This is a genomic window from Rhizobium sp. P32RR-XVIII (genome assembly GCF_012641395.1).
Classification (GTDB): Bacteria; Pseudomonadota; Alphaproteobacteria; order Rhizobiales; family Rhizobiaceae; genus Rhizobium.
Genome location: NZ_JABAIH010000015.1, coordinates 1 through 113,923, shown reverse-complemented (window position 1 = coordinate 113,923; position 113,923 = coordinate 1). Strand labels below are relative to the sequence as shown.

The window sequence follows — 113,923 nt, the reverse complement described above, 5'->3', positions numbered from 1 at the left end:
AAATCGCGTCTTACGCTGGCCTTGCCCCCTCCCCTTGGCAAAGCGGGAACGTCAGTCGCGAGCAAGGTGTCTCGAAGGCGGGAAATCCGCGTTTGCGAGCGACCATGGTCGAGCTCGCCTGGCTATGGTTGCGGCATCAACCGAAATCGCCGTTAACATTGTGGTTCAAGGAGCGCATCGCTCGCAACGCGGGCCGCCTTAAAACGCCGATGATCGTGGCGCTGGCCCGCAAGCTGCTCGTTGCACTGTGGAAATACGTGAGCTCCGGCGTCGTTATCGAAGGTGCAATCATGAAAACCGCCTGAAGTGCAAGCGCCGCTAGCTTGATCAGAACACTCGTCCTCAGGGCCTGATCAGTCCTGACGGATCCAGGTGGACGGACCGGGAATCCTTTTGGCTCTTAAACGCCGATCTTGAGTTTGGTCCCGTTCTCCTGAGCCCGTGACCGTCGAAAGCGGGATAATGGTGCAGCCGCTACGAACGGCGACCGAATGTGAGGTTGTACAGGCCCGCGAACGGGCCGGTAATCGCTATGGGCTCAGACCGCGGATTCGCTTAAAACGGAGAAATTCGATGCCAGTCGAATGAACAATTGACAAAGATCCTGATGTGAACGGATTCGAACCCACGACCAACGACTCGGAACTGCTAAGTATCTAAGATTGCTTCGGTTAAAGATGGCGAAACCCCGTTGAGGCATTAGGCGCCTATATGGAACCAGCCCAACACCCGATCTATCCTGACTGGACCCCTCTTGACTTGCAAGGTGCCGATGTTCCCTTTATGTTCTTGCGTGATAGTGTTTTTATGGATTGAAAATCGCAGTTTCCGCGTGCTGTAGCCGGCCGAGGTAAGGAACCATTGGTGGTTTCCAAGCATAAAGTCGATGTGGACGACTTGCGCTACTATCTTATCTTGTCGGCCACATCTGTAATAGGATGGCTTAACAAAGAGAGAAGACCGTGTCGAACGCCAAGCAAATCCTTGCCATGCTGAGAAGCCGCGCCGAGGGCGACGACGACCTGTTTTTCTCGATTGCCCTCCAGATCGCGGCCTCAGAAGCGCGACAGGGCCACAAGACAACCGCCGAGGAAATGCGCGCCGAAGTCGATAAAGCGCGAGCTCGTCGATCTCGTGGCGCCAGTGTAGCGATACCACTTGGTGCCCCTCGAGGCGACCTTGAGGGGCTGTTGGAATTAAAGGAGCCGCGCTTTACGCTAAGCGATATGGTTCTCGCCCAGCCGCTTCTCGATAATCTCGGCGACATGATCCGTCAGCAGCGAAAGCGCGACTGGTTACGGGAGCATGGCCGCACCCCAAATCGCCGGGTGCTATTCGTCGGACCACCCGGCTCGGGTAAGACAATGTCCGCTGAAGCGCTCGCGGGCGAGCTCAAGATCCCGTTCTATGTTATCCGGCTCGAAGGCCTGATCACCCGCTACATGGGTGAGACAGCAGCCAAATTGCGACTGGTCTTCGATGAAACAGCGCGGCGCAGAGGCGTCTTTTTATTCGATGAATTCGATGCTGTCGGAGCGAACAGAACAGCTTCGAACGATGTTGCAGAAATGCGGCGCGTCCTCAACTCCTTCCTGCAGTTCATGGAAGAGGGAAACTCCACTGACAGCCTGATTATCTGCTCCACCAATCACCCATCGCTTCTCGACCGTGCGCTCCTGCGCCGATACGACCTTGTTCTTGAGTTCGAAGCCCCAACTGCCGATCAGATCAAGCGCATCATCACTAACAACCTCAAACCGATGTCGTCTGCGCGGCTTGGGTGGTCGAAGATCGTCAAGGCCGCCGAAGGCCTCAGCCAGTCCGAAATCGTTCGAGCCACCGACGATGCTGTCAAGACGGCAATCCTGGACGAGAGAAAGTCTATCGCGACCGACGACGTCTTGCTACGGCTAAACCAACGACGGGATATGCGTGAGGCATTCCTTGATGAAAGGCGTCCAGATTAAGCATGGCTGGCCGATTTACGCTTCCTCATATCGATGTTTCGGCCCTTCTTTCCGCAAGTCCCTATAGTGGTACAGGCAGCGGAGGCTCGAGCACACCACGCATACGGGCAGAACACGGCCGCAAGCTCGCTCACGAGCTGGATGTCGCACTCGCGGCAATCACCGAACTCAGAGGCAGTGATCCTCGCCTGCAACCAGCGGACGGTGGCTATATAGAAGTTGAACTGCGCGCCGGAAGTAACGTGGACGCGGCCCTCTTGTGGAAGAAGAAAGGGATACGTCCTGGCGCAACCAAAGACGCAAATAACGTTCGTACAGTCGCGCTCTACGTTCCAGATGCTTCGCAGGAAGCGCTCAAACAGATTCTTGACGACTATCTGAACGGTCCATTGTCAGTGATTGCTGGGAAACCGCCACATTCGGCGCGGGTCGAAAAGATCGAAGAAATTAGACGAGCGCGTCTCGAGGTGTTTTGGACAGACGATCCAGCCGCTCTACCGGGAGATCCCCACCATCTTATGTGGTGGGCGGTTTGGGCACATCGGGAGAACGAGGCGGCTTTGGAGACTGCCTGCGAACGGCTAGGGCTGCGCGCGGCAGCAAGTGATCGTCGTCTTTACTTCCCCGAGGCCGTTGTCGTTCCGGTCCTTGCCCGTCGCGCTGCTATCGAACTGATGACTTTTGCCACGGTGGTCGTCAGCGAGCTTCGCCGGGCAAGTGACACCCCTGTCTTCTTTTTGGAAGATGCAAAAGACAGCCAGGGCGCGTGGGTCGACGATCTTGCCGAACGCATCACATGGCCCGGAAGTGAGGTTCCGGCGATCTGCATTCTGGATACCGGCATTAATCGTGGCCATGCCTTGATTGAGCCGGCGCTTACTACGGCCGATCAGCACGCAATTGATCCGGAATGGGGTATAGACGATCACCACAGCCACGGGACCGCTATGGCCGGTCTTGCGCTCCATGGGGACTTGACATCGGCACTGGCAGATCAATCGTCGCGGCAGCTGACGCACCGTCTGGAATCGGTTAAGCTGCTTCCGCCGGCGGGTGCCGACCCGAATGACCCCAATTCCTATGGGATCATCACCCAGACGGCGGTTTCTTTGGCAGAGATCGCCGCGCCAGATCGCACTCGGGTTTTTTGCATGGCCGTGACCAATCAGAACGTCACAGGCGCTCGACCCTCGACCTGGAGCGCCGCGATCGACCAAGCCGCCGCCGGCGCCATGAATGCCGATGACGATGACGCGCCAAAGCGGATGTTCGTCGTCTCCGCGGGAAACGTCCCGCCAGAGATCGAATACTCACGCCTGCCCCAAACAGACGACTTTCCGGCTGAGGATCCGAGCCAAGCCTGGAACGCACTTACAGTCGGTGGCTATACGGATCTCACGACGATCGCGGACGCTGGATATGAGACATGGTCAAGCCTCGCGGGGGCCGGTGAACTGAGCCCGCACAGCCGCACAAGCGTAAACTGGGGTCACTCCCGGGCACCAATCAAACCGGAGGTGGTTCTTGAGGCCGGTAATCGTGCGGTCAGCCCAGCCAAACGTGAGGTTTTGACGCTCGATTCGTTATCGCTCTTGACCACGTCGTCCACCCTTGGCGCAGACACGCTGACAGCCTTTCAAGCGACTAGTGCGGCGACTGCACAGGCCGCGCGGATCGTTGCGCGATTGACGGCCAACAATCCCAGCTATTGGCCAGAAACTGTGCGTGCCCTTGTCGTGCACAGCGCCGAATGGACCGAGCCCATGTTGGCGCAGCTGAACAGCCCCGCCGGAAAAAAGGACCGATATCCTCTCGTTCGCCGTTTCGGCTATGGCGTCCCTGATTACGATCGGGCTTCTGCATCAGCAAGAGATCATTTGGCGCTGATCGCTCAAGCAGAAATCCAGCCCTTTAGATTGAAGGGCAAGCGGGAGTTCAACGAATGCCATTATTACAGGCTTCCCCTTCCGGCTTCTGTTTTGGAGCAGTTGCAAAACACTGTAGTTGAACTGAAGGTTACGCTTTCATATTTCATCGAGCCCAATCCAGGATTCTCGGCAAATGTCGATCCCCAGCGATATCAGGCTTATGGCCTACGCTTCGACTTACAAAGGCGCGGCGAGCTGCCGGCCCGGTTCAAGCAACGTGTGAATGCCGCGGAGCGAGAAGACGGCGTGAAGCCGCCGCCCCATCCTGATGACGCGCGATGGGTTTTCGGTCCAGGTAGCATTTCCTCGGGCTCGTTGCATTGCGATGTCTGGACTGGTCCGGCGATCGAGCTCCTCAGTCGAGAGCTGCTCTGCGTAAAGCCCGTTGTTGGATGGTGGCGCAATCGGGCATCAAAAGAGATCGTTAATCGCAAAACGCGTTACGCTCTTGTCGTGACCTTGAAGGCGCCGGGGGTCAATGTCGATCTCTATAGCGCCGTCATCACCGCAAAGGCTCGAATCGAAAGCGAGATCGCTGCGGAGAGTGAGATCGAGATCTGACCTTCACGCGCGTGCGTTAATTGCTCAATCCGTTAGCGCCGCGTCTAGAGCTCGGTACACAGCGATCCAGTGTGGCTCACGTTTAAGTCAGCCAAAATCGAGATCGAACAAACAATTTGATTGCCGATTCTTAACTGATTCAACGCTACGTAGAGAGAGTCTGCTATTGGAAGTCATTTTCGCATAGGTGAGCTTTGCCGGACGTTATCACAATTGACTTGAACGTTATCGATAACCCATCGATGGCGTCCTCTTCAGAGGGCTTCATTCAAATTGAGGCGCGTGAACAAGTATTTCGTTGCTTGATCAAGGACATCAGCAAGCCGCCACGCACCAAAACGTCTGCCGACAGACCTTCGGAACTCGACGTCCTAACTGACCGGCGCCACGATGCTCTGCTCGTCACCGCGCGGCGCGGTGAGGGAAAAACAACGTTTCTTACGCAGATCCTGTCGGCAATTGTCGACCAGAGCTACAAATCCTACGTCGAGAGCGTATCCACACCGAGATCCGCCGTTCCAGAGCTTTACAGCTTGGGAATAATCGACCCGACATTGATAGAATCCAAGCAAAACATTATCGTCGTCATCATCGAGAAGATCAGAAAGGCCGTCCTGCACCGCAGAAGAAACATCGTCGATGCAAACGATGAGTATCGGCAAGTTGAAGGAGCGCTCAGAAAATTAGCTCAAGGGCTCTACCTCCTGGATGGCATAGGAGAACAGCTCTACGCGGGAAAAGATTGGGTCGATCCGGATTTCGTCCTAGACGAGGGCTTGGAAAACGCCGCGGCTGCTCATGATTTTGAATTGCGCTTCCGTCAGTTCATTTCCAGTGCCGTCTCATATGTTGGTTGCGACGCGTTTGTGCTTGCCATTGATGACGTTGACACTTGGTTTGAACGTGGTTGGCCGGTGCTTGAGGCTCTACGGAAGTATCTAGCAACGTCGCAGTTGAGAATTATTCTTTCAGGCGATTTAGACCTGTATACCTTACTCGTCCGGCGTCAGCAGTGGGAGCAGATGAATCCTTCGTTCCTAAGAGCCGAGGAGATGCGATCAAAGATCGATGGGGACGCGGCGATAATTTCCAAAATCAGCCGGATGGTCGATTCTCTTCAAGACCAATATCTCGTAAAGATAGCCCGACCTGAAAACCGAATAGAGCTGAGAAATCTAGAATTCCATGCTGATGGCGTGGGTCTAGCTTTTCGTGGTGACAACATCGAAGGCTTGATAAGCGAGCGGCACTTCCTCACCAATGTGGTGTCCGAGGTGTTTGGCATAAATACTCCGAAAGACGTAACACTCTATAGGCAGCAAATACTTCGACTTCCGACGAGAAGTGCTCTTCAGCTGTTATCCGGAGCTAGCCGTGATCAAGGCGCGGGCAACGGTCGGCCAGTCGCTCTCGATACGTTAAGGCATATCTCCTGGACAGCAGTGACGTCACTTGGCCTGGATGTGAGCGACACCAGAAATCCGAATCCGAACGCCCTTATTCCATCGTTGACTCATTGGTTGACAAAGTCGCGCCTATGGCTCCCGCTGGCGAGGTGCTACCCAGACGGCGCCGAGGCGGACAAAAACCTTGCCGCGATGTACGTGGGCGCTGCGCTACTCGATGTCTTCAAGCGTTCGCCGGGAAAAATGATCGACTACTGGATCAAAGTTTCATTGGTAAGAGAAAAACTTGATCGTGGTGAAATTCACTATCGTGGTTCAGAAGCCGAAGCGACCGGCGATCTCGAAAGTTTCATTGCCCACGTCAACGCCACTGCCCTAGAGAGCCCGGTTCAATTCGCAAGCCGAGTAGCTTCATGGGAGGCGACCGAACGCGGCCGAGAAGGCACGAAACAGTTGGTACGGGGTATCCGATTAAGCGGCGCGTCTGTACCACTTGCCAGGATACGGGAAACGGGAGCAGCCGCGCGAGAACTCTATGGCCTAGAGTACGATGGGAGCAAGAATGGCTTTGACCGAGAAGCCTTCCGAGCCATGGCTACAGGTAGCCGCGATGATGTTAGTCGGCTCCTTTCGAGTTTGCCCCCCGCGCTACGTGGCTTCCACACACGTCTTTGCGCGGGCGGTTGGCAGTACGGCTCTCGGCGTGGGACAGAAGCCGCTTTCCAGGTATACTTTGCGAATGGAATCGAGGACCTTGCTCAGCGTCTCAATGGTAGCGCAAGCAGGGCAGCGATGCTTCCCCTTAGTAGGATCGTGAGTGGGCAGCAGGCAGAGTCAGGAAATTACTCTGTGCTACGGCTCTTAGGCCTGATGGCAGATGCTTTGGAGATTGGTCGCGCTCCAAACAAGAGTCAACTCCAAGCGCTGACTGAGTTGGTGAACCAATGCAGCCAGGCCAGGAGCTACCCAACGCCGATTGCGTTAGACGGCGCTAACTCCGAGAGCTATATAGAATTCGATTCACACCAGGACGATTTCGCGGACTCCGACCATTCAGATGGCCCGAGCAAAGAAGCTCACCAGCTTGAAAGAGCGCTTTTGAAATGGATGAGCTCAAATAGCGTTCAAAGCGCAGATTTTGGGCTTGCGCCAGTTACTTTGGCCCGTGTGTGGACTCGGTTCACGTACACATTTGCCAATATACGCGACGATCTCAAACACCGCGATAGCCGCTATCTCGGAATCTATATGCATCGGACTATCATCGGATTTCTACATGCTCTTGGCTACGAGCTGATGCGTTCAGCCAACGCTCGAACCCCCGCGAAAGCGGCGAGCAATCCAGTTAGATCGGGGGAGGTATTCGTTCAGCTTCTGCGGGAGATCTATCAAAATCCTCCGGGGTTCCGTGACACAAAAGAGTTTAGGTTCTTCGATTTGGTTTTCTCATGCCCTTTGTGGGGGTTCTTCCTCGCAAGGGAGGAGTATGACGAGGTCGACAAACCACGCCGGCTGGAACCAAATGATAGTATTTATCAGTTTTACGCTGACAGGCTGTCAGCCTATCTTGCGGAAGACACCACAGGTTCCATTTTCGCTACGCGTTTTAGTTCGTCTAAGGCCGATGAGCCGCCGATTACCTTCGATGGATTGTTTTTCCTTCTGAATACCGTCCAGATGCAGGGCACTTCAGAATTTGATCGCACCGCCGGAAGAGTACTTCGGCAAACCACCGAGGCTTGGCGCAAACGTCAACCCCCCTCTGCTCGGGCAAATCCTTCACCGTAGGATCGGAATTTTGAGTGCACTTATCTACAGGAAGGTATTCGCGGATTTCCCGTCACTCGGCGACTTGGCACAAGGGCGAGTTCCCTTAATCGACGAGGTACTGCGTCGTATTTTCGTATTTGAGAGGCGATCAGATCCGTACCGCCCTGACCACTTCTATAAAGGGTACTTGAATCACCGCTTGGGCGAGGCCAAGACAATCGGTGATCTCACCCCCATTGTTCTAAAAGCGCTTGCAGAACGGTTTATAGAGAGGCGCGCGGGTCGATTGGCAATCCGATCCTCGGAATTTCTAGAATGGCAACGACTGCTACCAAGCATCTCGCCTCTCGCGGTAATTGTCGCGTTCCTTATACTTGAGGGCCGGGGTCCAGCTCTAGGTATAGATCCGCGTCGGTTCCTGTACGCGGAAATAGGTGACACCGCCATATTAAGCCCAGTCCTCCCGGAGCTTGAGCGCCTTGAAGAAATCACAGGACTGAACGAACTTCACATGCACCTGAACGGGTCGACTGAACTGGATATTGTTTGGCTTGACGCTGTACGATTTCCGAAACTGTATCACGCTGAACTCTCGGCTGCGAGACGGGGATCGGGTCTTCCAGACGAACTTTATGACCAAATGGAGTTCAACCTCCGTCCGTACGAACTGTATCATCGGCTACGCTCTGCTCGCCGTGTGAGGCACGTCGTTGCCAACATCGCTCTCGGCCACAGCGGATCGAATATCACTCCGCATCAGTTAGTCGGCCTGATGACTGCGAGTGTACCGGACTACGATTGTGACCTTGCTCACGGCATCACGCTTTCGAAAAATCCCGGCGTCGTTGCTTTTGGTGACGCTGAGAATCCACCACTCATCGATGAAGCGGCATTTCTCTATTCAGCTATGCTGAGCTGGACGACGGGACCAAAGCACTCGCGTGACCTGATAAACCTCGGCCTCTATTTCAACTTCCTAGTGCTAAATCAGATCGCCAAAATCACCGTTCAGCAGGCAGACGAGGTGGGGTTTGATCAATTCCAAAAGTACACAGTGGTCGGAACGCGAGAGAAGCTCGAGCGTGTCTATTCGCAGCGCTTCCGTCAGCTAAATAGAAAGGCTCCGTACACTAATATTGCCCACCTAGAGGGCCGTTTTGCGCCGAAGAAGACGCTAAATGACATCATGGTTCTTCTCGATCGTATAGTCAGCGGGTACCTCGATTTTCGTGGCTGTAGTGAGCGAGTATCGTGGAATCGCACCGCCCGGCTTCCACAGTGTGTCTCGGGACAATGTGACCAAACTCAATGCAAAGGAATCAAGCGGGGCCGCAGAGACACAGAGTTTGCATTAGTGGCACATTTCATAAAGCGCATCGGAAAACAGAGGGGCCGATATAGCCAATCTCGAGATGGTCAAGCAAGAAGCGACGCTCTCCTCCAGGCGCGGTTGTTAAGGCATATCATCAAAAAATCCCCTGTAGCTCGGCAGCTCATTCGCGGTATTGATGCCGCTGCAAATGAATTGCATGCCCCGCCGGAGGCTTTCGCTCCAGCCTTCAGACTACTCCGACGAGATGCCGTCGACCATTCCACGTACCACGTTGGCGAAGACTTCTTACATATCGTATCAGGCATCAGAGCAACCGTAGAAGCCGTTGAGTTTCTGGGGCTTCGGATAGGGGATAGAGTTGGCCATGCCACCGCGCTCGGCATTTCACCGCAACTCTGGCTTGATCGCACCGGAGATCGGATCGTAGTGCCGCGGTCTCAGTGGCTCGATAACCTTGTTTTCGCCGGAAAATTCTTGGCTGGCCGCGGCGAGCATACCGCGCTCGTTCAGCGTATCCATAACGATGCCTGCACCGTGTCGGCGCTGGTCTATGGTCGCGAACAAAGTATCGCAGTCCTCCACCAGGAGTGGTGTTTGCGCCATCTGGACATCCTCACTGTACTGCGATTAGAGCGCGAATACGGAGAGCTTCGTGAACCTCACCTCGTCGCCAAGGCAGCAAGAAGCTTTGCCCAAAAGGTCACGGATGTCACCGTTCGCGCAGAGCTTGAACTAATAATGAGCGCGGCAGAGCATCACCCAGCGGCTTACGAACTGTTTCGACAAAGACATCGCAAAAGCGAATACGTCTGTCAGCCCGTCGAGATTGAAGCCAGCTACTTTCCCGCTTCTGCTCTGATTGCTCTTCAAGACATGGCGCTGGAACGATTGAACCTCAGGGGAGTCGCGATCGAGACCCTCCCCACCAGCAACGTGCGAATTAGCCTGTACAATGACCACAGAGAACACCACATCTTCAGGTGGCTGGGAGTTGCGGCTGAACCCACGGGATCAAAGCCTACCATCTGTGTGGGGAGTGACGATACTGGAATATTCGCGACCAACATTCACAACGAGTATGCGCTCCTTGTGCAGGCGCTTATTGACCACTATGGGAAGACCGCGGGTGAAGCGACCGAGTTGGTCTGGAAATTGAACGAGAACGGCGCCGCTCGCCGTTTCAAACCTCTGCAGATATTCGAATCACCCTGACCTGAGATCCATCAACAATCCGGTTTCGAGGAAAGTTTTCACGCTAATGAGCCCTAGGCTCTCTTCCCAGTGTCACCCTGGGTGTCTGCCTTTTCCTTTCCGGTCTTGACGATTGACGTTTTTAGGAGCGCGATCTTCTGCTCGATTTCCTCAGCAGAGACCTCGACCCGCAGGCGCTCCTGGATAAAGTTTAGTCGACCGTCACAATCTCGAATGATCTCAGCCCAGGTTTTCACCCAGACCTTGTGGTTCTCCTTGTCAAGGAAGAGGCCGATCGGCCTGCCTGTTTGCGTGACTCTGTCTTTGACGTAATCGTCGTATTCCGTCGTAACCAAGTAGAAATTCCAGACGGTGGACGTTGTCGAGAAGTCAGGCTGTTGGATCAAGGCTCGAACGTAGTCCTCGAGCTGATCCAGTTCCTTCCGGGTAACCCTCAGCGATGGCCTCTTCAGCTCGATGAGCAGAAACTCGCGGTGGCCTGTATCTGCGTGCGGCACCATCCGGCCCATGAAGGAATCTATGCGGCCAATCTTGCCGTCGGGCTTGCGGCCTTTACTGTGGCGAGACCGGGTCTTGCCAAGTTCCTCCGAAACGCGAGCCATGATTTTCGTCAGACCCGATTCCTGCATCGTGAAATGGAAGTTTTCGCCGAAGATCCAAGTGTTCTCACCGACCAAAACATCGAGTTCGCCGCGCTCCTTGATGGTCGACCGGTGCTTCGGGTCGAAAACCATCTCGCGCAGCGCCTGCAGCGTGACGACTCGTTCGGCGATCAGGCTCGACGCCGATATGATATGAGAAAGCTGCGTCCTTTCCAGAAGATTCGAAAAATCGTCCTGCTTGTTCTTGGGAAGATTAAACACTGCCCTGAGGATTCGGGTCACCGATTCCGGATTGTGCGCCAGAGCTTCCTTCAGCAGTCCCAAGGTTATTTTCTTCAGCGCGTTTTCGGCTTTCTTGAAATCACGCGAATAGGATTGAACGGCGTGGGTCGCGATATCGAACACCTGTCGTTCCCGGCGCTCGATTTCATCTTTGGGATCACCCTCATAGGGATAAACGCCCGCTTCCTTCAACGACTGGATCAGTTCGCTCGATTTTTCGGCCTCACGGTCTCGGAAGTAGTCACCGACTTCGTCGCGGATGTAGTCGACCACACGAGTGAAATCAGGATCGCCAAGACCGTCGAGCTCCAGCAGGTTGGCGTTGGCAATCTCCTGAAAGAAGGGCGAATAGGCGTAGACAGAGAACGAGTAGTCCGGCGCCGTAACATTTGCGGGAAGCGTCCCCAGGACCACCCCGGTTTCTCCGCCGAAATGAATGCGCCGGGCGGACACTTTCGACTTCCATTCAATGACCTTCAGAGAGAGGTCGCTGATAACGCGGGTTGCGCCGACAACCGACTTGGTCTTGAAATCATACGATCGCTCGATCGACGTCTTGGGGTCGACCGGCACGCCATCATACAGGATTTCAATCCCGGGATACTGAAGCACGTAGGGCGCAAAGGTCGCATTGAAATCGGCGCTGGCTTGTTCGCCGGTCAGCCATTCAAAGCTTTCCTTGAGATTGGTAAGTCCAACCACGGTGCCGGTTTCTTCAGCCGGCACCTCGACGGGCTCCGAGACTGTCCCGGTGTGCAGCCTGTTCGAGTCGACGGAGATCGACAGTGAAAAGCGTTTGCCATCTGCCTCATACACCGTGTTCCAGTTCGCCTTTTGCGCCAGCGAAAAGAACTTGAGGCGGCCTTGCCCCTCCTTCCCATGAATGGCCCGCGCGTGGACCTTCGTTTGCCGGGCCTGGCGTTTCCAGGATTCCCCGAGGCTCTCGAAATCATGCTCGGCACGATCTCTGGAAATCCCAAGCCCGTTGTCGGAAATAACAATGGACTGAACCCCGCCGAGGGGATTTCTCGGGAAATCGACCGAAACCCTTGTCGCATCTGCGTCCAAGGCATTCCAAACGAACTCGGCAATGGCCTTAACCGGGTCTCGCGTGCTGGCGACCTTCTCGAGGTGGTCATGCTTTGCCTTGAGCGTAATCGTCGACATCGATCCCCCTTTGATTGAGAAATCACCAAGCAGACAAGCCGAGGGGCTGTCAATGACGGACTTTGCGGCCTCTGTGATCTGCCCATCTCAAAGTCCACGTAGACATCATGACGCTGACGTCGCCGGATCCGTCCGTCGCCCCTCCAGCTTCCGTTCAAACATCGTGCGTGCGAGCACCAGCCGGTCATATTCCTTCATGCCGATCTCGGCGGCCGCCAAAAACGCATGGGCGATGGCCAGCAGCCGCGTCTCACGATCGCGATGCCGGCGCCGATCGACCGAAATCGATTTGAGGCCGAGATTGACGGCCGCCAGATAGGCGCCGGTGGTGATGCCGGCCTGGCGCAAGATGGAGGCCGCAAACAGCCGACCGAGCCAGGGCGCGTGCTGCAGCACTGACAATTCATTCCAGGCATCCAGGGCGACGATCGCCTGCAGCACCGCCGGCAAGTGTTCGACCTTGCGCAACACGCCCCGCCACTCGTCGAGCCGCGCATCCTCGTCCCAGTCGAGATCATAGACCAGCGGATCCTTTTCGGCAGCATGGCTGCTGGCGCGGCCGGGCCGCGTTGCGTTTTCGATCGCGGTTTCCGATCGGGCCAGCACGGCATCGATGGCGGCATAGTCGACGCCAGGCAGATTTTCGACCTCGCCGGCGTCGTCCTCCTCCCCTTCCGGATCGGTTGCGAATGCGCGTCGGGTGGCGGCGACCGTCGTCGCCTCGCCCGTGCCGGTCGACGGGATCTCAGATGTCTGTCGCAGCGCCCGAACGCCGTCTGCCGACAGCGCCCACTCCGGTGACTGAGTTGCAATGCGCCGGCGGGTGCGAAGAACGTCGCGGGCGATGGTGAGTTCGTGGGTGGGGGGTGCGGATATCGCGGGTGGCGTCGTGGAGGACGAGGTCTTCGCGGTGCACGAGTTCGCCATCGATCCATAGGGACGCACAGGCATCGGTAAAATTCTGGCGCTCACACCAGCCGGCCCCGACGGGTGAGCGGGCGATGCGCTCGTCGAGACGGGTGAGCGCGACAACGGCGTCGAAAGCCGGTCGCATCAGGGCTAAAATGCTGATTTTCGCTAGATCATAAGCCACTGAAATCATGGTCAACACACCATTAAGCGGAAGCGATAGCGTCTTTTGGTTCCGTTGGTGGATTGCATTTCCCGTTGTCGTTATAACCATCGATAAGTATCGGTTATCGATGGTGAGCCATCTGACGCAGCTTTCTTACGATCTCACGCCGCGATCATTGTAACCAAAGCATCATGTCCAAACCACAGCTTTCCATTCTTCGCGCCAAGGCTAGGGACCTGGCGCACGCGCTCGCCCGCCGCACCGGCATGCCGGTCAACAAGCTCGAGCAGGCGCTCGAGCACCATGACAGCGAGCTCAGACAGCAGAAGAACCGCCATCCGATTGACGCGGTCTGGGATCTCGCGGCCGACGACCGGAAGGGAACCGCTGCCGGTGTATCCTCCGTCCATGACGAGTTCTACGACGAACACGGCCTTACCGCGTTGATCGCCATCGACCCCTAATGTTTACCGGAAGTGAGCCACTAACTGCCCCTAGGACTATAGCCGCGACTTCAGCAGCGCCAAATGTTCTTCACATACAGTTGCCACGAGCCGATGAAGCTCCGCGGTTCGTTCACCCAGCCAGATCAACGCTTCGTAGCTGATCTCGTAGTACGGCGAGTAGCGCGCCTTTACGTAGGCTTCATTGACTAGATTGAACCAAGCGGTAAAGCGTTGTCGGTCGCGTGGCCATGCCACTGCCAAGCGACGGTCGCGATCCTCGGCGAGTGCACGCAGGAACTTTATGTTATGGGACGCCGGTGCGTAATTCGTAAGCGTTAAAAGCAGGGTTGAATAGGCTTGCTCTATAGATTGATGAATTAGGAACGATGCTTCATCTACGTCGGCTTCGATCGTATAAAAGCGAGCGCCCTTGAGATACTTGCCGGCGCGCCGGAACATCTCAAAGTGCCCTGCCGCAATTCGATACATTTCCGCAGGCGACGTCGGTTTGGGTTCAGGCAGGGGATCATCAGTTAGTTCGTAGAGCACAATGCCGTCGCGTCGGATGTCGGAGAAGAAGGGCTGGCCCATGTGTAGGTGATCGCCGACTTCCCGACGCGAGTGAACAATCACGCCGACTGGCGTCTTGATGCCGCGATCGCGCATTAACCGGTCCTTGGCAGCATACCAATACTCGGGCTCGGTGAGCTTCTTCGTGCTGACGATGATCAGGATGTCGTAGTCGGAGCGGTAGCCCTTCGTCGTGTGCGGTTCATCAACCCAGGTGCCGCGCGCATAGGAGCCGAAGAGAATGATCTTCCAGATGCGGCCCTTCTTCTTGAACTCCGCCTCCCCTCCCTTCAAGGCATCCTCGAACTCCTCGTGAATGATTTCCACGACGCGCGCGAGTTCGCGCTGCTTCTTTTCCGGCAGATGTTCGAGGCTCGATTTCATCAAGGGCAAAACTCCCGCTGAATCATCTATCTAGCGATGCTCTCGCCATGGCGCCACCGTAATTTCTAAGGGTATTGGCGCTGTGTTTGTGGGGACGCCGGTTTGCAGTTGCATGGACCGGCGCTATGCTTCCCGCGTCTGATCTCTTGTATCGAAAGTCACTCATGGCGCCTCGCGGTTCGATCACTCTCGACAGTTTCGCCTTTTCCGCCCTCGCCTCGCGGATGATCCTTGACGACAGGCTGCCCGATGAGACGGCGCAGGCGCGCCTGAAGCAGATCGGCATGTTGAATGTCCTCCAATACATGCTTGAATTGGGCCGCGAGCTCACCGTCTCCGCGATCGTGACGGAAACCGGATTGACCCGGACCGGCGTCAACGAAGTGCTCGAGCCGCTCGTGCGCAAGGGCCTGCTCGTCGAGCGTGTCGGGACAAATGCGATGGGTCGCGGCAAGGCCAGGTTCTTCGAGATTTCTCCGGCGCTGCTCCCCTCCCCTTCTTGAGCGGTGTCGCTCTTTTCGACATTCGTGCTTGAAAACGATCTTTAACTGCCTTATTCAAGTCAGTCAAACCTTGGAGGAGGTGACGCGACGTGGAACCGATTCGCCAGCATCGAGGCTTTTCGCGCTGACTTCGCTGGCCGGTGACGCTCCCGAAGCACTAAATCCAGCGGCAATATTGCCAAAATATGTAGATAAATGGCCCCCGCCGGGCCGTTAACCGTTAATTCCTTGTTCAAATTCGAGAATCGGCTGATAGTGCCGATAATTCGACGATTTTCGATAAAAATCGACACCAAGGTATTTTATTGGATGAACGCGACACCAAAGCCTAAAGCGCCGGCGCCGAGTTTCTCGGACACCATCCTGGATCAGGGCAACGAGATCTCTACGAAACTCGACATGCTGCGCATGGAGAAGTTCCCGCCCAACGCCAAGAAGACATTGCGCAGCTTCTCGTTAGCCGAGGTCGCGGAGTTCCTCAACGTCTCCCCGAGCTACCTGAAGAAGCTCCACCTGCAAGGCAAGGGGCCGCAGCCGGCAACGACCCCGACCGGACGGCGCTACTATAGCGCCGAGCAGATCGGCGAGCTGCGCGAGGTCATCGGCCGCTGGCCGCGCCGACAGCCCGGCGACAAGCTGCAGGTAATCTCCGTCGTCAACTTCAAGGGCGGATCCGGCAAGACCACGACGGCAGTCCATCTATCTCAGTATCTTTCCTTGCGTGGCTACCGCGTGCTGGCCGTTGACCTCGATCCCCAGGCATCGATGTCGGCCCTCTTCGGCATCCAGCCGGAGCTCGACTCCAATCCGTCCTTTTATGAGGCGCTGCGTTACGACGATGAGCGCCAGCCGATCAGCAAGATCATTCAGACGACCAACTTCCCGAACCTCGACATCGTGCCCGCCAATCTCGAGCTGCAGGAATATGAATACGATACGCCGATCGCCATGCAGCGGCGTGACAGTAACGCCGGCAAACTTTTCTATACCCGCATCGGCCAGGCGCTTGCCGAAGTCGACAGCCAGTATGATGTCGTGGTCATCGACTGCCCTCCGCAGCTCGGTTATCTGACGCTGACAGCGCTGACCACCTCGACCTCGGTCCTGATCACTGTGCATCCACAAATGCTCGACATCATGTCGATGTCGCAGTTCCTGCTGATGCTCGGCGGCATCCTGAAAAGCGTCGAAGGTGCCGGCGTCAACGTATCGCTCGACTGGTTCCGCTATTGTATCACCCGCTATGAGCCGGGTGACGTTCCGCAGCAGTCGATGGTCGGTTTCATGCAGAGCATGTTCGCTGAGCAGATGCTGAAGCACCAGATGGTCAAGTCGACGGCGATCTCGGATGCCGGGCTGACCAAGCAGTCGCTCTACGAGGTGGAACGCTCGCAGTTCACCGCGACCACTTACGACCGCGCCCGAGAATCCATGGACAGGGTCAACAGCGAAGTAATCGCACTCATGCACCAAGCCTGGGGGCGGCTAAATGGATAGATCATTGTCAGCCGTACAAATGCCGGTTTTTTCGAAAGGTTTCATCGGCTTAGGCCGAATCAGGGAGGGTTTTCATGGCGCGCCGTGACGTTTTGCTCGGGATCACACAGGCCGATGTCAAGTCGGGCCGCCCGGTAGCCACAGGATATGCCAGCCGCGGCGCCTCCCGCTCGATGATTAGCTCTCTAAATGAGCTCGCAGAGAAGGCAGCACTTGCCGATCAGCTCCATGGCGAGGCCGTCGTCGAGCTTGATCCGGATATCGTCGACGCCTCATTCGTGTCCGATCGCATGGAAGCCGACGACCAGGCCTTCGAAGAGCTGCTCGCGGCCATTCGCGAGCGCGGACAAGATACGCCGGTGCTGGTGCGCCCTCATCCCACCGGTGAAGGTCGCTACCAGCTCGTCTTCGGCCATCGCCGCGTGCGTGCTGCAAAGCTTCTCGGCCGTCCTGTGAAGGCCGTCGTCAAGCCGGTCGATGATATCGGTCACGTGATCGCCCAGGGACAGGAGAACTCCGCCCGCGAAAACCTTTCCTTTATCGAGCGAGCGGCTTTTGCCGACCGGTTGACGGGCCTCGGCTACGAGCGCGCAGTCGTGCAGACCGCGCTGTCGATTGATGCCCCGATGCTGACGCGCATGCTTTCGGTAACCGCGCGTGTGCCCGCCGAGGTGATTGCGGCGATCGGACCGGCCAAATCAGTCGGGCGCGACCGCTGGATCGATCTCGCACAGCTGATTGAAAAGCCCTCGAATACGGCCAAGGCGATTGCGCTGATCGGCGAGGCGGCTTTCCAGGCGATAGGATCTGATCTGCGCTTCGATGCGCTGGTCAAGGACCTGAAGGCGGTGCCGAAGCGCGCCAAGGGCGCAGCCGCTTCCTGGGAGGCAAGCGACAAGGCGCTGTCGGCTGAATTCAAGCCCTCTGGCAAGACGTTTACGGTGGCGCTGAAGGCGAAGAATGCCGGTAAATTCGGCCGCTACCTGTCGGACAATATCGATCGTCTGTACGAAGAGTTCAGACGTCAAGCAGGTGATGAATAGGAGCTAACCCGCAAAAGAAAAAAGCCCCCGCACGAAACCGCAACGGAAGCTTTCCTCGTAGTCTGGACAACTTCGAGAATCGCACTTCCGGGAATCAGTGTCAAGAATATTTGCGCTAGTTTCGGCGAGCGGATTTCTTTTGCCTCTTGAAAGGTGAAGGAACATGCAGAGCGGAAGTGTATCGACGCCCTTTGGGCGGCGGGCGATGACGCTTGCCCTGGTGAAAGGGCAGCTTCAGACCCGAAAGGCAAACACGGAAGGCACGGTCGACAAGTGGCGTGTCTACCGCGACGCCTGCGAGGCGCGCGAACGCCTCGGAGTGACCGACAGGGCGCTCGCTATCCTGAGCGCCCTGCTCTCCTTCCATCCGGACCAGGAGCTTTCCGGCGATGGGTCGCTTGTTGTCTTCCCCTCCAATGCTCAGCTCTCGCTGAGGGCAAATGGGATTACCGGCACCACGCTCAGGCGCCATCTCGCAAGCCTCGTCGAATCCGGCCTGGTGATCCGCAACGACAGCCCGAACGGCAAGCGTTATGCTCGCCGCGGCGATGCCGGCACCGTCGAGGAAGCCTTTGGCTTCGACCTGTCGCCTTTGCTCGCCCGCCAGGTGGAACTTGCACTGATGGCTCAGCAAGTGGTCGCTGAACGAAAGGCCTTCAGGCTTACCCGGGAGAGGCTGTCGATTGCCCGTCGCGACGTGCGCAAGCTGATCAGCGCCGCAATGGAGGAGGGGGCTGCGGGCGATTGGGCCGCGATCGAGGCGCAGTTCCTGGCGCTCATTGCAAGGCTGCCGCGCAACCCGGATCGCGTAACGCTGGAAGATGTCGCCGAGGAAATGGCCATGCTTCGCGACGAGATCCTTATCGTGCTGGAAAATCAGCTGAATGTTCAAAAAACAAGCGGCAATGATGGCCAAAACGGCTGCCACATACAGAATTCAGATACCGAATCCCTCAATGAACTTGAACCAGCTTCGGAAGAGAAGCAGGAGGCGAAGCCGAGGATAGAGCCGAGATCTATGCGCGAGCCGATCAAGGCGTTCCCGTTATCGCTCGTCTTGACGGCTTGCCCGGAGATTGCCGCTTACGGGCCAGGCGGGGCGGTGGGAAGCTGGCGCGACCTGATGTCGGCGGCTATCGTCGTCCGATCGATGCTCGGCGTCAGTCCGTCGGCATACCAGAATGCTTGCGAAATCCTCGGGCCTGAAAACTCCGCGGCCGTCATGGCCTGCATCCTCGAGAGGGCGGGGCATATCCAGTCGGCCGGGGGCTATCTGAGGGATTTGACACGACGCGCTGAGCGTGGTGAATTTTCACTCGGACCGATGCTGATGGCACTCGTGCGTAGCCAGCCCTCGACATCCCGGCGAGCCTAGCCCGAATTTCGTCCCTCCGAAGGGCAACCTGCCTGAGCGAACAAAACCGGATGTTTGGTTCCGTTTGCAGCTTTTCGTTAAGGTTGACATGGTGTTAACACCTAGGCGATGCGCGGGCTCAAGGGCTAGCTGATGCGAAAAGCGGGGGAGGGGAGGGGACGGACCAAGCCGCGCCCGGCGTGGGCCCCAGGCGCGCGTCATGCCAACCGGGTTTGAATATTCGGTGATCGGTTTAGCGGCGGCTCGCGTGTCGTCAGCGATAGTCTCGCGGTAGTGCGGCTTCGCTTTCGCCTCCCACGGTAAGTGGTGCCGGTACCTCTTTTACATGCTCCCTGCCGCGACGTCGGGGAGGGCTGCTCAGCCGTCATGACCGAGATGATGAAAGACGCGTAGCCAGAACGAATAGTCCGAGCTTCGCCCGTTGCCGCGCGCATGGATAGCACACCACGCGACTGCGGTTTTGGCGTTATGTCCATAGACCAGGCGGGCAGCACCAGCCGCCGCGTCCACAGAAATGCCTTCAGACTCCGCAGCGTCCAGCCGGCCGGCCAGCGTATCAATCGGATTTTGCATCGACGATGTCCTGTCACCGCCCAGCGCGAGTTGATCATGATTGGATGCCTGGACGTTGAAACCCAATGGGCCACGATCACGTGCCGTCCTCTGGCAGCCTCTCAGGCTCGTCGTCCTTCGATGCAGGCTACTTTTATTATGTTACAACAAAAAATGCGGCGCAAGCCTTCATAAATCGCGCATAACGTGTTCTAATGCGTCTATATGGAGGAATTGCTGGCCATAGTTGTTCCGTCGGCCTGCGCACGCGAACTGTTGTGATAGCAAAATGTCATTTCAAGCCAAGATTTCCACGAGATGTCTCATACAGACCGGCATTGCAATCCTCTCGGAAGATGCCGACTACTACCTGATGCTCTCGCACGTGCTCGCCACCGACGGTTATCCGTCGCTTCTCGCCGACGGCGTCGAGACCGCGATCGCTTTGATCGCCGAAGGGAAAGTCGCCGCAGTGCTCGTCGACTGCCAGCCGGGATCGACTGTTCTTTCCGAGCTATCCTTGCGCGTCAGACAGGAAAGCCTCGACGGCAATGTTCTCATCATTGCGCTGGTGGCAGGCGGCGTGCCCTTTATCGACGTGCTGAAATCGGGCGCCGATGAGAACTTCATCCGACCCCTGAAACCCTCAGGACTCCTGTCCTACCTTCATTCTCGGCTGGGGGAGGGGAGTGGGGCGGACCCCTTGTCCGCACCGCCGCAGCATCCCGGACTTCGGCTCGACCCCGATACCCGGCAGGCTTTCGCAGATGGCAGCCCGGTCGGCCTCAGTCCCATTGAGTTCCGCATCCTGTCGGCCTTGATGACAACGCCGGGGCGGGTTTTTACAAGGCTCGATCTTATCGAGGCAGTCTGGCCGGCCGGAAACTTCGTCGATCCGCGCACCGTCGACGTACATGTGGCGCGTCTTCGCCGGTCGCTGCGGAAGGCCCTTGGGCGCGACATGATCCGGACGGTTCGCGGCGAGGGCTACGCCGTCAAGGTGACGTGACATTCGTCACATTCGCGTCGTGGCCGTCACGCAATCTTATCGAAATCTTCGTCGAGGCTTCGTTGTATGAAGTGGTCACTCCTCCTTACGCTTGAACCGTTTGGTGCGGGAGGAGGATCCCATGCAGAATGAGAAGCAGCGTGACGAACGGCCTTCGCGATATCGCAACACGGCAGGCCTCATCCAGTCATCGGCGCCGCATTTCGCCGCCGCCCATCTGAATGGTCTGATGGCACTTTATGTCAGGCCGCTGAAAGGACGGCGGGTCGAGATCGGTGTGCCCAACGGGAAGTCGCGGGAGGTGACCGATTTCGTGCGCTGTTCCTATCTCGGCCTCGACAATCATCCCGCGATTACGACCGGTGCTGCGGCGCTTGTCGTGCATTATGGCGCGCTTCACTGGTCCTGCGCGCGAACCAGATTGAACTTTGCAGCCCTTGGCGAACTGGAGGAGGCGCTCTCAGACCTCTTTGAGGCGCGCGTGATCACCTATTCGACCGTGCTCGCCGCCAATATGAGCGCCTTGCCACTGATTGCCTCCGGGGCGCTGACGGAAGGTATAAAACCGGTCATGGTGTTTGACCGCCTGGCGCACGCAACGCTTGCCTACCACAAGCCGGTCGTCGCCGAGGAAGCCGATGTGCGCACCATATCGCACAACAACCTTGCGGAGCTGGAGGAGATCTGCCAGGCGCATCCCTGTGTCGCCTTCATTTGCGATGGCGTTTATTCCATGGGCGGGAGCGCTCCGCTGGGCGCGCTCCTCGAACTGCAACGGCGCTACGGCCTGTTCCTCTACATCGATGATGCGCATGGCATCTCGATCTTCGGCGAGAAAGGCGCAGGTTATGCCCGCTCGCAGATACCGCATGGGCTCGGCGACCGCACGATCATCGCAGCCTCCCTCGGTAAAGGCTTCGGCGCATCCGGTGGCATGCTGATGCTCGGCACACGTGAGCAGGAGGAGATCTTCCGCCGTTTCGCGCTCGCCCATGCGTTTTCAGCTTCGATCAATGTTGCTGCAATCGGAGCGGCGGCGGCCTCAGAAAGGCTCCACCGCACGGAAGAGCTCGGGCTGCGGCAGCGGAGACTTGCTGCAAACATTGCGCTTTTCGATGAACTGGTGCCGACGGCGCAGGCGGGATCGCTGCTGCCGATCCGGACGGTCGTCATTGGCGATGAGCTGGCGGCAATCGGCGCGGCAAGGCTCGTCCTCGATGCCGGAAGCTATGTCTCGGCGATTTTCTTCCCAACTGTGGCCTCCGGTCGAGCCGGCTTGCGGATTTGCCAGACCGCCGATCACACCGTCGATGAGATTCGCGCGCTTGCAGCAGCAGTCAACGGCGCGCTGGAGCGGTAAGGAGCCGGCGAGGGATCTGGATCCGCCATCAAGAAAGGAGGCGGGATACGGTCTCGATCAACTTCTCTTCATTGTAGGGTTTGTCCAGTACGGCATCGAAGATGTTTGGATGAGCTCGGCCGATACCGCCCTGCGCGCCGGTGACCAAAACGATAGGGATGTGGGCGAGGTCTTTATCCTCCCTCATCGTCTTTGCGAGCTCAAGCCCCGTCATCAGTGGCATCATAAAATCCGTTACCACAAGCGCTGGGTTCTTTTCACGCACCAGAGCAAGGGCTGCCCTTCCATGAGGAGCTGACGCTACTTCGTAACCGGCATCCTCCAGCATCATGACGAGCACGTCGGCAATCAGGAATTCATCCTCGGCGATCACGATCAGCGGCATCCAGCTCCTGCTTCCTCTTCAAAATGCTAGAGTCCGACCGGTTTTGCCAATCCCGTCGTCGCGCCGGAGACAGGCTCCAGCGGCGGTCCAACCAACAGTCCTTTCGACCCGAAGCCGATTTCGCGGATCACCGGTTCGTAAGCTCTATCTCTCACTTTCAGCACCGAAATGGTCCGTACGAAGCGAGAGCTGATCTCTACATGGCGCAGCATCACCAGATTATCCAGGAGGCTGGAGATTTCCGATCCCGGCGCCATGACGCTCGGGCCAAAAAGCTCCCGCAATTCCCAGGTCGCAATAGCCGTAACGCCGAGCGCCCGTAGTTCGTTCGTAAGCGCCGCAAAAAATTCCACCAGGCGCGGCGGGTAGATTGCGGCGCGTTCGAAACCACCCAGTCCGTCGATCACCAAACGCTTGGTGCGCTGTGCCCTTACCTCGTCGAGTAGCCGATGCCCGAGCTTGTCGAGGAGGTTTTCGGTCATCGGATTCCAGATGACCTTCAAAGTGCCCGCTTTCACCGGCTGATCCAGATCCAGCCCAAGCGCGCGGGCCTTGCTCATCAGCCGTTCAGGGGTTTCGTAGAAGCCGAAATGCAGCGCCGGCTCTTCCTCGCTGGCGCGGGCCAGGAAATTCAGACCAAGTGAAGTCTTGCCGCAGCCGGAGGGACCAAAAACGAGCGTAACAGAACCGTCCTGCAGACCGCCGCCCACCATTGCGTCCATGCCTTCAGTTCCCGAAGTCAGCACCTCAGACGCAGCCTGATCGGGAACGCTTGATGTTGCGAGCGCTGCTTCAAGCCGCGGATAGACCACGATCCCAGCTGAAGTGATCTCGAACTGATGGTGACCGCCTAGAGCGGCACTCCCTCTGGATTTCCTGACTTGCAGCCGTCTTACGGAGCGCACCCCGACCAGCTCATTATGTAGGTCTATGACCCCATCCACCATCGTATGCTCAGGGCTATCTTCGGCAACGCGTGTACTGGTCAAGAAAAGGACGGAGCAGCCAACGAACGCCGCCTGACTTTGCACCTCGGCAACGAAAGTCTTGACGTCGATATCTGTGTCTGCACGATCGTGCGCGTTCAGCAGGCCGTCAAAGACCAAAAGGGTTGCCCCCTGTCGCGCGATCTCCTCCCGGATCAGCTTTACTACGGCCGACAGGCCCTCGTCCCTTAGCGTCTGAAAGACGCTGACATAGGACACCTTCGTGCCAAGTTTCTCCCGGTCAAAAAAATCGAGGGTTCCGAGAGCCTGAAAAAGACGCTCATGGGTTTCTGCCAAAAGGGTCACATAGAGAACCGATCTGCCGCTGGAAATGCTCGCGAACGCGACCTGATTGGCAAAGATCGTCTTGCCTGCGCCTGGATGGCCCTGCACGATGTATGAAGCGCCCTCGACCAATCCTCCTTTTAGGATCGTGTCCAGGCCTGCGATTCCCGTCGTCAGTCGTGGAAGTGTTTGTGTCAAAGGGGCCGTCCCGTCTCGCTGTGTTAGCGCACCGTAGGATCGTCACGCGAATTTGCAACCGTTTATCGTCTTAGGGGTATCTTCATCGAGAATAGGGGTTATGGTCTTCAGGCTACTCTTGCGTCAAAATTGCAGTCCCTGAGGGAATGGACCGTATGCCAGCTCTCGACGACCAGCCGCATTTACCAGACTTCGAAGGCAGGTTTCTCGAACTCGAGGAAACCGTAAAAGCTGCACGTTCCGGCCATGACGCGGCAGCTTTCCTCGCTGCCATCGTCGAGTCATCTGAAGATGCCATTATCAGCAAGAGCCTCACCGGCACCATCACCACCTGGAACAAAGCGGCCGAAAGGCTCTTCGGCTATAACGTCGGCGAGGCCGTCGGTCAGCCTGTAACGATGCTCATCCCCGAGGATCGGCTCGACGAAGAGCCCGGCATCCTGGCGCGGATTCGCGCCGGCGAGCGGATCCAACATTTTGAGACGATCCGCCGGCGGAAGGACGGAACACTGATCGACGTCTCTCTGACAGTTTCGCCGATCAGAGATCGCAAAGGTAGAATCATCGGTGCATCCAAGATCGCGCGCGACATCTCGGAGCGAAGGCGTGCCGCAGAGCACCAGGATCTGTTGCTGCGGGAAATGCACCACCGCGTGAAAAACCTGTTCGCCATCACGAGTAGCATCATCACGCTGGCGGCGCGCAATGCCAGTTCGGCCGCCGCGCTGGCAGCAGACATGAAGGACCGACTGGTGGCCCTGTCGCGTGCTCATGAGATGACCCTGCCGAGCTTCACCGGTGATGATGCGTTTCGCGAGAGGCCTGCGACGTTGTTTCAACTGTTGTCGAGCATCCTGAAGCCGTTCGCGGAAGAAGATGGCAGCCGATGGACGCTATCGGGTGAAGACATCGAGGTTCCGAAAGAGCACGTCACCAACTTAGCTCTCCTTTTCCACGAGCTCGCGACCAACGCTGCCAAGTACGGAGCGCTGTCGGTACCGGGGGGCAGGCTGGAGATTCAGGCTGTTTCGGAAGCTGAGACGTTCCATCTGCTCTGGAAGGAGATCAACGGGCCTGACCAGCCCGCTGCTCCAGGTCACCAGACGGGTTTCGGAACCAGACTAGAGGCAATGGTCACGCGCACTCTGCAGGGCGAGATCATACGGGAATTGCGGCCGGAGGGCCTCCGCCTCTCCCTGAAGGCTCCTGCAGGGTTTCTGACGAACCCCCAGTAGTCGGTCCAAGAGCCCCAAGCTACTACGCAGGGTCGCAGCCCCCCTAATATCAGCAAAATGTAAGGTTGACCCCAGTGAGCCCGTGGCCTACTAAGCACTCTCGATACTTTGTTTGCCGATCTTTGCTTTTGCAGCGCCTCGCGCCTCTTGATCATCTTTCCCTCTCAAAAGTCGAAACAACCGCCGTGCGTCGCCCGGCGGGCAGATCAATCTTTGCTATGAAAGGGTTCGTTATGACCACTGGCACAGTTAAATGGTTCAATGCCACCAAGGGCTTCGGCTTCATTCAGCCTGACGACGGCAGCGCCGACGTTTTCGTTCACATCTCCGCCGTCGAGCGCGCCGGCTTGAGCTCGATCGTTGAAGGCCAGAAGCTCGGCTTCCAGCTGGAGCAGGATCGCAAGTCCGGCAAGATGTCTGCAGGCCAGCTTCAGGCCGCTTAAATTTCAAGCCTTCCATGACCACGGATGTACTGGCATGGCGGGTAAAGCATTGAAGGCCAGGCTGACGTCTGGCCTTTTCCGTCTGAACTTTGTGGCCGATGAGTCCTATCAGGCGGGCGATCGTTACCTGCGCCACGAAGACGCGTTCCGGTCCAGGTTGGTTCCATATCTGGAAAACCGCATAAAGACCGGGATAGCCCTTGTCGCGGACATCGGCCGCGAGCGTCTCCCATAAGAGGTACTGAGATGAACAGCACCACCATAGCCGCACCGACGGCCGAGTTGACGCCAACCCAAATAAGGGGGTTGAAACTTGCGAAGGACGGCGACCTTTATCCTCAGGATGCAAAAAGATGGACGCATCTCAATGCCACCGTCACCTATGCAAGGTCTGACCGCTTCAAGGAGCGCCCGATCAAGGTAAAGTTCATAACGGCCGCCACTTTGGAGCAGCTCCGAGAGCAGGGGTTGGTGCGCGGCCTTAATCCCGACGTCAGCACCGCGGATTCCGCGCACGCGATAACGATGGCGGGAAAGATGTGGCTGCTGAAGCACAAGTAACACGGCCATCCCGTAGCGGGCATGATGACCGGCCTCGCGATGTCGCGCCTCTCGAGTTCGGATCAGTCGACCTCGACTGTCAGACATGCGGCGCGTGCTGCTCGTATTCGTCGGATTGGCCAAGGTTTACCACGGAAACCGACGAAACCCTCGAAAGGGTTCCGGCGCATTTCGTCGCCGCAGATCAACGAGGCATGCGCTGCGACGGCTCGCGCTGTTTAGCGCTGCTGGGCCGCGTCGGCGCACAGACATCTTGCCTCGTCTATGAAGTTCGACCCGACGTGTGCCGCGCATGCGTTCCCGGCGATCATGCTTGCATCACAGCGCGAAACGCGTTTGGATTGTCCTAGACGGAGAGCTGCGCAACTCGCTCGTCGACGGCTCACAGCCTCGCGTCCGCTCCGTCTCTCTACATTGTTATAATAGCTTGAGACGTTGCACTGACCGATAGCGCCATTGATCCATGGCCTCAAGCAAGGAAAAGCTTCGAATGGCAGCCTCGGTAGGTAGCCAGACTGTAGACCGTGGGTCGAATAGTCTATGGGATCCAATCTCCCATCGCTGCCCTTTGTTTGACGATTGCGTTGATGGCCTGCGGCTCGATGACCCGCCGCGAGACGATGTTTCCATTGGTCGGTTGCCCGAAACACGATGCCTTTCTCGATCTTCGCCGCCTGCAGCCAGCCGTTCAAGGCATCCACGGGCACCGATCAGGTAGACGACCTCGTCGCGATTGCCCTCGCCGGCCTTAGTGCGGCCGAGATAGATCGAGATCGAAGGCAGCGTCGTGCCGTCCCGGCTCCTCGGCCGTGATCTGTTCACGCCGGAGAGACGCGATCTCGATGCGGCGCCGGCCCCCCGGATCCGAAGGCGATCATCAGGATTGTCCGGTCGCGCAGGTCACGCAGGCTGCCGGTGCGAACGGCGCCGCTATGGTCGTTCGCCGACCGTCCGATCTCTGCAAGACGGTGGCCTCTGCGAACCGGGGCAAGCCGGGCCGGCAAGCCGTCTCGGACGCCCATCAACACCAGGCAGATGCCGATGAACCTCTTCTGATGATCGCCGTGGGCTACTGTGTTCTAAGCAGCAGCTCCCTGGCTGCGTTCGCATTCACCGGATGTCAATTCCGGGATCGGTTTTTGGGAACAATTCGAAGCCTTGTTATGAGCAAACCGGTTGAACTCCCGCGTGACGGCGGTGAGGGGTTCGCCCTTGCGGAACTAGCGCACGTCGTCACCACCTGCCGTGATGAGGTGAAAATGGATGACGACCGTCAGGTTCAGGGGAAACGCGACTCGCTGGCGACAGTACCCGGCATCAGGAGGCGCTCGGCCGATGGCGAGGAGATCGAGGAAGCGCCCCATTGGAAACGCAATCCTTCATCTGGCGAATCTCGATGAATCGACATTTATAGTTGACGATGCGAGCGTCATTTTAGAGGGCCTGACTTTCGACTATCGTAAATGCCGAGCCCTTTCCAAGAAATTTGGCAGCCGATTGGCAGTCAAGGAATAGTCAAGACGGCGCAAGTGATGGTCTGCGCTCCGACGAAAAACCTGAACCGACTGCAGCAATATCATAGCGCACTCGGACTATCGAAGTGGAAGTTTCATTCCCGAGATTCACCCGGAAAGCCTTCGTTGCAGCGCTGGTCGCATCTCGCCAGGCAGTATTCCTCCTGTTGACCACCTACCGACCTCGCGAGCAGCGATAGTTCCCGTCTCAGGTTCCGGCTCAACCCCCATGCGCAATTATACGGACGAGTTCCTCGATGCCGCGAGATTGGATGCCCAGTTCTTTCAGGCCCGGCAGATCGTTTGCTGCGACATTGTCACTCCGCATGAGATCGACTTGGTTGCGCGTTAGGGAGACGGCGGGAAGAAACTCCGCAGCACTCGCCACCATGCTCCATACCGCGAATGGCACGGGTACAAGCCTGATTCGCGCGTTGAGGTGAGTGGCGATCTCCTGGACGAGTTCCTGATAGGAATAAATGCGCGGACCGGCGCACTCGAAGACCGAAGCATCCGTGGAATATTGTCCCGAGGCCAAGCGGCTGACGGCTTCCGCCACGTCCTCGACATAAACCGGTTGCAGCAGAGTGCCGCCTTCTCCAAACAGCGGATAGATCGGGAGGATGCGCACCAGCCTGGCGATCCTTGTGATGAACGCGTCGTCGGGTCCGGCCATTATGGCGGGGCGGACGATCACCGCGCCTGGAAACGCCGCCATCACCACCTCCTCGCCGCGGCCCCGGGCCCTTATGTAATTCGAACGGGATTTGGGATCCGATCCGATGCCCGAAATCTGGACGAACATCTCGACGCCTGCATCCCGCGAAGCGGTTGCTAGATCGGCCGCGGCTTCTACATGGACGCGCTCGAAGGTCTGCTCCCCGCGTTCGACATAAAGGCTGACCGCATTTACAACCGTGCGAGATCCAGTGACGGCAGCGGTGATTGAGGATGAATCGAGTATGTCCGCCTCGATCTGCTGTGATGGCTTCTTGCCAGACGCGTTGTCCGACTTATAATTATGCGGATGGCGCGAGACGGGACGTACGTCAACAGCCTTGTCCAGAAGCCTGCTTACGATCCGCCGCCCGAGGAAGCCCGTTCCACCGAACACCGTCACAGTGTTCTCGCCGGCTAAATCATTTCGACCGGATTGGTTAGTCATCTTGCTTCTGAGACCCTCCTGACCTAGCGACGGTCCTGTTCTCCGCGTTTGCCGGAGTCCCCGCCTCAGCGCTTGATCCGCTCGGCGGGATAGGAGTTTCTGGTTCCGCGAGTCATCGCTGGCTGCCGAACCCATAAGGCATCACCCCATTGCACGGCTGATCGGAGGAAGGCATTCGAGGGCAGCTACAAGGAAACGTTTCCGATTGGCATCCGTTCCGAGACTTTGATGTCGTTTCGGCCCTAGCGCGCTGCAGGCTCACTCATCATGTACGAAGCGGGCACTGTAAAGTTTCTCGGCCAGAATCATGGAGGATGGCATTGGCTCAGGCGGCTTCGATGCGCGCGATTGCACTCCACATTTGCATGGCAATTGCGTCGTCATCAGCCGCCTTGGGTACACGACGACGCCTAGTTTCCGCGCCCGATTTCTTATTCTCGTCCTTCGCGGACGTGCTCGGCGCAATTGGCTTCGACCTCCTTTGGCGACCGCTGCGGGTCGGCCTCTTTCACGAAACGGATCATGCATCAATCTCCTGCACTGGCGGATCGGGGAAGCGCTCCCGACACCGGAGCGCAGGAGCAGGTCTTCTTGAAAAGAGGTTCTCAGACGGCGAGAGCGGTGGCGCAACCTTCGACACCGCCGCTGTCGGGCGATGTCTGTCCAGGCATGATCGCCCAACCGCCGGCTTCGATGAACTGACGCTTGCCGTAGGTACTGCCAATCGCCTTAAACTCGATAAGTTTCGAGGCGGCGTCCGGCGCCGTTTTGAACCGCTGAACGCATATGGCCGCTGCCAGTTCTTCGCGCGCAATGTTGGCTGCTGTCGCCGCCGATGTGCGCGACGTGCCGCCCGTCACCCAACCGCCCCAGCCGAATCCGATGATCATCGTGGCGATTGCCGTGACCATGCAAGCCCAAACGAGCAACGTCTTGGATGGCTGATAGCTGTCGAAATGCTGGGTGATCGATGTCTTGCTGCCGTTCTGCGTTGCCATTGGAATTCTCCATATCCGTCGTTGTTCGGGTTCCGCCGCCCGGCCACCCGGCCGAATGGTTCAGGCACTGCTTTCAGTATCCCATGCCGCTCATGCCGCCGTTTCCGGTGCTTTGGGCAGAGTCTCTCGCGGGAATGTCAGCGATCGTGGCTTCGGCGGTAATTAGAAGTGCCGCGATCGAGCCGGCGTCCTGCAAAGCGGTCCGCACGACTTTGGCGGGATCGACGATGCCGGCCTTGATCATGTCGACATACGTTTCCGTCTGCGCGTCGAAGCCCTGGTTGGGATTCTTGCTGTCGGCAAGTTTTCCAATGACGATCGAACCTTCGACGCCGGCATTGTCGACGATCTGCCGGATCGGCGCTTCGAGCGCTCTGCGTACGATCGAGATGCCTGCCGTGATGTCTGCGTTTTCGCCGGTGAGTCCGGCAAGGGCCGATTTCGCACGCAGCAGTGCCACGCCGCCGCCGGGTACGATACCTTCCTCGACCGCCGCACGGGTTGCGTTCAGCGCGTCATCGATCCGGTCCTTCTTTTCCTTAACCTCCGTCTCGGTCATGCCGCCGACGCGGATCACCGCGACGCCGCCGGCGAGCTTGGCGAGCCGTTCCTGCAGCTTTTCTTTGTCGTACTCGGATGTCGTTTCTTCGATCTGCGTCTTGATTTGGCTGATGCGCGCCTCGATGGTCGCTTTCTCGCCGGAACCATCGATGATGGTCGTCCTATCTTTCTCGATCAGCACGCGTTTGGCGCGCCCGAGCATGTCGAGTGTCACATTCTCCAGCTTGATGCCGAGATCCTCGGAGATCATCTGGCCGGCCGTGAGGACGGCGATATCGTCCAGCATGGCCTTGCGACGATCACCAAAACCCGGCGCCTTGACGGCTGCGACCTTCAGGCCGCCGCGCAGCTTATTGACGACGAGCGTTGCAAGCGCTTCGCCTTCGACGTCCTCGGAGATGATCAGCAGCGGCTTGCCGCTCTGTACCGCAGCCTCCAGGATCGGCAGCAGTGCCTGTAGGTTGCCGAGCTTCTTCTCGTGGATGAGAATATACGGATCCTCCAGCTCGACGCGCATCTTCTCGGCATTGGTCACGAAGTACGGCGAGAGATAACCGCGGTCGAACTGCATGCCTTCGACGACGTCGAGTTCGGTATCGGCGGTCTTGGCCTCTTCGACGGTGATGACGCCTTCGTTGCCTACCTTGTCCATCGCCTTGGCAATCATCTCGCCGACGCTCGCATCGCCATTGGCGGCAATCGTGCCGACCTGGGCGATCTCGCTCGACGAGCTGACCTTTGTGGCGCGCGCCCTGATTTCCGTAAGGACGGCGGCAACACCGAGGTCGATGCCGCGCTTCAGGTCCATCGGGTTCATGCCAGCCGAAACCAGCTTGGCACCTTCGCGAAAGATGGAGGCAGCAAGCACAGTCGCTGTCGTGGTGCCATCGCCGGCAAGGTCATTGGTCTTTGAAGCCACCTCGCGCACCATTTGCGCACCCATATTCTCGAACTTGTCTTCAAGCTCGATTTCCTTGGCGACCGATACACCGTCCTTGGTGATCCGCGGCGCCCCATAGGATCTGGCGATGACGACGTTGCGGCCCTTGGGGCCGAGCGTCACCTTGACAGCATTGTTGAGCAATTCCACGCCGCGCAGCAGTCGGTCGCGGGCGTCGGTGGAGAAGATGATTTCCTTGGCAGACATGGTCTTTGGCCAGTTCGGGCTTGAGATAAGGGAATTCGACGGATCAGGCAGCCTTGTCGACGGTCGCGGTCTTCTCGACGATTCCCATGATGTCGGCTTCCTTCATAATCAGCAGGTCTTCGCCATCGATCTTGACCTCGGTTCCGGACCATTTGCCGAACAGGATCGTATCGCCGGCCTTGACCTCGCGCTGGATCAGCTTTCCGTTTTCGTCACGGGAGCCGGGACGGACGGCGATCACTTCGCCCTCCTGCGGCTTTTCCTTGACGGTATCGGCAATGATGATCCGACCCTTGGATTTGGTACCACCTCCGGCGCGTCGAATGACGACGCGGTCGTGGAGCGGGCGGAATGTCATGGAAATCTTTCTGCGGCCGGCGCATAGGGCCAGCTACAATTCCTAAATAGCATTGTTCGCACTCGATTGATAGGAGTGCCGAAAAATATTATCTGGGTTCCGAAGTTACGCGAGAATAATATTCATCGCTTCGCATGGTGATTACTAAAATACGGTAGGAATTACGGTCATGTGACATTACAAATATTCTGAGATAAATCGTAAAAAGACTTCGAGAGCCTTGATTGAAACTCAATCGGGGCTTACAGATGTATCTCATTGATTTGGTCTATCTGGCTTCGCGGCGTCAGAGACTACGACCCGCCATACACTCCGAGTTCTCGATAGCGAAAGCATGGTGCCGTTTCGGGGCGCATGTCGTTGCGTTCGAATTAGAATGAACTCATGCGCTGACCGCGGATGTACCGGCAGCCTTGGGATCATTCCGGTTCGGATGTGAATGATAGAGGAGCCGCATCCGCGTCTTTTCCCGGAGACCAGCCATCATGCACAATCGTACCACGCAAACCGTCATCAGCTTTCCGTCTCCGTTCCTGCTGTCGGCCTTCGAGACGCCGCAGATCGCCGGAGATTATCGCGTCGATTATGACGAGGAGCCGATCGAAGGCGCCTTCTGGCTGGCATGGCGACGTATCGCCGCCTTCATCCAGCTGCCGGCGATCGCAGGGCAGAGTTCGGCGTAACAGATGCTGCCGATCAATATATCGGAGCGCGAAACCATCCTCGAAAGGACCACCAGCCATTATGACCACCCCAGCCATTCCACAACGCAATGCCCGCCCCAGCCGCCGAGACCCAGCAGCGCATATCTTTGCGGTGGGACAGTTCGTCCAGCTCAAGGGCAGGTTCCGGATATTCCCTTCCACGTCGACGGACACTCCGAGAGGAAATATGCTGCAATACCGCATCCGCAACGAAGACGAGCGTCATGAGCGCGTGACGACGGAAGACACTCTGGAACCGGTTCGCTCGTCCCCTGATGGTGCCGATGCAACTCTCATGAAGAGAACCTTCGGCCATGGCTGACGGACAGAATGAAGAAGGATTGGCATCATGAACACTGAGGGCAAAATCGAACGAAGAGCGAATGCTATCGCTCTTGGGAGATGGGAAAACGAAGGTGGTGCTCCTGACCATGACTCGATGGACATTCAATATGGCCGTCGCGTCGAATCCGATCGCTCTTGGACGGTTTATCATGTCTTCAACGGCGTTCCGGCGCGAGCAGATGGCCATGCCATGAGCGGCATGAGCCGATCGGACGCGACGAAGGGCATGATGTCCTTCAACCTTATCAATACGGGACGCCGAAGGGAGAGAACCAGATTGTCAGAACTTGCCCGGGAGACGCGCGAAACGCCTGGAGGCCAATCATGACGCTCGCCTTTCCCAATCCGAGCCGCAGCTTCGACGCGGTCAGAAATGCCGTCCGCTTCATCGGCCACGACGGCATGTTCGAGGTTTTGTTCTTCGTGGAGATCGATGCGCTTGCCAAATCCGATACCGAGTTGCACAGGACGCGAGCATCGGAATCGAGATGCCTTTTGGCTTTCGATTCCTTGCGCAATTCCATTCACGAGGTCGCGCGCAAGGTCTACTCTCATCGCCGCGGTACCTCCTACACGCTCACCGCGGCGGATTTCCGTCAGGCGAACCCCGATTCCTATAAGTCAACAAGTTCAAATACCTAGCGCTGATGTCGGCGCACTTAGGTGCAAAGCGGAAATTATTGCGCATGACGGGCAGGAGAGATCGGAAATTACAAGTCTCGGTGTGATCAGGCCGAGCTCTGCACCTGGGGCCACGGGGCGCACCCTCGGAAATTATTTCCCCTACTGACCCCGACGGCAATCCTGCGCCGACTAACTGCTGGCAGCTTTCGCCCGCAGCTGGACCCGTCGATTGTCCCACCCGTTTGTCACATCGAAAAACTGCGTCAACGGGTGTCACGTACAGCTTCCGCTGTGCATCGGCACCGAAGGTTGACCCCTCGCGATGTGAGCGTAGGGCTTTGATTTACAAGTACAAAAATAAATTTGGATGGGGTTACGGTCGGCGCCGATGATGACCCCACCGACGCCATGAGTTTGCCTGCAAACTCATGCTGACAGTCGGCTCGGGGGTCGGTGGTCACTGCGGATTCACAGCAGGCGACTGGCGACCAATTCGATGGACCGCTCACAAAGCCAAAGATATTTCTATCGGAACGTTTGCCTCCCGGGCAGCCCCAATGAACGCCTCCCGCGCCTGGTCTGGCGTCGCTATTCCGGCTGCAACATCGGCACAAATTTGAATCGCGTTAGTATAGGCGTTGCCTTCTTTTTGAGGCCACGAGCTCGTAAGGATGTCCACTGCATCTTTGGTCGTGTTGACTGACAGGGATCTCGCCAGTTTTGTTGCAGATTACCAAAATGGGTGTGATCCACCGCCTGTTAGTCATGGCCCCAGCCCCCTCAACAGCAGCGATTACGTTACGCCCGCACAGCAAGTTCGCAACATCCAAAAATTGGAGGCGCACACGTTTCAGCGTGTAGCGATATGAGCTTCCTGGACCGCCTCCAGAAAGGCGAGGCGGGCTTGAAGCGGAGAAAACAATCCTTCACCGGCCCCAGAGCACATCTGAAGTGCACGAAAGAAGGCCGTTCCGCTGGTAGTAGGCCATTCTGTGGTCAAAAGATCGAAGGCTTGCGCGGCGTTGCCGACCATCTTCCATCTGCGGTTTACTGTCCAATGCAGCAAAACAGCCGATCCCCACGTGTTCTCGGGGATTGTCATTGTACGGGCTTTCTGGTCCGCGTCGTGCAGACAAGTACTTAACTGGGCTGAATGAAGGAACTTCAATAGCGTCCGCAAATTAGATTTGGCTTATGCAGTCGCGCCTATCAACGCCATTCGAGCCGCAAGCATGCTGCGCCGTCGGGCCGGAAGGCGAGGAAAGAGGAAAGTCGCGGCTTGTGAGAAAATGACAGCCATGCATTCAATATTAGCTATGAGCGATCTTATATCTAGTCGGAAGAGTGCAGCGTGCAGTTGGAAGAGTACGAGTTTGAGCGAGTTACATATCACCAAGCGGGAGAGGGAAATCCTCACTCTGATGTGCGACGGCAAGAGCGCACAAGAGATCGCTATGATCCTTGGGTGCTCGGTGCATACCGTTCGAACGCACATCGAATCCCTCAAGGATACCTTCTCCGTCTATAAGGACACGGCGCTCGTGGCGGCAGCTATTCGCAAGGGCGTGATTGAATGACCGGTCCGAGCGAGCATCTCGAAAGCCCAGGCGATCTTCGCGGAATATGGCATTGAAGTCGTGCCTGCGAACGTGATGCCGGCCAAGTTCTGCGCGTCAGTGTCACGACCGCCTCCTTTTGCTGTGGGCGGCACGGCTACGCTGGGGACCAGGGCTGCCAGAACAATCTACCTATAGGGATTCAGCCTTGTCGCATCGCAGGTGGTATGCCTACCTCACTTGGCCGAAACGGGCCGATCCTATGGGCTCGGCTGCAGAGAAAGGATGATTTTAAACCCTAAATTGCGCACGGCAAAGACCTCAGCGTTCCGATGCGCTGACGAAGAGGGACTGGCAAAGTCAGATTCGTTCGTCTCCGTTTGGCGCAAAGTTGCCGCTCAATACGCCCCCTTAGGCGTGGCGGCATCTGCTAACCAATAGGGGAATCTGCTGCTGAACTTGTTATCAACACAATGCGACTCTAGATGATGGTCATCGGCATTGCTGATTGAGCGCTGGCATGCATCTGTCGCTCGCAAGGCCGCAGTCGCTTTCTGCTTTTGACCACGGATGTACTGGCACTGGTTTGAGATGCGATGTGAGGAAGGTCGGTGCGATTTCGCTCCGGCCTTTTTTGTTTTCTGACCGTCAAAAGCAAAGGGCCGCAAAAAGGTTCGCAAATTGTACTGATCGCCCTACATCCTTCTAAGCAAGGAGAGCGATATGACCTGTCTCATGCATTTTGCAGCTAGCTCGAATGGTGATCGCTGGTTCTTAGGTACTGACGATGTCACCAAGGAGGATTTCGTCCTCCACCGCGGTAACCCCTCCTCCGGAGGGCATGAGACGATATCTGCTGTTGAGGTGTTTCTGAATACGCGCCCCTTCGGTCCAGAGCGCGACGCTTTACTTGCGATGCTTGCAATGCGCGATGATCATAACGCGCCAGACTCTCCTGCACCGTCGGAGCGGGGAGGTTGAGGAATCGCCCACGCTAACCACGGCACCAGCCCGTCCGGGAACACCGTGGCCGAAATCGGCCTCGCTCTTCCAAGAATGGCGATCAGCCAACCAACGATCATGATGAAACCCGGTTGAGGCGGGTCACGTTGCAATCCTCACGGAGGATTCGCCATGCGTGTGCATTTGAGCGTCATCTATGTTGCACTCCTCGCCGGAAGCGCATCGGCTCAAACGCTGAACACAGATGATTTCGTCTTCGCCAACCGAGCAGCACAGGTCATCGGCGGTGCTGATGCCTGCGGTTATAAGCTTGACGATGAGAAGCTTACCGCGTTCATGGCCAAGATAGCCGACCTCGACGCAACGTCGAGAATGCAGTTCACCAATGCCCAAGGCATGCAGGCGCGGGTGATCAATTCGATGATTGAAAAAGAGAAGAAAGCCCAGTGCGCGCTTCAGGCCAAGATGGCCCAAGAGTATGGCATCAGTCGCTGACTATCGACATCGACGTCGATCGCGAAGCTGTAGAAAATCAACTATTCAGCTGAGGCAGTGGGCGCATCTCGTCCGCCTTGGCCCTGGCTTCATCGACGTTCTCAGCAGGGAACATCGTAACGAAGTAGTTGTCACCGGGTTGAATTTTCTCCTGCATGTGCTTCTCAAGCGCCTCGGCGTCAGCGCTATTGTCAAAGACATCGTGCAGACGGTTTCGCGTCTCGTCCGTATGAATGGCATAAACGTAAAATCTCATCGGAGCCTCCCTTGCTTGAGAGTGAAATAGGGCGCCGTGACAAGTTTTCAGAATCCTTGGGAGGCGGGGGGAACTCCGCAGCTGGCGATTAAAAACATTCGTTGCCGCGTGGCCGGAGATAATCTGGCCGTGACGGGGAGAGACCCAGCATCGGGTCTGGGCCTTGCCGGGTCTCCTTTTGCTGCAGGAGGACGTGCGGCCCGAGGACGTAGATCGGGATCTGCTGATTCGACCATCGAAATGAACCAGTAGGGTGATAACCGCCGTTTAAGATCCACTGGGCACATTTCGAACCGAGACGATCAGCGGAGTGTGAAGCTGCGCCAGTTTGATAGTCGCGCCTTCGCAAGCACTGTCCGCGCTTCGCGACCGACGAGCAGCATAGTGAAGATCAAAGCAAGCGTGAAGAAATCCCAGAACATTCGCGCACCTCGAAAAATTAAGAAAGAGCGGGCCGCAGCTTAACCACTCACCCCTTGCGGCCGCTCTCTAACGTCCGTGAGGTGCCAAGACCTACTATCTATATCAGGCGGCAATCTGCCCGGTTATCGCAAGATATCAGGATGAGCAGGCACCCTTCGCGACCGCCTTTCCCCTAACCCAACACAATCTGGAGCTCAACAATGCAGGTCATCGACCCTGCAAAAGAATTCCCACGTTCTCTCGCCAAGGTGCTGGTGAACGAAGGCGGTTACTCCAACAATCCGCAGAACCCCGGCGGCGCAACGATGAAGGGCGTGACGCAGCGGGGCCTATGACGAAATACCCTCGATCCCAGCTTCATGCTTGGGTGGCGCATTCCCAAGCCGGCGCCGTTCGACGAATGGCAGGGGACGATCCCCTTTCGTTCTTTGGTGCGCATGTGCGCGACAGAGCATCACCGCTATTGCGGACGCCATTCGCCGGACTGGCTCGGCCGTCATCGGGAGATAGTCTGTACGACGAGGGCTCGACTCACGAACCGAACCCCCGTCGTCCTTCATGCCGTAGTGAACCTACGAAAGTCCTACGGCACGTGGAACCGGACGACATCATGATGAAGGGTGTCATCATGTGAACAGGAAGTTCGCCGCCCGATCACTGTTCCAACAAGTCTGGTTCGGTAATGTTCCCAAAGAAAGCCCCGCCGAAGCGGGGCAGGCTACGGGGAAAAGGTGACCACGCGGCACCAGCCGAAGGCTAGTCGGCTGGCGACTGAGGTAAGGAAGACTACCGCGCGGCCATCCCAATCAACGATCAGCATCAGGGAGCGTTCCCGTTCGATACCGTACGGACAAAAAGAACCCCGCCTGCCTGTGGAGAGTGGATGAGGGGTCAGGTCGCCAGCATTGCTGGCCGGATGCGCTTGCAAGAGAGGCAATGTGCGCAATCCATCGAATCAACGAGTCGAGCGGGCGCTGAGTTCCAGTTCGATCAAGGCATGCCGGTGTTTAGGACGGTACGACCAAGGCTCGCGCAAAATGTTCAAAAATGACGAGCCCTTGCCGCATTGGACTTCGTAGGGGTGGAGAGATCCCATGGGCCATTAACGGCTTGGAGCTTCCCAAAGTCGCGCTGCATGAGCGTGCGATTTTCGAGAGCGTCGAACAGCGCGGTGAAGTGATGCCGGCGTACGAACAGGGCTCGTCTGTGTTGCAAAGTAGGCGAACCCTGTCGCAGACCACGGCACCGGCTATTTAGACCGGGAAAGGGTTGCCGCGGCGAGGCGCTGTAGGTTGCTGTAGGTTGCTGTGGGTTGGCGCATCAGCGTCGATAATGAGGTAGGCAGAAAAGGCTGCTCGTCAATGATGAATTGGCATTACGTTAACAGCGAGTAGCAGCGGAACCGGCGACGAACCAGCTCGAAGGCACTGGTACGTTGTCGGGCGACGGCAAGTCTTCGGGACCTAACCATCTCAACAGCCAAGCAGGCAGAAAAGCCAATGCTGAAGCGAGCGCTATTTTGTAAGGTGTCCAGTGCGCTAGCATACCGGCAAAAAGAGACCCCGCGTCTTTGAGAGGGTAGTGGTGCGGGGTCAGGTCGCCAGGATTGCTGGCCGGATGCGCTTGCAGGGCCGTGCACATGCGCAATCCACCTAAGTAACGGGCGAACGGACCTGCGGTCCCAGTCTGATAGAGATCAAAAAGCCCGCCGAAACGGGACAGTCTAATCCAGAGGATCGCGCGGCCTTCCAAGGGCAAGGAAGGGGCAAAACAATCAGCCTGCCACACGATCCTAAATAATAAACGGCCTGGCTCTATCGATGTTCCGGCGCCTGGCCGCCATTTCTCGGCGCGGCTCATTTGCTGGAGTCAATCCAGGACCATGAAGCCGAACGGCAAAACCGCGACGATATCGCCGCTTTCATCGACGATTTCGAAACGCTGTGCCGCGATCTGCTCGCCGCCCATGACTAATTCCGCAATCATCTCGCGGGCAGCGTTGCGGGCCTCTTGCTGAACGGCCGCGACGTTCGGCAACTCGACACCTTCGTCGTCTTCCACCAATTGATCCCCGGTACGGATGTGAAAATAATACCTCGCCATCGACGGACAGTCTCCTGCTATGGGATCAGAGAACAATCAGGGCTTCGCATTGTTCCGGTCGGTGGCGTCCGATTAGCTGAGCCGACACGTTCACAGCAGGATGAGACGACGCTGATGGAAGACATGACGCCCTCCTTAGATTGGGGCGAAGGGCCTAAGCCCTTTTACGGCAGCGCCCGCTTCAAATGCTGCCGACAAAAAATACTGTGCGCCCCGAACGGTTTTAAACAAGGCAACCGCCACGCTCTTCAATACGTCAGCCGAAAAAATAAAAAAAATTCTATGGATGCGCGTGCTATAGTGGGCTTGCTAGAAAAATAACCCAAGAAGGAGCTTTACGTGAAATCCAATTTTCCGAACATGACGGGCCGCCATGTGGCAATATTCCTGATTGAAACCTCGCTCATGATCACAGGACTAATCGCGATCCTTATTGTTGGGATACCCATGCTTTAGCGCTCTGACGCGAGGCCTCCCAGATTCATTATCCTTGCTTCCCATCAACTCGGCTGCCTCACCAGGCGGTGGTCATAGTCCTCTGCCTTCCGGCCGCTACAATCGACCAAAGCCGACGCTCATCGCTAAGATCGATATCGTGCGTGGACTGGCGGGAGGCTTTGGCGCCCGTCGTGTCGGACCAGCCCAGTTTTGCGAGCGCCTGTACCCATGAGCGGCAGGACGAAGCCTCAATGGCGGTGCGCAAATGCGGCCGGCCATATGACGCCGGCCGCGCATTCTATCCTTTAGCGGATCCAGGCGTTCCAGCGCTCGAGCATCATGGCTGCGTTGGTGTTGATCCAGTCAGCATCTGGAACGACAATATGATCGCGCAGATCTTCCTCGCTCGGTTGCGCCGCGCGCGCCGCGGGAGACATGACCGCGATCGCCTTATTGCTTGGCGGTGTGCACAGAAGCTCCTCGCAAACCCGAGCCTGCGCCTCGGGGCGATCCAGCCAGTAGGCGATGAGTTTCAAGGCGTTCTCCCGGTTCGGGGCGCCCTTGATCACCGTCAGGCGGTCGCCGACCAGAAAGGATGCCTTGTTGGACCAGCCGACAGCGCGTCCCTCCTCCTTCAGCGCATTGGCACGCGTCAGCCAGATCTCGCCGATTGAGTAGTCGCCATTGCGGAAGCCTTGAACGCTCTGGTCGCCTGTCTTCCACCAGACGGAAATGTCGCCGCGGATGGTCTCGAGCTTCTTGAGCGCTCGGTCGATATCCAGCGGAAACAGCTTGTCCTTCGCTACGCCGTCGGCAAGCAGTGCAGCAGCCATGACCCGCCATGGATCATCGAAATTGGGAAAGGCCCGTCCTCCCGGAAAGCGCCTCGTGTCCCACATGTCTGCCCAGGTCGCCGGTGCTGCGCCGGAAAAGGCGTCGGACTTGTAGACCATCAGCGTCGCTGTCGAGAACAGTCGCGCGCCGGCGCCGATACAGGCGTCTCCAACCAGATCGGAGCGATCCTTGAAAGTCTCGCAGAATCCGCCGAGATCTTCCGAGGTCGCCTTATGGGCATCCGAGCCCGCCTGGATCTCGCCGTCGGGGTAAAGATCCCAGGTCACGTTACCGCTCTTGACCATGGCGGTCGCCTTTGCCCGCATCTCGGCATTGGTCGCGGCGACAGAGACGACCTTGATCCCCGTCTCGGCTGTGAAAGGATCGAACCAGTATTTTCTGAGCGCGGCATCATAGGCGCCGCCCGTGGTCGCAATCACCACCTGCTCTTCGGCGGCGGCCCTTTCCGGCAACAGCACGGCAAGATTGAGAGCCATCGAGAAGGCGGCAAGAAATGTCATTGATCTATGCATGTCTTTCCTCACGTCATGAAAAATGGCCGCCTACTCCTCCCGGCGGCCTCTCAGGAGCTCGACTGATCCCATCAGCAGGAGCGAGATGGCGACCATCATGGTCGAAACTGCTGCAATCACAGGGGTCAGGTTGAAATCGATGTCTTCGAACATCTTGCGGCTGATCGTCTTGCCGCCGGTGTCCGAAATGAAGAAGGCGACCGTCGCCTCGTCGAACGAAGCAAGGAAGGCGAAGACCGCGGCCGCAGCGATTGCGGGGGCAATGACGGGAAAGACGACGCTGAGCAGCGCCCGGGTGCGCGAGGCTCCGCAACTCAGCGCCGCCAGCTCCAGTGACGGGTCGAACCGCTCCAGGGCCGCGCCGACCGTGATCACTACGTAAGGGATCGACAGCACGCTATGGGCGATCAGGAAGCCCGCGAAATTGCCCGTCAGTCCGATGGGTGAGAAGACCAGGTAGAGCGCAACGCCGAAGACGACATGCGGGACGATCATCGGCGCCATTGCGAGTGCCTGGATCGCGCCACGGCCGGGAAGCACGCCCCGCACGATCGCAAGCGACGCAAGTGTCCCTACGGTCGTCGCGAGGGCTGTCGTCGAGAGCGCGATCTTCAGACTGAAGATCGTCGCGGCCTGCCAGTCCGGATCCGACAGATAGTCGAGATACCACTTGAGCGTCAGGCCGCTCGGCGGCAGCTGGATGTAGGCTGTTGCGTTGAGCGACATCGGGATCACGAGAAGCGTCGGCAACAGCAGGAAGAACAGGATGCTGCCGGTTCCAAGGCCGGCTGCAAGCCGACCAGCGGCGCGCAACAAAGGATGGGTCGGGCTCGAAGAGGTGACTGGAAAATCAGGCGACACTGCTCAATCCTTTGCTGATCGAAAGCGCACGGCGGAAGATGGCCACGGCCAAAAGCGTGACGAGGAGAAGCACGCTCGATAGGGCGGCCGCAAACGGCCAGTCGAGGACGACAGTGGTCTGCTGGGCGATCAGTGTCGCCATGGTCATCGCCTCCGGCCCGCCGACCAGGGCAGGGGTGATGTAGAAGCCGATCGCCAGGATGAAGCACATGACGCTTCCGGCGAACACGCCGGGAAGCGATAGCGGCAGCGTGACGCGCAGGAAGCACGTGGCCGGGCCGGCGCCAAGGCTGCGGGCCGCCCTCGCATAGTCGGGCGGGATCGAGCGCAGTGCATTGGCGATCGGAAGGATCATGAAGGGCATCAGCACATGGGTCATCGCCAGGATCACCGCGCCGTCCGTGTAGAGCAGCTTCAGCGGCGAGGCGACCAAACCGCTCTCGGTGAGGAGCGCGTTGACGAGGCCGCTTCTCTGCAGGAGCACGATCCAGGCATAGGAGCGCACGAGGACCGAGGTCCAGAGCGGAATGAGGACCGCAGCGGCGATGACAAGGGCAATCCGTCCCTTTGCGCGCGCCATCGCGATCGCCACCGGATAGCCGAGAATGAGGCTGAAGACCGTCACCATCGCCGCGGCACTGATCGTGCGTAGCAGAACCCCAAGATAGAGCGGCGTCTCGAAGACGCGCCGGTACTGATCGAAATTGGGCGCGCCGTCGCCGAAGCTGATGAGCACGAGCCTTGCGATCGGGTAAAGGAAGCCGAGCGCGAACAGGCAAAGCAGCGGCAGGATCAGCACAACCGACAGGGCTGGTCCGTAGCGCCCCGCCGGCGTCACGCGGCGCGCCTTTAACCGTCGGGGGCGCACGACCTTTCGTGGAACCGGCATGTCCATGCTCACGCTCCCGCCAGTTCGAAGACGTGCAGGTTCTGCGGATCGGCAACAACGTCCACCCGCATGCCGGCTGCAAAGGCGCCCCGGCCCGTCTCGGCCGGCATCTGGACCTGCAGAAGCGGATTGCCGTCGGTTTCGGCGCGCACCAGATGCAGGTCGAAGGCACCGGCAAAGACGCTCGCCTCCAGGGTGCCGGGAATGGAATTCCGCCCGCCTTTTCCGTGCTCCGCGAGCACCAGCCGTTCCGGACGCATGGCAATCCTGAGACGCGCGCCCGGGCTCAGCGGCTCTCCGACATCGGCAGCCTGCAAAACGACTGACTCACCAAGCCGAACCACATGCGCGCCATCACAAATCCCGAGATAGATCGCCTCGGCGAAGCTCATCCGCCCGATGAAATCGGCGACGAACGGCGTTTGCGGCCGACCGTAGAGCGCAGATGGGCTTCCCGCCTGGACGATCTGACCGCCTGCCATGACGGCAACGCGATCCGACATCGTCAGCGCCTCTTCCTGGTCGTGAGTGACATAGATCACGGTGGCGCCCAGCCGCTTCTGCAGCTGCTTGATCTCGAGCTGCAACGCCTCGCGCAGCTTCTTGTCGAGCGCACCGAGCGGCTCGTCCATCAAGAGCACCGGCGGCTCGAAGACAATGGCGCGGGCAAGCGCGACACGCTGCTGCTGCCCGCCGGACAACTGATGCGGATATCGGCTCGCGAGGGTCGCGAGCTGGACCAGATCGAGAGTTTCGGCAACCCGGCGATCGCGCTCGGCCCGTGCGACCTTCCGCATCTTCAGCGGGAAGGCGACATTTTCCGCGATCGTCATGTGCGGGAAGAGCGCATAGCGCTGGAAGACCATGCCGATGTTGCGGTGGTTCGGCGCAAGTCGGGTGACGTCGCGCCCGCCGATGACGATCTGTCCGGCGCTCGGCAGCTCAAAGCCGGCGATCATCGTCAGGAGTGATGTCTTGCCCGAGCCAGATGGCCCCAGGATGGAGACGAACTCGCCCGCCGCCACCTCCAGGGACACATCCGTGACGGCGCTGAAGGCGCCGTACTGCTTGCATGCGTTGATGATATGGACGGGAGCACCGATCAAATTATCTCCTCCTTGTGAAGCATTCGCATGCATCGCAGCCATCCTTTGATACGGGTGGCCAGGCGGCGCCTGTGGGCAGTGCAAGGGCAGCGCACATGCGGCGTTGCGAACGTTCACAATCTCGTTATGCTGTCACATTAAGACGTAATATTGCTGCAATGTTCGTTTTGTTGCAACAAAAATTGATGCATGTCAATGCCTGGGGAGGAAATATGAGTGAAGACACAACCGGAAGTCAGGCCGACCTGGAGGGATACCAGGGCAGGCTCAGCGACTTCGTCTATGAAGCATTGAAGGAGCAGCTTGCACGCGGGGCCTACAGTCCCGGCAGGAAGCTTCCAATTCGAACCGTAGCGGAAACGCTGGGCGTCGGCTCTACCCCGGCGCGCGAGGCGATCAACAGACTGGTCTTCGAAGGTGCGCTCGTCATGGCCGGACCGAAGACGGTGATCGTGCCGCATCTCGATCTGGCCGACCTGTACGAAGTGACCCAGATGCGACTCGCGCTTGAAGGCCTGGCGGCCGAAAAGGGAACGGCAAACGCCACCGACGGGACGGTCCAAGCGCTTCTGAACATTCAGAAAAAGATCAATCGCTCACTCGAGGAGAAGCGCTACCGCGATGCCCTCCACGACAACAAGGAGTTTCATTTTACCATCTACCGGCTGTGCGGCATGCCGCACCTCCTGGCAACCATCGAGATCCTCTGGCTGCGCGTCGGATCTTCCTTCCATGATCTCTACCCGGAATTTGCCGAGCAGCGCTACGGCGTTCACAACCACATGGTCGCCATCGAAGGGCTGGCCGACAAGGACGCTTCTGCCGTCCGGGCCGCCATCGAAAACGACATCAGGGATGGCTATCGCAGCCTGAAGAGGGCCGCGCTTTCGCGTCCCGGCGCAGCGGCTACCCTGGCTGGCTGATTTTTTTGTTGCAACTTTTTCGACATTGTGATTTTTGTTGTAACAAAATTGCAATGTGCGGACGCATGGTGCGTTCCGGAGGAGAAAGATGCTTCATACTCGTGACATTTCAGGAGGGCGGCCGCTGTCGCGCGCCCGTTCGCAATATTTTTTCAACAGGAGCCGGAAGATCTTTCCGTCCGGCGTAACGCGCGTCACCGTGGAGCGCCGGCCTGTGCCGCTCTACGTCGCGCGCGGGGAGGGGGCTTACCTCCTCGACGTCGATGGCAACCGGTACCTCGACCTCAACAACAATTTCACCACGCTCATTCATGGTCACGGCTTCCTGCCCGTCGCAGAAGCTGTCGCCGATCTTCTTCACCGAGGGACATGCTTCTCCAATCCGACGGAGCATGAAATCTCCCTGGCGGAGCTCCTGGTCGATCGCATCCCGGCGATCGAGCAGGTCCGTTTCGTCAACAGCGGCACGGAAGCGGTCATGTTCGCGATCAAGGCCGCCCGCGCTTTTACCGGGCGTTCCGGCATCATTCGCGTGGAGGGCGCCTACCATGGCGCCTATGACTGGGCCGAGGCCGGGCAGGCGAGCGCGCCCTCCGTCTGGGGGGACGAGAACCGTCCCGCGGCCGTCGCCGTCTATCGCGGAACCCCGTCATCGGTCGCCGAGGACGTCGCCGTGATCCGGTTCAACGACAGCGCCGGACTTGAACGGCGTATGGACGAGATTGCTGCAACAACCGCCTGCATCCTGATCGACCCAATGCCGAGCAGGGCGGGCCTGATCGGCCCGGATCCCGACTTCCTCAAGGCCTTGCAGGCATCAGCGCGCCGGCATGGCATCCTGGTCGTCGCCGACGAGGTCCTCAATCTTCGGCAGTCCTATCACGGCGCTTCGGACCGCTACCGCCTGGAGCCTGACCTGATCGCCTGTGGCAAGATCATCGGCGGTGGCTTTCCCGTTGGCGCCATCGGCGGCCGTTCCGGCGTGATGAGCGTCTTTGCCAATGACAAGGGAAAGCCGCTCCTGCCGCAGGGCGGGACATTTTCTGCAAATCCCGTTTCGATGGTTGCAGGCCGCGTTGCCATGGAGGCGATGACGGAGGAGGCCTTTGACGCTCTTGAAAAGCTGGGGGATCAGGTGCGTTCCGGCCTGCAGGTGGCGATCGTCCGCAGCGGCGCCTCCTTCAGCGTTACCGGTGCGGCATCGCTCTTCCGCATCCACCCGAAGAAGGCGCCGCCGTGCGATTTCCGCAGCGGTTATCCGACGCCGGCCGAAAGCAGCATCGGCAATGCGCTCTGCGACCACTTTCTCCAGCGCGGCATCATGCTGCCGAACGGAGCGGCGGCATCGCTGTCGACTGCAATGACGCCCTACGAGGCGGAGGCGATCGTCGCGACCTTCGCCGACTTTCTCTCCACACCTGCCGTTCAAGAATTCGAGGCTTCCCGATGACCAGCGCCAAAGAGACCCATACCGTTGCAGAACGCATTGCGCTCAGCCTGAAGCGCCACGATGTTTCGATGATCTTCGCCCAGAGCCTGCCGTCCGCCGTCATCCTTGCGGCGGAGGCGATCGGGATCCGCCAGATCGCCTATCGCCAGGAGAACATGGGCGGCACCATGGCCGACGGTTATGCCCGGCGCTCGGGGAAAGTCGGCGTGGTTGCCGCGCAGAATGGGCCTGCGGCAACGCTGCTCGTGCCGCCGCTCGCCGAAGCCATGAAGGCCTCTGTCCCGATCGTTGCCCTCGTCCAGGAGGTTGAACGGGACCAGGCTGATCGCAACGCTTTCCAGGAACTCGATCACATCGCTCTTTTCCAGTCCTGCACCAAATGGGTGCGCAAGGTCGTCGTGCCCGAGCGCATCGACGATTATGTTGACGCCGCCTTCACGGCCGCGGTGACCGGACGGCCGGGGCCGGCGGCGCTCTTGCTGCCCGCCGATCTGCTGCGTGCAAGGATCGAGACCCCGGCGATACGCCGGGCCGCAAGTCTCGGGCACTGGCCGCTCGACCGCAACCGCCCGGCAGACAGCGACATTGCGCGCGCGGCCGCCCTGATCGCTGCGGCCCGCGCGCCCGTCGTCATTGCCGGCGGCGGCATCCATGCAAGCCATGCCGCCTCCTCTCTTGCGAAGCTGCAAGAAGAAGCGTCGCTCCCGGTGTTCACCACCAATATGGGCAAGGGTGCTGTCGACGAGCACCATCCGCTGTCTGCAGGCGTGCTCGGAGCCCTCGTCGGGCCGAGATCGCTCGGTCGCCACACTCTTCCGCTCGTCGAAGAGGCAGACCTCGTCCTGCTCGTCGGAACCCGGACGAACCAGAATGGTACCGACAGCTGGCGCCAGATCGATCCCGCCGCAATAGTCATTCACATTGATGTCGATCCTTCAGAAATCGGCCGCACCTACGAGGCTGTGCGGCTTTCCGGCGACGCTGCCGAAACCATCGATGCGCTGCGGACGGCTCTCGTACGGCACGATCTGTCGCGGCGGCGCGCCGCACGCCCGGAATTGGAAGATCGCATCCGCGACTGCTGGGCGAAGTTCGAGGCCGACCGCGCTGGCGTCAGCAAGTCCGATGCGTCGCCGATCCGGCCGGAGCGGATCATGCGCGAGCTTCAGTCGCAGCTGACATCCGATACCACCATTGTCGCCGATGCCAGCTACTCGTCGATGTGGGTTGCCGGACAGCTTCGCGGGCTTTCGCCCGGCATGCGCTTCATCACCCCGCGCGGTCTCGCGGGACTTGGGTGGGGTCTGCCGCTGGCGCTTGGCGCAAAGCTTGCGGAACCCGAGAAGCCCGTGGTCGTTCTTGTCGGCGACGGCGGTTTCGCCCACAGCTGGGCTGAGCTCGAGACCATGGTGCGCAGCAATATTCCGGTGCTGATCATCGTCCTCAACAACGGCATCCTCGGCTTCCAGCGAGACGCGGAGACCGTGAAGTTCGGCCGGTTTACCAGCGCCTGCCACTTTTCCAGCGTCGATCACCGGAAGATTGCCGAGGCCTGCGGTTGCCCTGCTGTTCGCATCAGCGATCCCGGAGCACTCACTCATGCGATCAGGACGGGGCTTTCGGGCGTCGACCCCCTGATGATCGAAGTGATCACCGATCCGGAAGCTCATCCACCGCTGTCGCTCTTTGCCGCGATGGACGAAGCCGCATGAGCGCGACGGAGGGCGCGCCGGTCGCCGTCGTCAGCGGCGGGACGTCGGGTATCGGGCTGGCGACGGCCAGCCGTCTCCTGCAGGATGGATATCGTGTCGCGGTCTTCGGACATGGTGCGAGCTCCGTGAAGACGGCAGGCGCAGCGCTGACCGAGATCGGCGGCCCGGAAAGGGTGCTCGCACTTCAGGCCGACGTCCGGGATCCGGAGGCAATCGACGGTTTCTTCGCAGATGTCCGGGGGCGCTTTGCCGCGCCTTCGGTTTTCGTTGCCAGTGCCGGCATCTCACCGAAAGGCGCGAAGGGTCCGGCAGTAGTCGGAACCCTGTCCCGCAGCGAGTGGGACGAGGTTCTCGCGATCAACCTGACGGGCGCAATGCTCTGTTGCAAGTCGGTCCTTCCCGGCATGCAGGAACAGGGATTCGGACGCATTGTTCTGGTGGGCTCAGTGGCTGGCCGCACCCGGCCGCGCATTGCAGGTGCGGCCTATGCGGTCTCGAAGGCCGCTCTTGCCGGTTTGTCGCGCTCGATCGTGACGCAATATGCCGGTTTCGGTATCACGGCGAATGTCGTTGCACCTGGGCGGATCCTTACGGCCATGACCGGACCGGCCTCCAGTCCGACAAACCGGGAGGCCTTATCCCGCATTCCCGCAGGACGGCTGGGCACGGTGGAGGAGGTGGCAGCGGCAATCGCATTTCTCGCATCCAGGGAGGCCGGTTTCATCAATGGCGCGATCCTCGACATCAACGGCGGCGAATTCGCGCCGAGCTGAACCGCAGGTCCTTCTTCAAGGATTGCCTGTTCTTATCTGTACCGAAGATCCGGAACTCTATCTGCTGCTGGACCATATCCTGAGTGTAGCGGGCTTTCGATGCGAGCTCGCCGACAATGACCACGATGTCGAAGCCCGCGTGAGCGAGCAAGGGCTGCTGGCCGTCGTGTTCGACGGCCAGACATGGCACGGCGATGTCGTGGCGCTTTGCGGGTTCGCGAAACGGGCGGGCTTTGCGGTTTGCGCCCTGATGGGCGCCGGCATGACGCCGATGCATCTCCGGATGATCAAGGCCGGACTCGACGACGCAATCGTACGGCCGCTCGCACCGGACCGTTTACTGGATTTCCTCCGGCGAGCGCGCAAAACTGCGGGCGCGGCCGCTTTACAGATCCCCCTGGCAACCCCCGGCGCCGATCATATCTTCGCCGGCGAAAAGCCGATGCGCCTGTCTTCGATCGAGGCTCGGATCCTTCGCTTCCTGTCCGAGGCGGCAGGAACGGCTTGTTCGCGTCAGCACCTGCGTTCCGCCGTTTGGCCTTCCACGCCCGGTATCGGCCTGCGGACAGTCGATGTGCATATTGCGCGTCTCCGCAAGGTCCTCTCGACGTGCGAGGGCGTTCGCATCGAGACAGTCTATGGCGAGGGCTATGCTCTTGTCGTGACAGGGAAAATCCCCGTGCACGCAACTGCGGTTGAAGCCAGTTGTCAGCCGTACAAAGGTTAATATCTATTAACAAAAACAAATCGCTAGCACCCTCTCGGGACCTTTCGAGGCGTCTCGCGACACGCCGGTCGAGAGCGACATTATGGCCCGCCCCGGTGGGATGGCGGTGGCACATCCTCCTTGGCGATTGCTCGAGAGCCCGTTGTCGAATCGGAGATTCCTGGATCCCGGATCTCGTGACGGCGCGCCGGTCCCGGATCCGGCGCGCAAGATGTCAGTCGGCTGCCGGTCGCGCAATTTCCGATGCATATTCGAAATCATCGAGCATTCAGAACAGGTCCGATCCTATTCGGGCGACTGCCCAGAACTCGCGCTCCTCCCCGAAGACCGTCGATATCTGGACGATCTCCCATGCGCTTTCACCGCGGCGCCTTGCCCAATAATAGCTATCCCGTTTCAGTTCGGAAACAGCAGTCATGAGGGTTTCGTCCCATGCGCCTCGCGGTCTTAGACCGATTCACCCGTCTTCTACACTGGGCAGAGCCGATCTGTCAGCCGTCTGTGGGGTTTCGTTCGGCGCTCCCGCGTCGAGTGCCGAAGCGGGCAAGGGAGAGCCAGACAGCGGCCGGGCGGCCCCAGTTGCCGGCATCTGCGCCCTTCGGTGCAAAAGGCACGAATTGGCGGTCGCGGAGCGATCAGTCCGACTGTCCGTCTGGCGTCGCGGCACCTTCCATGTCGTCGGCATAGTTCTGCTTCAATTTGAAAAAACTTCTTTGCGCTGCAAGCCGGTCCGCGGGGCTGAGCGGCTCGACCGCCCTTCCGTCGATGTCATGGCGCATCGAGTCTGGCTGGGCGCTCGCGAAATAATAGCGTTTCGAATAGACATAGAAGGCGGTGGCGCGGCGCAGAGAGGTCACGCCATAGCCGGGTTTGAGTAGCGCGCGCAGTTCGTTGAACAGACCAAGGGCGAACGGGCGGATCGGCTCCCCCGCCTTCATCGGCAGAACGCCCGCCGGGCGAACTAGCATGGCGTTGATCGCTTCGGCCTTTCGCACATCGAAATCGGTCGCGGCAATCGGTCCACGGCTGACTGTCCACGCTTCATCCATGAGCTACCCTCATTGGCCTCTTTTTTTGCCGCCGCGGCGGCGGTCGTTGATCGTGACGTCCATATAGGAAAGGTTGCCCACAAGCACAGGGCGCACGAGCGGGTTTTGCTTTAACGGGCGCGATCATCGACACGGAACCATCGGTATCAGCCATAAGGGATGAGATCGTCGAGTTCGGCGCCGTCAGCTTCACATTCAGCGAAACGGGTGAAATCGGTGGCGTTACCGGCGTCTATGGTGGGCTGCGCCAACCGAGCACTCCGATACCGCTGACCTTACGCGCTTGACCGGCATCACCGGGGGACTGGTCGCCGGCTGGTTGGTTGACTCTGTACTTCTGCATGCCATGGTCGATCCCGCCGATCTCGTTATCGCCCATAATGCCCGTCTCGATCGTCCGTTATGCGAAGTTCTTTCCTAGCAACAATCGGAAACACTTTGTGAGGACCGGGAGGAGACTGATCGGCTGTCTGCGGAGACGATTGATCGTCTGCAACCCGGTCGACTTCCACTTGGGCGGCAAGGATTGGACGTCGCTTATGGTCCATGGACGTGGGCCTGGCGAACGAGCTCGGCCTTGCGTCCGGCGGTCTCCAGCCCAAGCTCGATGAACTGGCGCGCATGCTTGGCTAGCGCCACGTTGTCATCCCAGAGATTGCGCCAGATCGCTGTCTTCAGGGAAAGATCCTTGTCGACGATGGCTGTCGAAAAGGATTCGAACGTCACGTAATCGTTCCAGCCGATAGCGACCAGCGCATCGAAAATGGCGGCGAAATCGATATTGCCCGTACCGAGGTATCCGCGATGGCTTTCGCCGATATGCACGTAGCCGATCTTGTCGGCTGCATGGCGGATCGCCAGGCCCACATCAGCTTCCTCGATGTTCATGTGGAAGGTATCGAGATGCAGGAAGACGTTTGAGGCGCCGGTGTCCTTGATATAGGCCATGCCCTGTGCGACGGTGTTGAGCATGTTGCTCTCGAACCGGTTGACGACTTCGAGATTGAGGGTGACGCCGGCGGCCTTTGCCTGGTCGGCGACTTTCGATAGCGCGGAAACGCTGGTCTCCCAACCCTTTCTGGTCAGCGCATGTTCCTGTTTGCCGTGCGCCGAGCTCAGAATGCCAGCGAGCTTCGTGCCGCCGAGGTCGCGTACGAGCGCCACGGCGCGCTCAAGGATGTCCCGACCATTTGAAACGACGGCCGGATCATCGCTGGAAATATCACCTTCGGAGGGGAGACCCATGCTGACGGCGACATCGAGGCCGAGCTCCTGGAGGTGCGCCGCAAGCCACTTCACATCCACTTGCTTCGGATCGAGATAGGAAAATTCGATCAGCTTGAAGCCGAGTTCGTGCGATCTTGCGAGAGCCTTTTCCAGCTCGTTCTTCGACGAGCCGGCGCTCCAGACGAAGGAATGAACACCGATTTTGGACATGGGACGCCGCTTTCCGATTGGCATTGAAATTAGCGGCCCGCCCGCTCGAGGCAATGGCGGGCCGCCCGGGAGGAGACCTTAGCGAGCTGCGGTCCAGCCCTTGTAATCCTTGACGTTGTCAGCGGTGATCAGCTTCGGGTCGAGGAGGACGGTGTTTTGCGCCGGCTTCTTGCCGTTCAGAACGTCGACGGCCATCTTGAGCGCATCGCCTGCCATCACGTAAGGATCCTGCGAAGCGGAAGCCTTGATCATCGAATTGCCGCTGGCAAGCGACTTTTCGATATCGGGCGCGCCGTCGACGGCGGTGATGAAGAACTCGTTGCGGTTCAGCTGCTTGGCGGCGAGTTCTGCGCCGATGCCCGTCGGATCGTTGATCGCGAAGACGGCGTCGATCTTGTCGAAGCGCGTCAGCAGACCCTGCATGACGGCGAGGCCGCCATCGCGCGAACCCTGGCCGTTCTGATCGTCGGAGAGGATCTTGATGTCGGGGCTCTTCGACAGCACGTTCTTGCAACCCTGGACGCGGTCGAGGATCGAGGAGGAAGCTGGTCCGTTGATGATGACGACGTCGCCCTTACCCTTCAGCTGATCGACGATGTACTGGCAAGCCTCTTCACCGGCCTTGACGTTGTTTGTCATGACGGTGACGTCGGCGCCGGGCGCCGAAACGTCAAAGGCGGCAACGATGACGCCGGCGGCCTGCGCTTTCTTGACGGCCGGTGCGATTGCCTTGGCGTCGACGGCATTCAACATGATGATGTCAACGCCGGCAGCGATGAAGCTGTCGATCTGCGAAACCTGCTTGTTGAGGTCATAGTCGGCCGATACCGAAGTGACCTGAACATTCGGATTGATTTCCTTCGCACGATCCTCGATGCCCTTGATGGTCGCAACGAAGAACGGGTTGCCGAGAAGGCCGACCGAAATGCCGATCTTCTGAAGGTCCTTGGCCGCAGCCGGCATGGCGATGGCTGCCGCCAGAGCGGTGGCTGCGAGCAGTTTAGAGATCATACGCATATTTCCTCCTTATGGCGCTTCCTGCGCCCTGTTATCCGGTAACCCCGGTCCCTCGAGCCGCACATCAGGTGCGGCTAAGCCCTTTCAGCCGGTAGCGGTCGAGCGCCACGGCAACGATGATGACAAGCCCCTTGATGATGTACTGCCAGATGTCCGAGACACCGACGAGGATGAGGCCGTTCGACAGAACGGCGATGATGAGAGCTCCGATCAGCGTTCCCCAGATCGAGCCGACGCCGCCGACGAAGCTGGTGCCGCCGAGAATGACGGCAGCGATCGCATCCAGCTCATAAGCCTGGCCAAGCTGCAGGCCGTTGGCTGCGTAGAGACGCGCCGCCGACATGACCCCGCCGAGCCCGGAAAGAAGGCCGGACATCGAATAAACGAAGAGGAGGACCAGCGGCACCTTGATGCCCGTCAGGCGCGCGGCTTCCACATTGCCGCCGACGGCATAGATCCACGTGCCGAGCACGCTGCGCTTGAGGATAACCCAGGAGATCAGGATCGTTAGCAGCGCGATGATCGCAAGCCACGGGACACCGAGGAAATTGCCGTTGCCGATGAAGTCGAAGGGCAGATCCGGGTTGAAGACGGTCGTATCATTGCCGAGCAGTCGGGCGATGCCGCGCATGGCCGTCAGCGAACCGAGCGTCACGATGAAGGGCGGCAGCTTCAGAAAGGCGATGATCGAGCCGTTGACGACGCCGCAGGCGAGACCGACGGCAATGGCGGCCGGGATGCCCAACATGCCGATATCGGGCCAGAGCGAGACGATGACGCCGACCATTGCGGATGCCGCAAGGATCGAGCCCACGGAGAGATCGATGCCGCCGGTCAGGATGACGAAGGTCATGCCGGCCGCGAGCACCGTGTTGATCGATGCCTGCTGCATGACGATCGACAGGTTGTTGACGCTCAGGAAGCGGCCGCTGAGAAGATGAAAGCCGATCGCCAAAATAATGAGGACGGGAAGCATGCCGAGGGCAGTTAGTGTCGACCGCAGCTTCATCTTGTCCGTTGCTGTCTGTTCGCTTTGCGTTGCGCTCATTTCGGGTTCTCTCTTTTGTCGCGCTCTATGCGTCTCGCTTGGCGGGGCCGGTGGACAGGGCCATGATGGCTTCCTGCCCGATCGGTTGATCTTCGGATCCGACGATCTCGCCCGCGATACGGCCCTCGCGCATGACCAGCACGCGGTCGGCGATGCCGATGATTTCGGGTAGGTCGCTGGAGATGACGACGATGGCGATGCCGCTCTGGGCAAGCTCGTCGATGATGCGATAGATTTCCGACTTCGCGCCCACGTCGACACCGCGCGTCGGCTCGTCGAGGATGATCACCCGCGGCTTGGTCTCGAGCAGACGGGCAAGCAGTACCTTCTGCTGGTTGCCGCCAGATAGGGCTCCGACATTGATCGACGTGCTTTTCGTGCGGATAGAAAGCGATGAAACGGCGCTGTCCGCCCGCTTCTTGGCCTTGCCGAAGTCCAGAAAGCCGCCCGAACGCGCATCTTCCGAAATCACGCCGATATTGATGTTCTCGTTGATTGACATGTCGAGGAAGAGGCCAAGCCCCTTCCGGTCCTCTGTCAGATAGGCAATGCCTGCGTCTAGGGCGCTTCGCGGTCCGTTCAGCGAAAGCTCGCGGCCATCAAGCAGGACGCTTCCCGACGTCTTAGGGTCCGCGCCGTAGATCAGTCGGGCAAGTTCGGTGCGTCCCGAACCGACCAGGCCTGCAATGCCGAGTACCTCGCCGGCGCAGGCATCGACGGAGCAGTCATGCACGCGGCGGCCGTCGCCGATGTTCTTGACTGATAGCACGACCTTGCGATCATGCCTGGCGGCGCGATGCTCCTTCTTGTAAAAAGAGGAAAGATCGCGCCCGACCATCATCGAAACGAGACGCGCGGCAGAAAGCTCGCTGCGCTCCAGCGTTCCGACATAGGCGCTGTCGCGCAGCACGCTGACGCGATCGGCGAGCGCATAGATCTCTTCCATGCGGTGGCTGATATAGATGATGGCGATCCCATGCGCCTTAAGGCTCGCGATAACCTCGAAGAGCTTCTCGGTCTCGCGGCTCGTGAGTGATGTCGTCGGCTCGTCCATGACGATGATGCGCGCGTCCGTCGTCAGCGCCCGGGCAATTTCGACCATCTGGCGCTCGCCGAGCGACAGCGTCGAGACCAGCTGGTTCGGCGAAAAGCTGATGCCGAGCCGCTTGAGGATCGGCTCGGCACGTTTTCTGATATCCACGCGATCGACCAAGCCCATGCGCGAAGGCTCAGCCCCCAGGAACATGTTCTGGGCAACCGTCAAGTTCGGCGCGAGCGACAATTCCTGATAAATGACGGCGATGCCATTAGCCTTCGCCTTGATTGGATCGCCCGAAACTGCAGGCCGGCCGCTGACAAGGATGCTGCCGCCGGGATCGGCGACATAGGCGCCCGACAGCACCTTCATCAAGGTCGACTTTCCTGCGCCATTCTCGCCCATCAGGGCGTGAACCTCGCCGGGATAGGCCGTCAGCGACACATTGGTCAGCGCGCGGCTGTTGCCGAAGGTCTTGCTGATGTTCAGCATTTCGAGGACGGGAGCGTCACTTCGATCGGGTGCGGCAACTGTACTCATTCCCTCATCTCCTTCACCAGGATCGTGTTCGGCGAGCGCGAATGGATCTCCTCGACACGACGTCGCCATTCGCGACGGTAGTCTTCGAGACCCTTGATCTCGGCTGGGCGGATTTTTTCGGATACATTTTTGAAAGGCCGCAACCCCGCCTGGCGGAACACGAGTGCTGCCGCTCCGAAGGCGCTGCCTTCGGGATTGGCACTGGTGAAGACCGTCTGGTTTCGTAATGCAGCCAGCATTGGCGCGTATTGGTCGGTCTTGACCAGACCTCCGTCAATGACGATCTCGTTTTCAGAGCGGATGAGATCAAGCGAAAGATCGGTCATCAGCGTGACATAGAGTAACGCGACGGCAGCACGTTCCTCGCCGGATACGGAGGGGCCGGCAAAACGACCTTCTGCATCCGGGAAAGGTCCAGCCGCGGCGAAGGAGGGCAGGGCAAAGCTGCCTTTGGTGATGACAGCTTCGATGGCCGCAACCGAAATCGACTTGGTCCAGCCATCGCTTGCTACATCATATTCACGCCCGCCCATGAAGCGGATGGTCGCGGCCGGCGCATGGTCGACGGTGACATTGGCGAGCATGTCGCGGTCTCGGTCGAGCGCATCGAGAGGGCAGGCCTGATTGAAGATGATGACCCAGGTGCCAGTCGAAATCAGCGTGAAATCATCAAAGCCAAGGGACCGATAGTAGAAGAGCGCCGAGTTGCTGTCGTGTACGCCGTTATGCACGGAAACATCGACAGCATCGCCGTTGCCGAGCGCGACCCGGTGAGTACCCAGCAACGCACCGGCGGCTGCGAATTCGGGCATCTTCGAACGCCAACCCTGGCCGTCGACCAGACTGCTGAAATCATCGGCAATCGGAGCCCACAGATGGGAATGGCAGCCGAGGTAGGAGACTTCGGAAACGGCCTTCCCGGAGAATTTCCATGACCAGAATTGGGGATAGGCGAGAATCGCATCGGTTGCTTCAAGTGTCCTCGGATCGCGGTCCGCGAGCCAGAGCACATGCCGGCCATAGTTGAAGCCGAGCGGCAGGCGAGGGGAAAAGGTTTCCGAAAAGCTCGGGATCAAGGCATCAATCCGCGCGGCCACCGCTTGTGGGGGCTCCTGCTCGTAGTCGAGGATCGGATGGAAAAGCGTATTATTGCCGATCAGTGCAAAGGTGCATCCATGCCCGGAGAACGTAACATGCCGCACGCCATGTGCCTCGACTGCCTGCTCAAGCTCGCGCGTCATCCATGCAAAGAGTGCGTCATCGTCGAGGACGCGGAGACCTGCATGCTCCCGCCAGACCGGCTTCGTGCGCCGTTCGGCAACGACATTGCCGTCTCCATCAATCACGAAGAGCTTCGAGTTGGTTTTGCCGAGGTCAAACACCGCGATTGGATGATGTGCTTTCATCACGGGCCTCCCACAATTGCAATGAGGATCGATATTCCAGCGCTTTCGAGCATCTTGGCGTCGGCGTCAGAAAGGCCATCATCCGTGACAACAGTTCCGACGCGCGACAGAGGCAGAACAAGATTGCGGGGCCGTATGGAGAACTTCCGGCTGTCGGCAAGTAAGACGACCTCATCAGCGCAACTGCTGAGTTCCCCAACGGCCTTCACCAGAAGCGGGTGCGATTCAAGAAGCCCGGCGCTCCCGATGCCCTGCGTGCCTACAAAAAACCGTGAAGCAAAGTAGTCGGGCGCTCCCGCCGAAGGATCATGGATGATGCCGGGCTCGCGATAAAGCTCGCCACCAGCAACAGTCAGGTGACAGCTGCCATGCTCACCGAGATAAGCTGCAAGAGGCATCGAGTTCGTGAAAATGCGCAGGTTTCGTTTCGCCAACAGGACGCCGAGCTGAAAGCAAGTAGAGCCTGCGTGAACGATGATCGAGTCACCGTCTCGGAGCAGCGATGCAGCGCGGCTCGCTATAGCGCGCTTGGCTTCAACGGCGATGTCGCGATTTTCGTCATAAGGCCTTGCGGGCGACCGCCCCCCAAGCTCAAACGCCGAAACACCGCCGTAGACCTTCTTGGCTTTACCTAAGTCGTGAAGCTTGTCGATATCGCGCCGGATCGTCGCCGGTGATACGCCTAGACGATCCTGAAGATCGCGCACTGATGCAAAAGGCGTTTCCCGCAACAGTTCGGTGATCATCTTGTGCCGCTCGGCGTCATTCAAAGTCGTCATCCTCCTCGGCCGCTCCCCGCCGATGATCAAAAATAATCACAAAGCCAGCCGACCTGCAAGGTAATATGACGGAGTAACTTCATTATTGACGTTCTTTGATCTCGAAACTACGGTTGCGAAAAAGTTTGCTCATGGCTGGAATGGGCTCAGGGCATTGGAGGGCCAACAATGACTAACGGACCAACAAGGCTAGGTGTGGACTTCGAACGTTTCCTGGAGCTGTCTGCGATGCTCGGGCGGGATATCCTGAAAACCCAGGGTGCAGGTGGGAACACCTCGCTCAAGGGCGGCACTGAAATGTGGGTGAAGGCGTCGGGAAAGTGGCTGGCTCACGCGACAGAGCAGGATATCATGGTCCCAGTCCACGTTGCCGACTTAGTCACAGCTTTGCGCAACAACGATCCGCGCGCCGAGAAGGGGCTGGAGTTTGTCATCAAGACACTCAATACCAGCGGCTTACGGCCATCGATTGAAACAAGCTTTCATGCGGCCCTGCCGAACGCGGTCGTGGCTCACTATCACTGCGTCAACACAATCGCACTTTCGGTGCTGGAACAACGCGATGAGCTTCTGAAGCAAAAGCTCGATGAGACCGGCATGATATGGGCAACGGTTCCTTACCGGCGCCCCGGGACGCCGCTTGCCAGAGAGGTCGACCTTGCGGCCGCGACGAGCCCCGACGTCATGGTCCTCTATAATCACGGGATCATCGTCACTGGCGAGACCGTCGAAGAAGTTGCTGATCGGATCGAGCGGGTCACTTCAGCATTGACCATGTCCGCGAGACAAGTTCCTGATGCGTCTCTCGGGGTCTTACAGAGGCTGAGCCAGGAGAGTGGCTACTCGCCGGCCGCGGATCTGGCGAGCCACCAATTAGCGCTCTCGCCGGAAAATATCCGGCTGGCGATCAGTGGTTCGATGTATCCCGACCACGTGATCTTCCTCGGCACGAAAATTGGCCTTCTCGAAGCAGATCAGTCCCTGCCGGCCTACATCGAAAGCTTTGCCAATGCGGGTGAAACCGCGCCGAAAATGATCATCGTTCCCGGCTGCGGTGTGCTGTTGTCGAATGAGCTGACAGCCGGCGGCCAGGTCATGGCCCGATGCCTGGCGGAGGTCGTCGCGCGCATTCCCGATAACGCGGAGGTCGTCTATCTGACCGAGGCGGATGAATATGAACTGACCAATTGGGAAGCGGAGCAATATCGCCAGGCGCTCGATCGCGGAGCAGCACAGTCGTGACGAGCCGGCAACCGTCAGGACGCGCAACCGTCGTTGGTATTGATATCGGCACGTCCGGCGCACGTGCGGCCGCGCTTGCCGATGATGCAAGTGTCGTGGCGATCGCCAGCGCGCCGTTTGTGGATGCCGATGAAGGTCGCACACCCACGATATGGTGGGAGCGCACGTCGACGGCATTGCGCGAGCTTGCGACAAAGACAAGCCTTGCGGCCGTTCGCGCAATCGGCGTCGACGGTACGTCCGGTACGGTCCTGGCGATCGATGACAAGGGCGAGCCGGTCGGTGCCCCGCTGATGTACAACGACACCTCTCCGGATGCATCGATCGTCGAAGACATCTCCCGGCATGCTCCGAGCGACAGCCCGGCGCGGGGCGCGAGCTCGGCCTTGGCGCGAGCGATTTACCTCGCCCGCCAGCCGTATGTCGCAAAGATCGTTCATCAGGCTGACTGGCTTTTGATGAAGCTCGGTGCGCGAGAATGCGCAAGCGATGAAAACAATGCCCTCAAGACCGGATATGACCTTGATGAGGAAAAATGGCCCGACTGGATAGAACGGGCCGGGCTCGATCGGCGCCTGCTTCCGGCCGTCCATCGTGCCGGCTCAGCACTTTCGGAGATAGATGGTTTCGTCCGAGGGCTCGGTGTCGATGAGAGTTGCCGCTTTCATGCGGGAACGACCGATGGCTGCGCATCTTTTCTTGCGACCGGTGCGTCGCAGATCGGGGACGGTGTGACGGCGCTCGGCTCCACGTTGGTTCTGAAGCTGGCTTCCAAACAGCCGATCAACGCGTCCCAATATGGAATCTATTCGCACCGGGTGCTCGATTTCTGGCTGCCTGGCGGTGCTTCCAACACCGGCGGTGGCGTGATCAGGTCGCTCTTCGGAGACGAGCGTCTCGATGCGCTCACGGCCCGCATCGATATCACCAGACCGACAGGCTTGAATTTCTATCCGCTGCTCAGGCCTGGCGAACGTTTTCCCGTCAGCGACCCGAATTACGCTCCTCGACTGGAGCCGCGCCCCAAGGATGAGGCGGTTTTTTTCCAGGCCGTGCTCGAGGGCATTACCGGGATCGAACGGCTTGGATACGAAAGGCTGGCGGAACTCGGCGCCGCCCGCCTGACATCAGTGCGAACCGTCGGCGGCGGTGCGAAAAACCCGGCATGGACCAGGATGCGCCAGACTGCCCTTGGTGTCTCCTTCGCGCCTTCGAATTCTACGGAGGCCGCGGTTGGCACGGCGGCACTCATCCTCCAATGGCAGAGGACACAGCGGTGACCATTGCTCCCGAGATATCTCTAGCAGCGCTGATCGACCGCTATGACTATTTCCTGATCGACCAATTCGGGGTCCTGCGCGACGACGACGCTTATGATGGGGCGGTCGCTGCACTCCGGAGGCTGAAAGAGGCGGGCAAACATGTGATCGTACTGTCCAACTCGGGCCGGAGCGGGGACTACAATGCCGAGCGCTTCGCTCGACTCGGTTTCGACCGCCAGCTCTTCGAGCGGTTCGTGACATCGGGCGACGTCGCCTTCAATTTATTGTCAGCAGACCCTAACATCCGCCCCGGAATGCGCGCTTTCACGATCTCCAGCGGCGGTGACCAGAATCTTGCTGACCGTCTGGGACTCGTCAGCGTTGCCCAGTCCGACGAGGCCGATCTTGTCATCATCTCCGGCAGCGAGGCCGAGCGGATCGAACTCGAGATCTATCGTCGACGACTGGCGCCCGCAGCGGCCAATAACGCTCCCTGTGTCTGCACCAACCCCGATATTCATAAGCTCGCCGGCGGCAAGATTGCGCCTGGCGCCGGGGCGATCGCACGAATCTACGAGAATCTCGGGGGGATGGTCCACTGGATCGGCAAGCCGCATCGCGAGATCTATGAATTCGCGATGGCGCAGTGGGCCAGTGTCGATCCCGCTAAAATCGTCTGCATCGGCGACAGCATCGAACACGATATCAAGGGCGCGAGCGATATGGGGCTTTCCTCCGTGCTGGTGCGGACCGGCATTCTGGCTGATGCCTCTGAGCAGGAGCTGTCAGAGCTGATGCAGCATTTCGCTGGTGTTCCGACCTATATGATGTCGAGCTTTTCGCCCGATACGACCGCGCTTTGATTCGGGCTGTTGGTTGAAGCCATTGGCGCAAAGCGGGCATAACCAGTGCAGCGTCGCGCAAATCACCGTCTTCTTCCAAATCGCCCGCATATGGTAAACCAACGCCTGAGCGGTGACCACAAGAAGATTTATTGCATCGTTTGCCGAGGCGAGTTCCTACCGCGAACTCAGGAGCGTTGCTTTCACCTCAGGCAGTCCGAATGGCGTCAGTGACGGAGCCTTCTGCCTGGAGAGTCCCACTGTGCGAACGACGGCTCCGGCGTTTGCGGCCACTCCGTCGACAGAGTGGAAAGCAGAGCGATCCTTCGCGGCGGCCCGTGTTTGGGTCGCCAGATCGCACCTCCCACAGGACGGAGCCTCCCCGTCGCGTCGACGCCCCTGTCGGATGCGTTGACCTCGTTATTGAGCCGTTAGCAGCTCACGAATGTTGATGGTTGGAGCGCCAACCTCCTGAAAAGAATTCACTTTCCCGGAAAGAGCGCAGCGATATGAACGGTCCCGTGCCTTACCGGCAATGTCCGCGCGATCGAGCCAGAGGACAACGCCGACCCTTTACCTGCGAAAGCAGCTCTGACATCTGCGCGGCTCCGTCCCCTAAAAGGCATGCGTCGCAACAGACTTTCCGTCAGCCATCAAGGGAACATTGAAGCTTCCAGCATAGCGAGGCAGATAGGCGGAACCGACGCCTGACACGGAAGGCATGGTCGCCCGAAATGTCGCCGGCCTCCACCCTTGCCATTGTGTTGAACAGCGAGCGAGCAACCATCCGAACAGCGTCGTCTCCGTGCCTCTCCCATGCGGTTATCCGCGGTTTCATCGACTAGTTTGGCCAGTTTGCCTTCCTCAGAAATGCAGCACGATCCCGTTAGCGATAGGAAAAGCCGGGCTTTCGCTTAGCGATCAATAGTATCATGATTTCGGATATATTCCGATATTTTCGTTGACAGCAATCTCGACATCGCCAATGATGAACTTGGATACAGATGCCAAAGAGCAACTGGCCATTGGGAGGGTACGGCATGCTATCGAGGAGAACATTCATTCTGCTCGCCGGTACGTTTCTTGCGAGCAAGCCGTCTTTTGCACAAACCGCAGCGCCAACATCGGAAATCCCCCGTGAAGAGCTTCTCATCCTTGAGAATCCCGAGGGGACAATCAAGAACGCCGGATGGTTCAACATTTGGGCAATCAATGCCGGTGGCCAGACAACCGGCCTCCATCAGAATGCGATGGACACGTTCTGGTATATCGACGCCGACCACGGCATCGACGGCGTCTGGGACAATTCCCTCGCATCTGAAAAGCCGGCCTACAACAGCGATTTCACAGAGATGACAGTAAAGCTCCGCCCCGGAGTTTTCTGGAGCGATGGAGTCGAATTCACCGCCGACGATGTCGTCTACACGGTCGATACTCATCTCAGAACCAATGGCTTGCGGTGGAGCGCGCCGATACAGGTCAATGTCGCCTCCATAGAGAAGAAGAGCCCTACGGAAGTGCTCTTCAAGCTCAAGAAGCCGAACTCACGCTTCCATGCGCTGTTTACCGTGCGATGGAATGCCATGTGGATGATGCCCAAGCATGTATTCGAGAAAGTCGATGACGTCCTGAAATACGACTTCAACCCGCCGGTCTCGCTTGGTGCGTACACACTGAAAAATTTCGACCAGGGCGGCAAATGGTTCATCTGGCAGAAGCGTGACGACTGGCAGCGAACCACCGTTGCGCGTTTCGGAGAACCCGGCCCGAAATTTCTCGCTTATATCGATCCCGGTCCCCCGGAAAAGCGCGTCATCGAGCAGCGGAACCATCGGCTCGACGTCATCCACGACACGTCACCGGAAGGCATGTTCACACTTGCCAAGGAGTCGCCGTCCTCGACAAGTTGGTTCAAGGGCTTTCCCTACGCGCATCCCGATCCGACACTCCCTGCTGTCATCTTCAACCATCGTCTTGAGAAGTTCCAAAACAAGGACGTTCGCTGGGCGCTGGCGCTGCTCATCGATATCAAGGGCGTTAGCATGGCCTCATATCGCGGTGCTGCGACGATCTCGGCCCTGGGTGTCCCGCCGACCGGGTTGTATCCGAAGTACTACTTCGAACCGATGGAGAGCTGGCTTGCCAGTTTCGAGGTCGATACAGGCAAGCGCAAGATCAAGCCTTACGACCCAACAATGGGCAAGCAGATTGCCGAGATGCTTCGACCATCAATGAAGGACCAGATTCCCTCTAGTCCGGAAGAGATTTCGACTGCGATCGGCCGCGGATGGTGGAAACCCGACAAGGAGGCCGCCACGGAGTTGCTGGAGAAGGCGGGCTTCACCAAGCAGGGCGGCAAGTGGCATCAGCCGAACGGCGAGCCGTTCACCGTCAAGGTCATGGTCGAAGGCGATCTGAGACCTGTGATGACGCGTGCAGGTTCGATCATTGTTCAACAATGGCGTCAGTTCGGCATCGACGCCAATATCGATGTTGCCCAGGGTACCCTGATCGACCGCCGCGGTGTCGGCGATTTCGACACCTTTATCGGCTGGAGCGTCGAGACCTGGGGCGGCCATCCGGACCTATCGTTCTTCCTGGACAGCTGGCATTCCCAGTTCGTGGCCGAAATCGGCAAGGTCCAGCCACCGCGCAACTGGCAGCGCTGGGCTGAACCGCGCCTCGACAAGATCATCGAGGAGATCCGGAGGATCGATTTCGACGATCCGCGGGGCATCGAACTGGGCCTAGACTATCTCAAGCTTACCGCGGAAGAGATGCCGACCATCCCGTTGATGTCCTACAACGTGTTCACCGTGATGGATACGACCTACTGGACCGGCTACCCCAACGCCACGGATGCGCCTTACACCGATCCCGTGCCGAACTGGGGCAACACCAAATACATGATGGTGAAGCTCAAGCCGGTAAAATCGGCCAAATAGCCCAAGGATGAGCCTGTGCGCGGGGGAAGGAAGGACCGATCCGTCCTTCCCCTCGCGATATCGTCAAGTCGGAGTTGGGTCACATATGCGATCATACGCACTCCACGTCGGCAAGCGTTTCCTGCAATTCGCGCTGGTGGTCTTTATCGGTATCAGCCTGACGTTCTTCATCACGCATCTGACACCGGTTGATCCGGTCGAGCATGCAGTAGCGCAGGTGAGCTCCTTTGGATTTTCGAGCCCGGAATCGATCGAGCTTCTTCGTCAGTCTCTTCGCGAACTCTACGGGACGGGCGACGGGCTTTGGACGCAGTATCTCGTATTCTGGAAACGGTTGGCCTTCCTTGATTTCGGGCCATCCTTGTCAGCCTTTCCGACACCTGTCACCGTCCTGATCGGAAACGCCCTGCCCTGGACGATCGGCCTTCTGACGTTTTCAACGCTTCTAAGCTGGTTGCTCGGCAATATTCTCGGCGGCCTTGCTGGATATTACCATCGAAACCGCCTTCTCAGGATCATCGGCGTCATCACGATGGGCGTGCATCCGGTTCCCTATTATATCGTCGCCTTTGTGCTGCTCATCGCGTTCACCTTCGTGCTGCCCTTGCTGCCGAGTGCTGGTGGATACGAGATGAACCTGCAGCCTGGATGGACGCCGACCTTCGTCGGCAGCGTCCTGCTGCACTCCATTCTCCCGGCACTCTCGCTCATGCTGGTCGGCATAGGGGGCTGGTTCATGGGTATGCGGGCGCTGGTGTCCAACATCATCACCGATGACTATGTCGTCTATGCCGAATTGGGGGGAGTTCCGCGCCAACGGGTCCTCAGATCCTACGTCATGCGCAATGCCTTCATGCCGCAGATCACCGGTCTAGCGATGTCGATCGGTGCGATCTTCAACGGCGCGGTCATCACGGAGCAGGTGTTCGGCTATCCCGGGATCGGCCGGCTGCTCGTCGATGCTGTGCACGCGGCGGACTATTCGCTGGTGCTGGGCATAGCCTCGATCTCAATTATTTCCGTCTCGGCTGCGGTCTTCCTGATCGATATTTTCTATCCGTTGATCGATCCACGCGTGCAGGTGCAGCAATGATCAGCGTCGTTCGAGATCTTTTCCGCTACAACGTCGAATTCGCGATCGGGATCATCATCATGACGGTCATCCTTGCGATCTCGCTCGCCTCCTTCTTCTCGCCTTACCAGCCGATCGATTCGTATGTCGTTGCGCTGGACATGCCGCCCTCGCCGGAATTTATCTTCGGCACGAATTCACGTGGTCAGGATATATTCTGGCAGCTTACCTTCGCCCTCAGGAATACGCTCACCTTCGGTTTCGTCGTCGCCCTGATCAGCCGTATCCTGTCGCTGATCATCGGCCTGATTTCCGGCTACGTCGGGGGAATCGTCGATCGCGTGCTGATGTCGATAAACGATACCTTTATCGTCATTCCGCTGTTCCCCCTTCTGGTGCTCCTCTACTTTGTTCTTCGGGACGACATGACCTGGTTCACCCTTGCCCTGGTCATGTCGGGGCTGGGCTGGTCATACGATGCCAGGCTCATTCGCTCGATGATGATCAGCCTCAGGACGAGGGAATTCACCAACACGAGCATCTTCTCCGGCATGTCGATGCCTCGGATCGTCACGGAAGAGCATCTGCCCTACGTCCTGCCGATCGTCTTCTCCACCTTCATGAACAACATGAACTGGTCGATAGGCCTGGAGATTACTCTGGCCGTTCTTGGTTTCACCGATGTCGAGACACCAACGATCGGCGGCATGATCTTTTGGGCGAACCAGCACAGTGCAATGGTCTCGGGTGTTTGGTGGTGGTACTTCTTCCCGACCGCTTTCGTGACGCTGACCTTTATCGGCCTGTTTCTGTTGTCGATTTCGATGAACGAGTACATCGATCCCCGCAGCCGATTGAGCCGGATGGGAAAATCCTGATGGCAGCGGGGCAACGAGGCAACCAACCTGAGAATGTGGTCCTGTCGACGCAGGACCTGCGCGCCTACTACCGGATGAGCTATTTCGGCATCGACCGGGAGGTGCGCGCCGTCGACTCTGTGACGATGCATGTGCGGCGTAACGAGATCTACGGCCTCGCCGGCGAATCGAGCTGCGGCAAGACCACGTTCATCAAGACGATCGCTGGTGCGATTAGGCCTCCCCTCGACATCGTCGGCGGTTCCGTCAGGTATGAGTTCCTCGATCGAGACCTGTACGAGCTCAAGCCGGAGGAACGAGATTCGGTACGCTGGCGACATCTTTCGTACATCATGCAAGGTTCCATGAACGTATTGAACCCGGTCAGGCGGATTGAGCGGTCCTTTGAGGATTTTGCCTTCCGCCATATCGCGCTCGAAAAGCCGGCCTTCATCGAGGCGGTGAAGCTGCATCTGGAACGCCTGCGCCTGCCCGCCGACGTTCTGCGTGCCTATCCGCACGAATTATCGGGCGGTATGCGCCAACGGGTGTGCATTGCGCTAGCGACGGTGTGCCGACCCGAATTCATCATCGCCGACGAACCGACCACTGCGCTCGATGTCGTGGTACAGAAGGACGTGCTCGCGATGATACGGGAAACGCAACGCGAATTCGGCTCATCGATGGTCTTTGTAACGCATGACCTCACGGTGCACGCCAACATCGCAGACCGTCTCGGCATCATGTATGCCGGTCGCCTTGTCGAAGAGGGCCGGACGGCAGACGTTTTTGCGGATCCGATGCATCCTTATACCGCGCACTTGATCGCGAGCCTTCCGCGCGTGGGAAAAGTCAATACGCGTGAAGCTCTTCCCGGTTCGCCGCCGAATCTCGGCGCGCCACCAGCCGGATGCCGCTTTCACCCGCGATGCCCTCTGGCGATGGACATATGCCGTCGCGAAAATCCGCCAATGACAACATTGGCTCCTGATCACAGGGTCGCCTGTTTCGCAGCCAGCCCGAGCCTTGACGGGCGATCGTCGGCTGGGGGGAAGACGGACCTGCCGGCAAGATCGGAGGCGACGCCATGAGCCGGATGCTTCTGAACGTCAGCCATGTCAGCAAGACTTATACGCGCGGCGGCATCTTCGGCCGCAAGGCATTTCAAGCGGTGAGCGACGTCAGCTTCGCTCTCGCAGGCGATCCGCCCGAAGTCTTTACCATCATTGGCGAATCCGGCAGCGGCAAGACCACGCTCGCGCGTATGATGTTGAAGATGACGACGCCGACAATCGGCGAAATCCGCTTCAAGGGGCAGGACATTTCCGCCATCCGCCACCGCGGGGCGCGGCTTGCTTTCATGAAGGAGGTGCAGCCGATCTTTCAGAACCCGTTCGAAGCCTTCAATCCTCTCAAGCAGGTCGACCGTTACCTCCTGATGACCGCCCGGAACTTTGCAGAGGCGAAATCCCAAGCTGACGCGGATCGGGCCGCGGACAATGCCTTGCAGAAGGTTGGTCTGTCCATGGCGGAGGTCCGGGGCCGCTTTCCGCACGAGCTGTCCGGCGGCCAGCTTCAGCGCGTTGCCGTCGCCCGGGCTTTGATATCGGGGCCTTCGCTCATCCTGGCCGACGAACCGGTATCAATGGTGGATGCCTCGCTCCGGATGTCCATCGTCAACTTGTTCAAGACCCTGCGCGACGACCTAAAGGTCTCGATCATCTACATCACCCACGATCTCGCTACCGCCTACTCCATCAGCGATCGCATCATGATCATGCAGAAGGGGCAGGTGGTCGAAAGCGGCTCCGCCAGGGAAGTGCTCGACAATCCCACACATCCCTATTCGCAACTGCTCAAGAGTTCAGTGCTCTCGCCCGATCCTTTGGGAAAAGGCGTACTCACCGGCTCCAGTGTCGCAACGCGACAAGCGCGCGATGCCCCGTCGCACGACCGCGCTCCTCTGAATCCTGTCCACCTCGAATAGGGGCGGCATGATCATCCCTCAGTTGTTCAACCTAAGATCGGTATCGTCTCATGCTCACAGCTAAAGTGCGTTTCGACAGAGACTTCATCATCGGAGAAACCGACAGGCGCCTGTTCGGCGCCTTCGTCGAGCACCTCGGCCGCTGCGTCTATGGCGGCATCTTCGAGCCGGGGCATCCAAACGCTGACGAGAAAGGTTTTCGCAGGGATGTTCTCGACCTGGTGCGCGAGCTTGCGCCCACCATCATGCGTTATCCGGGCGGCAATTTCGTATCCGGATACAACTGGGAAGAGGGTGTCGGTCCGGTGGGAAAGCGGCCGCGCCGGCTCGACCTTGCCTGGAAATCCATCGAGACGAATGAGTTCGGCACGAACGAATTCCTGGATTGGTGCATGCTTGCCGACATCGAGCCGATGCTGGCGGTCAATCTCGGCACGCGCGGGCCGGACGAGGCGCGTCACTATCTCGAATACTGCAACCATCCGTCGGGAACATTTCTTTCCGATTTGCGTCGCGAGCATGGTTGGGAGAAACCGCATGGTGTGAAGTTCTGGTGCCTCGGTAATGAGATGGACGGCGCCTGGCAGATGGGTGCCAAGACCGCGGAGGAATATGGCCATATCGCCGTCGAAGCGGCAAAACTGATGAAACTCACCGACCCGACGATCGAACTGGCCGCCTGCGGCTCGTCCGGGCGAAAGATGGCGACCTTCGGCGAATGGGAACGGGTCGTGCTCGAGCACACTTTCGACCACGTCGAGTTCATTTCCTTGCATACCTATTTCAACAACTACGCCGACGACACGCCATCCTTCCTTGCCAGCCCAGATCTGATGGACAGCTTCATCGAAGAGGTCGTCGCCATTGCAGACGCAGTAGCGGCGCGCCGCAGATCGCGGAAGCGGATCATGCTGAGTTTCGACGAATGGAACGTCTGGTATCGAACCCGTCGCGGCGAAAAGAACAGAGTGCAGAGCGGCTGGCCGGTCGCGCCCAGCATCCTTGAGGAGCAGTATAACATGCAGGACGCTCTCGTCTTCGGCGGCGCCTGCATCTCGCTGCTCAATCACGCCGATCGCGTGAAGGCGGGCTGCCTTGCCCAATTAGTCAACGCGATCGCACCGATTATGACTGAAACGGGCGGTCCCGCCTGGCGGCAGACGATCTTTTGGCCGTTCGCCGATTTCAGCAATCTCGGCAGAGGCCGTGTCCTAAACGCCCATGTTGAATCGCCCACATACGCAACCCGATACTACGATCCCACTCATACGGAAGAGCTCTATGACACTATTGACGAAGTTCCGTATTTGAAATTCTCCGCCGTTCATTCGCAGAGCGACGGAACGGTGACACTGTTCATCCTGAATAGGCACTTATCAGAAGAAATCGGCATCAGCCTCCACGCAACTGGGTTCGGGACCTTGAGGAAACAGCGTGCGCATCAGCTGCACCATCCAGATCTGCTTGCCGTCAATACGAAGGGAAGGCCAGACGAGGTAAAGCCGATCAACTTCGATGCGATTGAAGGGACCAATGGTGACATTCGGATCACCGTCTCGCCGGCTTCCTGGACAGTCGTCCGTCTTGCATCTTCCCTCTCGGACAATCGTTAATGCTCGAGATAAAGACGCATCACAATATCCTGGTCGTAGTTTCCAAAGCCTCGACCAAATATATTTACGCCGCCTGGATGTCGCGCGTTGGACTCGATGCCGATCTTCATCCGGATTGAATGGTGCTCGAACAGAGCTAGATCTTCAATCGTCATCTCTGATATTCGGATTCCATCGATGTAGGATCCGCTCTTGTTGATGCGCCACGTCTTGAGCTTGCCATACTGGGAGCCTTCCAGCTTCCACCAGAGAGGCGTGAAGACTCCGCGCTTGTCGCCGAAGTCGCCTGGCGACGTCCAAGTGCCGACACGATGGTCATTGACCCATAGCGTAATGTCAGAGGGCCAGTCTGGATTGGTGCCGGGAACCTCGGACGACAACTCCATCGAGAATTCAAGGATGTCAACACGAGAGTTCAGTAGTTTAGCATTGTTTGGAAACTTATATTCGACGTAACCTCGGCCGAACCAGAGCAAGCCTGCCTGCATTCTGCCGGGATCGAGAAAAAAATTTGGTACATCCAAAAGTCCGATGACGCCGTCCCTCGAACAAAGGCCGCACGGAGCGCTCACCTCAAATCCGGTAAAGAGGCCAAGTGGCATCGCCACCTCGACCTTATTATTTTGACGCTCTTGCGAGTTTACCTGAAACTGGAAAATGATCTCCTCATATTTTGCGGAGCAAATCTTCTGATGACCTTTCCGAGCTTTTATCGAATAGGATTCAATTAGACCAGCCTGCTCCAATATTTGAATGTTCGTTGCAATTGTCGATTGCGGCAACCCCAAAGCCCTGCTGATTTCGTTGACGTTTAGTTTGCCTCTGTCGTGCAGCAGTTGGAGGATGTCCATGCGGACTGGAGAAGCCAGGCCCCTAAGCACCAAAGCGCCGGTTTCGGAGGTTACGGTGAGAAAGTTCGGTTTCATCTGTTATGGCTTCACTTCAAATATTTTTCTATCAGCTTATTTGATACTATCAAGCTCGCGCGCAAGCCGAAAGTTTCGTAATTCTTCCTGGTCGCTGATGTCCAAAGAGCGCTCCAATCTCATCGCGCGGCTTAAGGGAAACCGGACTTTGGATCGCAGGCGGCGGGCGCAGAGCTGCGGCCCGCCATCCGCCGGCTTCGAGATCGCAGCCCCCGTCTGGAGGGGATGATGTCACCTTGTCGTGGCTTAACGGTTCCATGATAACTGGTTGGCATGACCAACTAACGCTCAGCGAAAAGAACCACCGCTTTCCGCCATCCATCATCGCCCACGCGGTATGGCTCTAGTTCGGTTTCCGCTGAGCCTGCGTCTTCTCAAGGAAATGCTGCTTGGGCGCGGGATCCCCGTCTCGTATGAAACGATCCGGCAATGGGGCCGCAAATTCGGTCCGGCCTTCGCAAAGCGACTGCGCCGTAAGCAGCCTTCGCGAGGAGACATCTGGCACCTGGACGAGGTGGTGATTTCCATCAGTGGCCCAAAACACTGGCTGTGGCGCGCCGTCGATCAGAGCGGCTACGTTCTCGATGAAATCGTCCAGACCCGCCGCGACACCAAGGCCGCCAAGCGAGTGCTGATCCGGCTGCTAAAGAAGCAAGAGCTGAGGCCAAAGCGCATCATCACCGACAAACTGCGATCGTACGGCGCGGCAAAACGGAAATTCATACCAGATGTCGAACATCGATCTCACAAAGGTCTTCTGGGGTTGCCGCCCTTGATGCAAGTAGTTTCTGACTTTATGAGCGTGTGATCGAGTGCGGTCTTTCTGTCAGGCCTTTTGATTTGCGGCATTGTCAGAAGCCGCTGGCCGGTATGGTGATCTGCGGAACGGGACCAAGTCTCAACAGCGAGCTCTTTGCTCAATCCTTTGTCCTGGTTTTCCCGCTCCAGATCTGTTCGATCATTGCGCCCATTCAGGTCGTCGACTTCTCACACCCTTTTCACCGCCTTTAGCCGATCCCGCTGCATGTGGGTCACGCAGCCACGGCCAACGCCGGATCCTGATAATCTTTTTCCTTCGTTAGCATGGCCCAGATTGCCCGCGCCATCTTATTGGCCAAGGCGATCGCGACCAGCATCCTCGGTTTCCTTGCCAGCATCCGCGCCAACCACGAACCTTCATCAATCGATCTGCGCCCGCGCCAGTTCAGTCGCGACATCGCCCCAATGATTAGAAGCCGACGGATATCGACCTGCCCGGCCTTCGAAACACGTCCAAGCCGTTCCTTGCCACCCGACGAGTGTTGCCGTGGCACAAGGCCCAGCCATGCCGCAAAGTCCCGGCCGCGCGCGAAGGTCGCCATTTTCGGCGCGAAGGCCTCAACGGCCAGTGCGGTCAATGGCCCAACCCCCGGCATGGTTTGCAGCCGACGCGCCATGTTGGTTCCCCCGGCCAGTTCCCTGGCCTTCCTCGTCTTCGCCTCTATCCGCGCCGTCTTCTCTGCGATCTGCGCCAGAAGGTCCCGGCATTCCTCACGGACAAGCATGGGAAGGTCACTGTCCCGCTCGGCCAGGATTGCCTCGATGCGCTTGAGCTGGACGAGCCCCTGTGGAACGATGTGACGGTATTCGTAGAGTACCGCGCGCAGAGCATTCACCAACTCCGTGCGCTGATGGACAATACGCTCGCGCGCTCGGAACAGTACGGCATTGGCCCGCTGCTCTGCCGACTTCATCTCGACGAAGCGCATTTCTGGACGCTGTGCCGCGATAACGATCGCTTCGGCGTCGGCGGCATCATTCGTCTGACGTTTCACGAAAGGCCGGACATACTGAGGTGCGATCAACTTCACTTCATGGCCAAGCTTCAAGATCTGCCTGGCCAATAATGGGCGCCGCCACAGGCCTCCATCACAACGATGGCAGGCGCTTGCTCTGCCATGAATTTCTGGGACTGGGGCCGCGACAGTTTCTTGCGGAACTTAACCTGCCCCGTCATCGACGCGCCGTGGACCTGAAAGACAGATTTTGCCAGATCCACCCCGATCATTATATCTTTCATACTGCCGTCCTCTCCGTTTCGTGGCGTTCAACACCACCAACCTGGCACATCGCGATGCCGTCTGGGGAGGGCGGCAACCATCCCATCTCAACAATCGAGCGCAGAATTCCCATCTGCCGCTGCGAAAAAGAGACCCAATGATACAGGGCTTCGGATCAGTCGGACGTTTGCAGCGTTTCATCCCGCTCTTCTCGGCACTCCGGAATCTTCCTGTCGCACCGCATCAGAAACATTCCGCTCGGCACCCAGGTTCATCGCGTCCGCGCCTGGCGCAATGGAATGAGCCGCGCCGTTACATGATTTCAGACAGCTGCGAGATAGGTTATCGTCGCTCGATAACGTGCCAGATCCGAAGCGAAAGCTTGAATGCGGTAGCCGCGGTAGGTTTTGAGGCGGTACGTGACCGCGCATGTCGACGGCAATAACAACGCCATCGATCGGACAGCGCTTCAAGTTGATGCTTGTAGACGTCTTCTGTCTGACACCATCCTGGTACAATGATAAGCGGATCTTCCCGATCCAGCTTCAAGATAATGAAGTTGGACGCCTGGTCCCACCTCCGCGAATTGCAATCCGACTTAGGTTCAACCACTGCAGCTGCCAAGGATTTCCCAGCGATTATAGCAAAGGCTCGCGGTAAGGCAGACATAGACTTGGCCGATCCATGGAGCCTGATGTCCTCGTAAGGTTAGATCGAAGAGGCAGGCCGTCCCACCTGCTGTAACGCTGTCATGCGGGAATTCACTCATCGTGTTTTTGATGAGGCAGCTGCCTCGCTGTTGAAGCCCAACTGCGCCAGTCTTCCCCTTGCAGCTTTCCCTCCCTGACGCAGTTGCGCTTGCGGCTCTTCGGCCGCAAGGGAAGCTTCGCCGCGAACGATCGTACCAGCGTCCAATTTCCGATCGCGCCCTTGCAGCCTCGGCCTTCGCGCCGAGGTGGGGTCGAGAGCTTTCCCTCAGCAAAGGAAAAAAGGAGAAACGAGCATGGACAGAGAAAAGATAGAAGAGGTGCGCGCCCGCGTATCCTGCGCGACCGTGTTGCTGCAGGCAGGCTTTATCCTCGATAAACGGGAAAGCAGCCGCCGAGCGTTGAAGTTCCGGCGTGGCGCGGACATCCTGATCGTCACGCATCAGGGAGCAGGCTGGTTTGATCCGCTATCGGAGCGAAAGGGTGATGTCTTCACGCTGGCGAGGCTGTTGGGAGAAACCTCGTTTCCGGCCGCCGTCGAGCGGCTCGGTGGGCTCATCGGGTTCCATAGCGCGCCGATTGTTCCCGATGTCTCTATGCGACGGCGTCCGGCTTCGATTCGCGAAAGGTGGTTGAGCCGCCCGGCAATGACCTTGGGATCGCCGACCTATCGCTACCTGTCCGAAACCCGAGCGTTGCCGCCGTCGATTCTCCACTTGGCCGCCAAGCGCGACCTCATCCGGCAGGGCCCTTTCGGCAGCGCCTGGTTCCGCCACGAGGATGAGAGCGGGCAGCTATCTGGGTGGGAAGAACGTGGCCCGCAATGGCGAGGCTTTTCCAACGGCGGGTCGAAGACGGTGTTTTCTTTCGGAAGCTGCGAGCCAGTCCGTATCTGCATCACCGAGGCGGCGATCGACGCGCTGAGCCTTGCGACTTTAGAAAAGGTCAGGCCGGATACGCTCTACGCAAGCACCGGAGGGGGGTGGTCGCCATCGACCGTCCGCATCATCGAAACCATCGCTGCCAACACGATACTTGTTGCCGCCACCGATGCCGATCCACAAGGCGAGGTCTATGCTGACCGGCTTCGGCACATTGCCGAGCTCATAGGTTGCGACTTCAGCCGGGTCCGCCCGCCCGCCATCGACTGGAATGAGGAATTGAAGAAAAGACGGGAAAGCGGGGAACTGGCGCATGCACGGCAAGCCGCGTCAAGGGTGAAGCTTCGCCCGCCGCACGGCGGCCCTTGACCCGGTTCCCGCGAGGCGCCGGCTGAGAAGGGGTGATCAAAGGACTGAAGGGAAAGTCGATGCGTCCCTTCAGCAGCCACCCCAAAGGAGCAGCCGATGTCTCATCTTCCCGCCAATCGCCAGCGCTTCCGCAAGATCCTGGAAGGAGCTGCAACCCGTCAACAGATGTACGCCCTCTTCAACCGCCATGGCCAGGCCCCGTTCGACGATGATCGGATCTCGGGTCGCCTTTATGCCGGCGAGTGGTTCGAGATCTCAGAGGCCGACCATGACCGCATGTTGGATATCCTGCCGCCGCTCTTCATGCGCGGCGATCACTTTGCGATACGTGAGTTTTTGGTGCGGAAAATCACCAGTGTCTTCTTCACCCTGAAGATCGACGGCCGGTTTCGCTGGTTTCACGCCTATTGCGATCTCGCCGATGTCGGTGCGATCAACAGCATGCGCAGGACAATCGTCGAGCGCGAGTCAAGGCCGGTCCGCGCGATGACCCGGACCGAAAAGCTTGAGCACATCTGGAGCACCACAGGCGCTGATTTCCGCGCCTATGCCGATCAGCGTTTTGCGGCGGATTTTGCGGGCGGGCGCATCGTCATGGTGTTTTCGGCCGCGCAGGCAAAGGTCTGGAAACTCCTCGACGACCTGAGCGACGACGAGATCGCCGCCAAGCTTCCCGTGCAGTTCCGCCACCGTGGCAAACAGGTCGCCGCCTGACCGCCGCCCTCCAACTCTTCCCGACATCATCGCAGGCGAACGGCGGCTTGAGCCCGCCCTGAGCCGCGCTTCCCCGACAAGGAAATCTCATGACGCATGACGATCCCTTCACGCTCGATCTCTTCGGCAACACCGCTCCCTCATCGGGCTTTGATCTCTGTTCATTCCCTCTGCAGGCAACTTTTGGTGCCGACGACGAAAGCTTCCATCTTGCAAAGGCTTGGGGATTGGCCGGTCCGATCGAGGGTTGGACGAAGGTTGATTTCTATGACACGAAAAGAGACCCGATCGACGAGGCCGCTTTCAGACAAACGGTCGAGGAGTGGGCAGAGCACCAGCGCCAGCTCGCGCTCCTCGACCGTCGCAGTGTTGCCGCAACGGTACCCACGCCGTGGGGCGCCTCGCAGTACGCCGTTGTCTACGCAGATGGCGTTATCCGCCACAGTACTGCCAGCCACGGCGGATTTCTCCTGTCAGCGGAGCGCAACGCCTCTATACCGGTTTTCATACGGTCACCTGAAGGTGCTTACGAAGAGGATTGCGCCTGGGCTGTCGTCGCCAATGCCTTCCCGGACTTGTTCATCAATTATGAAAAGCGCCACGCCGATGAGACACTTCGCCAGTTTTATCCGGATGCCTGGGAAGCCTTGTGCGGCGAGATCTTGGAGCCCGGCCAGTCTCGTGCGAAGGACCGTCGGCGTTTCGAGGCCGAAAACGCCGGACGCTGGGTGGTCGTCTCTGCCATCCTATCCAGCCGTCAGCCGGGGTTTGTCGAATGCGTGGCAAGGCTCGGGGCACGAGGCGACGAAGCCCGCCGATATCTGGTAGCCGAGCAACGGTACGAGATCGGGCTCTTCGGCTTTGTCATCGATGAGGTCCGCGATACGCTCTATACTGGCCCGTCGAGTTTCATCGGCTGGGGCGAGCGGCAAATTCTGACCGACTGACCGTCAGACCATCAGGGAGACGAGGCGACGCGGCCGGCGAAGCCTGTTGATGGACGCCGTTCCCGGCAGTCCTTGCGATAGTGTGGAGACGGCGTTCGGCATCACGCTCCATCGACCGCTGGCCGTTGCGATTGCCTCGGCTGCTGCTCCGGCGTATTGCCCGCGTTCCACCGTAGCTTCGCCGGCAAGGCCAGGCTGTCATGGGCGTAAGCAGTGCAGTGAAGACGTCCTGCGAGGTGCAGGAGCGAAGACGCCTAGCGGTTTGTCGGGTGCTGCCCCTCGGGTTTGCTCCGGTCTGAACCGGACGGCGTCCCGGTCAAAGGCCGCGTTTTGCGCCGCTTTGCGGCAGGCTCGACGCTTGCTTCACAAGGCCGGGCCGCGTCTACGGCAGACCGCGCGCGGTCCGCGGTATCCGCAACCCGACCTTTCTCGCCACGCATCATCCTGACCTTGAGCCGGGCCCGCTTCGCCGGTTCGTGTCGACCGCGCCCGAGGAACAGCGCCGGACAAACGGACCCTCGGGCTTCGCTCAACCAGCACTCAAGGACAGTCATCATGGCACCGCTCAATCGTTCCGCTTCCAAAACCCCCGCCACCCAGCGCGCCACCACACTCGAGATGGTCCGGCACGCCTGCCCGGACAGCGCCCAGGCGCAGCGCATCTCGGAAAGCTTCGGCCTGCGCGTTATCGACAGCGAAAGCCTGCGTGACCTCCATCGCAATCAACTGATCGAGAGTGCCGAGGCGCTGAAGGACGGTCTCCAGGAAAAGGCCATGCAGATACACATGCAGCGCATCGTCGGCTCTTATATCGGCTCTGCCTACGGCGCCGGCCAGTTCTACAGCCGCTCGGTGACAGAAGCACGCGACTTGACCGCAAAGCTATCCAACGACGACCGGGACGAGGATCTTGCCGGTCCGGTAGGCTTTGACAGCCGCGCCCAACGCAAGCGCGAATTCGCAGCCGACATGGGCCTGCAGGCCCACGTGCTGCGCATGGCAGCCGAGGGTACCGTCAGCGCTTACGAGGAAATCACCGGCGAAACCTGGAAGCCCTACGAGCGCGGCGGTGCTGCAGTGTCGGTCCCGTCGCTCGACCAGCGCGCCGCATCAATGCAGCTGTCAGCCTTTGACTGATGGCCGCACCTTTGTCCTCCACGCCGAGGCCGCTGCACCGGAGCGTGCAGCGGCCTTTTTCATGTGACGAGCGGCTTGGCGCGCCATCGTGGCTCGTTCCGATTGCGGTCTAGCGTCGCCCGGAGAAGGCTACGCGCAACGGCAAGCCGTCCTCCACTGCCGTTTCGGCCCGCTCTCAGATCCTGGCCATTCCCGAACAGGGCACCGGCGGGTGCGCCGCCTCCGGCCGCGCTGTTCGACCGCCGTAACGACCCGCGATGGCGCGGCTCGCCGGATGAAAGGAATCAACGAAGATGAGAAAAGCGACCACCAAGACCGAACCGCGCACCGACGTCCATACGCGCATCACCGACGTGATCGTCGAACAGCTCGATAAAGGGGTGCGCCCATGGGTGCAGCCCTGGAGCGCGAAACATCTGGGCGGCCGCGTTTCGCGGCCGCTGCGCTTCAACGGCGAACCGTATTCAGGGATCAACGTGCTGCTTCTCTGGTCCGAAGGCCTGGCGCGGGGATTTTCGTCGCAAATCTGGATGACCTTCCGCCAGGCCGTCGAACTCGGCGGGCATGTCCGCAAAGGGGAGAGCGGCTCGATGGTCGTTTATGCCAATCGTATCCGCAAGACCGAAACCGATGGCAGGGGTGAAGAAGTCGAGCATGAGATTCCCTTTCTCAAGGCATACACCGTCTTTAACGTCGCACAGATCGATGGCCTGCCGGAGATCTATTCGACATCGGCCACCGGCGCACCTGTTCAGCCTATGGACGGGATCCCGGCGGCGGACGCCTTTTTCAGTGGTACAGGTGCCACCGTCCGGCATGGCGGCAACAAGGCTTTTTACGCTCCCGGACTGGACATGATCCAAATGCCGCCCATCGAGACCTTCCGCGACGTGGGAAGCTACTACGCCACCCTTGCCCACGAACACATCCATTGGGCAGGAGCCAGCCATCGCCTTAACCGAGATCTTTCCCGCTATGCCAAAGATCGGTCCGAACGGGCGCGCGAGGAACTGATCGCGGAGCTCGGGGCGGTATTTCTTGCTGCCGACCTTGGCATTGCTCCTGAGCTGGAACCGCGACCGGACCACGCGAGCTATATTGCCTCATGGCTGACAGTGCTAAAGAACGACAGACGCTTCATCGTCCAGGCCGCAGCTCAAGCTCAGCGTTCCGTGGCTTATCTTCACGCGCTCCAGCCGGACGGCGAAAAGGTGGCGGCATAATTCGGGCGCAAGTCGAGCGTACAGCGCCCGACTTGCATAAACCGCATAAAATACGTATTTTAGGTACTTCACTGGAGGTGGCGATGAAGCAGTTTTCCTTCTCAGACATGAATAGAGCCTCGGGCGAAATCCTCGAGACTGCACTGATTGAACCGGTTGCGCTCACCAAGCGCGGCAAGGAGAAACTGGTCATCCTGACGGCCGACCAGTACCGCAAGCTGATTGGCCGATCGCATACGACCGCCTACAGCCTGGACGATGCGCCCGATACCGTACACGACGAGTTGATGACCGGCCTCGACCAGTTGCTTGAGGACGGCAGTGTTTGAGGCGGGCCAGGTCGTCCGTTTCCATTATCTCTGGAAGCGCGAGGCGCAGGCCGGCGAAGAAACTGGCCGCAAGGCGCGTCCCGTGTGTGTCGTCGTGCGCACCGCTGTCATTCCAGGCGTGGTTTTCCTGTTTCCGATCACCTCACAGATGCCCAATGAAGAGCGCCTGTTTCTGCCGATCAGCCAAATGGAATGCCGCCGCGCCGGTCTCGATTTTCCCTGCTGGATCGTTCTCGATGAGTACAACCGCGTCGAACTCGACAAGGCTTTCGACTTTGAGTCGACTGCGCCGCTTGGCAGTTTCAGCCCGGCGCTCCTGAAGAAGATCGCCCGCACCGTCAAGGACGCGGCGGCAAACCGCAGGCTCGCTGCTGTTTCGCGCTCCTGAGCGCAGAGCGCGCCCGCACGCGTTTCGGCTCACCGGCAATAGCCGAGTCCGGCAGACTGCGGCACGAAACGACGATCGCTCCCTCCGCTCGGACCGCTCGGTGCCCCAGGCACCGCATCTGCGCGTCGGTTGCGTCAGTCGATGCGAACCCAATTTGGCGGCGGCATGCCGGACGGCACCATGGCGTGTCCTTCCCCGCAACGGCTCGCCCCGCGGTCTCGATGGGGCATGTCTGACCGGAAATCGCCTCGCGCACTCGGCTCGATCGTCATCCCGCAACGGCCGGCTCGTTTTCTTCCCCTGTCCGCGACGCGGCCATTCCTCGCGGGACAAGAAAGCCTCGGCCCATGGCCGTCCTCCACTTCGTTATGGCCCCAAGGGGTGCGTTCCGATCGTTCCCGGTCTCATCGACAGCCATCGAGGCCGCGATGGGCGCGGCCCGAGCAACTGAAAAGGAACACGACAATGGCAACAATCGGCTCTTTCACCGCATCCGAAAACGGCTTCTCCGGCACCATCAAGACGCTCAACCTCAACGTCAAAGCCAAGATCGTCCGCGTCGAGCGCTCCTCGGAAGAGGCTCCCGACTACCGGGTTCTCGCCGGCAACGTGGAATTCGGCGCCGGCTGGCAGAAGCAAGCCCGCGACAGCGAGCGCGACTACATCTCCGTCAAGCTCGACGACCCGAGCTTCCCCGCTCCGATCTACGCAACGCTGACCGAGGTCCAGGGCCAGGAAGGCCTCCAGCTCATCTGGTCGCGCAACACGCGCCGCTGAGCCGAAGAAGAAAAACCCCGCTCGACGGAGCGGGGTTTTTCCGTGTCACTTGTTCAGCGCATCCTTTAGCGCCTTGGCCGGCTGGAAGCTCAGCTTCTTCGCAGCCGCAACCTTGACGGTGGCGCCGGTCGACGGATTGCGCGCCTCGCGCTCCGGCGTCTGCTTGACCTTGAACTTGCCAAAGCCGGGCAGGGACGTTTCGTTTCCGGCAACGGCCGCCTCGGTAATCAAGGCGATTACGGCCTCGACGATCGCCTTGCCCTGCGCCTTGGTCAGGCTGTGTTCCGTTGCGATCTTGTCTGCGATTTCGTTGGTCGTGGTCACTTTTCATCTCCGCGTCATGATTGATCCGGAATCCCTGCCATTCCGACTTGCCGCTGTCATCGACGCGCTGCCGCAAAAACCGGGTCGTGAACCGGATTTCCACAATTACCAACGGGTTTGTAGCCCTTGGCCTGTTTTTTTCGGGCAAGATCGAGGAAATGGACCATCGCGTCGCGCTCGCTGTCAAACATTTCGGTCTTTTCTCCGCCTGCTCTCCCGATCCGGCCCCAGCATCGGACAACGGCAGCCTCTCCAAAAAGAGTCGGCTGAATGGAAAGCGCGTAATAGCGGGCAATGTTTTTCGTCTCGTCGACGCGCTGGCAGTAAAGCTGAAAAAGATAGAGGGTCATGACCGCAGGATGGCTGCGGGCCTCGATTACGTCCAACCAGAGTTTTGAATCGATGAGCGAAGTCCGATTCACGATGGTGATGAATGGTGGCCTTACTGTGGATGAGATGTAGAAGCGGCCGCAGCACGCACGAACGGGCAGACGAGCATGGAAGACTCGATCAAGATCGACAATCGACGCGACTTCGGGTTATGGGCGATCGAGGTTGCCAAAATGATTGTCAGCGAGCAGGGCTTCGAATTGGCAAGCGCGGCACGGGACGGCTCCGAAGACGATGTGCGGGCGGCAGGCAATGCACTCGGCCAGGCAATCACCAATGCTCTCATGGAAGTCTATGACGGTTTGCTCGAGGGCGCACCAGAACAATAGTCTCAGTTGTCAGATCGGCAAGGGCGGCATTTCGCCGTCGGCAACACGCCATATCCATGCCGACAGATCGGGTCGTGCCTCGATCATCTCTCTCAGACAAGCCTCGAATGCCTCGTCCGCCGAAGGCGGCACGATATAGAGCGCCAGGGGTTGTGGTTTCACGTCGGACAGGGTGGCGTTTGCCAGCGGATGGTCGCGCCTAAGATTGAAACGAAGGCCTTTTACGTATTTCGATTTCAGTCGCGCCAGCCGTTCGACGAGCCTTTGCTCATAAGCGTCTTCGATCGGCAACCACTGCTCGGTCACGGCCATCAGCGCGATCTCATTGACCGCGATGATCCCGGCCGGATCCCCGCCGATTGTGGCGATCATCATCAGATGCGACGCCTCGCTGCTATGCCAAAGAGCAAGCTCCGGCTCGAACCGGCGCTGGACGCTCGTCCAGGCTATCTCCTCCAGATACAGGCGAAAACCTGGCATGTGTTTGATCACAACCTGACGGCCGCCCCTCGCTTCCGCGAATTCCTTGATCTCTCCCACCAGGACCATCAACTGCTTCGGGCCAGCCGATGTCAGGAAAAGTCTGGCCAATTTGTGAGCCCGCCGCTGCCCGATCGCCGTCTTGTCGTGGGCTCTGAACGGTTCAGGCAGCAATAGGCGATCCGACAGCGGCGTTCCTCTAACCGCCATGTTGCCGGCCGCCTCCAGCAGATGATGGTAGACCTGCCACCAGTGACGTTTGCCGGTCCAGTGCGACGTCCATTCCGTCAAGCCGCTTTCGTGCCACAGGAAATGCAGGAGGGCCCGCAATGACAGTTTCTTGCTCTCCACCTTGACACTGTCGTTCCCTTCGCCCCCAGAGCCAACCTGATTGGTCGCTGCGCGCTTCGACAGCGAAAAATCGAGCTTCAGGCAAGCAACGCCCGACGACGGGTCAAGCTTGATCGCCGATCCCATCAGCGGGCCAAGTCCGGAAAGTTCATAGGGGGGATCGTAGGAGGGACAGGCCGGATCGTGACCACCGCCAGAGAGCGGCATCCGCTTGATCAGCAACTGGTCACCGATATCAGCAATGTACATTGGAACGCCCGGATCCCGGCAAAGGCACAGCGGTCGGATCTTGCCACGATGAGCGCGTGCCAGCAGATGCGGAAACTCGTTGTGGCCCTCGTCGCACGCGACGCTCTCAAACCGAAATCGCCTCATGAAGGAGTGACGCTTGAGGCGCGCGCGGCGCGCAAGGATGGGTGCCACAAGAGAGGGAAACCTGTCTGCTCAGATCGGCCAATTGTGCCGGGCGAAAAAAGCCAGCTCAAGGCCGCGCGGCCCCTCCAATTTTCTCTCCGCTCCGTTTCACTGCGCTGCGACAAAATCGGTTCCTCCGCACGCCGGCTCCGCCGGTCGCGTCCCGCGAGCCTTGACCTGCCTTCCACCGCCCCGCGTGCCGCGTCGTCTTTCACATCCGTCAAGGAGACGACGATGACCATCGACCAGCACATCGAAGAACTACGCATCGAGGCCCGCAACGCCGAGACCATCTGGGAGCGCCGGGCGCTCGAAACCGAACTCGATCTCGCGCTTGCCGAGCGCGAAGTCATCTGGGCCGAACTCGACGGCCGCATCGAGGCGGAGCCGCCGTTCTGAGGCGCCTTCGCCGCATATCGATCGAAGCGCGCCGGATCGACCGACACGCTTCGATGCTTTCGCTCAATATCCATTGTCTTCCAGATAGGTATCGATTGCCGCCTGCATGATGACCGTCATCTTGACATCGTTCTCGTGGGCAGCGCGCATCAGCCGCTCCTTCATCTCCTGCTCGAGCGGTACGTTGACATAGAACTTGATGGCACGATCCTTTGCGCGCTTCAGGCTCTTCAAGCGTCTGCGCGTATCCTGCTGCTCTGCCGCACGCTTAGCCGTCCGGCGTCGCCGCTCATCTTCAGGAAGCCGAGGCAGGACCGTGTCGCGCTCGGCAGGCTCTGAGCGAATATCGTCCGCAGCTTCGGCTTCTGCACCGGCGGCCACTTCGAGCAGCGCCTCACTGGGTTCCAGCGTCGCCGGCTTTCGGCGTGGAGCCAGCGAAAACTGCTGGAAGTCGATTGTCGCCTTGCTCATGCCGCGACCTCAGCCGCGCCCGACAGCCGCCGAACCTCGATTTCGTCGACCAGCGCTTTCACCTCGATGCGCGCCTTGCGGACGGAATCCGTCAGTTCCTGCATCTGCAGCGTTCCAAGTCCGTTCTGGATCTCGCGATAGATGTTGCGTTCATAGAGCTCGGTGTCGAGCAACATTGTCTGATAGTTTGCATCCAGCAATCCCGCGACGAACGGCCGGATGTAGCGATAGGCCTCCAGGTTCCGGCCCGGCAATGTGATGCGGGTACGAACATTCATATGCAGGATCGAAAGACCCAGCTGATCATTGATCTCGTTGACCTCAGCAATCGTCTGTCCTGCTGCCTCGATCTCCTTGATCCCTGGTTGGACCGGCGACAGCACCAGGTCCGACGATCGTATGATGGTTGTCTGAAGGACGCTGTCGACGCCAGGAGCATCGATTACCATCATATCGAAAGCGTCGTCGAACTTCTTCAAGACATCCTCGATCGCCCGTTGGGTCGCGGCGATCGTTACCTCGATCTTTTCCGGTACGTTGCCTTTTCTGTGGCATAGCTTCCACCAGCCCGCGAGGTTCTGCCTGCTATCGGCGTCGATCATGAGGACGCGTTGCCCGCCAAGTGCATATTCGCCGGCGAGCAGTGTCGCCAACGTCGTCTTTCCAGCGCCGCCCTTGTTGCTGACCACCGCATAGGTTCGGGACATCGCAAACTCCCTGCGAGAAGAACGTCGCCCGGCCGGTCGACCGAGAATGGAACTATAATAGTTTGCTTTCTATGCTCGTCCAGCAGAATCTATGCGTCGGTTCGTCTGGATGCTTTTCCACATGACGACGAGATGGCAAGCGGGTTTACTGCCTCGCGCTACCGTGGGGAAGATCATCCACACCGTATCGAAAAGTCTATATCTATATGATTTTAGTGTGCGTCGACACGAAGTAGCGCTACCGAATTTCGATATGGGCGTGACGTGTAATGTGGTCGTGGCTCTTCATCGAGTGGATGGGATCGATATCGAAGTTCGACGGAAAGGGGCTTTGGGCGGCTTGTGTTGTTGAACTAAAATAGTCTATATTGGTTTGGCAGGATACGCAATTTTGTGATACAAATTGCTGACGATCGACGGACGAGCCGTCGATGGCGCCTGCGGCGGCAGACGACGAGGCGAATGTCGTGGCTAGAAGCGCAAAGACGGCACCGACGGCGGGGCGCCTCAAGGAGCGAAAAGAGCGTGTCGTGCACGCTCGCTTCGCTGCGTCCGAGTTGGTGGCGGTCGAAGAAGCGGCGGAGCGGGCTGGGATGACGCTGTCCGCCTTTATCCGATCGCTGACGCTCGATGGTGCCGGCGTCCTGCCATTCCTAACGGAGGAGGATCGGGCAGTATTCGATCTTCTTCATCGCGACATCAGGGCAATCGGTGTGAACCTGAACAGTCTTACCAGGCTCGCGCACCAGCGCACTGTCCCGATCGAGATCTCGAATGTGCTTCAGGATTTCCAGCCAGTTGTCGCGGCTCTCGCGCTGGAGCTTCGTCGGCTCGCCGCTCGGAGCGGCCGCAGAGTCGAAGGGCGCCCCTGATGGAGATCTTTTTTGGGGCTTTCACCAAAGAATGGGAGCAGCGCAGAGCCGCCTTTTTGCATGAAAGGCTGGTCGGCAAGACCGTTGATGATGACGAAGAGGCCCGCCGCCGGCGCAGTGCTGGTGCAAGCAGCAGCTTGGGCCGCCATCCGATAGGATGGAAGAGAAGCAGTCATGTCAGCATTGCACGGCATGCGCCGGCGCACCGGCCAATGGCAGCGCGCTTTGCAGGGCTTGCGACCGGAAGCCAGCCTGCTGTCGTCAAGATGACGTCATTTGGCGGTGGCGGCCGGCTGGGTGCAATGGCCGGCTACATCTCCCGCAACGGAGAGGTCGCGATGGAAAACCAGGCTGGGGTAGAGCTCAGGGGCCGGAAGGCGATTGCGGCACTTTCCGACGACTGGTCCCATCTGATGGGCAACCGGGCAGAAAGCCGCGACATCGGCACCTTCCGCATCGATATCGCCGGCGGTCCCCGCGAGGGGCAAGCGCTGCACGCATGGGCACGGGACGTCGTGAAATCCGCCGTCGGCGAACGTTCCTTTGCCTTTGCAGTCGAACAGCGTGAGGACAATCATCGCATAGAGGGTGTTGTTGTCCTGCGGGCTCGCAACGGAGAACGACTGACAGCCGATGTCAAGGCAGAAGGGATCGTTAAGGCCCGCATGGTGGGGCAGGGGGCAAGTCTCGGGAAGGCAGAGTTCAGCTTTACCGGCTATGGTAATGGCGTTGAATATGGCACCGCCCGTCTGCGCAAGATGGTGGAAAAGTTTGACGGCTCCGTCGAGAATAACCGTGGCGAAATGCTCGCGGATGCCAAACGGGCCGGCGACCTCGTGCAGTTGGAGTGGCGTGGCGAACTCCATAGCCGAAAGCCCCGGGATGTCATGCATCTCGTCATGTCAGCAAGGGCGGGCACCGATGTCCAGGCATTCCAGGCGGCGGCTCGCGAATTTTTGGCTACAGAATTTGCCCACCACCGGTATGTCTTTTCACTGCATGATCCGACGCGGGATCCGAAGGCCGAACAGGACGGTGGCAAGCGGCCGCACGTGCACGTGCATGCGATCATCGCCATGCGGTCCGAGGATGGCGAGCGGGTCGAAACCTCGATTGCATCGTTTCGACGTTGGCGCGAGGGTCTTGCAGAGCAGGCTCGCGCGCATGGCATCCGGATGGAGATGACGGATCGTCGCGAGCAGGCAAGCGCCCCGGCGTTCAGTCGAACCCAGGTGCGGCCGGTCAGTCGCGATGGGCGAACAGAGCATGAGGGGACTTCAACCTTTTCCGAGCAACGTTATGTTCGAAAGCGCCATGAGGCTCCAACCGCGGCAAGAACAGACAGGAGCTTTTTCTATACCGAAAAAGTTCATCAGCAGTGGTCTGAACTCGCACGCAGCGCGGGCAACGTCGAAGTCGAGGCTTTTGCAGATAAGCAGATTTCTCGTTTGAAAACAGCATTTAAGCGTCTGAATCCGCAAATACATGTGTCTGACCTCTCCAGTGATTCAGCCTCGCCATTCCGAACTGAATTGGTTAGACTATCTCAGCTTGCGGAGGTCGATACCATGAGTGCGATGACGCGATCGGAGTTCGAGGCATATGAGAAGCGTGTGGAAACCGCTCTGTTTCAGGCGGAGCGTGTTATGCCGGAAAACCAGCGGGTCAATTTCGAGGAGATTGCCGCGGCCGCAAGGGAGCACGTCGATGTTCGCCGCGAAATCATGGAGCAGACCGCGCAGGCGGGCGGTCGCACGCCGGAGGATACCAGTGCTCGACAGCCCGACGATGCCAACCGCCAATGGGACAAGGCTGTCGCACGTCATGGTCTGGAGGCAGTCGAGGCCGGAAACGACATCATGATTGAAGTCCAATATTATCGCGAGCGGATCGAGTTAGCCGACGATGACGAAGTTCGGCCTGATAAAGCGTCGTTGCAGGCGAGCCTGAATTTCGAGCTTGCCAGGGCAGCCGAGCTGGGGGCCGCGGGTAATTCTTATATCCGAGAGGTCAGCGAGGTAGACGAGGCGTTGCGGGTCGCACTCGAGGCTGCCGAGCGCTCTCTGGATCGAAGCCGGCAAAAAGCCGATGGCCCGGACGAGCGTGACGTTGCGGGCGGCTCCGCCGAAAGTGTCGGAAGACATCTAATTCCGTCCGACGAGATCGACAAAGCCCGTACCGGCGATCATCGAACCGGTGATACCAGACGCACAGATCCAGCGAACCAGCATATTTCGAGACTGGATGAGCTTGAACGCGAGGCTGAGCGAAATCGTGACGATTACGACCGATAGGAAGCAATGATGCGCGACGATCGATGGATGTTCATTCCCGATCCTGATCCGAAAGCAGACGCCGGCTATTGGAGCATAGCTAGCTGGGTATTCGCCTGCATTATGATCGTAGCTCTGGTAGACCGGGGACTGACAATTGCTTGGCATGCCATGCAGGGTTGGTGGGATGCAGCGATCGCTTTCTGGGGGTTCTGGTAGCCCATCACACCGGCTCCCGTGAATAGGGCGCCCCGGAAGGCAGCCGGATGCGGGATGGTGCAAATGGCCGGGTTGCGCGCTGAGCGGAGATGATCTCGGTCCATATCCTCGGCTTATCGAGATAGAGCGGCGAGGTGCCCTTCTCCATGCGTTTCACTTGTCCCGCCCCGAAGCTCAGCCTGATTTTCTCCGGCCGGTATCAGCCAACGGCCGATGGTGTGCCGAAAAGGTCTTAATGCTTTCTAGAAGTGCTAGCCTACTCGAGCCCAAGCTCAGACGGATCGGGCACGGTTTTGGCGAGAACGTCTTGGATGCTTTTCCTTTGTTTCACTGACATATCCGGAGTGGTCGCCAATGAGTCGGAGATGACAGAATTGAGCCGCCGCGCGGTTGCGAGCAATCGTTCGTCGGACTTCGAAAGTCCGGAAGCCACGCTGCTGCGCGCCTGTCTGCGCGGCTCAAGCTGTCTCTCCGACGCGTGAGGATGAGTGTTTGCCGCCTCAGCCCCCTGGATGAGCTCACGTGGATCCGACCCTGATGGACCGGATTCTAACTGGAGCGCCGGCGATCCGTAGTCCGGTAAAGTTGCGGCCACAGGCAGATTCAAGGGCATTTCCACTTCGGGAAGCGAGACAGCGTTTTCATTCTTGTCTAGTACCGCGGACCTGAACGGCTCGGTGGCATAGTAGCGAAGTTTGTCTCCAAACACCGGTCTCTGACCTTCAACCAAAAGGACCATCTTATCCTCCGGCATCTGTCGGACCTCCTGCGGCATCATCAGGTCGCGCTCACGGATCTGTTCTATCTTGGTGCGCCGCGGCAATCCGAGAAGCTCAAGCGTACGGGACTCCGATTGATATCGGATCGTCCGCTTGCCCAGGGCGCGCGAGGCGTAGTCCGCCGTGGCCTGGTCGTTCGCGCCGAGGATGAGCTGCAGCCCGCAATTGCCGAGAAGCGAGTGCCGCGCTGTCTCACCGTAGATTTCATCGATATTCTTGAGGTCCTGGATGATGAAAGCCAGCTTGATATTGTAGCCCGCCACATAGGGCAGCTTGTTCAGCACCTCGTCCATCTTCTTCAATTGCCGGAATTCGTCGAGAAGGAAATAAACGGGGACGGCCTTCGGATTGTGCTCACGCGTCAGAAGATCCATCACCTGCTGCACGAACAAGGTAAGCAGCGGCCGCAAGATCGTCATGTCAGTGATGTTCGGCGCAAGGTAGATTGTTATGGGCCGGCGCCGCAGTGACGCAAGATCCATGTCCGTTACGCAGGTCGCCGCGACGACACGTTCGTTTCTGAAAGGTGCAAGCGCCTTCTGGATGTCGAGCAGTGCAGAGCGCGCGGCCCGTTCGTTGAGAGCGATATAGGCATTGAAGCTGTCCGTCGTGAACCGAGACAGATCCGGCTCGTTTTCCTTGATCAGTTTCATCAATGCTTGAAGATCGACACCGGAATTGAAGATCGCATTTACCTCGCCGAAATTGCGCCGGTTTTTATAGTGGGTGCTTTCCAAGATGTAGCTGATGACACCGGCGATCACTTGCTGCGCTGTGCCTTGCCAGACGGCGTTCTCCGATCCAACAGTCTCAGGAATGAGGATTGCCGCCATATTCTGGATGTCGATCGTGCGGCTGCCGCGATCCGTCCTCACAAAATCGAGCGGATTCCATCGGTGCGTTTTCGATGCTCCGGGCGAAAATAGGAAGACCTGATTGCCGCTTGCCCTTCTGTAGCCGGCCGTCAGTTCAAAAATTTCGCCTTTCAGATCCATGACGATCATCGATCCCTTAAACATCAGCGCGTTCGGGATGACGTAGCCGACGCCTTTCCCGGATCGTGTCGGGCCGATGATCAGGTGATGGCGGTCATCGTTACGTCGAAGAAGCGTCCGGCCAGCGCGCCCGAAGATATGCCCCTCCTTGCGAAACCACCCGGCGCGCCGCAGCGACGCAACATCCTGGAACGCTGCGTCGCCGAGTGGGCTGGCCGGCCGACGGAGCCCGAAAGCGGCCGCCGCTGTGCCTGCTGCCAGCGCAGGAAGTGCTGCGGCCAACCCTACGAGTTGCAGCGATCGATTGTTGAAATAGGCAGCGAACTGGCGAAGGGGAGCTGCCGGGTCGATCGTGGTCATCAACCGAAGGATCCGACCGTCTTTCCATACGATCTGGAGAATGAGGCTGTAACTCAGCATCCAGACCGCGACCGCGATCAGAGCGCAGAAAAGCAGATAGAAGGCGAGGTAAGATCGGTTCATGCGGATTGCCGAGCATAATAGATTTCGGACACGCCGCGCCGGCCGCCGTCGCGGCGCAGCTGGATGACGATCGGGATGACCATGCGGATGTAGGACATCAGGTCCTGCTTGGAATAGCCTGATGACATGCCGGCTTGCATGATCATCATGGCGAGCTGCTCATAGGCGCCCATTGGTGTATCGGCATGCACGGTCGACATGCTGCCTGGATGACCCGTGTTAATGGCACGCAGGAAGGCGAACGCCTCGGCGCCGCGGATCTCGCCGACGAACAGCCGGTCAGGCCGCATGCGCAGTGATGCCTCGAGCAGCGATTGGATCGTCACATGCGCCGTTCCCTGGTCTCCGCGCGAGGCAAGCAAATGGACGCTATTGCGATGGGATGGAAACAGCTCGCGCGTGTCCTCGAGTGTCAGAATGCGCTCGTCTTCATCGATGCTTTTGAGGCAGGCGTTTAAGAATGTCGTCTTCCCCGTCGATGTGCCGCCGCTGATCAGGAGCGAGACGCGCTTGTGGATTGCGGTTTCGATGAAGTCGTGGATGCGGCCGGCCTCCAGCAGCGCTATGAGGCTTGTCTCTGTTTCGCTTAATCCGCTCACAGTCACGGACACGTTGTCCAACCCGCCGCTGTCGCGGTATTGGGCTAAGGTGAAATCATTGACGACCTGCTTTCGAATGGAGATCGAGCCGCCGTCGGGTGCTGCTGGCGGCAAGACAATCTGAATTCGTTCGCCGGTGGGCAGGGCAGCGCTTAACATCGGATTGATACGGCTGATGAATTGATTGCTGGCAGCAGCCACCCGCTCGCCGATATGCTCTATCTCTTTGCTCGTGAGCTCCGGGATTGCATAAAACTCCATTGCCGAGGCGCCAAGGCGCTCGACAAACACTTCGCCCGGACGGTTCACGGAAATCTCGATGACGCGCGGATCCGCGAGGAATTCCGCCAGCGGCGAGAGCGCGCGTCGCAGGAAATAATGCGGATCGCTACCGGGAACGACCTTGATCGAGGCCTCGCTCATGCTTGATCTCCTTCAGTGCCTCCTCGACCGGGTCCGGATACATCCCGGAGAAGTCGAGATCCTGGCGGACATAAACAAAGATACGTTCGCCCTGCGGGACGCTGATTGTCGGGGAAATACGAAGGTTCTCTGCCAACGCCTGATTGGCCATATCGGAAAAGGTTTGGGCGAGCGTTTCCCGAGCGAGTTCGGCGGCCCGATCGGAGTCGGATTCGCCGTTGCCGCTGCCCGAGCTATATTGGTTGCTGCCATAACCGGTCAGATAGGAGGAGCCCGCGCCGACTATGGAGAGCAGGATGGCTGACCCGAACCGCTCGCGCCACTTGTTATCGACGGTGCCTGTGAGGCCGGAGCGCCCCATGCTATCAGTGCCGATGCTGTTCAGCCGCACGGAGACGCCGTCGTCCCGCAGCAGGCGGGTCCAAATCGCGAAAATCCGTTTCTGTCCTCGAGTGACGCCCGATTGATATTCGCCGATCAACCGCGTGCCGGTCGGGATGAGGACGCGGCGCCCGTCGAACGAATAGACGTCCTGGGAAGTGATGGCGCGGATCTGGCCAGGCAGATCGCTGTTGATCGCAGTTTCAAGGATGCCCGGGATCAAGGTCCCCTCCGGGACCATCGCATCGATCCGGTCGATCTGCCGGGCTTTGGTCGATCGGTCGCCAATCGTTGAAGCGGTCGCCAAAAATTTGCTGTTGCGATCTTCGCCAGTAACTGCCGGTCCGTCGGAGGCGCCATTGCCACTCAGCGAAGTCGCATCGCTACCCGTTTTGGCGCTATCGACGACGATCTGCTTTGACCGGTACCGTTCAGGAAATGCCTCTGGTTGCGGGCTGGCCTTGGGGACCGGTTGAGTGATCACCGGCGGGGGCGGCACGGTGAATTCGGTCGTGTCCGGAGACGGCGCTGGTTTCTCCTGAGGCGGTTCTGGGATCTGCATAATGTTCTCCGCCGGCTTGGGTCCGGGCTTCTGCTCCTCGCGCAAGAACGACGGAGGCCTGAAGGTCGTCGTTGAGAACTCCTCGTCGCCCTGCATACCATCACGTGTCGGTCTTTGTGGTGCGAGGACCACGACGTAGGTGAGGGCAGCGCCGCCGAGCAGCAGGACAGCCCCGCCAAGCACTTGCTTTCGACGAGCCCGCTTGTCGCGCACACCGGCTTGATCGGCCGCGAGCATGGCCTCGAGCTCTGGGGAACGCTGCATCAGTTGCCGGTCCTTCTGCGGATCGTGGCTTGGTCATCAGGGGAGGGACCAAGCCCTGCGGGATCCGGCTGACCGAAATCCGGTTTTCTCAAGTTGAATATGCAGGTCCACTGATTACCATCGCGCAGCGTATACTGCGTCCCTGTGCCATCCACGACGATATACTCTCCCTCGCGCCGAAAGTTGCGGAGGGTCTCGGTGAAGTCGCCATTTACGGCGAAGATCGCTGGCACTTTTGGTCCAAACTTGAAAAAGGTCTTCTTCCCGTCATCGAAAACCATCAATGGCTTCAGTCCAGGATCGCCGGAAAAGGAATAGTCGATGTTGACGTTTGCCTTGTCGACCCCGGAGATGTTTGGGTAACCGGCCCTTGCCTCTGCTTCCCTCCTCAACGATGCGTTCAAATCCTTGTCCGGATAGGTGAAGCGGATTCCAAAGATCTTCTTGTTGTCTTCCGGGGCATAATCGTTGAGTTCGAGATAGTAGATGCGCCTCGTGGTCACGACGTTCATATTGGTAGCGACGTTCTTTGCCTTCGGCTTTACGAACAGGATATTGCCCTTGTCCGTCGGTACGACGTCCCAACTGTCGGTATCCCCGACCGCGATGGTCTCGAATTTCTCGTCTTCATCGAAGATGATCATCGTCGAGATGCCGTAGGTGGCGAACACTCGCACGACGTTGTTGGGTTGGTAGACGACGCTCGTCACGCGCGGGTCCAGTCGTCCGGCAGACGGTGTTTCGGCGGCTGTGGCCGGTAGTGCGTGCGTCAGCACCGCCAGCGCTAGGAGGATTGGATGACGTGTCACGGATTGTTCTCCGTGACCGTTTCCTGGTCCCGGCGGTATTCGTAGACTTGGAAGCCCAACGGGTTTTCGAACCGCCACTCGTTTGTTGCCGGCGTGTCGGTATAGCGATAGCGGACGACCGCGATCCAATGTCGCGTGATCGCGCCGGCGTCGGAGACTTCGCTTGTCGCGAAGCGGACGATGCCGGTCGAACTGTTGGGGAACGTCACCGATGCGATCTCGGTCATCACCCGCTTGGCTTTCCTATAGACCTTCGCGGGGTTCTTGGCATTGGCTGCGCTGTAGAGGTTCTGCAGTTCGCGCGCGGCGTTGCCGGTGGACAGCAGTGCGGCGATGCCAAAGTTCTGTTCGATCGCGTATGGATCGTAGCCCTCGCGGGATCTGATGTAGCGAACGATGTTGGCCTGGGTGATGGCCTGTTGCTCGGTGAGGTTGGCGGGCCGCGTCAAGCCACTCTTCACTTCGAGATAGCCGGTGTTTTTGTCGACCTCGACAATGTAGGGCTCGAAACTTTTAAGAGGCACGAGCGTGACGAGTGCCAGCAGGCTGAGCAACGTGATACCGCCGAATATCGTCGTAACGAACCAGGCGAGCGTTCGAGACCGCTTCGCCCTCTTGACGATTTCCTGCTCCCAGATGTCACCGCTCTGGTAATAGGTATGCAGATCGAGTTCTTTTATGTCAGCCATCGTCTTCGTTCCTGGTCGTCAGCTCGGGAGGCCTTGGCGGGAAATTTTCGTTTGCATGGCCGAGCGTATGCCCGAAGCGTTGTCATCTCCTTCGTCGCCGCCCCTGAAACGGCTTGAAAGTGCTCGACCGGCGCGATAGGCGCCTCGGCCAACGCGTGAACCGCTCCTGGTGACGGCGACCGGATAACGGATGCCGAGTCGGCGAGTGATCCCTGCCGCCGCGTTTCCGACGCCGACGGCAATGCCGCCTGCAATCCCTTGGCCGATCGATTGGATGTAGAGCATCACGAATCCGCCCGCGATGCAGAGAAGCAGGAAGCCGGCGATGTCTGCCAGCGTCAGTATCCGCGATCCACTGGCCGCGTCGATCTTGGTGAGTTCCGGGTTCATCGCGACAATGAGAAACGCAGCGATGACGTAGATGAACAGGGGGATGAGCGCGTAGGTGAGCACCTGGTTGAACCAGCCCATGCCGTAGCCCCGCGTGCGATCAAATAGCATGCAGGCGATGAAAATCGGGGCCGTGCCGATCAGCACCCAGAGCATCACCTTGGCTAGGATGAGGATGGCGAGGGCGAGGGCGATGAAGACCCCGGCACCCACCATGATCAGGATGCCGATCATGCTGGGTAGGATCGAAAAATAACCCGACTGCTCCGCAAAGGCCGATGCCGCCTGATTGGCCGTCTTCCAGATCTGCGACAAGCCGTTCGTCGGCTCGCGGATCCCCGTACCCGAGGCAGCCAGGATGGCGCGGCCGACGTCTTCCGGCGTGTCGTTGAGCCAATGGTAGAAGAGATTGTTAAAGTTGGCCCAGGAACCGATCAGTGCGAGAATGATCATCATCCTGACGATCCGGCCGACGACTTCGCCGACGGAAAGACGTGATGTGCCTATCACCAGCTGCAGGCCATACCAGGCAACGTAGACCATGAGCATGACCCGCAGGAGCGGCATCAGCTCGTTGCCGACCACCGTGTAAGCCTGCTCAGAAAAGCTTGAGCCAGAGTCTTCGATGCGCTGCACGAGATCGCCAAGAAAGTCTTGCATCACCGAAATCCTTATTGCCCGTCAGGCTCGACGATGCCGAGCGCGGCAAAGGCGGCGGCCGGGTTATTGACACGGTACATGGCGCCACAGTCCTCTCTCGGATCGGGGGCGAATGACATGAGGTTGGCGGGCCGTTTGCATGGCGCCGTCTTCTCCTTCGCCGTGCCGCACCCTGACAGCAAAACCAGGCCCGCGACGGCAAGCCCAACCATTTCCGCTGATGTCATGCTAATTGCCGTAGGCCAGCGTCTTCTTGGTGTTCGAAATATCCGTGAGCCGGCGCTGGTTTTCGGCCTGCAGCGACGTCACGGCTCCATTCATCACCCCGATCATCTCGTTCAGGGTCAGCCCGGATTGCACCTGCAACTGGGTGTTCTGATCAATCGATCCTTTGATGTCCTGGGCGGTACCGATCTGCGCGCCGGCTTGCTCGAAGGCGTTGCGCCGCGTCTGGACGGCCTGTTGCGAGCCGTTGATCATGGCGGAGACGCCGAGCACGGTGTTCACCAATTGCTCGTAGGATTTGTCCCCTGAGAAACTGCTATCTTCTTTTCCTGAGAGGCTCTTCACCAGTTGCAGGCCGTTGATGAACACGGTGGCCGCTTTGGCGATGTCACCGCTCATCGATCCGAAGTTCGGCACGCCTTCCTTCAGGATGCTGTCGAAGGATGGGACCGCCGAAACGCTGAAGCCGTTGCCGATCGCCAGATCCTTCAAAGGCGCTGCCGCGCTGCCCCGATCGCCGGTCACGGCTTTGAGCGTGTCCTCAACTGTCGTCAGAATATTCTTGTTGGTGTCGAGGATCTTGTCCGTCGTCTCCGCTGTCTGTTTGGCGACCTGATAGTTGGTCTTGTCGATAACGGGCACGTCGGCGAGGGCTGCCGATGCCAAGGAAAGCACGCCGGAAATGGTCATCACCTCAAGTCTCATTGTCTTCTCCCATCATTGCGGTTGCAGCAGGAGCTGCACCTGGTCCACGTCGGCGCGTTTCTCGATGCACGCCTTGTCTTCATCGCTCCACACGAGGGTTTGCCGCGGATCGCACAAGCCGGTCGTGTCGCGCGGTGGCGCGTCACGGCCCTGGCTGCTCATCGACTGTGAGGAGCCGGAAAGGTTGGCCGATGAAACGGTGTTGCGCGAATTGATGAGGTCAGCCATCGCGGTCGTCAGCTTGATGACGTTGTTCATCATTTCGAGATTGGCATTGCGCGCCGTCGAATTGTGATCCCAGCTGTCCTGGACGGTTCCAGTCTGCATCGCACCCAGCTGCTGGTACCAACTCACCACGTTGCCGAGGCTGGCAGACGTCGAGGCGCTGGTGCCCATGGCGTTCAGCGTCGAGGAGCGCATGCCGGTGTAGGCTGTTTCTCCGCCCCCAAAATTGAGGGGTATTGCAGAGTTGTCGGAGCCACCAAACGCCGGGAGCCAGCCCTGCGTGATTGCGGCGACATAACCCTGTGTCTCCTTGAAGGGAGGAATGCCGCCATATTTGCTGACATTGCCCGGCCCGGAATTGTAGGCCGCGAGAGCGAGGTTCACGTCACCGCCGAAATTGCGAAGTTGTTGCTTGTAATAGCGCGCGCCGCCGCGAAGGTTTTCCTCGATATTGTTCTCGTCGACACCGAGTTGCGCGGCGGTACCGGACATCAGCTGAGCGAGCCCGGTTGCGCCGGCTCCTGATTTGGCGCAAGGATTGAACCGGCTCTCCTGATAGACGAGGGCGAGAAACTGGTCCTCATCCACACCCTCCTCCCGGGCGACGCGGCGCACCAGACCGGAAATTTCCGGGTTGGCTTCGGCTGCACCGATCGGATCGTTGCGCCGGCCGGGCCGGTACATCGAGCAGGTGACCGAGGTGTGGATCGTATAGCGATCGTGATCGGTGTCTTCGAGATCACTCGTTGTCTTGTCGCGGTGCTCGCGCGGAATGAGGTTGGTGTCATCGATTGTCGGAACGTCGGCTCTCGCAAATCCTGGAATGACACACAGCCCGGCTGCCGTGAAAATGAGAATTGTACCAAGCGGCGACCTTTGTGCGGTGAGGGGTTTCATGGCTGATGCCCCCAGCCGCAGAACTCGGCCAGCCAAGCTTCCGGGTCGTCACCATGTTGATTGCGAAGGCGCTCGCATTCTTCGACGGTCTCTTTCCGCCCGGAGAGAACCTTGATCAGGTCAGGCATGGCGCTGAGATCGAGCCGGGCTATGACGCTGTCATTCCCGTGCTTGATCAAGAAGGATCGTTTCTCCGGCGGCGTGTTGCGGATGAAGCTGAATTCCTTGGCCGTCAGCCCGAAGCGATGGATGTAGCTCTCTTCGTCAGCCCGCGGATTGGGAAAGTGGATGTTGGTCGCGGACTGCTCAATCAGTGTACGCGCCGGCGGCGAGCGGACAATGTCGGCGGCCGACTGAGTACCGAAGCCGATAATGCCATTCAGCTTGCGGATCGTCTTCATCTTGTCGACGATGAAGTCGCTGAAGGTCTGGTCTTTCAGCAGACGCCAACCCTCGTCCATGAAAATCATGACCGGGGTTCCGTCGAAGAGTTCGTCGAGGCGGTGATAGATGTACATCAATGCCGGCGTTCGGACTTCGTCATTGTCGAGGATGCTCGTCATGTCGAACCCGAAGACGCGCCTCTCGGAGAAAGAAAGGACATCGTGGCGGGCGTTGAAGAGCCAAGCCTTTTCGCCGTCGATCCATGGGCGAAGACGCGCGTGCAGATCGTTGGGGCCGGCGCGTGAACGTCCGGTCAGGAGACCGGCCAAGTTCGCAAGCGTTCGTTCGGCCTTGGGCTCGTGCATGAGGCGCACGATCGCGCGTTCGAGCGTGTCTTCTTCCTCCTGATCGAACGCGCCATCGCGGTCCTTGCGAAGCATTGCCTTGAGCAAGCGAAGAAGGAATTCCCGGTTTTTGCCGATATTCTCGATCTGCAAGGGGTTGAAGCCCGTCGGAGTACCTGGCGAGAGGATCTCGTAGGAGCCGTTCATCGCTCGCAGGAAGATTTCGGCGCCGCGGTCCTTGTCGAAGAAGACGGCGCGCGGCGATGGCCTCACCCTGAAAGCCTGTGCCAGCAGAAAGGTGAGAGCGACGGTCTTGCCCGACCCCGTCGGGCCGGTGACCAGGAAATGGCCGATATCGCGCTGGTGGAAGTTGAACCAATAGGGCGTCTGGCTGCTTGTTTCCAGGATGGTGATGGGGCTTCCCCAATGCACCCCGTCCCTTTGGCCGGCCGCAAAATTGTGCATCGACGAGAGCCCGGAGAAATTGGCGCTCGACAGCATCGCCCGCCGGGCAATGTAAGCGTGATTGCCCGGCAGTTGAGCCCAGAAGGCCGCTTCCAGGTTCAGATCCTCGCGCAGCCAGTTGATGTTCATGTCGGTGAGGCAGGCGCCTAGATCCGAGACCGCCTTGTTGACGCCATCTACGTCACGCGACAGGCAGAGAAGCGAAAGGTGATGGAAGCCGAAGACGGCTTCCTGGTTGAGCAGGCTATTCAGCGCGAAATCGATATCGTTTTCGACATCGCTGCCGGCCTCGTCGGATGCGCCGATCTGCCGCTTGAGCCGCGTGATGCGTTCCTGCGCAATGGGTTTGTCGGCCAGGGTGAAGGACTGGGTGAGAATAAACTCGTGGTTCACCTGCAGCAGGCCATCCAGCATGCCTGGACCTGTAAACGGCGGGTATTCCTTGATGGAGAGCATCGCGCCAAAGCGGTCATCCTCCTTCACCGGCCCCTGCGCCTGCATGGTGCGCCGTGCGAAATGGAGCCGCGACGTCCCGAGGAAATTGCCAAGGCCCATGCGCGGCAGACGCATCTTGCGGGGTATGCCGCAGGTCAGAATAGCGTTCAAGAACGCCGACGGCTCCGAATAGGGCTCATCGTTCGCGCTCGAAATACCGAGGACCGCCGCGCCGTATTTGCTCAGGTCATGAACGATGTTGCCGACAAGCTCTTCAAGCTCACCAACCGCTTCACGCAACTGATCCGCCTGCGCGTCACGACCTGACGCTCGTCCAAACAAACGGCGGGCGCAGTCACCGGCCGCCAGTGCCCCGCGCATGCCCGACCGCAGGACGGTCAGATAGAGCTCGTTCGCGAACATGCGCTTGCCTGCGAGCGAAGCCGTGTAGCGCCGATCAAGCTCTTCGCAAAAGGGATCGTCGAACACGCCGTCGACGGAGGTATCGACCCGCCGGCGGATGACTGTCGACCACAGGGAAAAGCGGCTGGAGCCGAGCGACCGGATAAGGGTATTCTGCACCACAGAACGCATGTTGATTTCGGCCTGATCCTCGGTCTGAAAGAACAGGCCGTCCAATTTGATGACACTCATCAAAGCATCGCCTTCGAGCTTGATGACGGTGTCAGCCACGTGACGGAGGTAAGGGATGTGCTTGGCCATCGGACGCTCGCGATGGAGGATGGTTCCGAAGCCGAGTTCTTCGCGGATGACGCTCAGCATGGTCATGGCCCGTAGGAATTCGCACCCCAGAACGTCTTATTCGGCGTCCTGGGCGTCAGCCGCGTGGAAACCTGCAACACATCGAGGACGCGCGCGTCCCAGCTGCAGAGCGTGAAAAGAACGGCATAGGCAAACGGCGCCGTCAGCAGCGCCCACAACTCGTTGGTTGCCAGCCAGGCGATGATCGTCAGGCCGATGACAATCACCACGGCCATGTAGGGCACGCCCCAAAGCGTCGGCGAGCGGGTCAGTCCGATCACCACGGGGGTCAGCTGGGGTTTGTCATCCTCCATGGCTGCCAAGACCTAATTCCCGACCGTCGATATCAGCTGGTCGACGATGGCCGGTGCGCCGAAGACCAGGCCGATGCCGAGGACGACAGCGCCGGCTGTGAACCAGCTCAGACGCCCGGCGAAGGCTAGAAACCCAAGACCGATGACGGCGATGATGGCGATGAGGCGACCAAACGGACCGGTGATGAAATCGACGACCGCCTGAACGACCGTTTGCAGGGGAGCGAACGCCTGGTTGGTCGCCTGCGCGATGGCGAGGTCCGCCGTGGCGAACTGCAGCAGGGCGAGAGCACCGAGAACGGTTGCGCCGCGCGCCCAACTATTTTGACGATCGAGCAGTACAACAAGCTTCATAGTCGACTCCTTTCGATTCAGAACTGCATGACCCCGCCGATGAACTTCGGCGTTCGTGCGCCGATGACGTCGCTCGCGATTGTGTTGTCGCTGTCCTTTGTCTGATTGCGGCTGCGGCCTGTTCGCTTGACAGGAAAGCCAAGCCCGAGCTGGCGATTGATCACCGAGGCCACGTAGCGGACGGTCTCGGGATAGGCTGGCATGCCGCCGCTGTCGTAGACGGCTTGCTCGCCGGCGTTGTAGGCTGCTGCGGCGATGATCGGGCTTTTGAATTCGTCGAGAAGCGCGCGGAGATAGCGCATTCCAGCATCGATATTGTCGGCGGGGTCGCAAACATTCGTCACGTTGAACCGCTTCGCAGTAACCGGCATCAACTGCATAGGCCCGCGCGCACCCTTGGGGCTGTTGCGGACTTGGTCGAACCGGCTTTCGGTCCACGCGACGGCAAGCGCGAAGTCTGGATCCACACCGTAGCGCCCGGCGCTTTCGACCACCAATGCCTTGATTTCTTCTGCTGACGCTGGCGAGGCACCACAAGGCGGTGAAGAGGCTGAAGCCGATTCTCTACCGGTGCGGACTATTTCGGTTTTAGTTTCCGTCAATGGCGTTAGGGACATCGCTCTTGATCCGATCTGATCTCGCGGTGACAAAAACGAACCATTATAGTTCGCATCCTGGGTACCGCTATTGAATGTTCCCGCGGAAACAACCACGCCTGCACCGTTGATCTCGAACTCCGTCTCTTGTCGCGGCTCACTCCGTGAGCGTGGGAATGCGCTGTCGTAAGTATGTCCGTAAAAACGAGAAATATCAAATTTATCATGGCTTTGAGCTTGCGCCGCAGCTGAATACAGGCACGCCACCGTCGCAATCAAAGTTATCTGGTGCTTGCTGGCCATTAGGCTACCCATGCGTTTTCTACAGCCAAACGATATCAAAAATCGCTTATTGTCAATTCGGAAAATGAACTGTTATAGTTCGAGTAATCGACGAAGCGGCTAATTGCTGGTGTTGGATAAGGATAGGGGATGTCACGAACTCGTTTGGTCCGAACAACGAAAGTCTCGATCGCGACACTGCTTGCGGTGGGGTTCGCGCTCGTGTCTGGCGCCTTTGCTGCCGGCCTTGTCGATCCCGCCTACATCAAGTCTCTTGCCGCGCCGGGAAAAACGGTGCTGGTCGTCGAGTACCATGACGGGAACCAGACCGTCGTATCTCGCAAGGGGTATGCCTCAGCCAGTGGGTTTTATGCCGGTTCGCCGAACGACATAAGCGTCGGCGGCAAGACCACCTTACATCTCTACGGTCTGGAGCCCTGCCAGGGAGAGATGGTGAACCGGAAGGAAAATTTCTCCGGGAGCTGCCAAGCCTTCGGGCAGCAGCAGCTGCAGATCCTTCTCAAATCTCCGATGGTCATCCTCTGCCGGGCGTTTCTTTCCGAGGAGAATGCGGCAACGCAGGACGTGACGTGCTTCGGCTACTACAATCTTCCGGGATCGCTCGACAGTATCGACAATTTCGAAGAGCAGTTGCTGTCACTTGGTGCGCTCCGTCTGGCGAAAAAACCGGATGGGTCGCTGATGCGACCGGACCTGGCGGAGGCTGAGAAGATCGGCCGGCAGGGATTCGGCATGTGGGCCGATCCGAGGACACAGCCATGATGCGAGACGGAACCGTGGCACTCTTGATCATGCTATGCGTCGGCACTGCCTTGGCCGCTCCCGCTCGCGAAATTGAACTCCATCCCGGCGTGACATTGGTCACTGGAGATACCTGGATTGACGGCAAAAGCCGCTATCGGCTCTTCGGTGTCCAGTCGTGCCTGCGCGGAACCTATTTCACAAATGCTGCAGGTCGGCGCCTCGATTGTGGTGACGCATCGATGGCGTTCCTTGCTGCCTTCATCCAGGATACCGGCCCACGCTGCGCACCGGTGGCGACAACGCCCGAACTGTTCTACGTGGTTTGCTCGGCCGCCGTCGGCGATCAAAGGGTAGATCTCGGAACAGCTCTGATCAGTCGTGGCTATGCCTTCGCGGCACTTGGCCAGAACGGGCTCCCCGCCAACCCGGCTTATGCGGTTGCAGAGCATCAGGCGAGAGAATCCAAATCCGGCCTCTGGCGGTTTGCCGACGTTCAGCATCCGTCGCTTGCCCTTGGAAGAGCCGCGACACGGGCGAGGGGGCCATAGCTATGACCCTGCTGAAAGCGTCCGCTCTCGTGCTGGCATCCCTCATTCTCGGCACTGCTGCTGGGCGCAGCGCCGACCTTCCTGCCTCCCCGCCTGCCGTATTTCGCTCACCAGCACCATCTCCGGCCCCTTCCAGAATTGTCGGCAGGGCATCTGTCGTGGACGGCCGAACGCTTTGGTTCCCTCAGTATCGGTTCCAAGTCAGGCTCGCCGGAATCGACGCGTGCGAATTGCCGCAGTGGGTCTTTGATCCGGACACAGCATCCGCGATTGAGGGTCGGTTGAAGCCGGTGCCGTGTGGGTCATTCGCCAAAGCCTGGCTGAAGAGGGCGGTGCAACACAAACGGGTCGAGTGCCGGGCCGAAGGCGTAGGCCCCTTGCTCGTTGGGCGCTGTCTCGTGGGTGGTCATGATCTGGCTCTCGGGCTTCTGAGGTTCGGCTGGGCAAGGAGCGTTCCCGACGCGATCCCCGACAGCGCGTACCTATCGGCCGAAAAGCAGGCCATGGCCGTTCGTTACGGTATGTGGGCACATATGTCCTCGACATGAATGACTGGCGCGCAAGGGCCGTCGACCGCACGGCGAGCCGGCGACCCGTCGCGGACTACAATCTTCTGCGTGAACGGAAATTGGATATTTCTCCGCCATTCGCTGACGCAAGGCGCTTGCCGAGCCGCACCGATCGCTAACCTTCACCGCGGAGACCGGATGGCTACAGGATAGTGCTGCAACATGCAGCTTGGGAGTAGTTTCGGCATTCTTGCATGTCCGCTTGTGATGCTGTGGACGGCTCCTCCGCCGGCATCAAGAGCGGACCTCAGCTTGGCCTATCTCGCATGCCGGCGGAGCCGGCCAAGGTCAAGCCACCGTCCGGTTGAACCGCGTCAGCCTCGCAACGTCCAGCCAAGCAGCAACAGGCCTGTCGCTGCCAGCCAACTGCCAAGCGCTCTCAGAGCAATGAGGGTCCAGCCGTCGCCCAGCGCGAGTGCCACTGCGGAGATTACAATGAACGGAACGCTTACGGCGGATACGCTTCCGAGCAAGAAGAGACTGGTAGAGGACAGGGCCGGCAAATCGTAGGTCGCCGTGGGGCCAAACGCGAGAGCCACCAGGAGGGCCAACGCTCCAACCGCGAGAGGAGCCAGCCTGATCTTCGTCGCTATGGCAAGACCCAATCCCAGGAAGGTCGCAATCGACAGCCAGGGCTGCAGGGGTGCTGCGCCGAAACGAATCCCATAGAGAGCGCCGGCCAGCCATGCCAGCGGGTAAACGATCACTGCCGCGCGCGCGCCAGCCTTGCCTGATAGACCGGCCAGTACCGCCACGCCTGCTACCGCCAACATGCCTTCGACTGAAACGAGGCTGTGAAACAGGCCGTCGAAGAAAGGACCGGAGCCGGTGGCGATCAGATGTGCATCTGCCGGCGACGAAATCGTCGACACGAGCAGTGCGACGGCAGCAGTCGAATACAGGCGTCTGTTCTGCGGCGCCAATCCCATCAGGCGACCGCACTGTAGAAGAAACTAGCGCCGGCGACGGCGACGGCGGCGCCCAGAAGCTGCACCGCCCTTTCGCCGAGCCTCCACCGATGAAGCTCGCCAATCAGGATACCGAGGGCATGAAGAAGCCCGGTCGCGATCACAAAGCCGAGGCTGTAAGCAAGTGGATCGGTCCCTCTTTCCAGTTCGGCCCCGTGGGCGTATCCGTGAAAAATCGCGAACACACCGACGGTAACCATGGCTACCCAGAGCGCGGGTCGAGCCTCCGAGGCGACCGCAAGGCCGAGGACGACCGCCGAAGCCGCGATGGCTATCTCCACGCCGGGCAATGGCACCCCCACCAGCCCGGCGAAGCCACCGAGAGCCATCATCAGCGGGAAGGTGATCGGCAGGAGCCAGATGGCCGGCGCACCCAACTGCGCACCCCAGAGTCCGACCGCGATCATCGCCACGATATGATCCCAACCCGATATCGGATGCTCGAAACCGGATGCAAAACTACCGGGAATGCCGGCGCCGGTGTGGGCCGTCGCGTTCGTAGCCATCACTACCAGGATCGTGGCCGTCGTGAGATATCTGCGCATGACCCGAGTTCCTTCAAACGGCTGTATTGATCAGCCGCGCTGTCAGAGTGATTGTCCAATAGGCCCCCGCCGTACCGACCAGATAGGCCGGCAGCAGTTCGGCGCGGCGCGGAATGACTAGATCAATCGACCGGGCGGCCCAAAGGACCGTGTAGAACAGGGCGACGAAGGCGAGCTGGCCGATTTCGACCCCAAGATTGAAGAACAATAGAGCGAACGGGATATCGGCGGCCGGGAGCCCAGCGGTCGCGAGACCGACAGCGAACCCGCAGCCGTGCAGCAGGCCGAAGCCGAAGGCGATAGCCCAAGGATAGCGGACACCGAACGTTGCCTCTCCACGCGCGGCCTTGACGATTTCCACGCCGAGAATGAGGATCGACATCGCGATCGCAACGTTGAGGGGCGCTTCGGGCAGCCTGATCAAACCGAACGTCGCGGCCGCCAGTGTCAGGCTGTGCGCAACGGTGAAGGCCGTGATGGTCGCTGCAACTCGTCTCCAGCCCTTGACCAAAAGCAGCAATCCGAACACGAACAGGAGATGGTCGATGCCGCCGAGGATGTGGTTGATGCCATGGGACAGGTAGGTTGCCGCAACCTCCAAAGTCCCTTGCGATCTGGGAACGTCGACCCACGGCTTTGACGGATGGACCAGCGTGGTCGAATGGGTGCCATCCGATAACTGCACCCGCACGAGGACGTCGGTGATCGTGGCCTGAAGGCCCACGAACTCGATGCGGTCGCCCGTCAGCCCTTTTGGTCCCGCATCGAGGACGTGACGCTCGATCAGGGAATCGGAGAGTTCCACGGCGCTTGGTTCAACGACGTCGCGAACGTCGTCCGGAAGCCGCAGCACGACCGGCAGGCGCATGCCGGAGAGCACCGGCGTCCGCCACAGCAATTGGTAACGGCCGGGAGCGATCTCATCGATCTGGAGATAGGCGGGCCGAACCTCATGGGCGCGCGCAGCCGCCAGCGGGAGCACCAGCGCTGCAAGGAGGGCGATCATGGCGGTGCGGAGCCAAGGCCGAGGTTTTGACCGGGCGCTCATTCTGGGGCGGGTTCCATCGAGGCGACCGGTGTCCGAGGTGCCAGCAGGCTTCTCAAGTCGACCGATTCGAGTGGGGGAACCACGACCTTGTAGTGCGCGCGCAAAGCGTCGAACGTGGTGCGTTTGACCTCGCTCTGCTTTTGATCCAGCCATGCGGTCTTGACGTTGGATTTGACTTCTTCGAATGCGGGGACCCGGCGCGGCTGGATGGCGTCAACGAAAACGAGATGCCAGCCATAGCCGGATTGGATCGGCCCCTGCCATACGCTCGGCTTCAACTGAAACAGGGCCTTGGCGAAAGGCGGACCGAACTCCCTGGCCACCTGCTCGGGCGTTCGTTCGGCGTAGTAGTCCTGGAACATGAATGGGTCTGCGAAGCCCACCAGTTCGGAAGCATCGGCCGGCTTTCCGGCAATCGTGGCAAGTGCCGCGTCAGACCTCTCCCGCGCACCCGGCCGATCCAGGGCGAAATACAGGTGCCGAAAAGTCGCTCGCGGAGGCAACGCAAAACGATCGGCATTCTGGGCGTACCATTTCGCAAGCTCGTCGTCGCTCGGCGCCTGCAATGCGGCAATGTCCTGAGCGAGGAAATTCATCTTCTGCACCAATCGCCGCTTGATGATCTCGTCGTCCTTGTCGAGGCCGAGCGCCACGGCTTCGCGGGACAAGATTTCTTCGCTGACCCTCTCGTCAACCAGTTGGCGCATCTCGGCGGTGGAAGGTGGGGGGCGCCCTTGGGCAAGCCAGCTCACGGCCAATTGGCGCAGATCGTCCTCGGTCAGCGTGATCTGTTTGGTGCGGTCGACTTGACCGCTGGCCGGGTTCAAAATTTGGTAGACGACGAAGAGGAGCGATGCGGCAAAAAGGAAATGGAAGAGCGGTTCGCGCGACCAGCGGCGAATGCGGGAGGGCCCTTTCTCGCCTGATTCCCTTGGGCTGTCAGCATCTTCAGGCGAGTACCCTAACGGCTCTGACATGAACTCGCCCCCCAAAGATCAAACGCTTTACTGCAAGGCTGCCTTCGCGGCCGCGGCTCGCTGCAGATAGTTGACGACTGCGAACTGGGAGGCCGGGTCTTTCACCGCATCCGAGGCAAGAAGTGCTGCGTATTCGGTCGCGGCACCCCAGTAATTCCAATCGGCGAGCTGCTGCGCGACGAAGCCGGCCATCGCGGGACGCTCCCTGATAAAGGCGAGATAGGCGTCGATCACCTGTTCGCGGGATATGGTGCCATTCGCCTCGCCATGCACATTGAGCGCGAGCAAGGCGGCTTCGATCTCGGGCATCGTCCGCGTATGATCGGCAAAATACGTCGCTTCGACCCAAGCAATGCGCGACGGCCCGCGCAACTCGAGGTCCGCGCCGATCATCGCGGCGAGGTTCGTGGCGTCATGCGACGTTCCTGCCACTCCCATCCTTTGCTCAAGGCGCTCCGCGTCGTCCGGGCCGCCGACGAACCCGAGCACGAGGGTATAGACGGCTCGGCGCGAGGCAAGCTTCGGATCGTTCAGCCAGCCCTCGACCGTTCCCGCATCGACGTGCGAGCGCACCGTTTCCAGGGCCTGGTAAGGAGCGTGAGCGAGTTCTTGCCAGGCAATCTGTGCGATCAGCGCATCTGGACTTTCGAGGCGCGGAAGAACAAGTGAAATACACTGCCGCGAGCCGGCCTCGTTCAGCACCGTCGACGGCTGCAGTCTCTGCGGCCAGGTTGCACGACGAAGCTCGCCGCTCGTCCGGTAGGTCGCAATCAGTTGCCGCAGCCAATCCGCGTATTCGATCGGCATGGTCCCCAAAGCGGTCCATTGCGGATTGAGCGCGTAGTGGATGAGCAGGCACGGATCGCACCCGGAGGGGACGGTTCCGTCGGAGGCCAGCACCGGGTCTACAATTGTTGCGCTATCGGCATCATCCCCCTTGATGGCGGAAGCGATCCGGAAGTGGGTCGTGGACCCGCCCCACCGGGCAATCACGACCCGGTCGGCTGTGTTGAGCTGCTGACCGATCGTCACCATCTGCTTGGCCGCCTCATAACAGAGAGGGCACGCGATCGCGGTTGCAACGGAACTCACGAAGACAAGTGCGCTCAGCACAGGCCTAAGCCACCGCACTGAAGGAATTGGCACCTGCCGTTCGGAGTTCATCAAAGTCTCCTCACTGGAGCACCGCGTTGCCAGGGGATAGCGGATTCAACTCCTTGATTTCGGGAATGATCTCGTAGTTGACGTAGCCGAACTCGTTGCTGCGCGCCCCGTAGACCTTGTCCCCGAGCTTGTATGCAGTGACTTCGATCGGCGTGCCGGCGAGCACGGTCACGAGCTTGCCGTCGTTGATATAGTACGGCGAAGGCGTGCCGAGATAGCTCGCCGCTGCCGCATCGCCCGTGGCGCTGGGCATCAATGTTTGGCGGCCGACATTGTCCGCCAGGGCTTGTCCCTGGTTCTGATCCAGTTTCGACGTGAAATAGCTTGGGTCGATCGGCGCCAGCGTCTGCGTGGCGTTGGCAGTGCCGGAAGCGCTGTACGTGATCCGGAACTTCGTACCGGTCACGTTGTTCTGCAGCCAGGGGGTCTTGTCGACAATCAGTGCCTTCAACTCGGCATCGTCAAGAGCGACCGCGCCAGCTTTCTTGATATCATCGACCGTAGGCCCGGCCTTGGCGAGTTTGTGGGTTTCGGGCGCGGGCGTGTACCAGATCGGCGAGCTCCATGCTCGCTCTTGGACAGTGGTCGGCGCTACGTCGGGCGGCGCGATGCCGAGTTGGGCCGCCTGGATGGTAGTCCAGCGCGGCGTTGGAATTTCAAGCACGCGGGCGTAATAGAACGCCGGAGTACTCTGGTCGAACTCAGGGTCCGTCCAAACGGACTTCAGTTCGACGGCGCCGATGCTGTTCGTGTACGTGCCCTTTTCCAGGTCGACCGTGGAGCCGATCGGCGGCACGACACCGGTCCACTTGTCGGGTGTCCGGTCCCCGGCCCAGGCGACGTCGAAGACTTTCTCGAAGCTCTGACCGCTCTTGGCCCAGCCCTTGACGATCTGGATACGGTCAAGGTTGCCCGACGTCGGGTCCTTGACCGCCCATACTGCGAACGCTGGCGGCTTGTCCCCGGCGGGCGGAGGCGTGAGATCACCGCCCATGGGAACGCCCTGCGCATAGGCGGCCTTGAGCCAGTCACGGTCCTTGATCCAGTCCGGCGTCGACTTCCAGAAATCGTGCCGCTGGTCGGCAGTCTGTCCTTCAGCATAGTTCCAGCCACCGAAGACCCGGACCTTGATGTGAGGGCCGCTGACCGCGAAAGTCTCCTTGCGCTTCATAGCGTTGAAGATCGACTCGCGCGTGTTCTCCTCCGCCCACACTCCTGTCAGTCCCGCCGGGTTCTCAAGTCGGGGATCCATCCCGGCAAACATTGTGCCCGACATGCGCTTCTCGATCGTTCCATCGAGACTGGCATGGCCGCCGAAGAAGTTGTCCTGGCGATAGGGTGCGCCGGTATTATGTGAGTCGGAAGCTGCGCCGAACCCGAACTTGTATGGGTTGAATCCTTTTGTGTCTTCCAGCACTAGGCCATCCTTCAAGGCCTGGCGAGCATAGCTGCCGATGATATGGGGAATCCGGCCCTCGGGATTGCTGAGGAGGTAGGTGAAGATCTGGTATGTCGCGAACTCGTCGGTGGGGGACAGCAACGGATGCGTCTCCGACGCTCCCTTAATTTGCTTAATCTCGATAAGGGGCTCGTTGCGCATACGATCTTCGGCGTATGCCCTGTCAATCGGTCGTCCGTTCACATCGATCTCGGTCGGATACATGCGTCCGTCTGAGAGATTGGCATTATGCGAGATGGCCAGGAGGTCGTTGCCCTGGCTGCGCTGGTCGTCCATCCATTTCCATAGGTCTGATGGAATGTCCGAATCCAACGCGCTGAAGGGCGCGGCCGGTACGTGTGCACAATCCTTGAAGAAGACATTGCGGTGGAGATTCATGTTGTTCGGCATGGACGTCCACTCGTAGGAACAGAAGGCAGTGAACTTGCCGGGCTCGTTGGCCTTGTTCGCAAAATCGATGTTCTCTCCCCACACCGTGTGTGCGATCTCGGGGCTCAACAACGCCTTGATCTTTTCGCCGGCGAGCAGCTTGAGGGCGTAGAGGTAGACACGCGAAACTTCCTCCTGGCTGTTGTTCTTGAGTATGAGCGGTTCCGCGGCCGACATCTTGTTGATGGCCGAGCCGGGGTCATTGGCCAGCCTGACGACGCCAACATATTCGGAGTGGTCGGTGACGCCTGCGAAATCAAGCGGCGTGTCGATCCTGATGTCGTATCCGAGCGGGTGCTTGATCGGCTCGCCCTTGAAATACTTGTAGGCGTCGCCGGGATCGGTCATCCGATTTCCGAACAGCCAGGCGTCTAAAGAATAACTGGTATGAACGTGGGTTTCGCCGAAATAGGCGTCACGAAGAGGATTTCGCTCCTGGGCCGCCGCAAGCGAGGTGCTGGCAAGCAGCAGAGCATAGGAGCATGCCACAAACTTGGTCCGATTCATGTCGAATCTCCCTCATCCGGTTTGTACGCCTAGCGACAATCGTGTCGCCTATCTCCCCAGGCTTTTTCGTCGAGTGGACGTCAATCCCGTCCCTCGGGTCCGAAGGGATTCATCTCCTGTACGTCTGGAATGATCTCGTAATTGGCGTAGCCAAACTCGTTGCTGCGCGCCCCGTAGTACTTGTCTCCCAGCTTGTAGGGGGTGACCTCGATCGGTGTACCGGCAAGCACGGTAACGATCTTGCCGTCATTGATGTAGTAGGGCGACGTTATGCCGAGATAGCTCGCTGCCGCTGCGTCACCGACCTCGCTTGCCTGAACCGCACCGCGCCCGACGTGATTGATCTGGCTCTGGCCCTGGTTCTGCCCAAGCTTCGCCGTCAGATAGCTCGGGTCGATCGGCGAAAGCGTCTGCGTCGCGTTGGCGCTCCCCGACCCGCTGTAGGTGATCTTGAATTTGGTGCCAGTGACGTTGTTCTGCAGCCAAGTCGACTTGTCGACGATCAATTCCCTGATCTCGGCGTCGCCGAGCTGGACGGCGCCCTGCTTCTTCAGTGCCTCGACGGTCATGCCGGGCTTGGCCTGCTTTTGCATCTCTGCGGACGGCGAGTACCAGATCGGCGAACTCCATGCCCGCTCCTGGATGGTTGCTGGCACGACATCAGGAGGCGCTATGCCCAGTTGGGCCGCCTGGATCGTCGTCCAGCGCGGCGTCGGAATCTCGAGCACGCGGGCGTAGTAGAAGGCCGGAACGTGCGGATCGAACTCGGGATCGGTCCACACGGTTTTCAGTTCGACAGCGCCTATCGTGTTCGTGTACGTGGCCTTTTCGACGTCTGCCGTCGAGCCGATCGGAGGCACAACCCCGGTCCACTTGTCTGGCGTCCTGTCACCTGCCCAGGCGACGTCGAAGACTTTCTCAAAGCTCTGCCCGCTCTTGGCCCAACCCTTGACGATCTGAATACGATCGAGATTGCCAGAGGTGGGGTCCTTGACCGCCCAGATGGCGAACGAAGGCGTCTTGTCGCCAGAGGGCAAGGGGGCGAGGTCACCACCCATGGGCACACCCTGAGCGTAAGCGGCCTTTACCCAGTCGCGATCCTTGATCCAGTCGGGCGTTGATTTCCAGAAATCACGCCGCTGGTCGGCGGTCTCGCCGTCCGCGTAGTTCCAGCCGCCAAAGAATCGAACCTTGATATGAGGTCCGCTGACCGCAAAGGTCTCCTTGCGCTTCATGGCGTTGAATATCGACTCGCGGCTATTCTCCTCTGCCCACACGCCGGTGAGGCCTGCAGTTCCCTCGAGCCTTACGTCGAGGCCGCCCCAGACGTTGCCCGCCATGCGGGTCTCGATGGTTCCGTCGAAATTGGCGTGACCGCCGAAGAAGTTATCCTCGCGATAAGGGACACCGGTATTGTGGGAATCCGCGGCTGCTCCGAAGCCGAACCTGTAAGGGTTGAAGCCTTTTGCATCCTGGAGCGCGAGACCGTCCTTCAGAGCCTGGCGGGCATAGCTGCCGATGATATGAGGGATGCGGCCCGCAGGGTCGCCGAGCATGAATGCCAGGATCTCGAAGTTTGCGAACTCGTCATTGGGCGACAGCAGCGGATGCGTCTCAGATGCTCCCTTAAGCTGCTTTATCTCGATCAACGGTTCGTTGCGCATCCGGTCTTCGGCGTAGGCTTTGTCGATCGGGCGCCCCTGAAGGTCGACTTCGGTCGGGTACATGCGTCCGTCTGAGAGATTGGCGTTGTGCGAGATCGCCAGTAGGTCGTTGCCCTGTTGGCGTTGTGAATCCATCCACGTCCAGAGGTCCGATGGGTCCGCAGAATCGAGCGAGCTGAACGGCGCTGCCGGCACGCGAGCACAATCCTTGAAGAAGATATTGCGGTGGAGGTTCATGTTGTTGGGCATGGACGTCCACTCATAGGCGCAGAATGCTGTGAACTTCCCCGGCTCGTTGGCCTGGTTGGCGTATGCGACATTCTGCTCCCACACCGTGTGGGCAATCTCTGGGCTCATCAGCGCCTTGACCGGCGGACCGCGCATGATGTGGTTGAGCGCGTACAGGAAGACGTCATTGGCTGCTTCCGTACTATCGTTCTTGAGGATCAGCGGTTGAGCCGCCGCTATCTTGCTGACAGGCGAATTGGGCTCGTTGGCCAGCTTGATCACCCCGACATATTCGGAGTGATCTGTGACGCCTGCGAAATCCAGCGGCGTGTCGATCTTGATGTCATAGCCGAGTGGATGCTTGATCGGTTCGCCTTTGAAATACTTGTAGGCGTCGGCGGGATCGGTCATCCGGTTGCCGAACAGCCAGGCATCCGCCGACCAGCTCGTGTGAACGTGAGTTTCCCCAAAATAGGCGTCGCGGAGGGGATTTCCCTCCTCTGCAGTCGCAATTGCCGTGCTGGCAAGCAGGAACGCGTAGGTAGCCTTTACTATCGCCGTTCGAGTCATGCGGAACCTCCCTCATGGGTGCCGCACTGATGTGCGACTGTCAGCGCTGTTCGAAGACCAACTGTATTGGGAATGCTACCGGAGCTTATCGCGGCAAAATTGCGCTGGTATTGCGTCGGAATAATGGCTGTCCCAGCCCCTCAAGTGGCCGGTCGAAACCTTGGTCAATGAAGGGCCGCCATGGGCGGAAAGCGGTCATGGTCGGCTGAGAACTTCCGCACTTGAGGCAGCCGTGCCGAGAGCGGACCGTCCGGTTCCGGCCCCCAAGTGGAAATAATTTCCGGCTTGCGCTCCCATATCGGTCACAGAGGTCGTGGTCGCCCCTGCCTGAAAGCAGACATCACATGGATTTTTAGGCGACGGCATTTACGCGCCATGTGTGGACGGTATATGGACCCCGCCCGATTGCAACAGATTTGGCGAGATGGGATTGCTGGTCACAACTGCTGACGTATATCCGGCTTCCTGATGCAGCGCGGATATCGTCGCTGCGAGCCACGATGGGTTTTCGCTCGCTTCCACCTCAATGCCCCGAAGACATTGGCACGACGCCATGCCGGTCCACACATCAGGCTCGGAAAGCGACGGGAGTGACCGTTTTTCATCTCCTGCCGTTTGCTGCAATTGTCAGGCGTGTATCTCCATTTTTGATATGCTCTCGTCAGGCAGCGCTTCCCACGGATCGTTGCATTTCATAGTTCTCATTCCCAGAAAGCATCGCCCATACGATCCGAGCGTTCTTGTTGGCGAGGGCGACCGCGGCGACATTAGGATGACGTCGGAGACGAAGCTTGCCAAGCCAAACACTGCGCGGATCTTGTTTGCCGCCAGCTCGGGCCAAGGCCGCTCTGGCACCGTGAATCAGCAATGTGCGCAGATAACGATCTCCTCGTTTGCTGATCCCAAACAAACGCTGACGACCGCCACTTGATTGCTGTTTAGGTACCAAACCCAGCCAGGCTGCAAACTGCCTTCCATTTTTGAACGATGATCGGTCGCCAACAGCTGCAACCAGGGCTGTTGCCGTGACCGGTCCAATACCCTCGATCTTGCCAAGGCGCTGGCATTGTTCGCTGTCGCGGAAGATCTCTCGTAACCGAAGATCGAATGACTTGATTCGAGTATCCAGTTCCGTCAGTTCCACATGTAATTCCCGCATCAGCGACCGGAGCAGGTCACCGAGTTCCTCGGCGCTGTCACCAACGATTTCCACCAGGCGTCTACGAAGCTGCGCGATGTCGCGGGCAACAACAATACCATGCTCAGAAAGCAGACCTCTGATCTGATTGACGAGCCGCACACGATCACCAATGAGCCGCTGGCGGATCCGATGGACGGCCTGCATCGTCAGCTGATCGGCCGACTTCGGTGGGACAAAGCGCATCGACGGTCGACTAATGGCTTCACAGATCGCTTCCGCATCATTCTGATCGTTTTTATTCGATTTGACATAAGGCTTTACAAATTGCGGACTGATGAGCCGAACCTCATGCCCCAGCGCCTTCAACGTTCTCGCCCAATAATGCGCGCCATTCGAAGCTTCCATACCAATCAGGCACTTCGGCAGGTTAGCAAAGAACGTAGAGACGGCATCTCGTCGCAACCTTTTGCGCAGGACCACCTTGCCATGAATGTCCACGCCGTGAACCTCAAAGACGTATTTGGCTAGATCGAGACCAATCCGAACGATCGACATGGTAATCCTCCTTCTAGTCCATTTCGGAGTTGTGAAGGCTGCGCCCGATGGCGGGCGGGGTCCATACCATTGCTCCGGGTTGGCAAGAGGTTTTTGACTTTTTGCACGCTGCTGGTCGGAGCTGCCATGTGTCCGGCCTTTGAATGCGGCGCAGAACAGGGCCGCTGGCCATAATGCTCTCCGCAGATTGGGTCCCGGTCAATAGCTCGCGCTCGAAGCGCCTGGCGCATAGTGGGTTGTCCCTTCCCTTGGGCCGACTGACATAGGTGCGTTATAAGTCTCCTGCTCTTTTACCAACGACGTTCACGACATAGCGTCGTGTTTTCAGGCTCCGGCTAGGACCGGTGTTATTCGATAGGGTTCGTTACGGCTC

General features: G+C 59.0%; 105 protein-coding genes and 6 pseudogenes (1 of these 111 cut by a window edge). 55 read left to right on the top strand and 56 right to left on the bottom strand.

What is annotated here, in order from left to right:
• The 5 genes from HGP14_RS28290 to HGP14_RS28270 form a co-directional block, all read left to right on the top strand.
• Positions 1–305, top strand: partial view of an IS110 family transposase gene (locus tag HGP14_RS28290; protein WP_168833183.1) — the final stretch only. 862 nt of this gene lie to the left of the window's left edge; 305 of the gene's 1,167 nt are visible here — the last part of the coding sequence; its start codon lies off the left edge, out of view; the stop codon is at positions 303–305.
• A 789-nt stretch (positions 306–1,094) separates the two neighbouring features.
• Positions 1,095–1,967, top strand: a complete 873-nt coding sequence (locus tag HGP14_RS28285; RefSeq protein WP_205927378.1) for an AAA family ATPase — start codon at positions 1,095–1,097, stop codon at positions 1,965–1,967.
• Positions 1,968–1,969: 2 nt separating this feature from the next.
• Positions 1,970–4,456, top strand: coding sequence for a S8 family peptidase (locus tag HGP14_RS28280; protein ID WP_168833181.1), 2,487 nt, complete (start codon positions 1,970–1,972; stop codon positions 4,454–4,456).
• A 194-nt stretch (positions 4,457–4,650) separates the two neighbouring features.
• Positions 4,651–7,650 carry a hypothetical protein gene (locus HGP14_RS28275; RefSeq protein ID WP_205927377.1) on the top strand — a complete coding sequence of 1,000 codons (3,000 nt, stop codon included), beginning with the start codon at positions 4,651–4,653 and terminating at the stop codon, positions 7,648–7,650.
• A 10-nt stretch (positions 7,651–7,660) separates the two neighbouring features.
• Positions 7,661–10,177, top strand: a complete 2,517-nt coding sequence (locus HGP14_RS28270) for a hypothetical protein (protein WP_168833179.1) — start codon at positions 7,661–7,663, stop codon at positions 10,175–10,177.
• A gap of 53 nt (positions 10,178–10,230) precedes the next feature.
• On the opposite strand, the gene HGP14_RS28265 is transcribed toward HGP14_RS28270, so the two are convergent.
• Both HGP14_RS28265 and HGP14_RS28260 read right to left on the bottom strand, forming a co-directional pair.
• Positions 10,231–12,228, bottom strand: coding sequence for an ATP-binding protein (locus HGP14_RS28265; RefSeq protein ID WP_168833178.1), 1,998 nt, complete (start codon positions 12,226–12,228; stop codon positions 10,231–10,233).
• Between the two features lie 129 nt (positions 12,229–12,357).
• A pseudogene (locus HGP14_RS28260) lies at positions 12,358–13,330 on the bottom strand (RHE_PE00001 family protein); the annotation flags it as partial.
• Positions 13,331–13,494: 164 nt separating this feature from the next.
• Here HGP14_RS28260 and HGP14_RS28255 point away from each other — a divergent pair.
• Positions 13,495–13,767 carry a type II toxin-antitoxin system VapB family antitoxin gene (locus HGP14_RS28255; protein WP_168833177.1) on the top strand — a complete coding sequence of 91 codons (273 nt, stop codon included), beginning with the start codon at positions 13,495–13,497 and terminating at the stop codon, positions 13,765–13,767.
• 36 nt (positions 13,768–13,803) lie between these two features.
• Here HGP14_RS28255 and HGP14_RS28250 read toward each other — a convergent pair whose 3' ends face one another.
• Entirely contained in the window at positions 13,804–14,703 is a 900-nt protein-coding gene (locus tag HGP14_RS28250) for a nucleotidyltransferase and HEPN domain-containing protein (protein WP_168833176.1), read from the bottom strand.
• A 164-nt stretch (positions 14,704–14,867) separates the two neighbouring features.
• Here HGP14_RS28250 and HGP14_RS28245 point away from each other — a divergent pair, with 164 nt between their 5' ends.
• From HGP14_RS28245 to repC, 4 genes are all read left to right on the top strand, one after another.
• The gene (locus HGP14_RS28245) at positions 14,868–15,206 is read left to right on the top strand and encodes a helix-turn-helix domain-containing protein (RefSeq protein WP_168833175.1); all 339 of its coding nucleotides are present in this window, start codon (positions 14,868–14,870) and stop codon (positions 15,204–15,206) included.
• A 309-nt stretch (positions 15,207–15,515) separates the two neighbouring features.
• Positions 15,516–16,703 carry a plasmid partitioning protein RepA gene (gene repA, locus HGP14_RS28240; RefSeq protein WP_168833174.1) on the top strand — a complete coding sequence of 396 codons (1,188 nt, stop codon included), beginning with the start codon at positions 15,516–15,518 and terminating at the stop codon, positions 16,701–16,703.
• Between the two features lie 74 nt (positions 16,704–16,777).
• The gene (repB, locus tag HGP14_RS28235) at positions 16,778–17,746 is read left to right on the top strand and encodes a plasmid partitioning protein RepB (protein ID WP_168833173.1); all 969 of its coding nucleotides are present in this window, start codon (positions 16,778–16,780) and stop codon (positions 17,744–17,746) included.
• A 163-nt stretch (positions 17,747–17,909) separates the two neighbouring features.
• The gene (gene repC / locus HGP14_RS28230; RefSeq protein ID WP_168833172.1) at positions 17,910–19,121 is read left to right on the top strand and encodes a plasmid replication protein RepC; all 1,212 of its coding nucleotides are present in this window, start codon (positions 17,910–17,912) and stop codon (positions 19,119–19,121) included.
• A gap of 357 nt (positions 19,122–19,478) precedes the next feature.
• On the opposite strand, the gene HGP14_RS28225 is transcribed toward repC, so the two are convergent.
• Positions 19,479–19,694, bottom strand: a complete 216-nt coding sequence (locus HGP14_RS28225; protein WP_246704626.1) for a hypothetical protein — start codon at positions 19,692–19,694, stop codon at positions 19,479–19,481.
• A 268-nt stretch (positions 19,695–19,962) separates the two neighbouring features.
• Here HGP14_RS28225 and HGP14_RS28220 point away from each other — a divergent pair, with 268 nt between their 5' ends.
• Both HGP14_RS28220 and HGP14_RS28215 read left to right on the top strand, forming a co-directional pair.
• The gene (locus HGP14_RS28220; RefSeq protein WP_168833171.1) at positions 19,963–20,682 is read left to right on the top strand and encodes a response regulator transcription factor; all 720 of its coding nucleotides are present in this window, start codon (positions 19,963–19,965) and stop codon (positions 20,680–20,682) included.
• Between the two features lie 121 nt (positions 20,683–20,803).
• Entirely contained in the window at positions 20,804–22,042 is a 1,239-nt protein-coding gene (locus tag HGP14_RS28215; RefSeq protein WP_168833170.1) for an aminotransferase class I/II-fold pyridoxal phosphate-dependent enzyme, read from the top strand.
• 28 nt (positions 22,043–22,070) lie between these two features.
• Here the strand turns inward: HGP14_RS28215 and HGP14_RS28210 are convergent, their stop codons facing one another.
• Both HGP14_RS28210 and HGP14_RS28205 read right to left on the bottom strand, forming a co-directional pair.
• Positions 22,071–22,427, bottom strand: a complete 357-nt coding sequence (locus tag HGP14_RS28210; protein WP_168833169.1) for a response regulator — start codon at positions 22,425–22,427, stop codon at positions 22,071–22,073.
• Between the two features lie 26 nt (positions 22,428–22,453).
• On the bottom strand, positions 22,454–23,896 hold the full coding sequence (locus HGP14_RS28205) for an ATPase domain-containing protein (RefSeq protein ID WP_246704625.1): 1,443 nt from the start codon (positions 23,894–23,896) through the stop codon (positions 22,454–22,456).
• 155 nt (positions 23,897–24,051) lie between these two features.
• On the opposite strand from HGP14_RS28205, the gene HGP14_RS28200 reads away from it, so the two are divergent.
• The 5 genes and pseudogenes from HGP14_RS28200 to HGP14_RS28180 form a co-directional block, all read left to right on the top strand.
• Positions 24,052–25,131: a PAS domain S-box protein gene (locus tag HGP14_RS28200; protein WP_168833168.1), complete on the top strand. Its 1,080-nt coding sequence runs from the start codon at positions 24,052–24,054 to the stop codon at positions 25,129–25,131.
• A 233-nt stretch (positions 25,132–25,364) separates the two neighbouring features.
• Positions 25,365–25,574 carry a cold-shock protein gene (locus HGP14_RS28195; RefSeq protein ID WP_168833167.1) on the top strand — a complete coding sequence of 70 codons (210 nt, stop codon included), beginning with the start codon at positions 25,365–25,367 and terminating at the stop codon, positions 25,572–25,574.
• Between the two features lie 34 nt (positions 25,575–25,608).
• A complete protein-coding gene (locus HGP14_RS28190; RefSeq protein ID WP_168833166.1) occupies positions 25,609–25,809 on the top strand; it encodes a hypothetical protein in 201 nt (66 codons plus the stop codon).
• A gap of 11 nt (positions 25,810–25,820) precedes the next feature.
• Positions 25,821–26,135, top strand: a complete 315-nt coding sequence (locus HGP14_RS28185) for a hypothetical protein (RefSeq protein ID WP_168833165.1) — start codon at positions 25,821–25,823, stop codon at positions 26,133–26,135.
• A gap of 65 nt (positions 26,136–26,200) precedes the next feature.
• A pseudogene (locus HGP14_RS28180) lies at positions 26,201–26,485 on the top strand (YkgJ family cysteine cluster protein); the annotation flags it as partial.
• Between the two features lie 36 nt (positions 26,486–26,521).
• On the opposite strand, the pseudogene HGP14_RS35785 reads toward HGP14_RS28180, so the two are convergent.
• Positions 26,522–27,052, bottom strand: a pseudogene (locus HGP14_RS35785) (integrase); the annotation flags it as partial.
• A 246-nt stretch (positions 27,053–27,298) separates the two neighbouring features.
• Between HGP14_RS35785 and HGP14_RS35780 the strand changes: the two are divergent.
• A complete protein-coding gene (locus tag HGP14_RS35780; RefSeq protein ID WP_246704624.1) occupies positions 27,299–27,535 on the top strand; it encodes a hypothetical protein in 237 nt (78 codons plus the stop codon).
• 334 nt (positions 27,536–27,869) lie between these two features.
• Here the strand turns inward: HGP14_RS35780 and HGP14_RS28170 are convergent, their stop codons facing one another.
• From HGP14_RS28170 to HGP14_RS28155, 4 genes are all read right to left on the bottom strand, one after another.
• The gene (locus HGP14_RS28170) at positions 27,870–28,814 is read right to left on the bottom strand and encodes a complex I NDUFA9 subunit family protein (protein ID WP_168833163.1); all 945 of its coding nucleotides are present in this window, start codon (positions 28,812–28,814) and stop codon (positions 27,870–27,872) included.
• A 605-nt stretch (positions 28,815–29,419) separates the two neighbouring features.
• Positions 29,420–29,812, bottom strand: coding sequence for a hypothetical protein (locus tag HGP14_RS28165; protein WP_168833162.1), 393 nt, complete (start codon positions 29,810–29,812; stop codon positions 29,420–29,422).
• Positions 29,813–29,885: 73 nt separating this feature from the next.
• Positions 29,886–31,520 carry a chaperonin GroEL gene (gene groL / locus HGP14_RS28160; RefSeq protein ID WP_168833161.1) on the bottom strand — a complete coding sequence of 545 codons (1,635 nt, stop codon included), beginning with the start codon at positions 31,518–31,520 and terminating at the stop codon, positions 29,886–29,888.
• A gap of 43 nt (positions 31,521–31,563) precedes the next feature.
• Positions 31,564–31,878 (bottom strand): co-chaperone GroES, encoded by a 315-nt coding sequence (locus HGP14_RS28155; protein WP_168833160.1) that lies wholly within the window; start codon positions 31,876–31,878, stop codon positions 31,564–31,566.
• Between the two features lie 485 nt (positions 31,879–32,363).
• Here HGP14_RS28155 and HGP14_RS28150 point away from each other — a divergent pair, with 485 nt between their 5' ends.
• The 3 genes and pseudogenes from HGP14_RS28150 (at position 32,364) to HGP14_RS28140 (ending at position 33,569) form a co-directional block, all read left to right on the top strand.
• Positions 32,364–32,561 (top strand): hypothetical protein, encoded by a 198-nt coding sequence (locus HGP14_RS28150; protein WP_168833159.1) that lies wholly within the window; start codon positions 32,364–32,366, stop codon positions 32,559–32,561.
• A gap of 61 nt (positions 32,562–32,622) precedes the next feature.
• Positions 32,623–32,935: pseudogene (locus HGP14_RS36525) on the top strand (hypothetical protein).
• A gap of 316 nt (positions 32,936–33,251) precedes the next feature.
• Positions 33,252–33,569, top strand: a complete 318-nt coding sequence (locus HGP14_RS28140; RefSeq protein WP_168833157.1) for a DUF1488 domain-containing protein — start codon at positions 33,252–33,254, stop codon at positions 33,567–33,569.
• A 487-nt stretch (positions 33,570–34,056) separates the two neighbouring features.
• On the opposite strand, the gene HGP14_RS28135 is transcribed toward HGP14_RS28140, so the two are convergent.
• Both HGP14_RS28135 and HGP14_RS36780 read right to left on the bottom strand, forming a co-directional pair.
• The gene (locus HGP14_RS28135; protein WP_246704631.1) at positions 34,057–34,257 is read right to left on the bottom strand and encodes a DUF982 domain-containing protein; all 201 of its coding nucleotides are present in this window, start codon (positions 34,255–34,257) and stop codon (positions 34,057–34,059) included.
• A gap of 144 nt (positions 34,258–34,401) precedes the next feature.
• Complete coding sequence (locus HGP14_RS36780) at positions 34,402–34,653, bottom strand: DUF982 domain-containing protein (RefSeq protein ID WP_409527111.1); 252 nt, start codon at positions 34,651–34,653, stop codon at positions 34,402–34,404.
• Between the two features lie 271 nt (positions 34,654–34,924).
• Between HGP14_RS36780 and HGP14_RS35770 the strand changes: the two genes are divergently transcribed.
• Both HGP14_RS35770 and HGP14_RS28120 read left to right on the top strand, forming a co-directional pair.
• Positions 34,925–35,128: a helix-turn-helix domain-containing protein gene (locus HGP14_RS35770; RefSeq protein WP_281408129.1), complete on the top strand. Its 204-nt coding sequence runs from the start codon at positions 34,925–34,927 to the stop codon at positions 35,126–35,128.
• A 1,113-nt stretch (positions 35,129–36,241) separates the two neighbouring features.
• The gene (locus tag HGP14_RS28120; protein ID WP_168833155.1) at positions 36,242–36,565 is read left to right on the top strand and encodes a hypothetical protein; all 324 of its coding nucleotides are present in this window, start codon (positions 36,242–36,244) and stop codon (positions 36,563–36,565) included.
• 37 nt (positions 36,566–36,602) lie between these two features.
• On the opposite strand, the gene HGP14_RS28115 is transcribed toward HGP14_RS28120, so the two are convergent.
• A complete protein-coding gene (locus HGP14_RS28115; protein WP_168833154.1) occupies positions 36,603–36,821 on the bottom strand; it encodes a hypothetical protein in 219 nt (72 codons plus the stop codon).
• Positions 36,822–37,444: 623 nt separating this feature from the next.
• Here HGP14_RS28115 and HGP14_RS28110 point away from each other — a divergent pair.
• A complete protein-coding gene (locus HGP14_RS28110; RefSeq protein WP_168833153.1) occupies positions 37,445–37,579 on the top strand; it encodes a glycosyl hydrolase 108 family protein in 135 nt (44 codons plus the stop codon).
• A 1,534-nt stretch (positions 37,580–39,113) separates the two neighbouring features.
• Here the strand turns inward: HGP14_RS28110 and HGP14_RS28105 are convergent.
• Positions 39,114–39,347 (bottom strand): DUF6894 family protein, encoded by a 234-nt coding sequence (locus HGP14_RS28105; protein ID WP_168833152.1) that lies wholly within the window; start codon positions 39,345–39,347, stop codon positions 39,114–39,116.
• Between the two features lie 114 nt (positions 39,348–39,461).
• Between HGP14_RS28105 and HGP14_RS28100 the strand changes: the two genes are divergently transcribed.
• Complete coding sequence (locus tag HGP14_RS28100; RefSeq protein ID WP_168833151.1) at positions 39,462–39,668, top strand: hypothetical protein; 207 nt, start codon at positions 39,462–39,464, stop codon at positions 39,666–39,668.
• A gap of 422 nt (positions 39,669–40,090) precedes the next feature.
• Here the strand turns inward: HGP14_RS28100 and HGP14_RS28095 are convergent, their stop codons facing one another.
• The 4 genes from HGP14_RS28095 to HGP14_RS28080 form a co-directional block, all read right to left on the bottom strand.
• The gene (locus tag HGP14_RS28095) at positions 40,091–41,116 is read right to left on the bottom strand and encodes an extracellular solute-binding protein (RefSeq protein ID WP_246704629.1); all 1,026 of its coding nucleotides are present in this window, start codon (positions 41,114–41,116) and stop codon (positions 40,091–40,093) included.
• A gap of 66 nt (positions 41,117–41,182) precedes the next feature.
• Positions 41,183–41,968: an ABC transporter permease gene (locus tag HGP14_RS28090; protein ID WP_246704628.1), complete on the bottom strand. Its 786-nt coding sequence runs from the start codon at positions 41,966–41,968 to the stop codon at positions 41,183–41,185.
• 34 nt (positions 41,969–42,002) lie between these two features.
• On the bottom strand, positions 42,003–42,902 hold the full coding sequence (locus HGP14_RS28085; protein WP_205927383.1) for an ABC transporter permease: 900 nt from the start codon (positions 42,900–42,902) through the stop codon (positions 42,003–42,005).
• 8 nt (positions 42,903–42,910) lie between these two features.
• The gene (locus HGP14_RS28080; protein WP_168833149.1) at positions 42,911–44,008 is read right to left on the bottom strand and encodes an ABC transporter ATP-binding protein; all 1,098 of its coding nucleotides are present in this window, start codon (positions 44,006–44,008) and stop codon (positions 42,911–42,913) included.
• A gap of 212 nt (positions 44,009–44,220) precedes the next feature.
• Here HGP14_RS28080 and HGP14_RS28075 point away from each other — a divergent pair, with 212 nt between their 5' ends.
• The 5 genes from HGP14_RS28075 to HGP14_RS28055 all read left to right on the top strand — a co-directional run bounded on the left by HGP14_RS28075 (position 44,221) and on the right by HGP14_RS28055 (position 49,593).
• Positions 44,221–44,931 carry a GntR family transcriptional regulator gene (locus tag HGP14_RS28075; RefSeq protein WP_168833148.1) on the top strand — a complete coding sequence of 237 codons (711 nt, stop codon included), beginning with the start codon at positions 44,221–44,223 and terminating at the stop codon, positions 44,929–44,931.
• An 88-nt stretch (positions 44,932–45,019) separates the two neighbouring features.
• Positions 45,020–46,381: an aspartate aminotransferase family protein gene (locus HGP14_RS28070; protein WP_168833147.1), complete on the top strand. Its 1,362-nt coding sequence runs from the start codon at positions 45,020–45,022 to the stop codon at positions 46,379–46,381.
• Positions 46,378–48,093 (top strand): acetolactate synthase catalytic subunit, encoded by a 1,716-nt coding sequence (locus HGP14_RS28065; protein ID WP_168833146.1) that lies wholly within the window; start codon positions 46,378–46,380, stop codon positions 48,091–48,093. The genes HGP14_RS28070 and HGP14_RS28065 overlap by 4 nt, the downstream gene beginning before the upstream one ends.
• Entirely contained in the window at positions 48,090–48,866 is a 777-nt protein-coding gene (locus tag HGP14_RS28060) for an SDR family NAD(P)-dependent oxidoreductase (protein ID WP_168833145.1), read from the top strand. The genes HGP14_RS28065 and HGP14_RS28060 overlap by 4 nt, the downstream gene beginning before the upstream one ends.
• A 22-nt stretch (positions 48,867–48,888) precedes the next feature.
• Positions 48,889–49,593: a winged-helix domain-containing protein gene (locus HGP14_RS28055; protein ID WP_168833144.1), complete on the top strand. Its 705-nt coding sequence runs from the start codon at positions 48,889–48,891 to the stop codon at positions 49,591–49,593.
• Between the two features lie 268 nt (positions 49,594–49,861).
• On the opposite strand, the gene HGP14_RS28050 is transcribed toward HGP14_RS28055, so the two are convergent.
• From HGP14_RS28050 to HGP14_RS28015, 8 genes are all read right to left on the bottom strand, one after another.
• Positions 49,862–50,011, bottom strand: a complete 150-nt coding sequence (locus tag HGP14_RS28050; RefSeq protein ID WP_168833143.1) for a hypothetical protein — start codon at positions 50,009–50,011, stop codon at positions 49,862–49,864.
• Positions 50,012–50,228: 217 nt separating this feature from the next.
• Positions 50,229–50,642, bottom strand: coding sequence for a ProQ/FINO family protein (locus HGP14_RS28045; protein WP_168833142.1), 414 nt, complete (start codon positions 50,640–50,642; stop codon positions 50,229–50,231).
• Positions 50,643–51,179: 537 nt separating this feature from the next.
• Positions 51,180–52,079, bottom strand: a complete 900-nt coding sequence (locus tag HGP14_RS28040) for a sugar phosphate isomerase/epimerase (protein ID WP_168833141.1) — start codon at positions 52,077–52,079, stop codon at positions 51,180–51,182.
• A 78-nt stretch (positions 52,080–52,157) separates the two neighbouring features.
• The gene (locus HGP14_RS28035) at positions 52,158–53,096 is read right to left on the bottom strand and encodes an ABC transporter substrate-binding protein (RefSeq protein ID WP_168833140.1); all 939 of its coding nucleotides are present in this window, start codon (positions 53,094–53,096) and stop codon (positions 52,158–52,160) included.
• A gap of 64 nt (positions 53,097–53,160) precedes the next feature.
• Complete coding sequence (locus tag HGP14_RS28030) at positions 53,161–54,144, bottom strand: ABC transporter permease subunit (RefSeq protein ID WP_168833139.1); 984 nt, start codon at positions 54,142–54,144, stop codon at positions 53,161–53,163.
• 25 nt (positions 54,145–54,169) lie between these two features.
• Positions 54,170–55,720 (bottom strand): sugar ABC transporter ATP-binding protein, encoded by a 1,551-nt coding sequence (locus HGP14_RS28025; RefSeq protein ID WP_168833138.1) that lies wholly within the window; start codon positions 55,718–55,720, stop codon positions 54,170–54,172.
• Positions 55,717–57,126 carry an FGGY-family carbohydrate kinase gene (locus tag HGP14_RS28020; RefSeq protein WP_168833137.1) on the bottom strand — a complete coding sequence of 470 codons (1,410 nt, stop codon included), beginning with the start codon at positions 57,124–57,126 and terminating at the stop codon, positions 55,717–55,719. The genes HGP14_RS28025 and HGP14_RS28020 overlap by 4 nt, the downstream gene beginning before the upstream one ends.
• Positions 57,126–57,896: a DeoR/GlpR family DNA-binding transcription regulator gene (locus HGP14_RS28015; protein ID WP_168833191.1), complete on the bottom strand. Its 771-nt coding sequence runs from the start codon at positions 57,894–57,896 to the stop codon at positions 57,126–57,128. Before HGP14_RS28015 ends, HGP14_RS28020 begins: the two co-directional genes overlap by 1 nt.
• Before the next feature lie 177 nt (positions 57,897–58,073).
• Here HGP14_RS28015 and HGP14_RS28010 point away from each other — a divergent pair, with 177 nt between their 5' ends.
• From HGP14_RS28010 to HGP14_RS27970, 9 genes are all read left to right on the top strand, one after another.
• Positions 58,074–59,147, top strand: coding sequence for a class II aldolase/adducin family protein (locus tag HGP14_RS28010; RefSeq protein WP_168833136.1), 1,074 nt, complete (start codon positions 58,074–58,076; stop codon positions 59,145–59,147).
• Entirely contained in the window at positions 59,144–60,427 is a 1,284-nt protein-coding gene (locus HGP14_RS28005) for an FGGY-family carbohydrate kinase (RefSeq protein ID WP_168833135.1), read from the top strand. Before HGP14_RS28010 ends, HGP14_RS28005 begins: the two co-directional genes overlap by 4 nt.
• Positions 60,424–61,272 (top strand): TIGR01459 family HAD-type hydrolase, encoded by an 849-nt coding sequence (locus HGP14_RS28000; RefSeq protein WP_168833134.1) that lies wholly within the window; start codon positions 60,424–60,426, stop codon positions 61,270–61,272. Before HGP14_RS28005 ends, HGP14_RS28000 begins: the two co-directional genes overlap by 4 nt.
• 1,019 nt (positions 61,273–62,291) lie before the next feature.
• The gene (locus tag HGP14_RS27995; RefSeq protein ID WP_168833133.1) at positions 62,292–64,196 is read left to right on the top strand and encodes an ABC transporter substrate-binding protein; all 1,905 of its coding nucleotides are present in this window, start codon (positions 62,292–62,294) and stop codon (positions 64,194–64,196) included.
• Between the two features lie 85 nt (positions 64,197–64,281).
• Positions 64,282–65,289, top strand: coding sequence for an ABC transporter permease (locus HGP14_RS27990; protein WP_168833132.1), 1,008 nt, complete (start codon positions 64,282–64,284; stop codon positions 65,287–65,289).
• Complete coding sequence (locus HGP14_RS27985; RefSeq protein ID WP_168833131.1) at positions 65,286–66,146, top strand: ABC transporter permease; 861 nt, start codon at positions 65,286–65,288, stop codon at positions 66,144–66,146. The genes HGP14_RS27990 and HGP14_RS27985 overlap by 4 nt, the downstream gene beginning before the upstream one ends.
• Entirely contained in the window at positions 66,146–67,216 is a 1,071-nt protein-coding gene (locus HGP14_RS27980) for an ABC transporter ATP-binding protein (protein WP_168833130.1), read from the top strand. Before HGP14_RS27985 ends, HGP14_RS27980 begins: the two co-directional genes overlap by 1 nt.
• Entirely contained in the window at positions 67,213–68,112 is a 900-nt protein-coding gene (locus HGP14_RS27975; RefSeq protein WP_168833129.1) for an ABC transporter ATP-binding protein, read from the top strand. The genes HGP14_RS27980 and HGP14_RS27975 overlap by 4 nt, the downstream gene beginning before the upstream one ends.
• 50 nt (positions 68,113–68,162) lie before the next feature.
• Positions 68,163–69,725, top strand: coding sequence for an alpha-N-arabinofuranosidase (locus HGP14_RS27970; RefSeq protein ID WP_168833128.1), 1,563 nt, complete (start codon positions 68,163–68,165; stop codon positions 69,723–69,725).
• On the opposite strand, the gene HGP14_RS27965 is transcribed toward HGP14_RS27970, so the two are convergent.
• Positions 69,722–70,651 carry a transcriptional regulator gene (locus HGP14_RS27965; protein WP_168833127.1) on the bottom strand — a complete coding sequence of 310 codons (930 nt, stop codon included), beginning with the start codon at positions 70,649–70,651 and terminating at the stop codon, positions 69,722–69,724. The two genes, HGP14_RS27970 and HGP14_RS27965, sit on opposite strands and share 4 nt — an antisense overlap.
• 257 nt (positions 70,652–70,908) lie before the next feature.
• On the opposite strand from HGP14_RS27965, the pseudogene HGP14_RS27960 reads away from it, so the two are divergent.
• A pseudogene (locus HGP14_RS27960) lies at positions 70,909–71,408 on the top strand (IS6 family transposase); the annotation flags it as partial.
• Between the two features lie 274 nt (positions 71,409–71,682).
• On the opposite strand, the pseudogene HGP14_RS27955 reads toward HGP14_RS27960, so the two are convergent.
• Positions 71,683–72,710: pseudogene (locus HGP14_RS27955) on the bottom strand (IS110 family transposase).
• A gap of 983 nt (positions 72,711–73,693) precedes the next feature.
• Here HGP14_RS27955 and HGP14_RS27945 point away from each other — a divergent pair.
• The 8 genes from HGP14_RS27945 (at position 73,694) to HGP14_RS27910 (ending at position 80,162) form a co-directional block, all read left to right on the top strand.
• Complete coding sequence (locus tag HGP14_RS27945; protein WP_168833126.1) at positions 73,694–74,647, top strand: DUF3991 and toprim domain-containing protein; 954 nt, start codon at positions 73,694–73,696, stop codon at positions 74,645–74,647.
• 96 nt (positions 74,648–74,743) lie between these two features.
• Positions 74,744–75,361, top strand: a complete 618-nt coding sequence (locus HGP14_RS27940; protein WP_168833125.1) for a DUF1419 domain-containing protein — start codon at positions 74,744–74,746, stop codon at positions 75,359–75,361.
• 89 nt (positions 75,362–75,450) lie between these two features.
• The gene (locus HGP14_RS27935) at positions 75,451–76,308 is read left to right on the top strand and encodes a DUF7007 domain-containing protein (RefSeq protein ID WP_168833124.1); all 858 of its coding nucleotides are present in this window, start codon (positions 75,451–75,453) and stop codon (positions 76,306–76,308) included.
• Positions 76,309–76,863: 555 nt separating this feature from the next.
• A complete protein-coding gene (locus HGP14_RS27930; protein WP_168833123.1) occupies positions 76,864–77,445 on the top strand; it encodes a hypothetical protein in 582 nt (193 codons plus the stop codon).
• Between the two features lie 293 nt (positions 77,446–77,738).
• Positions 77,739–78,668, top strand: a complete 930-nt coding sequence (locus HGP14_RS27925; RefSeq protein WP_168833122.1) for an ArdC family protein — start codon at positions 77,739–77,741, stop codon at positions 78,666–78,668.
• Between the two features lie 83 nt (positions 78,669–78,751).
• Positions 78,752–78,997 (top strand): type II toxin-antitoxin system Phd/YefM family antitoxin, encoded by a 246-nt coding sequence (locus tag HGP14_RS27920; protein ID WP_168833121.1) that lies wholly within the window; start codon positions 78,752–78,754, stop codon positions 78,995–78,997.
• Positions 78,990–79,385 (top strand): hypothetical protein, encoded by a 396-nt coding sequence (locus tag HGP14_RS27915; RefSeq protein ID WP_168833120.1) that lies wholly within the window; start codon positions 78,990–78,992, stop codon positions 79,383–79,385. Before HGP14_RS27920 ends, HGP14_RS27915 begins: the two co-directional genes overlap by 8 nt.
• A 465-nt stretch (positions 79,386–79,850) precedes the next feature.
• Positions 79,851–80,162 carry a DUF736 domain-containing protein gene (locus HGP14_RS27910; protein ID WP_168833119.1) on the top strand — a complete coding sequence of 104 codons (312 nt, stop codon included), beginning with the start codon at positions 79,851–79,853 and terminating at the stop codon, positions 80,160–80,162.
• Between the two features lie 45 nt (positions 80,163–80,207).
• On the opposite strand, the gene HGP14_RS27905 is transcribed toward HGP14_RS27910, so the two are convergent.
• Positions 80,208–80,486 (bottom strand): HU family DNA-binding protein, encoded by a 279-nt coding sequence (locus HGP14_RS27905; protein WP_168833118.1) that lies wholly within the window; start codon positions 80,484–80,486, stop codon positions 80,208–80,210.
• A 56-nt stretch (positions 80,487–80,542) separates the two neighbouring features.
• Complete coding sequence (locus HGP14_RS27900) at positions 80,543–80,836, bottom strand: WGR domain-containing protein (RefSeq protein WP_168833117.1); 294 nt, start codon at positions 80,834–80,836, stop codon at positions 80,543–80,545.
• A gap of 147 nt (positions 80,837–80,983) precedes the next feature.
• Here HGP14_RS27900 and HGP14_RS27895 point away from each other — a divergent pair, with 147 nt between their 5' ends.
• Entirely contained in the window at positions 80,984–81,205 is a 222-nt protein-coding gene (locus HGP14_RS27895; RefSeq protein WP_168833116.1) for a hypothetical protein, read from the top strand.
• 9 nt (positions 81,206–81,214) lie between these two features.
• On the opposite strand, the gene HGP14_RS27890 is transcribed toward HGP14_RS27895, so the two are convergent.
• Positions 81,215–82,411 carry a DUF1173 domain-containing protein gene (locus HGP14_RS27890; protein WP_168833115.1) on the bottom strand — a complete coding sequence of 399 codons (1,197 nt, stop codon included), beginning with the start codon at positions 82,409–82,411 and terminating at the stop codon, positions 81,215–81,217.
• A gap of 273 nt (positions 82,412–82,684) precedes the next feature.
• Between HGP14_RS27890 and HGP14_RS27885 the strand changes: the two genes are divergently transcribed.
• Positions 82,685–82,849: a hypothetical protein gene (locus HGP14_RS27885; RefSeq protein WP_168833114.1), complete on the top strand. Its 165-nt coding sequence runs from the start codon at positions 82,685–82,687 to the stop codon at positions 82,847–82,849.
• 63 nt (positions 82,850–82,912) lie between these two features.
• Here HGP14_RS27885 and HGP14_RS27880 read toward each other — a convergent pair whose 3' ends face one another.
• Together HGP14_RS27880 and HGP14_RS27875 are read right to left on the bottom strand one after the other, a co-directional pair.
• Complete coding sequence (locus tag HGP14_RS27880; RefSeq protein ID WP_168833113.1) at positions 82,913–83,320, bottom strand: hypothetical protein; 408 nt, start codon at positions 83,318–83,320, stop codon at positions 82,913–82,915.
• Entirely contained in the window at positions 83,317–84,027 is a 711-nt protein-coding gene (locus HGP14_RS27875; RefSeq protein WP_168833112.1) for a ParA family protein, read from the bottom strand. Before HGP14_RS27875 ends, HGP14_RS27880 begins: the two co-directional genes overlap by 4 nt.
• A 431-nt stretch (positions 84,028–84,458) precedes the next feature.
• Between HGP14_RS27875 and HGP14_RS27870 the strand changes: the two genes are divergently transcribed.
• The 3 genes from HGP14_RS27870 to HGP14_RS27860 all read left to right on the top strand — a co-directional run bounded on the left by HGP14_RS27870 (position 84,459) and on the right by HGP14_RS27860 (position 87,391).
• The gene (locus HGP14_RS27870) at positions 84,459–84,899 is read left to right on the top strand and encodes a plasmid mobilization protein (RefSeq protein ID WP_246704622.1); all 441 of its coding nucleotides are present in this window, start codon (positions 84,459–84,461) and stop codon (positions 84,897–84,899) included.
• Positions 84,900–85,201: 302 nt separating this feature from the next.
• Positions 85,202–87,193, top strand: a complete 1,992-nt coding sequence (locus HGP14_RS27865; protein WP_246704621.1) for a relaxase/mobilization nuclease domain-containing protein — start codon at positions 85,202–85,204, stop codon at positions 87,191–87,193.
• Positions 87,194–87,202: 9 nt separating this feature from the next.
• Positions 87,203–87,391: a hypothetical protein gene (locus HGP14_RS27860; protein ID WP_168833110.1), complete on the top strand. Its 189-nt coding sequence runs from the start codon at positions 87,203–87,205 to the stop codon at positions 87,389–87,391.
• A gap of 4 nt (positions 87,392–87,395) precedes the next feature.
• Here the strand turns inward: HGP14_RS27860 and HGP14_RS27855 are convergent, their stop codons facing one another.
• The 14 genes from HGP14_RS27855 to HGP14_RS27790 all read right to left on the bottom strand — a co-directional run bounded on the left by HGP14_RS27855 (position 87,396) and on the right by HGP14_RS27790 (position 100,434).
• Positions 87,396–87,548 (bottom strand): hypothetical protein, encoded by a 153-nt coding sequence (locus HGP14_RS27855; protein WP_168833109.1) that lies wholly within the window; start codon positions 87,546–87,548, stop codon positions 87,396–87,398.
• Positions 87,549–87,647: 99 nt separating this feature from the next.
• Entirely contained in the window at positions 87,648–89,648 is a 2,001-nt protein-coding gene (locus tag HGP14_RS27850) for a type IV secretory system conjugative DNA transfer family protein (protein WP_168833108.1), read from the bottom strand.
• Positions 89,645–90,670: a P-type DNA transfer ATPase VirB11 gene (virB11, locus tag HGP14_RS27845; protein WP_168833107.1), complete on the bottom strand. Its 1,026-nt coding sequence runs from the start codon at positions 90,668–90,670 to the stop codon at positions 89,645–89,647. Before virB11 ends, HGP14_RS27850 begins: the two co-directional genes overlap by 4 nt.
• Positions 90,636–91,877, bottom strand: coding sequence for a type IV secretion system protein VirB10 (gene virB10, locus HGP14_RS27840; protein ID WP_168833106.1), 1,242 nt, complete (start codon positions 91,875–91,877; stop codon positions 90,636–90,638). The genes virB11 and virB10 overlap by 35 nt, the downstream gene beginning before the upstream one ends.
• The gene (virB9, locus tag HGP14_RS27835; RefSeq protein WP_168833105.1) at positions 91,877–92,686 is read right to left on the bottom strand and encodes a P-type conjugative transfer protein VirB9; all 810 of its coding nucleotides are present in this window, start codon (positions 92,684–92,686) and stop codon (positions 91,877–91,879) included. The genes virB10 and virB9 overlap by 1 nt, the downstream gene beginning before the upstream one ends.
• The gene (locus HGP14_RS27830) at positions 92,683–93,375 is read right to left on the bottom strand and encodes a virB8 family protein (RefSeq protein WP_168833104.1); all 693 of its coding nucleotides are present in this window, start codon (positions 93,373–93,375) and stop codon (positions 92,683–92,685) included. The genes virB9 and HGP14_RS27830 overlap by 4 nt, the downstream gene beginning before the upstream one ends.
• A gap of 18 nt (positions 93,376–93,393) precedes the next feature.
• Positions 93,394–94,425 carry a type IV secretion system protein gene (locus HGP14_RS27825; protein ID WP_168833103.1) on the bottom strand — a complete coding sequence of 344 codons (1,032 nt, stop codon included), beginning with the start codon at positions 94,423–94,425 and terminating at the stop codon, positions 93,394–93,396.
• A gap of 11 nt (positions 94,426–94,436) precedes the next feature.
• Positions 94,437–94,652: a hypothetical protein gene (locus tag HGP14_RS27820; RefSeq protein WP_168833102.1), complete on the bottom strand. Its 216-nt coding sequence runs from the start codon at positions 94,650–94,652 to the stop codon at positions 94,437–94,439.
• A 1-nt stretch (position 94,653) separates the two neighbouring features.
• A complete protein-coding gene (locus HGP14_RS27815) occupies positions 94,654–95,355 on the bottom strand; it encodes a type IV secretion system protein (protein WP_168833101.1) in 702 nt (233 codons plus the stop codon).
• A gap of 12 nt (positions 95,356–95,367) precedes the next feature.
• Positions 95,368–96,477 (bottom strand): lytic transglycosylase domain-containing protein, encoded by a 1,110-nt coding sequence (locus tag HGP14_RS27810; protein WP_168833100.1) that lies wholly within the window; start codon positions 96,475–96,477, stop codon positions 95,368–95,370.
• Positions 96,474–98,888, bottom strand: a complete 2,415-nt coding sequence (locus HGP14_RS27805; RefSeq protein ID WP_168833189.1) for a VirB4 family type IV secretion/conjugal transfer ATPase — start codon at positions 98,886–98,888, stop codon at positions 96,474–96,476. Before HGP14_RS27805 ends, HGP14_RS27810 begins: the two co-directional genes overlap by 4 nt.
• 2 nt (positions 98,889–98,890) lie before the next feature.
• Entirely contained in the window at positions 98,891–99,181 is a 291-nt protein-coding gene (locus HGP14_RS27800; RefSeq protein WP_409527112.1) for a type IV secretion system protein VirB3, read from the bottom strand.
• 12 nt (positions 99,182–99,193) lie between these two features.
• Complete coding sequence (locus HGP14_RS27795) at positions 99,194–99,535, bottom strand: TrbC/VirB2 family protein (protein ID WP_168833098.1); 342 nt, start codon at positions 99,533–99,535, stop codon at positions 99,194–99,196.
• Positions 99,536–99,552: 17 nt separating this feature from the next.
• Positions 99,553–100,434 carry a lytic transglycosylase domain-containing protein gene (locus HGP14_RS27790; protein WP_168833097.1) on the bottom strand — a complete coding sequence of 294 codons (882 nt, stop codon included), beginning with the start codon at positions 100,432–100,434 and terminating at the stop codon, positions 99,553–99,555.
• Positions 100,435–100,563: 129 nt separating this feature from the next.
• On the opposite strand from HGP14_RS27790, the gene HGP14_RS27785 reads away from it, so the two are divergent.
• Positions 100,564–101,196 (top strand): hypothetical protein, encoded by a 633-nt coding sequence (locus HGP14_RS27785; protein ID WP_246704620.1) that lies wholly within the window; start codon positions 100,564–100,566, stop codon positions 101,194–101,196.
• Positions 101,196–101,726 (top strand): thermonuclease family protein, encoded by a 531-nt coding sequence (locus tag HGP14_RS27780; RefSeq protein ID WP_168833187.1) that lies wholly within the window; start codon positions 101,196–101,198, stop codon positions 101,724–101,726. The genes HGP14_RS27785 and HGP14_RS27780 overlap by 1 nt, the downstream gene beginning before the upstream one ends.
• Before the next feature lie 883 nt (positions 101,727–102,609).
• Here the strand turns inward: HGP14_RS27780 and HGP14_RS27775 are convergent.
• The 8 genes from HGP14_RS27775 to HGP14_RS27740 all read right to left on the bottom strand — a co-directional run bounded on the left by HGP14_RS27775 (position 102,610) and on the right by HGP14_RS27740 (position 113,550).
• Positions 102,610–103,224 carry a HupE/UreJ family protein gene (locus HGP14_RS27775; protein ID WP_168833096.1) on the bottom strand — a complete coding sequence of 205 codons (615 nt, stop codon included), beginning with the start codon at positions 103,222–103,224 and terminating at the stop codon, positions 102,610–102,612.
• A complete protein-coding gene (locus HGP14_RS27770) occupies positions 103,224–103,808 on the bottom strand; it encodes a HupE/UreJ family protein (RefSeq protein ID WP_168833095.1) in 585 nt (194 codons plus the stop codon). The genes HGP14_RS27775 and HGP14_RS27770 overlap by 1 nt, the downstream gene beginning before the upstream one ends.
• Before the next feature lie 13 nt (positions 103,809–103,821).
• Complete coding sequence (locus tag HGP14_RS27765; RefSeq protein WP_246704618.1) at positions 103,822–104,856, bottom strand: HupE/UreJ family protein; 1,035 nt, start codon at positions 104,854–104,856, stop codon at positions 103,822–103,824.
• Entirely contained in the window at positions 104,853–105,833 is a 981-nt protein-coding gene (locus tag HGP14_RS27760) for a peptidyl-prolyl cis-trans isomerase (protein WP_168833094.1), read from the bottom strand. The genes HGP14_RS27765 and HGP14_RS27760 overlap by 4 nt, the downstream gene beginning before the upstream one ends.
• Positions 105,834–105,860: 27 nt before the next feature.
• Positions 105,861–106,997: a hypothetical protein gene (locus tag HGP14_RS27755; RefSeq protein ID WP_168833093.1), complete on the bottom strand. Its 1,137-nt coding sequence runs from the start codon at positions 106,995–106,997 to the stop codon at positions 105,861–105,863.
• Between the two features lie 10 nt (positions 106,998–107,007).
• A complete protein-coding gene (locus HGP14_RS27750) occupies positions 107,008–109,392 on the bottom strand; it encodes a DUF3604 domain-containing protein (protein WP_246704617.1) in 2,385 nt (794 codons plus the stop codon).
• Between the two features lie 80 nt (positions 109,393–109,472).
• On the bottom strand, positions 109,473–111,854 hold the full coding sequence (locus HGP14_RS27745; RefSeq protein WP_246704616.1) for a DUF3604 domain-containing protein: 2,382 nt from the start codon (positions 111,852–111,854) through the stop codon (positions 109,473–109,475).
• A 661-nt stretch (positions 111,855–112,515) separates the two neighbouring features.
• Positions 112,516–113,550, bottom strand: coding sequence for an IS110 family transposase (locus tag HGP14_RS27740; RefSeq protein ID WP_168833092.1), 1,035 nt, complete (start codon positions 113,548–113,550; stop codon positions 112,516–112,518).
• Between the last annotated feature and the right edge of the window lie 373 nt (positions 113,551–113,923).

What these genes read in the sequence shown, in the direction of transcription:
- HGP14_RS28285 (WP_205927378.1), top strand. Translation starts at nt 1,095, where the DNA reads ATGCGCGCCGAAGTCGATAAAGCGCGAGCTCGTCGATCTCGTGGCGCC.
- HGP14_RS28280 (WP_168833181.1), top strand. Translation starts at nt 1,970, where the DNA reads ATGGCTGGCCGATTTACGCTTCCTCATATCGATGTTTCGGCCCTTCTT.
- HGP14_RS28265 (WP_168833178.1), bottom strand. Translation starts at nt 12,228, where the DNA reads ATGTCGACGATTACGCTCAAGGCAAAGCATGACCACCTCGAGAAGGTC.
- HGP14_RS28255 (WP_168833177.1), top strand. Translation starts at nt 13,495, where the DNA reads ATGTCCAAACCACAGCTTTCCATTCTTCGCGCCAAGGCTAGGGACCTG.
- HGP14_RS28250 (WP_168833176.1), bottom strand. Translation starts at nt 14,703, where the DNA reads ATGAAATCGAGCCTCGAACATCTGCCGGAAAAGAAGCAGCGCGAACTC.
- HGP14_RS28245 (WP_168833175.1), top strand. Translation starts at nt 14,868, where the DNA reads ATGGCGCCTCGCGGTTCGATCACTCTCGACAGTTTCGCCTTTTCCGCC.
- repA (WP_168833174.1), top strand. Translation starts at nt 15,516, where the DNA reads ATGAACGCGACACCAAAGCCTAAAGCGCCGGCGCCGAGTTTCTCGGAC.
- repB (WP_168833173.1), top strand. Translation starts at nt 16,778, where the DNA reads ATGGCGCGCCGTGACGTTTTGCTCGGGATCACACAGGCCGATGTCAAG.
- repC (WP_168833172.1), top strand. Translation starts at nt 17,910, where the DNA reads ATGCAGAGCGGAAGTGTATCGACGCCCTTTGGGCGGCGGGCGATGACG.
- HGP14_RS28225 (WP_246704626.1), bottom strand. Translation starts at nt 19,694, where the DNA reads ATGCAAAATCCGATTGATACGCTGGCCGGCCGGCTGGACGCTGCGGAG.
- HGP14_RS28220 (WP_168833171.1), top strand. Translation starts at nt 19,963, where the DNA reads ATGTCATTTCAAGCCAAGATTTCCACGAGATGTCTCATACAGACCGGC.
- HGP14_RS28215 (WP_168833170.1), top strand. Translation starts at nt 20,804, where the DNA reads ATGCAGAATGAGAAGCAGCGTGACGAACGGCCTTCGCGATATCGCAAC.
- HGP14_RS28210 (WP_168833169.1), bottom strand. Translation starts at nt 22,427, where the DNA reads ATGCCGCTGATCGTGATCGCCGAGGATGAATTCCTGATTGCCGACGTG.
- HGP14_RS28200 (WP_168833168.1), top strand. Translation starts at nt 24,052, where the DNA reads ATGCCAGCTCTCGACGACCAGCCGCATTTACCAGACTTCGAAGGCAGG.
- HGP14_RS28195 (WP_168833167.1), top strand. Translation starts at nt 25,365, where the DNA reads ATGACCACTGGCACAGTTAAATGGTTCAATGCCACCAAGGGCTTCGGC.
- HGP14_RS28190 (WP_168833166.1), top strand. Translation starts at nt 25,609, where the DNA reads ATGGCGGGTAAAGCATTGAAGGCCAGGCTGACGTCTGGCCTTTTCCGT.
- HGP14_RS28185 (WP_168833165.1), top strand. Translation starts at nt 25,821, where the DNA reads ATGAACAGCACCACCATAGCCGCACCGACGGCCGAGTTGACGCCAACC.
- HGP14_RS35780 (WP_246704624.1), top strand. Translation starts at nt 27,299, where the DNA reads ATGAGCAAACCGGTTGAACTCCCGCGTGACGGCGGTGAGGGGTTCGCC.
- HGP14_RS28170 (WP_168833163.1), bottom strand. Translation starts at nt 28,814, where the DNA reads ATGACTAACCAATCCGGTCGAAATGATTTAGCCGGCGAGAACACTGTG.
- HGP14_RS28165 (WP_168833162.1), bottom strand. Translation starts at nt 29,812, where the DNA reads ATGGCAACGCAGAACGGCAGCAAGACATCGATCACCCAGCATTTCGAC.
- groL (WP_168833161.1), bottom strand. Translation starts at nt 31,520, where the DNA reads ATGTCTGCCAAGGAAATCATCTTCTCCACCGACGCCCGCGACCGACTG.
- HGP14_RS28155 (WP_168833160.1), bottom strand. Translation starts at nt 31,878, where the DNA reads ATGACATTCCGCCCGCTCCACGACCGCGTCGTCATTCGACGCGCCGGA.
- HGP14_RS28150 (WP_168833159.1), top strand. Translation starts at nt 32,364, where the DNA reads ATGCACAATCGTACCACGCAAACCGTCATCAGCTTTCCGTCTCCGTTC.
- HGP14_RS28140 (WP_168833157.1), top strand. Translation starts at nt 33,252, where the DNA reads ATGACGCTCGCCTTTCCCAATCCGAGCCGCAGCTTCGACGCGGTCAGA.
- HGP14_RS36780 (WP_409527111.1), bottom strand. Translation starts at nt 34,653, where the DNA reads ATGACAATCCCCGAGAACACGTGGGGATCGGCTGTTTTGCTGCATTGG.
- HGP14_RS28120 (WP_168833155.1), top strand. Translation starts at nt 36,242, where the DNA reads ATGCGTGTGCATTTGAGCGTCATCTATGTTGCACTCCTCGCCGGAAGC.
- HGP14_RS28115 (WP_168833154.1), bottom strand. Translation starts at nt 36,821, where the DNA reads ATGAGATTTTACGTTTATGCCATTCATACGGACGAGACGCGAAACCGT.
- HGP14_RS28110 (WP_168833153.1), top strand. Translation starts at nt 37,445, where the DNA reads ATGCAGGTCATCGACCCTGCAAAAGAATTCCCACGTTCTCTCGCCAAG.
- HGP14_RS28105 (WP_168833152.1), bottom strand. Translation starts at nt 39,347, where the DNA reads ATGGCGAGGTATTATTTTCACATCCGTACCGGGGATCAATTGGTGGAA.
- HGP14_RS28100 (WP_168833151.1), top strand. Translation starts at nt 39,462, where the DNA reads ATGGAAGACATGACGCCCTCCTTAGATTGGGGCGAAGGGCCTAAGCCC.
- HGP14_RS28095 (WP_246704629.1), bottom strand. Translation starts at nt 41,116, where the DNA reads ATGGCTCTCAATCTTGCCGTGCTGTTGCCGGAAAGGGCCGCCGCCGAA.
- HGP14_RS28085 (WP_205927383.1), bottom strand. Translation starts at nt 42,902, where the DNA reads ATGCCGGTTCCACGAAAGGTCGTGCGCCCCCGACGGTTAAAGGCGCGC.
- HGP14_RS28075 (WP_168833148.1), top strand. Translation starts at nt 44,221, where the DNA reads ATGAGTGAAGACACAACCGGAAGTCAGGCCGACCTGGAGGGATACCAG.
- HGP14_RS28070 (WP_168833147.1), top strand. Translation starts at nt 45,020, where the DNA reads ATGCTTCATACTCGTGACATTTCAGGAGGGCGGCCGCTGTCGCGCGCC.
- HGP14_RS28065 (WP_168833146.1), top strand. Translation starts at nt 46,378, where the DNA reads ATGACCAGCGCCAAAGAGACCCATACCGTTGCAGAACGCATTGCGCTC.
- HGP14_RS28060 (WP_168833145.1), top strand. Translation starts at nt 48,090, where the DNA reads ATGAGCGCGACGGAGGGCGCGCCGGTCGCCGTCGTCAGCGGCGGGACG.
- HGP14_RS28050 (WP_168833143.1), bottom strand. Translation starts at nt 50,011, where the DNA reads ATGACTGCTGTTTCCGAACTGAAACGGGATAGCTATTATTGGGCAAGG.
- HGP14_RS28045 (WP_168833142.1), bottom strand. Translation starts at nt 50,642, where the DNA reads ATGGATGAAGCGTGGACAGTCAGCCGTGGACCGATTGCCGCGACCGAT.
- HGP14_RS28040 (WP_168833141.1), bottom strand. Translation starts at nt 52,079, where the DNA reads ATGTCCAAAATCGGTGTTCATTCCTTCGTCTGGAGCGCCGGCTCGTCG.
- HGP14_RS28035 (WP_168833140.1), bottom strand. Translation starts at nt 53,096, where the DNA reads ATGCGTATGATCTCTAAACTGCTCGCAGCCACCGCTCTGGCGGCAGCC.
- HGP14_RS28030 (WP_168833139.1), bottom strand. Translation starts at nt 54,144, where the DNA reads ATGAGCGCAACGCAAAGCGAACAGACAGCAACGGACAAGATGAAGCTG.
- HGP14_RS28025 (WP_168833138.1), bottom strand. Translation starts at nt 55,720, where the DNA reads ATGAGTACAGTTGCCGCACCCGATCGAAGTGACGCTCCCGTCCTCGAA.
- HGP14_RS28020 (WP_168833137.1), bottom strand. Translation starts at nt 57,126, where the DNA reads ATGAAAGCACATCATCCAATCGCGGTGTTTGACCTCGGCAAAACCAAC.
- HGP14_RS28010 (WP_168833136.1), top strand. Translation starts at nt 58,074, where the DNA reads ATGACTAACGGACCAACAAGGCTAGGTGTGGACTTCGAACGTTTCCTG.
- HGP14_RS27995 (WP_168833133.1), top strand. Translation starts at nt 62,292, where the DNA reads ATGCTATCGAGGAGAACATTCATTCTGCTCGCCGGTACGTTTCTTGCG.
- HGP14_RS27990 (WP_168833132.1), top strand. Translation starts at nt 64,282, where the DNA reads ATGCGATCATACGCACTCCACGTCGGCAAGCGTTTCCTGCAATTCGCG.
- HGP14_RS27985 (WP_168833131.1), top strand. Translation starts at nt 65,286, where the DNA reads ATGATCAGCGTCGTTCGAGATCTTTTCCGCTACAACGTCGAATTCGCG.
- HGP14_RS27980 (WP_168833130.1), top strand. Translation starts at nt 66,146, where the DNA reads ATGGCAGCGGGGCAACGAGGCAACCAACCTGAGAATGTGGTCCTGTCG.
- HGP14_RS27975 (WP_168833129.1), top strand. Translation starts at nt 67,213, where the DNA reads ATGAGCCGGATGCTTCTGAACGTCAGCCATGTCAGCAAGACTTATACG.
- HGP14_RS27970 (WP_168833128.1), top strand. Translation starts at nt 68,163, where the DNA reads ATGCTCACAGCTAAAGTGCGTTTCGACAGAGACTTCATCATCGGAGAA.
- HGP14_RS27965 (WP_168833127.1), bottom strand. Translation starts at nt 70,651, where the DNA reads ATGAAACCGAACTTTCTCACCGTAACCTCCGAAACCGGCGCTTTGGTG.
- HGP14_RS27945 (WP_168833126.1), top strand. Translation starts at nt 73,694, where the DNA reads ATGGACAGAGAAAAGATAGAAGAGGTGCGCGCCCGCGTATCCTGCGCG.
- HGP14_RS27940 (WP_168833125.1), top strand. Translation starts at nt 74,744, where the DNA reads ATGTCTCATCTTCCCGCCAATCGCCAGCGCTTCCGCAAGATCCTGGAA.
- HGP14_RS27935 (WP_168833124.1), top strand. Translation starts at nt 75,451, where the DNA reads ATGACGCATGACGATCCCTTCACGCTCGATCTCTTCGGCAACACCGCT.
- HGP14_RS27930 (WP_168833123.1), top strand. Translation starts at nt 76,864, where the DNA reads ATGGCACCGCTCAATCGTTCCGCTTCCAAAACCCCCGCCACCCAGCGC.
- HGP14_RS27925 (WP_168833122.1), top strand. Translation starts at nt 77,739, where the DNA reads ATGAGAAAAGCGACCACCAAGACCGAACCGCGCACCGACGTCCATACG.
- HGP14_RS27920 (WP_168833121.1), top strand. Translation starts at nt 78,752, where the DNA reads ATGAAGCAGTTTTCCTTCTCAGACATGAATAGAGCCTCGGGCGAAATC.
- HGP14_RS27910 (WP_168833119.1), top strand. Translation starts at nt 79,851, where the DNA reads ATGGCAACAATCGGCTCTTTCACCGCATCCGAAAACGGCTTCTCCGGC.
- HGP14_RS27900 (WP_168833117.1), bottom strand. Translation starts at nt 80,836, where the DNA reads ATGACCCTCTATCTTTTTCAGCTTTACTGCCAGCGCGTCGACGAGACG.
- HGP14_RS27895 (WP_168833116.1), top strand. Translation starts at nt 80,984, where the DNA reads ATGGAAGACTCGATCAAGATCGACAATCGACGCGACTTCGGGTTATGG.
- HGP14_RS27890 (WP_168833115.1), bottom strand. Translation starts at nt 82,411, where the DNA reads ATGAGGCGATTTCGGTTTGAGAGCGTCGCGTGCGACGAGGGCCACAAC.
- HGP14_RS27885 (WP_168833114.1), top strand. Translation starts at nt 82,685, where the DNA reads ATGACCATCGACCAGCACATCGAAGAACTACGCATCGAGGCCCGCAAC.
- HGP14_RS27880 (WP_168833113.1), bottom strand. Translation starts at nt 83,320, where the DNA reads ATGAGCAAGGCGACAATCGACTTCCAGCAGTTTTCGCTGGCTCCACGC.
- HGP14_RS27875 (WP_168833112.1), bottom strand. Translation starts at nt 84,027, where the DNA reads ATGTCCCGAACCTATGCGGTGGTCAGCAACAAGGGCGGCGCTGGAAAG.
- HGP14_RS27870 (WP_246704622.1), top strand. Translation starts at nt 84,459, where the DNA reads ATGGCGCCTGCGGCGGCAGACGACGAGGCGAATGTCGTGGCTAGAAGC.
- HGP14_RS27865 (WP_246704621.1), top strand. Translation starts at nt 85,202, where the DNA reads ATGGCCGGCTACATCTCCCGCAACGGAGAGGTCGCGATGGAAAACCAG.
- HGP14_RS27860 (WP_168833110.1), top strand. Translation starts at nt 87,203, where the DNA reads ATGCGCGACGATCGATGGATGTTCATTCCCGATCCTGATCCGAAAGCA.
- HGP14_RS27850 (WP_168833108.1), bottom strand. Translation starts at nt 89,648, where the DNA reads ATGAACCGATCTTACCTCGCCTTCTATCTGCTTTTCTGCGCTCTGATC.
- virB11 (WP_168833107.1), bottom strand. Translation starts at nt 90,670, where the DNA reads ATGAGCGAGGCCTCGATCAAGGTCGTTCCCGGTAGCGATCCGCATTAT.
- virB10 (WP_168833106.1), bottom strand. Translation starts at nt 91,877, where the DNA reads ATGCAGCGTTCCCCAGAGCTCGAGGCCATGCTCGCGGCCGATCAAGCC.
- HGP14_RS27830 (WP_168833104.1), bottom strand. Translation starts at nt 93,375, where the DNA reads ATGGCTGACATAAAAGAACTCGATCTGCATACCTATTACCAGAGCGGT.
- HGP14_RS27825 (WP_168833103.1), bottom strand. Translation starts at nt 94,425, where the DNA reads ATGCAAGACTTTCTTGGCGATCTCGTGCAGCGCATCGAAGACTCTGGC.
- HGP14_RS27820 (WP_168833102.1), bottom strand. Translation starts at nt 94,652, where the DNA reads ATGACATCAGCGGAAATGGTTGGGCTTGCCGTCGCGGGCCTGGTTTTG.
- HGP14_RS27815 (WP_168833101.1), bottom strand. Translation starts at nt 95,355, where the DNA reads ATGAGACTTGAGGTGATGACCATTTCCGGCGTGCTTTCCTTGGCATCG.
- HGP14_RS27810 (WP_168833100.1), bottom strand. Translation starts at nt 96,477, where the DNA reads ATGAAACCCCTCACCGCACAAAGGTCGCCGCTTGGTACAATTCTCATT.
- HGP14_RS27805 (WP_168833189.1), bottom strand. Translation starts at nt 98,888, where the DNA reads ATGCTGAGCGTCATCCGCGAAGAACTCGGCTTCGGAACCATCCTCCAT.
- HGP14_RS27800 (WP_409527112.1), bottom strand. Translation starts at nt 99,181, where the DNA reads ATGGAGGATGACAAACCCCAGCTGACCCCCGTGGTGATCGGACTGACC.
- HGP14_RS27795 (WP_168833098.1), bottom strand. Translation starts at nt 99,535, where the DNA reads ATGAAGCTTGTTGTACTGCTCGATCGTCAAAATAGTTGGGCGCGCGGC.
- HGP14_RS27790 (WP_168833097.1), bottom strand. Translation starts at nt 100,434, where the DNA reads ATGGCCAGCAAGCACCAGATAACTTTGATTGCGACGGTGGCGTGCCTG.
- HGP14_RS27785 (WP_246704620.1), top strand. Translation starts at nt 100,564, where the DNA reads ATGTCACGAACTCGTTTGGTCCGAACAACGAAAGTCTCGATCGCGACA.
- HGP14_RS27780 (WP_168833187.1), top strand. Translation starts at nt 101,196, where the DNA reads ATGCGAGACGGAACCGTGGCACTCTTGATCATGCTATGCGTCGGCACT.
- HGP14_RS27775 (WP_168833096.1), bottom strand. Translation starts at nt 103,224, where the DNA reads ATGGGATTGGCGCCGCAGAACAGACGCCTGTATTCGACTGCTGCCGTC.
- HGP14_RS27770 (WP_168833095.1), bottom strand. Translation starts at nt 103,808, where the DNA reads ATGCGCAGATATCTCACGACGGCCACGATCCTGGTAGTGATGGCTACG.
- HGP14_RS27765 (WP_246704618.1), bottom strand. Translation starts at nt 104,856, where the DNA reads ATGAGCGCCCGGTCAAAACCTCGGCCTTGGCTCCGCACCGCCATGATC.
- HGP14_RS27760 (WP_168833094.1), bottom strand. Translation starts at nt 105,833, where the DNA reads ATGTCAGAGCCGTTAGGGTACTCGCCTGAAGATGCTGACAGCCCAAGG.
- HGP14_RS27755 (WP_168833093.1), bottom strand. Translation starts at nt 106,997, where the DNA reads ATGAACTCCGAACGGCAGGTGCCAATTCCTTCAGTGCGGTGGCTTAGG.
- HGP14_RS27750 (WP_246704617.1), bottom strand. Translation starts at nt 109,392, where the DNA reads ATGAATCGGACCAAGTTTGTGGCATGCTCCTATGCTCTGCTGCTTGCC.
- HGP14_RS27745 (WP_246704616.1), bottom strand. Translation starts at nt 111,854, where the DNA reads ATGACTCGAACGGCGATAGTAAAGGCTACCTACGCGTTCCTGCTTGCC.
- HGP14_RS27740 (WP_168833092.1), bottom strand. Translation starts at nt 113,550, where the DNA reads ATGTCGATCGTTCGGATTGGTCTCGATCTAGCCAAATACGTCTTTGAG.